75 protein-coding genes, 1 tRNA gene and 1 riboswitch (2 of these 77 only partly in view) are annotated in these 115,343 nt (G+C 51.1%); of the genes, 28 read left to right on the forward strand and 48 right to left on the reverse strand.

Going from position 1 to position 115,343, the window contains the following annotated elements:
- A protein-coding gene (locus ACQUQM_RS16445; protein ID WP_432470961.1) for a DUF4347 domain-containing protein crosses the window boundary here: on the reverse strand, positions 1–10,471 show its start. The gene continues 12,971 nt to the left of window position 1, outside the view; 10,471 of the gene's 23,442 nt are visible here — the first part of the coding sequence; the start codon lies at positions 10,469–10,471; its stop codon lies beyond the left edge, outside the window.
- A gap of 109 nt (positions 10,472–10,580) precedes the next feature.
- Positions 10,581–11,927, reverse strand: a complete 1,347-nt coding sequence (locus tag ACQUQM_RS16450) for a TolC family outer membrane protein (RefSeq protein ID WP_432470962.1) — start codon at positions 11,925–11,927, stop codon at positions 10,581–10,583.
- Between the two features lie 391 nt (positions 11,928–12,318).
- On the opposite strand from ACQUQM_RS16450, the gene ACQUQM_RS16455 reads away from it, so the two are divergent.
- Entirely contained in the window at positions 12,319–13,671 is a 1,353-nt protein-coding gene (locus ACQUQM_RS16455; RefSeq protein WP_432470963.1) for a bifunctional DedA family/phosphatase PAP2 family protein, read from the forward strand.
- 21 nt (positions 13,672–13,692) lie between these two features.
- Here the strand turns inward: ACQUQM_RS16455 and rnr (ACQUQM_RS16460) are convergent, their stop codons facing one another.
- The 8 genes from rnr (ACQUQM_RS16460) to ACQUQM_RS16495 all read right to left on the reverse strand — a co-directional run bounded on the left by rnr (ACQUQM_RS16460) (position 13,693) and on the right by ACQUQM_RS16495 (position 24,496).
- Positions 13,693–16,425: a ribonuclease R gene (gene rnr, locus ACQUQM_RS16460; protein ID WP_432470964.1), complete on the reverse strand. Its 2,733-nt coding sequence runs from the start codon at positions 16,423–16,425 to the stop codon at positions 13,693–13,695.
- A gap of 365 nt (positions 16,426–16,790) precedes the next feature.
- Positions 16,791–17,711, reverse strand: a complete 921-nt coding sequence (gene secF / locus ACQUQM_RS16465; RefSeq protein ID WP_432470965.1) for a protein translocase subunit SecF — start codon at positions 17,709–17,711, stop codon at positions 16,791–16,793.
- Between the two features lie 14 nt (positions 17,712–17,725).
- Positions 17,726–19,585: a protein translocase subunit SecD gene (secD, locus tag ACQUQM_RS16470; protein WP_432470966.1), complete on the reverse strand. Its 1,860-nt coding sequence runs from the start codon at positions 19,583–19,585 to the stop codon at positions 17,726–17,728.
- A gap of 62 nt (positions 19,586–19,647) precedes the next feature.
- Positions 19,648–19,983, reverse strand: a complete 336-nt coding sequence (gene yajC / locus ACQUQM_RS16475; protein WP_432470967.1) for a preprotein translocase subunit YajC — start codon at positions 19,981–19,983, stop codon at positions 19,648–19,650.
- 36 nt (positions 19,984–20,019) lie between these two features.
- On the reverse strand, positions 20,020–21,150 hold the full coding sequence (gene tgt, locus ACQUQM_RS16480) for a tRNA guanosine(34) transglycosylase Tgt (RefSeq protein WP_432474841.1): 1,131 nt from the start codon (positions 21,148–21,150) through the stop codon (positions 20,020–20,022).
- 131 nt (positions 21,151–21,281) lie between these two features.
- Positions 21,282–22,316 carry a tRNA preQ1(34) S-adenosylmethionine ribosyltransferase-isomerase QueA gene (gene queA / locus ACQUQM_RS16485; RefSeq protein ID WP_432470968.1) on the reverse strand — a complete coding sequence of 345 codons (1,035 nt, stop codon included), beginning with the start codon at positions 22,314–22,316 and terminating at the stop codon, positions 21,282–21,284.
- A gap of 270 nt (positions 22,317–22,586) precedes the next feature.
- Positions 22,587–23,324 (reverse strand): hypothetical protein, encoded by a 738-nt coding sequence (locus ACQUQM_RS16490; RefSeq protein WP_432470969.1) that lies wholly within the window; start codon positions 23,322–23,324, stop codon positions 22,587–22,589.
- Between the two features lie 98 nt (positions 23,325–23,422).
- Entirely contained in the window at positions 23,423–24,496 is a 1,074-nt protein-coding gene (locus ACQUQM_RS16495; protein WP_432470970.1) for an ethylbenzene dehydrogenase-related protein, read from the reverse strand.
- 400 nt (positions 24,497–24,896) lie between these two features.
- On the opposite strand from ACQUQM_RS16495, the gene ACQUQM_RS16500 reads away from it, so the two are divergent.
- Entirely contained in the window at positions 24,897–25,892 is a 996-nt protein-coding gene (locus tag ACQUQM_RS16500) for a rhodanese-related sulfurtransferase (RefSeq protein WP_432470971.1), read from the forward strand.
- A gap of 193 nt (positions 25,893–26,085) precedes the next feature.
- Here ACQUQM_RS16500 and ACQUQM_RS16505 read toward each other — a convergent pair whose 3' ends face one another.
- Positions 26,086–26,964, reverse strand: coding sequence for a LysR family transcriptional regulator (locus tag ACQUQM_RS16505; protein ID WP_432470972.1), 879 nt, complete (start codon positions 26,962–26,964; stop codon positions 26,086–26,088).
- Positions 26,965–27,145: 181 nt separating this feature from the next.
- Positions 27,146–28,279: an isoprenylcysteine carboxylmethyltransferase family protein gene (locus tag ACQUQM_RS16510; protein ID WP_432470973.1), complete on the reverse strand. Its 1,134-nt coding sequence runs from the start codon at positions 28,277–28,279 to the stop codon at positions 27,146–27,148.
- Between the two features lie 564 nt (positions 28,280–28,843).
- Here ACQUQM_RS16510 and ACQUQM_RS16515 point away from each other — a divergent pair.
- Positions 28,844–29,617 carry a ferredoxin--NADP reductase gene (locus tag ACQUQM_RS16515; RefSeq protein WP_432470974.1) on the forward strand — a complete coding sequence of 258 codons (774 nt, stop codon included), beginning with the start codon at positions 28,844–28,846 and terminating at the stop codon, positions 29,615–29,617.
- 96 nt (positions 29,618–29,713) lie between these two features.
- Here the strand turns inward: ACQUQM_RS16515 and ACQUQM_RS16520 are convergent, their stop codons facing one another.
- The 3 genes from ACQUQM_RS16520 to ACQUQM_RS16530 all read right to left on the reverse strand — a co-directional run bounded on the left by ACQUQM_RS16520 (position 29,714) and on the right by ACQUQM_RS16530 (position 33,674).
- Positions 29,714–30,406 carry a response regulator transcription factor gene (locus tag ACQUQM_RS16520; protein ID WP_432470975.1) on the reverse strand — a complete coding sequence of 231 codons (693 nt, stop codon included), beginning with the start codon at positions 30,404–30,406 and terminating at the stop codon, positions 29,714–29,716.
- On the reverse strand, positions 30,403–32,214 hold the full coding sequence (locus ACQUQM_RS16525; protein ID WP_432470976.1) for a sensor histidine kinase: 1,812 nt from the start codon (positions 32,212–32,214) through the stop codon (positions 30,403–30,405). Before ACQUQM_RS16525 ends, ACQUQM_RS16520 begins: the two co-directional genes overlap by 4 nt.
- A 113-nt stretch (positions 32,215–32,327) precedes the next feature.
- A complete protein-coding gene (locus ACQUQM_RS16530; RefSeq protein WP_432470977.1) occupies positions 32,328–33,674 on the reverse strand; it encodes a vWA domain-containing protein in 1,347 nt (448 codons plus the stop codon).
- A gap of 243 nt (positions 33,675–33,917) precedes the next feature.
- Between ACQUQM_RS16530 and ACQUQM_RS16535 the strand changes: the two genes are divergently transcribed.
- Positions 33,918–34,004: transfer RNA gene (locus ACQUQM_RS16535), tRNA-Leu, on the forward strand.
- 892 nt (positions 34,005–34,896) lie between these two features.
- Here ACQUQM_RS16535 and ACQUQM_RS16540 read toward each other — a convergent pair.
- Both ACQUQM_RS16540 and ACQUQM_RS16545 read right to left on the reverse strand, forming a co-directional pair.
- A complete protein-coding gene (locus ACQUQM_RS16540) occupies positions 34,897–35,922 on the reverse strand; it encodes a TRAP transporter substrate-binding protein (RefSeq protein WP_432470978.1) in 1,026 nt (341 codons plus the stop codon).
- Between the two features lie 276 nt (positions 35,923–36,198).
- Positions 36,199–36,957, reverse strand: coding sequence for a helix-turn-helix transcriptional regulator (locus tag ACQUQM_RS16545; protein ID WP_432470979.1), 759 nt, complete (start codon positions 36,955–36,957; stop codon positions 36,199–36,201).
- 457 nt (positions 36,958–37,414) lie between these two features.
- Between ACQUQM_RS16545 and ACQUQM_RS16550 the strand changes: the two genes are divergently transcribed.
- From ACQUQM_RS16550 to ACQUQM_RS16565, 4 genes are all read left to right on the forward strand, one after another.
- Complete coding sequence (locus tag ACQUQM_RS16550) at positions 37,415–38,518, forward strand: Rieske 2Fe-2S domain-containing protein (protein WP_432470980.1); 1,104 nt, start codon at positions 37,415–37,417, stop codon at positions 38,516–38,518.
- A gap of 82 nt (positions 38,519–38,600) precedes the next feature.
- Positions 38,601–38,921: a 2Fe-2S iron-sulfur cluster-binding protein gene (locus tag ACQUQM_RS16555; RefSeq protein WP_432470981.1), complete on the forward strand. Its 321-nt coding sequence runs from the start codon at positions 38,601–38,603 to the stop codon at positions 38,919–38,921.
- Positions 38,922–39,287: 366 nt separating this feature from the next.
- Entirely contained in the window at positions 39,288–40,502 is a 1,215-nt protein-coding gene (locus ACQUQM_RS16560; protein ID WP_432470982.1) for an NAD(P)/FAD-dependent oxidoreductase, read from the forward strand.
- A gap of 111 nt (positions 40,503–40,613) precedes the next feature.
- The gene (locus ACQUQM_RS16565; RefSeq protein WP_432470983.1) at positions 40,614–41,783 is read left to right on the forward strand and encodes a DcaP family trimeric outer membrane transporter; all 1,170 of its coding nucleotides are present in this window, start codon (positions 40,614–40,616) and stop codon (positions 41,781–41,783) included.
- Positions 41,784–42,006: 223 nt separating this feature from the next.
- On the opposite strand, the gene ACQUQM_RS16570 is transcribed toward ACQUQM_RS16565, so the two are convergent.
- From ACQUQM_RS16570 to ACQUQM_RS16585, 4 genes are all read right to left on the reverse strand, one after another.
- Entirely contained in the window at positions 42,007–43,149 is a 1,143-nt protein-coding gene (locus ACQUQM_RS16570; protein ID WP_432470984.1) for a JmjC domain-containing protein, read from the reverse strand.
- 60 nt (positions 43,150–43,209) lie between these two features.
- Complete coding sequence (locus ACQUQM_RS16575) at positions 43,210–46,911, reverse strand: hydantoinase B/oxoprolinase family protein (protein WP_432470985.1); 3,702 nt, start codon at positions 46,909–46,911, stop codon at positions 43,210–43,212.
- Between the two features lie 481 nt (positions 46,912–47,392).
- Entirely contained in the window at positions 47,393–50,248 is a 2,856-nt protein-coding gene (locus ACQUQM_RS16580) for an AMP-binding protein (protein WP_432470986.1), read from the reverse strand.
- 248 nt (positions 50,249–50,496) lie between these two features.
- Positions 50,497–51,384 carry a phosphotransferase gene (locus ACQUQM_RS16585; RefSeq protein WP_432470987.1) on the reverse strand — a complete coding sequence of 296 codons (888 nt, stop codon included), beginning with the start codon at positions 51,382–51,384 and terminating at the stop codon, positions 50,497–50,499.
- 33 nt (positions 51,385–51,417) lie between these two features.
- Positions 51,418–51,540, forward strand: a riboswitch (TPP riboswitch).
- A gap of 34 nt (positions 51,541–51,574) precedes the next feature.
- Here ACQUQM_RS16585 and thiB point away from each other — a divergent pair.
- From thiB to ACQUQM_RS16605, 4 genes are all read left to right on the forward strand, one after another.
- Positions 51,575–52,552 carry a thiamine ABC transporter substrate binding subunit gene (gene thiB, locus ACQUQM_RS16590; protein WP_432470988.1) on the forward strand — a complete coding sequence of 326 codons (978 nt, stop codon included), beginning with the start codon at positions 51,575–51,577 and terminating at the stop codon, positions 52,550–52,552.
- A gap of 10 nt (positions 52,553–52,562) precedes the next feature.
- Complete coding sequence (locus ACQUQM_RS16595; RefSeq protein ID WP_432470989.1) at positions 52,563–54,173, forward strand: ABC transporter permease subunit; 1,611 nt, start codon at positions 52,563–52,565, stop codon at positions 54,171–54,173.
- A complete protein-coding gene (locus ACQUQM_RS16600; protein ID WP_432470990.1) occupies positions 54,166–54,774 on the forward strand; it encodes an ATP-binding cassette domain-containing protein in 609 nt (202 codons plus the stop codon). Before ACQUQM_RS16595 ends, ACQUQM_RS16600 begins: the two co-directional genes overlap by 8 nt.
- Positions 54,775–54,975: 201 nt before the next feature.
- Positions 54,976–55,848 (forward strand): EamA family transporter, encoded by an 873-nt coding sequence (locus tag ACQUQM_RS16605; RefSeq protein WP_432470991.1) that lies wholly within the window; start codon positions 54,976–54,978, stop codon positions 55,846–55,848.
- A 180-nt stretch (positions 55,849–56,028) separates the two neighbouring features.
- On the opposite strand, the gene ACQUQM_RS16610 is transcribed toward ACQUQM_RS16605, so the two are convergent.
- The 3 genes from ACQUQM_RS16610 to ACQUQM_RS16620 all read right to left on the reverse strand — a co-directional run bounded on the left by ACQUQM_RS16610 (position 56,029) and on the right by ACQUQM_RS16620 (position 59,362).
- Positions 56,029–56,190: a hypothetical protein gene (locus tag ACQUQM_RS16610; RefSeq protein WP_432470992.1), complete on the reverse strand. Its 162-nt coding sequence runs from the start codon at positions 56,188–56,190 to the stop codon at positions 56,029–56,031.
- Positions 56,191–56,296: 106 nt separating this feature from the next.
- Positions 56,297–57,475: an ABC transporter substrate-binding protein gene (locus tag ACQUQM_RS16615; RefSeq protein ID WP_432470993.1), complete on the reverse strand. Its 1,179-nt coding sequence runs from the start codon at positions 57,473–57,475 to the stop codon at positions 56,297–56,299.
- A gap of 48 nt (positions 57,476–57,523) precedes the next feature.
- Positions 57,524–59,362, reverse strand: a complete 1,839-nt coding sequence (locus ACQUQM_RS16620) for an adenylate/guanylate cyclase domain-containing protein (RefSeq protein ID WP_432470994.1) — start codon at positions 59,360–59,362, stop codon at positions 57,524–57,526.
- Positions 59,363–59,529: 167 nt separating this feature from the next.
- On the opposite strand from ACQUQM_RS16620, the gene ACQUQM_RS16625 reads away from it, so the two are divergent.
- Both ACQUQM_RS16625 and ACQUQM_RS16630 read left to right on the forward strand, forming a co-directional pair.
- A complete protein-coding gene (locus ACQUQM_RS16625) occupies positions 59,530–60,861 on the forward strand; it encodes an ABC transporter substrate-binding protein (protein ID WP_432470995.1) in 1,332 nt (443 codons plus the stop codon).
- 90 nt (positions 60,862–60,951) lie between these two features.
- Positions 60,952–64,227: a cation:proton antiporter gene (locus tag ACQUQM_RS16630; protein ID WP_432470996.1), complete on the forward strand. Its 3,276-nt coding sequence runs from the start codon at positions 60,952–60,954 to the stop codon at positions 64,225–64,227.
- A gap of 16 nt (positions 64,228–64,243) precedes the next feature.
- Here the strand turns inward: ACQUQM_RS16630 and rnr (ACQUQM_RS16635) are convergent, their stop codons facing one another.
- On the reverse strand, positions 64,244–66,592 hold the full coding sequence (gene rnr / locus ACQUQM_RS16635; protein ID WP_432470997.1) for a ribonuclease R: 2,349 nt from the start codon (positions 66,590–66,592) through the stop codon (positions 64,244–64,246).
- Positions 66,593–67,385: 793 nt separating this feature from the next.
- Here rnr (ACQUQM_RS16635) and ACQUQM_RS16640 point away from each other — a divergent pair.
- Positions 67,386–67,892: an FKBP-type peptidyl-prolyl cis-trans isomerase gene (locus tag ACQUQM_RS16640; protein ID WP_432470998.1), complete on the forward strand. Its 507-nt coding sequence runs from the start codon at positions 67,386–67,388 to the stop codon at positions 67,890–67,892.
- Between the two features lie 60 nt (positions 67,893–67,952).
- Here the strand turns inward: ACQUQM_RS16640 and ACQUQM_RS16645 are convergent, their stop codons facing one another.
- On the reverse strand, positions 67,953–68,399 hold the full coding sequence (locus tag ACQUQM_RS16645; protein ID WP_432470999.1) for a universal stress protein: 447 nt from the start codon (positions 68,397–68,399) through the stop codon (positions 67,953–67,955).
- A gap of 432 nt (positions 68,400–68,831) precedes the next feature.
- Here ACQUQM_RS16645 and ACQUQM_RS16650 point away from each other — a divergent pair, with 432 nt between their 5' ends.
- The gene (locus ACQUQM_RS16650) at positions 68,832–71,345 is read left to right on the forward strand and encodes a methyl-accepting chemotaxis protein (RefSeq protein WP_432471000.1); all 2,514 of its coding nucleotides are present in this window, start codon (positions 68,832–68,834) and stop codon (positions 71,343–71,345) included.
- A 28-nt stretch (positions 71,346–71,373) separates the two neighbouring features.
- Here ACQUQM_RS16650 and ACQUQM_RS16655 read toward each other — a convergent pair whose 3' ends face one another.
- From ACQUQM_RS16655 to ACQUQM_RS16710, 12 genes are all read right to left on the reverse strand, one after another.
- Positions 71,374–71,625 carry a hypothetical protein gene (locus ACQUQM_RS16655; protein ID WP_432471001.1) on the reverse strand — a complete coding sequence of 84 codons (252 nt, stop codon included), beginning with the start codon at positions 71,623–71,625 and terminating at the stop codon, positions 71,374–71,376.
- Between the two features lies 1 nt (position 71,626).
- Positions 71,627–73,783 carry a two-component system response regulator gene (locus tag ACQUQM_RS16660; RefSeq protein WP_432471002.1) on the reverse strand — a complete coding sequence of 719 codons (2,157 nt, stop codon included), beginning with the start codon at positions 73,781–73,783 and terminating at the stop codon, positions 71,627–71,629.
- A complete protein-coding gene (locus tag ACQUQM_RS16665) occupies positions 73,764–76,628 on the reverse strand; it encodes a cache domain-containing protein (protein ID WP_432471003.1) in 2,865 nt (954 codons plus the stop codon). The genes ACQUQM_RS16660 and ACQUQM_RS16665 overlap by 20 nt, the downstream gene beginning before the upstream one ends.
- 5 nt (positions 76,629–76,633) lie before the next feature.
- Positions 76,634–77,797 (reverse strand): ABC transporter substrate binding protein, encoded by a 1,164-nt coding sequence (locus ACQUQM_RS16670; RefSeq protein WP_432471004.1) that lies wholly within the window; start codon positions 77,795–77,797, stop codon positions 76,634–76,636.
- Positions 77,798–77,846: 49 nt separating this feature from the next.
- The gene (locus ACQUQM_RS16675; RefSeq protein WP_432471005.1) at positions 77,847–79,004 is read right to left on the reverse strand and encodes an ABC transporter substrate-binding protein; all 1,158 of its coding nucleotides are present in this window, start codon (positions 79,002–79,004) and stop codon (positions 77,847–77,849) included.
- 83 nt (positions 79,005–79,087) lie between these two features.
- A complete protein-coding gene (locus tag ACQUQM_RS16680; RefSeq protein WP_432471006.1) occupies positions 79,088–80,680 on the reverse strand; it encodes a hypothetical protein in 1,593 nt (530 codons plus the stop codon).
- A 1-nt stretch (position 80,681) separates the two neighbouring features.
- On the reverse strand, positions 80,682–82,343 hold the full coding sequence (locus ACQUQM_RS16685) for an MFS transporter (RefSeq protein ID WP_432471007.1): 1,662 nt from the start codon (positions 82,341–82,343) through the stop codon (positions 80,682–80,684).
- 10 nt (positions 82,344–82,353) lie between these two features.
- Positions 82,354–83,508: a diaminopimelate epimerase gene (locus ACQUQM_RS16690; protein ID WP_432471008.1), complete on the reverse strand. Its 1,155-nt coding sequence runs from the start codon at positions 83,506–83,508 to the stop codon at positions 82,354–82,356.
- A 425-nt stretch (positions 83,509–83,933) separates the two neighbouring features.
- Positions 83,934–85,769: a GGDEF domain-containing protein gene (locus tag ACQUQM_RS16695; protein ID WP_432471009.1), complete on the reverse strand. Its 1,836-nt coding sequence runs from the start codon at positions 85,767–85,769 to the stop codon at positions 83,934–83,936.
- Between the two features lie 217 nt (positions 85,770–85,986).
- Positions 85,987–87,432, reverse strand: a complete 1,446-nt coding sequence (locus ACQUQM_RS16700; protein ID WP_432471010.1) for a PhnE/PtxC family ABC transporter permease — start codon at positions 87,430–87,432, stop codon at positions 85,987–85,989.
- A 61-nt stretch (positions 87,433–87,493) separates the two neighbouring features.
- On the reverse strand, positions 87,494–88,144 hold the full coding sequence (locus tag ACQUQM_RS16705) for an ATP-binding cassette domain-containing protein (RefSeq protein WP_432471011.1): 651 nt from the start codon (positions 88,142–88,144) through the stop codon (positions 87,494–87,496).
- Entirely contained in the window at positions 88,144–89,004 is an 861-nt protein-coding gene (locus tag ACQUQM_RS16710; RefSeq protein WP_432471012.1) for a putative selenate ABC transporter substrate-binding protein, read from the reverse strand. The genes ACQUQM_RS16705 and ACQUQM_RS16710 overlap by 1 nt, the downstream gene beginning before the upstream one ends.
- Before the next feature lie 380 nt (positions 89,005–89,384).
- Here ACQUQM_RS16710 and ACQUQM_RS16715 point away from each other — a divergent pair, with 380 nt between their 5' ends.
- Positions 89,385–91,715, forward strand: coding sequence for a diguanylate cyclase (locus ACQUQM_RS16715; protein ID WP_432471013.1), 2,331 nt, complete (start codon positions 89,385–89,387; stop codon positions 91,713–91,715).
- A gap of 35 nt (positions 91,716–91,750) precedes the next feature.
- Here ACQUQM_RS16715 and ipdC read toward each other — a convergent pair whose 3' ends face one another.
- Entirely contained in the window at positions 91,751–93,394 is a 1,644-nt protein-coding gene (ipdC, locus tag ACQUQM_RS16720; RefSeq protein ID WP_432471014.1) for an indolepyruvate/phenylpyruvate decarboxylase, read from the reverse strand.
- A 186-nt stretch (positions 93,395–93,580) separates the two neighbouring features.
- Here ipdC and ACQUQM_RS16725 point away from each other — a divergent pair, with 186 nt between their 5' ends.
- From ACQUQM_RS16725 to ACQUQM_RS16750, 6 genes are all read left to right on the forward strand, one after another.
- Positions 93,581–94,477, forward strand: a complete 897-nt coding sequence (locus ACQUQM_RS16725; RefSeq protein WP_432471015.1) for a LysR family transcriptional regulator — start codon at positions 93,581–93,583, stop codon at positions 94,475–94,477.
- Between the two features lie 204 nt (positions 94,478–94,681).
- Entirely contained in the window at positions 94,682–95,722 is a 1,041-nt protein-coding gene (gene hppD, locus ACQUQM_RS16730; protein WP_432471016.1) for a 4-hydroxyphenylpyruvate dioxygenase, read from the forward strand.
- Positions 95,723–95,959: 237 nt separating this feature from the next.
- On the forward strand, positions 95,960–97,372 hold the full coding sequence (locus ACQUQM_RS16735; protein ID WP_432471017.1) for a sodium-dependent transporter: 1,413 nt from the start codon (positions 95,960–95,962) through the stop codon (positions 97,370–97,372).
- A 104-nt stretch (positions 97,373–97,476) separates the two neighbouring features.
- Positions 97,477–98,790 carry an aromatic amino acid transaminase gene (locus ACQUQM_RS16740; protein WP_432471018.1) on the forward strand — a complete coding sequence of 438 codons (1,314 nt, stop codon included), beginning with the start codon at positions 97,477–97,479 and terminating at the stop codon, positions 98,788–98,790.
- A 7-nt stretch (positions 98,791–98,797) separates the two neighbouring features.
- Positions 98,798–99,037: a hypothetical protein gene (locus tag ACQUQM_RS16745; RefSeq protein WP_432471019.1), complete on the forward strand. Its 240-nt coding sequence runs from the start codon at positions 98,798–98,800 to the stop codon at positions 99,035–99,037.
- Positions 99,038–99,057: 20 nt separating this feature from the next.
- Entirely contained in the window at positions 99,058–99,510 is a 453-nt protein-coding gene (locus tag ACQUQM_RS16750; protein ID WP_432471020.1) for a Crp/Fnr family transcriptional regulator, read from the forward strand.
- A 125-nt stretch (positions 99,511–99,635) separates the two neighbouring features.
- On the opposite strand, the gene ACQUQM_RS16755 is transcribed toward ACQUQM_RS16750, so the two are convergent.
- From ACQUQM_RS16755 to ACQUQM_RS16785, 7 genes are all read right to left on the reverse strand, one after another.
- Positions 99,636–100,004, reverse strand: coding sequence for a VOC family protein (locus ACQUQM_RS16755; RefSeq protein ID WP_432471021.1), 369 nt, complete (start codon positions 100,002–100,004; stop codon positions 99,636–99,638).
- A gap of 2,164 nt (positions 100,005–102,168) precedes the next feature.
- Positions 102,169–103,530 carry a bifunctional molybdopterin-guanine dinucleotide biosynthesis adaptor protein MobB/molybdopterin molybdotransferase MoeA gene (locus ACQUQM_RS16760; RefSeq protein WP_432471022.1) on the reverse strand — a complete coding sequence of 454 codons (1,362 nt, stop codon included), beginning with the start codon at positions 103,528–103,530 and terminating at the stop codon, positions 102,169–102,171.
- Complete coding sequence (gene mobA, locus ACQUQM_RS16765) at positions 103,523–104,638, reverse strand: molybdenum cofactor guanylyltransferase MobA (RefSeq protein ID WP_432471023.1); 1,116 nt, start codon at positions 104,636–104,638, stop codon at positions 103,523–103,525. Before mobA ends, ACQUQM_RS16760 begins: the two co-directional genes overlap by 8 nt.
- Positions 104,625–105,308 carry an energy-coupling factor ABC transporter ATP-binding protein gene (locus ACQUQM_RS16770; RefSeq protein ID WP_432471024.1) on the reverse strand — a complete coding sequence of 228 codons (684 nt, stop codon included), beginning with the start codon at positions 105,306–105,308 and terminating at the stop codon, positions 104,625–104,627. Before ACQUQM_RS16770 ends, mobA begins: the two co-directional genes overlap by 14 nt.
- Positions 105,309–105,516: 208 nt before the next feature.
- Positions 105,517–106,218 carry an ABC transporter permease gene (locus tag ACQUQM_RS16775; protein WP_432471025.1) on the reverse strand — a complete coding sequence of 234 codons (702 nt, stop codon included), beginning with the start codon at positions 106,216–106,218 and terminating at the stop codon, positions 105,517–105,519.
- Positions 106,219–106,261: 43 nt separating this feature from the next.
- Entirely contained in the window at positions 106,262–107,089 is an 828-nt protein-coding gene (locus ACQUQM_RS16780; RefSeq protein WP_432471026.1) for a substrate-binding domain-containing protein, read from the reverse strand.
- A gap of 140 nt (positions 107,090–107,229) precedes the next feature.
- The gene (locus ACQUQM_RS16785) at positions 107,230–107,391 is read right to left on the reverse strand and encodes a hypothetical protein (protein WP_432471027.1); all 162 of its coding nucleotides are present in this window, start codon (positions 107,389–107,391) and stop codon (positions 107,230–107,232) included.
- A 14-nt stretch (positions 107,392–107,405) separates the two neighbouring features.
- Here ACQUQM_RS16785 and ACQUQM_RS16790 point away from each other — a divergent pair, with 14 nt between their 5' ends.
- Complete coding sequence (locus tag ACQUQM_RS16790; protein ID WP_432471028.1) at positions 107,406–108,800, forward strand: sigma-54-dependent transcriptional regulator; 1,395 nt, start codon at positions 107,406–107,408, stop codon at positions 108,798–108,800.
- Complete coding sequence (locus ACQUQM_RS16795) at positions 108,800–110,929, forward strand: sensor histidine kinase (protein WP_432471029.1); 2,130 nt, start codon at positions 108,800–108,802, stop codon at positions 110,927–110,929. The genes ACQUQM_RS16790 and ACQUQM_RS16795 overlap by 1 nt, the downstream gene beginning before the upstream one ends.
- Before the next feature lie 43 nt (positions 110,930–110,972).
- Here ACQUQM_RS16795 and ACQUQM_RS16800 read toward each other — a convergent pair whose 3' ends face one another.
- Positions 110,973–111,881 carry a substrate-binding domain-containing protein gene (locus ACQUQM_RS16800; protein ID WP_432471030.1) on the reverse strand — a complete coding sequence of 303 codons (909 nt, stop codon included), beginning with the start codon at positions 111,879–111,881 and terminating at the stop codon, positions 110,973–110,975.
- On the reverse strand, positions 111,878–112,771 hold the full coding sequence (locus ACQUQM_RS16805; RefSeq protein ID WP_432471031.1) for a formate dehydrogenase accessory sulfurtransferase FdhD: 894 nt from the start codon (positions 112,769–112,771) through the stop codon (positions 111,878–111,880). Before ACQUQM_RS16805 ends, ACQUQM_RS16800 begins: the two co-directional genes overlap by 4 nt.
- A 360-nt stretch (positions 112,772–113,131) precedes the next feature.
- Between ACQUQM_RS16805 and ACQUQM_RS16810 the strand changes: the two genes are divergently transcribed.
- The 3 genes from ACQUQM_RS16810 to ACQUQM_RS16820 all read left to right on the forward strand — a co-directional run.
- Positions 113,132–113,578 (forward strand): DUF3305 domain-containing protein, encoded by a 447-nt coding sequence (locus ACQUQM_RS16810; protein ID WP_432471032.1) that lies wholly within the window; start codon positions 113,132–113,134, stop codon positions 113,576–113,578.
- The gene (locus ACQUQM_RS16815; protein WP_432471033.1) at positions 113,568–114,236 is read left to right on the forward strand and encodes a DUF3306 domain-containing protein; all 669 of its coding nucleotides are present in this window, start codon (positions 113,568–113,570) and stop codon (positions 114,234–114,236) included. The genes ACQUQM_RS16810 and ACQUQM_RS16815 overlap by 11 nt, the downstream gene beginning before the upstream one ends.
- A 282-nt stretch (positions 114,237–114,518) precedes the next feature.
- On the forward strand, positions 114,519–115,343 hold the beginning of the coding sequence (locus ACQUQM_RS16820) for a 4Fe-4S binding protein (RefSeq protein WP_432471034.1). The gene runs 888 nt beyond the window's last position; the window shows 825 of its 1,713 coding nt (coding positions 1–825); its start codon is at positions 114,519–114,521; its stop codon lies beyond the right edge, outside the window.

Below are 115,343 nucleotides of genomic sequence, written 5' to 3' on the forward strand. Positions count from 1 at the left end.
AGTCATCGATCACCAGCTGCTGGTTTTTCAGGGTAAAGTAAGCGTCACGCTTCTCCACCAGAACATCGGTATCGCCGGCATTATTACTGTCGCCGGTAACGCTCTGCTCGTAAAACTTATCCACACCGACGGCACCGGTGATCCGGTCGGAACCGGTACCACCGATAATGACATCCGATGTACCTGCCAGGCTGGAACCGATAATGGTATCGTTATCCGCACCACCATCCATAAACAGCTCAGATACAACCTGCTGAGTCACGCCCTGGGCATTAATACTGTCGTTACCCCCCAGTGTTGACAGTTTGGTTTTATCACTGCCTTCCAGATCGTAAACATCAACGATCACGTGGCTGGTTGGGTTCTCGGCTTCATCTTCACCGCCATCCAGCTGCTCGTAGCGGATTGCCGTCTGGGCTTCACCGTCCACACCGGTGGATTCCACAGTACTGATCAGATAATCATCTGCACTGGCTGTACCCTCAACCCTGACGGTATCAACCGCATTGTCATCTTTTACGTCAAGAATCTTGAAGTCCAGCGACTGGTCAGTATCGACCAGATCGCCATCATCGTTACGCTCTTTGACCTTGCGGTTCTCAGTTTTTAGGGTACGGATAGTACCCGTACTAACCTTAACGCTGTCAGTCGCGGTATCTTTCAGATTACCGATAGTAATATCATCGGCACCCCGACCACTGTCCATACTCAGGGTTTCAACCCCGGAACTGGTCAGGGTAATGGCAGCGTCGTAACCATGTTGCCATGCAATATTGGTGTTACCGCTGCTATCAGATACGGTTATGGTATCCGCTTTGCCATCATCAACTATGTAGTTACTGGTATCGGTTTCGTAGAACTGCTCCGGGTTGATCTGGTAACCGGCCATAAAGATCTCGTCGGTACCGCTGCCACCGGCAAAGCTATCGCCGCCATCACCTACTTCCCAGTTCAGGCCATCATCACCGGAACCGGCAACAATGCTATCCACACCGGTACCGGCATCGATATAGTCGTTACCCGACCCGGTATTGATATCATCAGCGCCCGCACCGGAATCCACAGTATCATCACCGGCACCGGTAATGATCTTATCGGCACCATCACCAGTCAGTACACGGTCGGAACCGTCGCCGGCATCGATATAGTTGGCAAAACCGTTGGTATTGCCTGAGGTGCCTGCGGCATCGCCTTCAGCCCAGATAAAGTCATCACCGGCACCGCCGTAGATCTCATCCACCCCTTTCTTGGAACGAATATTATCGTTACCGCTGCCACCCTCCATATACTCGGCCATATCGGTACCGATCAGGGTGTCATCGCCGCCGTCACCATAGATTTTACGGCTACGGTTTTCGTTCTGCTTGCCGGTAAAGATAATGTAATCATCTTCGCCACCGCCGTGGATCTCAAGATCAGCATCGATAGAAGTATCGATCTCATAGATATCTTTACCGGATGTACCTTGCGCGACTATCTTGTTAACCAGGTTCGGATCGAAGTATTCAGTATGACCGTTACCATTGACCATGATCATCGCGATTTCGTTATCGATGCCATCGTCGGTCAGGTCTACATCTTCCATAGATACTGTGTACTGTTCCTGCGCCGCACGATTACCCTGATCATCTTTATAGGCCAGAGTCATAACACCGTTCTGAATGGTCGCGACTTCCGGATCAGGGAACTGAGGACAGGTCCACTCGAAGGTAGCCAGTGTAACCTCAACAAAACGCTTGCTCGCTTCAAACAGGGTAATCTTAGAACCAAATACCTTCACGCCCACCCAGAGGTAGGCTTCCAGGAACGCTTTGATCGCACCTTCCATATCGAACAGGCAGAGCGGATTGTGCTGAATTATGGTAGCGATTTCATCGAAGCGGATCTTACCGTCGTAGATCGCTGCTGGCTGATTATCACCACCGGTGCCGGCTTTAGGCAGGTCATGCAGGTTGAGGCCGATCTCAGCCTCGATACCGCCAAGCACGCCGGCTTCAACCAGACCTCCGATGCCCAGAGCAGCACCTGCTGCAAAAGTAACCGTCAGGGTAACTTCCGCGACATCGTCACCTTCCTGCAGAACACCTGTTTCGCTGACCGACCAGTCCGCAATAAAGAAACCATCGAAGATATCATCCAGGTTACTGACAGCCGCATCAAAGTCGTAGTCAGCTTTCTCAAACTTCTCAAACCAGCTGCGGATACCGGTAGTATCAAAGCCGAAATAGAAGTCACTGTAGGCTTCAAGGCTACCTTTAATAACAGCGTTCAGACCGGTAAAGATCGGGAAGGACTGCTCATATTCAACCAGGAAGTTGATATCCGGAGTATCGTAGATAAACAGGTCAACATCTTTACCCAGCAACAAGCCTACAGCCGTCATCGGATCGTACAGAATCGGAAACATGATAGAGCCCGGCGAGGTGCCCAGCTCAGTTACCAGCTTCTTCTGCGAGGCTGATGCACCGCTATTTTCCACGGCATCATTCGAATTCTGCTGGGTACCGGACTGACTCAGATCGTCGTTCGAGATAGAGCTGCTGTCGCTGGTCACCAGGCTGCCGCCCAGATCGAAAGTACCGAAATTCACCAGAATCGGGGTGTTACTCTCGGCCGCTTCTTTGGCCAGGGTAATAAAATCAGAGACAGCTTTCAGCGCGGTAATAGTGGTACGCAGAGTATCACCGGTACCCGCACTCTTAGCATTCATCGCCAGTACGGCGATATCCAGCAGATTGAGTTTGGTAATACCCAGATCCACCTCAGTGGTGAGGATATCGATCACCCGGCGCAGTTCGGAGTCTTTACCCAGGAACGGATCCAGCTCCAGCGCGATCGGGCCGATAAAGCCGCTGAACAGATCGCCCACATTGAGGGTGACATCTTCCAGCACGACCTGCGGTGTTTCAAAGAAGTCTGCGCTGAAGCTGCTACCGGTACTCCAACTGACGTTAGCCAGTTCCTGATCGTAATGGATCTTAGTAAAAGCACCGGGCAGGGAGATATCCAGCCCGTCAAAGTCCATATCCACTGTAGCCAGCAGATCAACATTGGCATCGGCAGAGATCAGTGCTGCCATCTCCAGGTCTTCGCCTACACGCCAGCGGTCATCATCATTATCGGTCAGGTCGATCGTAATTTTTCCACGCAGGCCAGAATTACCGTCATCGTCCTCAATCTCTTCCAGACTCATCTGCAGGAAGCCCAGGGTACCGGTCAGCTTAGTGCCATCACTGAGAGAAGCATCCAGGGTCAGACCCAGCTCTTCGCCCGCTTCGGTCACACCGGCGGTATCGAGGAAGAAGCCACTCTGGTCCAGACCGAAGCCCAGCCCGAAGAAGTAATCCAGGCTGATTTCGATCTTATCTTCCGGTCCGGTCTTCAGACCCAGACCTGGAGCGCTGAGGTCGAAGTTAATCGGGGCTTCAAGGAAGCGTTTGATCACAGTGTCGAAAACACCATCGCCATCCGGATCGCCCATCCGCTCGACGTAATCGTCCAGCCCCTCAAATACGCTACCAGCCAGCAGTACATTAAAGGTCAGCTCACCTGCAGAGGTCAGCACCAAGCCTATATCATCAGCACTCTGTACATCCCGATAGAGGATATTACCCAGTTCATTAAACAGTGGGTTACCATCGCTATCGGTTGCAGCAACCTGCAGATAATCACCCAGTTCATTAAACATCGCCTCGCGGATCAGGCTAATGACATCATCACCATTGTCCGCCGCATCCTGCAGCGACTTACCCAGAGAACCTGAGCCATAGATTCCGCCGGTTTTCTCACCGAGCATATTGTCACGTAGCTGATCGACAAAGGCGCCTGATTCTTTCAGTACATCGCCAATAAACGGCAGGCCAAGGGAACCCAACTGATCAGCCATGATGGTCTTGATACCACCGAACATGCCTTCAAGACCCAACAGTATTGTTTCCGGATCATTGAGGAAGGCGATCAGGTTAAAACCGGAAAAATCAGGGGCGATCACATCCTGATTGGACAGGCCGGTAGTATCGAAATCAAAACCGGCATGCAGCACATTATCGGCAATGCCGTCGCCATTCAGATCAGACTCAGAGCCCCCCATCGGCAGGCTGCCGGTACCCAGGAACATCGGCAGATCAAGTGCGGCTGTTCCGCCGGCATCGATAGAGAAACTGCTGACGTTAAAGCCACTCAGCTGATAGCGGCCACTGCTGACCTGTGGCAGGGCGATTGCTGCTGCTGCCTGCACCACGGCGATTCCATCCTCGATCCAGAAACCGATCTCCGGCAGGCTGTCACTGATACTCAGGGATGCCTCAACATCGATATTTTCAGCACCGGCACTGGCTTCCACCGCAATCTGGGTGTTATCACCGATAAAAGCATAGTCCAGTAGCTCAATGCCACTGGTACCTTTATTAGCCAACACCGCCTTGGCGTACTCCTGAACCGCAACATCCAGCTCAAAGTCGATATCCAGCGCGGCGTCAACAAACAGCTGAGCACTGGAATCCAGGGTTATACCCAGCTGATCCAGATCGAAGTTATCCGGTAAATTGAGGAAGTCGGTCAGCGCAGACAGATCCAGGTCAAAATCCAGCGACAACGGATCCAGGCTCAGGGCCGCCAGCAAATCATTGAGACCCAGATCGAAATCGAAGTCTATATCGAGATCAAATCCGTCCCATTCAAAGTTAAACTGCGGCAAGGCCAGGGTCGGGAAGTCAGGCAGAAGTTCCGCAAGCTTACCATTAAGGTAATCAGCCAACCCCTGCAGCCCCAGACTCAGGTCAAAGTCATTAAGTGGATCCAGCAGGCTGTTGAGGAAGTTTTGCAGGCCCAGGTCCAGGCCTGGAATATTCTTAAAGATATCGTCAAGGCTCAGATCTAGCCCTGGAATCTTCAGGTCAAAATCAAAATTATCAACCAAATAGCTCAGACCGCTGCGCAGCATACTGAACAGCTGATCCATGCTGATAGCACTGAGATCCATCAGTTCGCTCAGATCCGGCAAGCTCCAGTCCAGGTCAGCAAAAATATCTGCCAGGCCGGTAAGACTTGGAAATTCCGGCAGCGCCGGAGTACTCAGGGAGATGGTCGGCAGGCTCGGCAGGTCAATGCCCAGTCCGGCTGCATCCACAGTAATTGGCAGATCCGCAGTAATGGCAGTATCGGCACCGGTTGCCAGCTTAAACAGTGAATCAATAGTTGTAGTGGTATTATCAGGATCTACAGCATCCAGCAGAATCTGCTGGCTCAGATCCCCCTCAGCTTTCAGTCCCAGGTCGATAGTCATCGCCAGCGATCCGTTATCGATTGACGCTGCAATCAGGCCGAAGTCCAGGGCCGCGTTAATAGCGCTATCAGCCAGGGTGACACTCAGGTTCAGGGCCGGATCAGCAACATGGAACTCAAGGCCAGTATCCGGTTCAGATGCATCTGTTGGGATCACACCAAAGGCAAAATCAAAGGTAGCCTTGGTGGTCACATCCGGATTCAGGTCGACATCCAGCCCCGGGATTGCACTCAGGGTGCCGCCCAGATCCAGACCCAGTGACTGGGTGCGTTCAAACAGTTCTAGGGTAGTAGCAAATTCCAGTAAGCGGGTATTTTCACTGATCCGAAACAGTGGATTATTATCACTGTCTTTCAGAGTCAGCAGAGCATCAGTGGTAGAGCTGGTTTTATCGGCTGCAGCCGGTTCGGTTGTACTGCCCCAGAACAGGGTTTTCAGGGCATCTATTCGGGTCTGTAATTCAGTACCGATAACCGTGGTAAAGTCGACCGCTGTACCAGAACTATCCTGCATCAGATCTGCCAGTGTGCTGTTTACCAGCGGCATCTGTAGCGCCAGGATATCAGTAAATTCTGAATAACCTGCAGAGAGGCCATCAACCATCGCTTTCAGAGCATTCAGGCCGGCCAGGATATCATCCTGAACAGCCGTCGTAATAGTTACATTGGCCTGCTCAAGGGTGTCGTTCTCTTTAACACCATCCAGCTTCTCAACATTGAAACCAGTGGTCAGGGTATTAGTACCATCGGTTACTGTAACATTGCGTTCCAGAGCAGTAGCCAGATCGACCTCAGTGGCATCGGTACGGCCGTTACTGAAGGTCAGTGTCTCAGTAACTGCAGAGAAATCCAGGCGATCGGCGCCCTCATCCAACTGCTCTGTGATACTGTCCAGACCAAAGCCGGAATCGAAGGTATAGGTATCATCACCATCGCCGCCCTGCAGCGTATCATCCCCCGCACCACCATTAAGGATATTGGCCAGGGCATCACCGATCAGAGTATCGTTACCTGCACCTCCGGTCAGGTTCTCGATACCGACAATGTCGGCAACAGTAAGTGTTGTGCCACCGGCTTTATCATAAGTAACTGTATCAGCAGAGAGATCTGCGGTGATTGCAAAATCACTGGCGGTATAGTTCAGGAAGCTAACAGTATCACTGCCATCGCCACCCGTAACACTGTGTTTACGGCTGTTATCACCATCGGTTTCACCCCAGGTACCCACATAGAAGGTATTATCCTGATCATCTCCGGTCAGGCTATCCTGACCGTCCGCATCGGAGCCATAAACATCGCGGATACCAGCAATACTTTCAAAACCGGTGGCACTGCCGGCAGACAGGTCAACAGTCACTGCGCTGTTATAGCTGTCTGTACGGGTAGCATTACTGCCGCTGTAGTAATCCAGAATATCGGCACCATCACCTGTTACCAGCTCACCATCCAGAACTGCTCCGCGAGCAACAATAATATGGTCATCTCCGGCACCGGTATTCAGGTTCGCCGTCAATGCTGAATCTTTACCCAGTATTACCTGATCGTCACCAGCTCCGGTATCGATATCCCAGCTACCGGTTGTATCCGTGATATTTATGTTATTACTTAGCAGGCCTCCCGGCAGGGCAACAGAAACAGCAACATCCGTAGCATTGCCATCATCACTGAAGGTAAGTTTCAGGTCTTTCGTGATCGCTGTCAGGTCAAGGGTATTAGTGCCACTGTCATCGATTATGGTATCGGTCTGGCCCAGAATCTGATCGATATCAAGCTTGGTCCACTGGGTACCAATTCGATAGGTATCGCCCCCCCCTTTACCAGCAAGAGTGTCATTACCCTTACCGCCGATCAGAAGGTTAGCGTTATTATCACCGGTCAGGGTATCGCCATGATCGCTACCAATCAGATCATTGATATTGCTTAGGGTGCCACCAACCAGCTTGTTCGAGCTGTCAGCAATTGTTGTAGCCGAAGCAGTACCGGACAGGTCGATCGCTACCCCTTCAGCATAAGCGGAAAAATCCAGTGTAGCGGTACCTGAATCATCTCCCTGGCTTGAGAAACCGGTCAGGTTGCCAGACAGAGAAGCACCCGCTGCAAACTGATACTGGTTATCCCCTTTACCCCCAATGAGGTTCTCTATGCCACGCGCAGTAACGCTATAGCTCTTGTCATAATCGCCATCATCATCGCTATGGACCAAAGCAGTTACAGTGATAACAGTCACACCATTATCATCGCTGATAAGAAATTCGAGATCGCTGGTTAAAGCAGAAAAATCAAGGGTACCGTCAGTCGAGGCTGTATCGTCCAGGCTCAGTTCATCCAGCCCGTTCTGCCACCAGTTATCTTTAAACTCATAGGTATTGGCGCCACTACCGCCCAGCAGACTTTCGATATGCTGGAAGCTGCTGGCGGCTACTGCAAGACTGTTTGCATTGGCACCATTGCCATCACTGACACTCAGTGCTCCGGCATCGATAGTCAGGGTCAGATCACTGGTTACCGCCAGAATCTGATCCAATGCAGCGATGTCAACTGTTGCTGCTACGGCATCCTCACCGGCAAAACTGATGCTATCGGTGCCGCCCTTAGCGGCCTCAGTAATACCCGTATCTTTACCCCAGCCATCGCTGAAGTAGTAAGTATCATTACCTTTACCACCGATAAAACTGTCATTACCGGTACCACCAGTAAAGTAGTCATTACCCTTATCTCCGGACAGGGTGTCGTTGCCAGTACCACCCAACAGATAGTCATTGCCTTCTCCACCAGACAGGGTCTGACCGGAAGTATCCGCCTGCAACAGATCTTGTGTATCACTGCCGACAATCTGGAAATCGCCACTCAGGGTGCCAGTGATACCCGGCGGGGTGCTTTCGGTTTTCAGGTCGATCACTGTATTGTACTGGCTGTAGTCGAGAATGTTTGTTCCGCTGCCGCCGGTCAGGTTACCAGTCAGGCTGGCGCCTTCTTCGATCACATAGGTGTTGGTACCCTGCCCACCGGTAATGTTATCGACATTCTCTATCAGCGCCCGGTGGCCGCTGGGATCTTCAATTTCTACCGAACCATCTGTCTTGATAGTGATGGTAAGATCGCTGGTAACAGCGCTGAAATCCAGATTAACCGTGGCGGCCGCAGTGGCCTCTATCAGAAGCAGATCCGCCCAGCCGTTCTTAAAATTAAAGGTATTAGTACCGCTGCCTGCAGCAATGCGTTCGACATACTTAGCAGCCGACACCGACTGCCCGGTTGCCGCAATGGCATAGCCGGTCACAGCCACATCATTCAGGGTAAAGGTCAGGTCAGCAGTTACCAGGCTAAAGTCGAGTAAATCGCTGCCTTCGTTACTGCCTTCAGTGATGGTCGTTCCATTCCAGTCAGTGGTTGCACTGAACTGAAAGGTATCGTCACCGGAGCCGCCTTTCAGAGTATCACCGTCAGCGCTGGCCAGCAGGGTATCGTTACCTGCTCCACCTTCGACGGTATCAATACCAGCACCGCCGTCGAGCCAGTCATCACCGGCATCGCCTTTCAGAGTATCAGCACCAGCGTTACCGCTCAGTGCATCATCACCTTTAGCACCTGACAGCTCATCATCACCGCTGCCGCCTTTCAGGAAATCGGACTTCTTGCCTCCTTCAACAATATCGATATTTCGGATACCGTTCAGGGCAAAGCCATCAATCGCGGTTGCCTTTGCTTTACGGTCATCATTGGTACCGAAATCAATATTTACTGAGCCGGTATAGTTCTTATCTAGAATTCCGGCTGGATCACTGTAACTAACAGTATTATCACCTGTACCACCATCGAGATAGCCCTTCAGCTCAGCCCCTTTCTGAACATAGAAGGTATCGTTACCTGAACCACCAATAATATTTTCAACATAGGTTGCCGTGATCTTCACTGTGCCAGCGGCATTTCTGACTTCAACGACCTGATCTTTCTTGATGGTGATTGTCAGAGCTTCAGAAATACCTGAGAGATCGAGGGTATCTGAGCCTTCATTTTTCAGCTCTGTAACTGTGACTTTGCTGGCAGGCAGGGAACTAAAATCGTAGGTATCGTTACCCGCCAGGCCTTTAACCGTACCTGTTTTATCAGTAATAGTGTCACTACCAGTGGTACCGGTAAAGTTCAGAGTTCCCAGCATTGCTGAGCTGACAATCGATGATATTTCTATGTCTCCCGTCTTCTGCTCCAGATCCCAGTCAGCCTCAGAACCATTACCAGTATCATCATCGGACGCCGCAACATCAGCGCCGGTCAGCTCAGCCAGTTGATCGATAAACTCAAGACCAACTGCACCCTCAGCCACATCACAGCCGTACAGCAGCAGATCGCCATCATCAGCCAAGGCTTCGCCCCAGCGTTTCATCTGCTGCTGATTCTGGCGTAATTGCTGGCTATTCAGCTTACTGTTACCCAGGAACAGGGCGCCGGCGGAGCCGTGGCTCAACAGGTGAATTGCAGCAACATCTTCGAAATAATCAAGAATCGAACCGATCTGTTCGATGCCGTCTTGCTCCGCATCCAACACAAACACTTTGACTGCCCGGTCGGCATTGGCCAGCACCTGCTGTTCGAGCGTCATGCCGATCAGTTCGGCAGCCGCATCATTCTGCTCAGTATCAGCAGCGGGGGATTCCGCCAATACCGGATCAGATGTCTGAAGCTTAAGATTGGAGATAGTTTCCGGCAGGTCGGTCGCGTCCTGACCCAGTAGTTCGTTAACCACCGCTTCCAGCTGGGGGATGCTGGCATCGAGAATCACAATCTGCTGGGCTTGCATGCGCTCCATCAGATATAACGCTTCAGGCGTCAGCGTCTGGCCATCTGAAGATTGCGCATCTGCAGGCACCGCCTGCTCTGCGGCAGGCTCTGCTTCGGCAGCTTCCGGTTCTGTAGTTAACTCCGTAGTTACCAGCTGATCGACAAGTTTGGTGAGGCTGTCATCAACCGCGATAGACTGCGGCTCAAACTCACTGGGATCTATGGTTTCCAGCTGCAGCTCTGAAGCGATCACCTCACTGGTCAGCGCTTCCGTCTGCTCCAGATCGGACATAGAAACACCCAGGTCCGCCGACAGCAGCACCCGGTTTTCCAATGCTTCCAGTTGTAAATTCTGTTTCTTCTTAGCCGCTTTCCGCGCCTTTTTACCCTTACCAAATAACTTGCTCATAGCAACGCCCCCGCGTTAAAAACCAATGCTATGTTCTTACCGTTACTGCGGGTAAAAACATCCGTGTATCTTTATTTAATTCTTTGTTAAATTCTGCCGGTAATGACGACTAGCTTTCCAGCCAGTTATTCACCAGATTGAGATCATCCCGGGTCAGCACACCGACCAATGCTTTCAGGCGCAAGCCGTTTAGCAGGTAGTCGTATCTGGCCTGGGAAAGATCTCGTTTGGCAGAGTACAGATCCCGCTCCGCATCCAGCACGCTAATCGCAGTTTCCAGGCCGGCATCGTAAGCTGCCCGTCGCAGCTCTAGCGTCGCCTGCTGGGCATCAACCGCTTTGTTCAGCGCATTTACCCGCTTCACCGCGTTAATAACACCCCAGTAGGATTCTTTAGATTTACGACGGGATTCACGTAACAGACGAGTAAGCTCTTCTTCGGCGCTGTGATAACGGGCAACCGCCTCACGCTTTTGCGAACTAACGGAGCCGCCAGAGTAGATAGGCAGATTGAAACGCAACATCAGCTCTTCGGTTTCAACGATACTGCCGCCACCAAACAAGGTACCGCCGGTCTCTTGCTCGGTATTTCGGAACACCGCATCCAGGGTTGGATAGTGTCCCGCGTTCTGCCTGCCGACCTCACGCCGGGCAACATCGACCGCTTCGCGTTGAGTGATCAACGCCGGGTTATTGGTCATCGCTGCTTGCAGCCAGTGCTTTTCATCGGCCGGCGTCGGCAACTGCAGGTCGATCTCACTTTGCAGTTGTGCCAGCCCCATCGGATCACGACCAGCCATCTCGTACAGCGCTTCGTAGGCATCCCGCTGCGCCACGTCCGCCTCGGCATAATCGGCTTCAACCGCAGCCAAACGAGCTTCGGCATCGTAGCGATCAACCGAGCGACCAATCGCAGCATCTTCACGGCCAGAAGCCAGATCCAGCTGCTGCTGCGCGGCATTCATCTCGGCTTGCAGGTAACCCAGCTCATCTTCAGCCGCCAGCGCAGCCAGATAAGTTTCTGACAGGCGCAGCATCATCTCCTGCTGGGCACTGATCAGTTCCGCATCCGCTTTACGCAGTTCGGCCTTAGCCTGCCCAATACGCAGGTAATTGGCATAACGAAAGATTGGCTGACTGACGGTCAGGGTCCAGGTAGTCGTCGGAAAGGAAGTGCTGCCAGTCTGGAATACCGTGTTATCACTACTGACGATATTCTGAGTGGTATCGACATCATCATAGTCGAAACTTGCAGTCGGCCGATAGCCGGCCCAGGCCTGGGTGACGACTTCCTGACTGGCAGTATGATCGAAGGTTGCAGCACGCAACTGAGGATCGTTTTCCAATGCAGCCTGATACAGGTCGATCAGATTTTCCGCCTGAGCGGATAATGGCATTACAAGTACGCAAAAAAGACCCGCACCAGACAAGGCACGCGTCATAAGATTCGGTTTCATAGCTCCGTATTCCCCCCTGCACAGTCTCATCCTGAGGGCACCCGGCACTTTATTCGAAGCTATTGGCGGGTGTAGACATCCATATCTAAACTGTAATTATTTTTATCTATCCTTAATTTCCAGCGCTTGATTATGATCAATTTTTAACCATTTTTCAAACAAAAATATAATATATAAACTAAAGAATCAGAAACACGTCATAAATGACATACAGCTGTTTGATTTAAAATATTTTTTTCTAAAAAACAATAGCTTATATCTACACAGCATCAGGTTTTAAATCGAACCAATTACTAATAGAAAACATTCATTTCATACAAGACTCATTACAACTGAATAGCATATACCTGGGTCTGATATATCAGAAAACAATGAATTATACTTATCAGTTATGGAAACACTGTTACAGCCAGAGTGGCTGCTGGCCTCAATCGGCCTGATCGCATTTATCGAATCCCTGGCCTTTGCCGGCATTATAGTTCCCGGCGTTGCTCTACTTTTTGCCGCCGCTGCTGCGGCAGGACAAAACCAGATTACAGTCTGGTTTGTTTTGATGAGCGCTTATATCGGCGCAATTTCTGGCGACCTCATCAGCTTCTGGCTGGGACGGCATGCGGCGCCTTATGTGCGCAGCCACTGGCCATTTAGTCGCTATCCACACTGGCTGGAGCGAGGAGAATTACTCTTCAGAAAATATGGAGGCTACAGTGTAGTAATTGGTCGCTTTATCGGCCCGATCCGACCAGTCATTCCCTTTGTCGCCGGCACACTCGGCATGAAGCGATCACTATTTATCGCATTCAACCTACTGTCAGCACTGGCCTGGGCACCGGTCTATATTCTGCCCGGCTATTTTCTGGGCAGCTCATCCGAAGCTATCGATCCACAATGGCTGCCCCTGCTCTATCTGTTGGCCGCGGTTATCATCCTGCTACTGCTCATCCACAAGCTCCATCAATGGCTGCAGCCAGAACGAATCCTGGCAACCAAGCTGCAACTATGGCTGCGGCTACACCATTTCTGGCCAGAGAATAAAACCATCCCAACTGCAGCGATAACTCTGCTCCTGATCAGCAGTTTGCTATGTATAGCCCTGATCTCAATACAACTCAGCGGCGCAGTGCAGGACTGGAATAGCGCGGTTCAGCAGCAGATATACAGTCTGCTGCATGGACAGCCATCACTGATTCTGACCACCCTGCTCGGTGATAAGACAATACTCCTGCCGCTGATTCTGACCTCAGCAGGCTACCTTGCATTAAGCAACCAAAAGAACCTTGCCCTAGCGTTCACAGGTATTACATTCACAGCAATCATTGTTAATTCAGCGCTCAAGCTGGCAATTCAATTTCCCCGTCCGGAAACCGGACAATGGCTAAGCACGTTCAGCTTCCCCAGCGGACATACCAGCGCCGCAGCGGCAACGTTATTTTGTCTGGCCGTTCTCATTGCCGCACCACTTCAGCCCGCAATTCGGCGCTGGTGCTACCTGATCATCTGCCTGCCGGTACTGGCTGTCGCCCTGAGCCGGGTGGCCCTTGGGGTACACTGGCCGCTGGATGTGATCACTGCAGTTATTGAAGGCACTGTATTTGCAGCAACACTGCGAATACTGAGTCAGCGCTTTGACTGGCAGAAACTACAGACAAAAAAAACCAGCGCAACCCTGGCAGCAATCTGGCTGCTGGGATGCACTGGTTATCTGGCGCTGCAGTTCAGCAGCGCACTAGCCGACTATAGTTAACAGGCAGAGTTACAAAGCCAGTTAATCCTCTTTTTTAGCTTTCCTGCGTAACTTCTTCTGCTTACGCTTTTTCGCCCGGTTGCTCAGCCCTTTGGATTGCTTCTTAGACAGTTTAATGACATCACGCTCATGCTCACTCAGCTTAGCGCCGCCGGCTTTCTTAGTCGCGACACTGTCACGCCCGGTATCTTCTGTCACATTATGCGCAGGCCGCTTACGTGGCACATGCGCCCCGCCAGCTTCCGATTTAGCAGCTCCCCAAGGCGACCTTGCCTCAGATGAACCAGGTTTTTTACTGGCTCTGTTTTTGGCACTACGCGGATGAATTTCTGCACTATCGGAACGGCCACGGTGAGCTTTACCCCGTTTACCACCTTTACCCGTACCCGGCTTATTACCCTGCCGACTCTCCATCTCTGCCATCTGAATCTTACCGGCACGCAATAACTCACGCTTACTGAGCTTTTTCGGCTCTTCAGCCGCGCCCTTTTTATTTTTAGCAGCCCCTAACTGCTTAAGCAGTTCAAAGTCGATCTTGCGCTCATCCAGATCGACCCGTACCACCTGCACCTTCACCTTATCACCAAGACGGAAGCTCTTACCGCTGCGTTCGCCCTGCAATCGCTGATGCGCAGCATCGAAATGATAGTAATCACCCGGTAGCGATGAGATATGGATCAGGCCTTCAACATAGACTTCTGCCAGCTCAACAAACACCCCGAAACCGGTCACCGCAGAGATAACACCTTCGAACTCATCGCCAACACAATCCTGCATGTACTCGCATTTAAGCCACGCCATCACATCCCGGGTCGCCTCATCGGCACGACGTTCGGTCATTGAACAGTGTTCGCCCAGCTCCACCATCTGCTCCATAGTGTAATGGTGAACAAACTTTTTATTAGGGAGAAATTCATCCGGTCGATGCAGATGGCTGCTCGCCTTACCGGAGTGGATCAACGCCCGGATAGTGCGATGTACCAGCAGATCAGGATAACGCCGGATTGGCGATGTAAAATGCGTATAAGCCGGATAATTAAGGCCGAAGTGACCATTATTTTCCGGGCTATAGACCGCCTGCGACATCGAGCGCAGCATCATTATCGAGATGACATGCTTATCGATACGACCTTCCAGAGACGCACTCAACGCCTGGTAGTCCGACGGTGACGGCTTTTCCCCACCGCCCAATGACAGCCCCAGCGGCCCCAGATAAGTACGCAGGGATTCCAGCTTGGATTCTTTCGGTCCATCGTGCACCCGGAACAATGCCGGCTGCTTCAGCTTCTCCAGCAAACGGGCTGAAGCTACGTTGGCGCAGAGCATACACTCTTCGATAATCTTGTGAGCGTCGTTGCGTACCACCGGTACGATCTCTTCGATCTTGCGCTCAGTACTGAAGATAATCCGCGTTTCAGTGGTTTCAAAATCGATCGCACCACGGGCATCGCGGGATTCACGCAGTCCGTGATACAGAGCATAAAGATGCTCCAGATGCGGTACTAACTTACTGTATTGCTGACGCAGTGCAGTACCACGATCGCTTTCTGGCTGCTGCAGCATCGCACCAACCTTGTTATAGGTCAGCCGGGCATGGGAACGAATTACCGCTTCATAAAACTTATAGCCACTCAGATTGCCACTGGCGCTGATGGTCATTTCGCAAACCATCGCCAGCCGATCGACGTCGGGATTCAGGGAACAAAGCCCGTTAGACAGCTCTTCAGGTAGCATAGGTACAACAAACTCAGGGAAATACACCGAGTTACCGCGACGGTGTGCTTCCATATCCAGCTCGGAAGCCGGTTTCACATATCCGGACACGTCGGCAATCGCGACCCACAGACGCCAGCCACCAGAGCGCTTAGATTCACAGTACACCGCATCATCGAAATCCCGGGCATCTTCACCGTCGATAGTCACCAGCGGCAGATGCCGCAGATCGACCCGATTCTGTTTAGAGGACTCTGGCACTTCAGGGCCTATTCCGCCGACTTCCTGACGAACACTATCACTCCATTCATCGGGAATGTCGTAGTTATGGATGGCAACCTTGATCTCCATCCCCGGCGCCATGTGATCGCCTAACACTTCGACGACCCGGGCGGTCGGCTTGGCACGCTTGGTCGGCGGCGTAACCAGCTCGGCCACCACCAACTGGCCGTCACGGTAATCCAGCTGCTGATCCGTATTAGGGATAATCTGAATATCCTGGGTAATACGCTGATTTTCAGAATTCATATAACCGAAGCCGGCATGACCCTGGAAGCGTCCCACAATCTTATGGGTGTTACGTTCTACCACTTCGACGATAGCGCCTTCCAGACGACCTTTGCGATCTTCTCCGGTGACGCGGGCCAGGGCACGGTCGCCATCAAACACCTGTCGCATCTCACGTGCAGAAAGGAAGATATCATTCTTGCCTTCATCCGGAATCAGAAAACCAAAGCCATCGCGATGCCCCTGTATCCGACCGGCAATCAGATCCAGCTTACTCAACAGCACATAGCGCGCCTTGCGATCCCGCATCAACTGACCGTCACGTTCCATCGCCCGTAAACGCCGACGCAACGCTTCCGCCGCATCCAGATCGTTTTCTAGCTGCAGCAATACTTCCAGCTGAGGACGGGTCAGCGGCTCCCCCTTCTGTGCCAGCACTTCCATAATCATTTCGCGACTGGCGATCGGGCGCTCATATTTATCTGCTTCACGGGAAGCATGGGGATCAACGGTGGACCACTCTTTCTTAGTCATTCAGGTTCTTCATACAATTATCAGTTAGCTGCCACTATACTCCAACAGCATCGTGTTCTGGAACGCTTTTTCTAGCCACTAGCAGTGACGCTTGCGTCGCGTTCTGGCAAACGGCGAAGCCGTGTTCTAGCTAGCCGAACTTGTTCGGCGGTCTAGCGAGCAAAGCTCTGCTTTGCGATCTCGCCTGACCAAAGCTTCAAACTCCAACAAAAAAACCGGCCAATGGCCGGTTTTTTTTACGAATATAAAAGCGTTACGAGCGAAGGTTAGGCAAGGCTTTCCGGAAATTTTGAAACGGAGTTTACTGGTGTAAATGAGTATTCAAAATTCCCGGTATAACGCAGCATAACCAAGCGCAGAAGCTTTTAAGGCATTTCGTCGACTTCGCCCTCTTCCTTCTCCGGCGGCATCAGGTCTTCCTTACATACACCCATCAGGATCAGCACGTTGGCCGCGACATAGATGGATGAATAAGTACCGATACAGACACCCACCAGCAAAGCGATAGCAAAGCCGTGGATCATCTCGCCACCGAATATCGCCAACGCTGTCAACACCAGCAAGGTTGTCAATGATGTTACCAGAGTACGTCCCAGTGTCTGACTGAGGGAGGTATTCATGATCTCAATCGCAGACCCCTTACGCAGCTTGCGGAAGTTTTCCCGAATCCGGTCAGACACTACGATAGTATCGTTCAGCGAGTAACCGATAACCGCCAGCAACGCCGCCAGTACGGTGAGATCGAAATCCAGCTGCAGGATAGAGAAGAAACCCAGCACGATAAGTACGTCATGGGCCAGCGCCGCTACCGCACCAACGGAGAATTTCAGCTGGAAGCGGAAGGCGACATAGACCATGACCATAAACAGCGCCAGCAGCAGGCCAAGCCCCCCCTGCTCGCGCAGTTCCTCACCCACCTGGGCGCCAACATATTCGTTACGGCGCAGGGTAAGACTCTGGGACTCATCCGCCTGCAGTGCAGACAACACTTCATCACCCAGCTTCGGATTATGGCTTTCACCGAGTCGAATCAGAATATCCACCGGCGAACCAAAGGTCTGCACGACAGCATCGTCATAGCCTGCGGATTCCAGCTTAGTACGGATCTGGTTCAGATCCGGCCCCTGTTCGTAACCCACCTCAACCAGAGAACCACCGGTGAAATCCAGACCAAACTTGAGGCCGTTCATCGCCAGCGAGGCGACAGATATCAGCAGTAAAACCAGTGACAGTCCGGCTGCGATCTTGCGCAGCCCCATAAAGTTGTAAATCTTTGCAGTCGTCATTTTCATAGCCTCCGTCAGATCGACAGTTTCTTCAGCGCACGACCGCCGTAAGTTAGGTTAACCAGCGCACGGGTCACCATAATGGCCGTGAACATGGAGGTTACGATACCCACCGACAGGGTGATAGCAAAGCCTTTCACCGGACCGGTACCCATCGCAAACAGAATTATTGCCGCCAGGAAGGTGGTCACGTTAGCATCGAAAATAGTGGTAAATGCACGATCGAAGCCAGCACTGATCGCCGATTGCGGCGGCAGGCCATTCTTCAGTTCCTCCTTGATCCGGGAGAATATCAGTACGTTAGCATCCACCGCCATACCGACCGTAAGTACGATACCGGCAATTCCCGGCAGGGTCAGGGTAGCCGACAGCATCGACATAACTGCCATCAGCAATACCAGGTTCAGGGTCAGGGCCATATTCGCCAGCAGACCAAATACACGGTAATACACCAGCATAAACAGCAGCACCAGGGCAAAACCGATCTGCACTGAGGTAACACCCAGTTCGATGTTCTGCTCACCCAGGCTTGGCCCGACAGTACGCTCTTCTACGAAGTAGATAGGCGCTGCCAGAGCACCGGCACGCAGCAGCAGTGCCAGTTCAGAAGATTCGGTAGCACTGTCCAGGCCGGTAATCCGGAAGCTGGAACCCAGCACACTCTGAATGGTTGCCAGCGAGATTATATGCTTCTCGACGTAAGGGATACGCTTAGCAACCTGTTCGCCATCTACCGTATCATACAGTGTGCGACTCTTATGCTCGACAAACAGTACCGCCATGCGACGCTTAACCGCGTTACGGGTGGTACGGTTCATCAGCTGTCCACCTTTGGCGTCCAGCGTGATGGATACCTGCGGTACACCATTCTCATCGAAGGTGGACTGAGCGTTCGCAACGCTGGCACCGGAGATAATAATATCTTTCTCCAGGGTTGCCTTAGACGGGCGACGGGTCTCATCACGGAACGGATAGGTTTCGGTGGTCGCGCTGGAAGCATCGGTCTTGGCTTCAAGGCGGAACTCCAGGTTGGCAGTCTTACCGATAATCCGTTTCGCAGCCGCTGCGTCCTGAATACCCGGCAACTGGACTACGATCCGGTTACGCCCCTGACGCTGCACCAGCGGCTCGGCCACACCCAGTTCGTTAACCCGGTTACGCAAGGTCGTCAGATTCTGCTTTATCGCGTAGTCCTCGATCTCACGAACCTTGCTTTCCGCCAGGTCAATGGTCAGATAGAAGGCACCGTCCAGATCTTCACTTTCGATCAGGAACTCTGTGTAGTCCTTACGCAACAGGCTTTGTGCCTGATCCCGCACATCCGCTTTGGAAAATTTCAGTTCCAGGCTGCCATCTTCACGATGATTAACCGCGCGATAACGCAGCTTCTCGGCACGCAGCTTGGTTTTGATCTCGCTGACATAGACATCCAGGCGCTGTGCTACGGCCTGAGCCATATCCACTTCCAGCAGGAAATGCACACCACCGCGCAGATCCAGACCCAGCTTCATAGGCCCGGCACCAAGAGAGTTCAGCCAGTCCGGTGTAGTCGGCGCCAGATTCAGTGCCACAACGTAGTCATCACCCAAAGTACGGCTGATCACTTCTTTTGCCTGCAGCTGTGTCTGGCCATCAGCAAAACGGATCAGAGCACTTTTTGAAGTCAGCTCGTCACCTTTGAAGCTAAGCTGCTCTTTTGCCAGCTCAGCCTTCACCTTGTCCAGTAATGGCTGATTAACCACGTTCTGCGCCCGGGCACCGGACAGCTGAATCGCGAAATCATCTGGATAAAGGTTAGGCGCTGCGTAGATACCACCGATCAGCAGTATCAGAACGATCAGCGCATTTTTCCAAAGCGGATATTTGTTGAGCATAATGCCCCTGTCCTTGCATCAAAAAAACGCCACGTTGAACGTGGCGTTATTTAGGAGAGTTGTTACTTGATATCTTTGATAGTGCCTTTTGGCAAAGCCGCACTGACGTGTGCCTTCTGGAAGGTCAGCTCAGTATTCTCAGATACCTGCAGTACAACGTAGTCTTCGTTCAGACGTACCACCTTACCCAGGATACCGCCAGCGGTGAGCACTTCATCACCCTTGCTCAGTCCGCCCAGTAACTCTTTATGCGCTTTGGCACGCTTAGACTGTGGACGCCACATGAACATGTAGAAAATAACACCGAAACCAACCAGGAAGATCAGGTTGAACATGCTTGGATCCATACCGCCAGGTCCTGCTGCTTCAGCGTATGCTGGAGAGATAAAAAAGCTCATTAAGGCTACTCCTAATACTTAGTAAATTATAAAAAATCAGTCGCTTTCTGTTGCAGTCAGGGGCGGTGTTTCCTTGCCCAGCTGCCGGTAGAACTGGTCGACAAAGGCGTCCAATTTACCCTGTTCAATGGCCTGACGCAAACCACTCATGACCTGCTGATAGTAGTGCAGATTATGAATAGTATTGAGCTGCGCACCCAGAATCTCTTTGCACTTATCCAGATGATGCAGATAAGCACGACTAAAGTTCTGGCAGGTATAGCAACCACAGTCTTCATCCAATGGCCGGGTATCGGTTTTATTGGCTGAATTACGCAGCTTAACGACACCGGTTTTAGTGAACAGGTAACCGTTACGCGCATTACGGGTCGGCATTACGCAGTCAAACATATCAACTCCGCGCCGTACCCCTTCCACTATATCTTCCGGACGACCAACACCCATCAGATAACGCGGCTTATCATCCGGCATTTTCCAGGCCAGATGATCCAAAACTTTTTCCATCTCCTCTTTCGGTTCACCCACCGACAGACCACCGATAGCATAACCATCGAAGTCGATTTCGGTCAGACCTTCCAGAGATTCATCGCGCAACTGCGGATACATACCGCCCTGAATAATACCGAACAGTGCCGAAGGGTTATCACCATGAGCCTCTTTGGAACGCTTAGCCCAGCGCAATGACAAACGCATTGATTTAGCCGCTTCAATTTCGGTAGCCGGGTAAGGCGTACACTCATCGAAGATCATCACGATATCGGAGCCCAGGTCTTTCTGGACCTGCATCGACTCTTCCGGCCCCATGAAGACCTTGGAACCGTTTACCGGCGACTGGAAGGTAACCCCTTCCTCGGTGATCTTACGCATCGCGCCCAGGCTGAATACCTGAAAACCACCGGAATCGGTCAGAATAGGACCTTTCCAGTTCATAAAGTCATGCAGGTCACCGTGCTGTTTGATCACTTCGGTACCGGGACGCAGCATCAGGTGAAAGGTGTTACCCAGAATCATATGGGCACCGATCTCTTCGATATCACGCGGCAACATGCCTTTAACCGTGCCATAGGTGCCTACCGGCATAAACGCAGGCGTTTCAACATCACCACGGGGAAAGCTCAGACGTCCGCGACGGGCTTTGCCATCGGTCGCGATCCGCTCAAACTTCATAAAACATTCTCTAGTCACAACTTTTCCTAATCTGTTTTCATCCGTTCAGGATGAGTACTACCTTATATAAGGCTGAATTTATTAAATCAAAGGGCTACTTTCGGCTTATTCCTGTGCACTGTCCTGACGGGTCAGAAACCTTGCCTGCTCAAAAACATGGCATCACCGTAGCTGAAGAAACGATACTTCTCTGCCACCGCCGTTTTATACGCAGCCATCATATGCTCGTAGCCGGCAAAAGCCGATACCAGCATCAGCAGTGTCGATTCCGGCAGGTGAAAATTAGTAATCAGCACATCCACCGTGCGGAACTGGTAACCCGGAAAGATGAAGATATCGGTATCGCCAAAAAACGGTTTGATCTCGCCATCACTACTGGCGGTTTCCAGGCAGCGTACCGATGTAGTCCCCACTGCAACTACGCGATTACCACGCGCTTTGGTCTGCCTGACCATTTCGCAAACCTCTTCCGAGACTTCGATATACTCGGCATGCATCTTATGGTCGTGGATATTGTCCACCTTCACCGGGCGAAAGGTTCCCGCCCCGACATGCAAGGTTACAAAAGCACGGTTAACGCCCTTCTGGTCCAGTTTTTCCAGCAACGCATCATCAAAATGCAGACCCGCCGTCGGCGCTGCTACCGCACCCGGCTTTGCGTTATACACCGTCTGATAGCGTTCACGGTCAGAAAGTTCATCTTCCCGCTTCATATAAGGCGGCAGCGGCATATGGCCAAACTGCTCCAACGCTTCGATCAGGTTACCTTCTGTCAGATCAAACTGCAGCTCAAACAGGTCATCGTGACGGGCAACCATAGTTGCCTTCAAGCCGCCATCCAGCGTCAGTTCTGCACCGGGCTTAGGTGAACGACTGGAACGGATATGCGCCAGCGCAGAGCGCTCATCTATTAACCGCTCAACAAGTACTTCGATCTTGCCGCCGGAGGCTTTCTGACCAAACATCCGCGCCGGTATCACCCGGGTATTATTGAATACCACAAGATCACCCGGTTCGAGCAGATCCAGCACCTCATAGAAACGGCGGTGCTGTTGTGCTCCTGTATCGCCATCGACACACAGCAGACGACTGTCACTGCGCTTGTCCAGCGGATATCGGGCGATCAGTTCATCGGGAAGATCGAAGTGGAAGTCTTTAACTTGCATATTGAGAGTCTTTAACGTGTATAGAGTCTTTAACTTGCAGCTTAAATAGCTGAGCCGGATTCAGGTTTACAAAGGGAGCGTATCCTACCCGATCTGCAGCTAAATTTCAGTTATATTGCACTCAGGTAAGTAGCTGTTTATTGCCAGGGCCAGTACCAACTCATACCGCAAATTATTGATGAGCTGAGAGCGCATAAAAAAAGGGCTCTGAATAAGCCCCTTTAGTATTGATTTTATTGTGTTTTTTAACACCTCAAAATCTCAAACACGTCAATCCTCCGTCGCGCTTTCCAATACGACCGCCGGTAACCTGAACCACATATCGAGCAGACACAGGCCGCTCATGGCACAGACAGCACCAATTTCGACACTGCCGGCCGCGGCGATAACGTATGCAAAGCCGCTGAAGAACTTAGCCAGCCACCAGGATGCAATATCCATCCACAGGGCAACCCACCCGGCAGAGATAAGCAGTGTTTTAACCCATGTTACATACGAGCTGAATGCCATCACCAGAGACACGATAATCAGAAACACCGCGATACCAAACAGGTGAATATGCGCTGACTTCGCCATCGCAGTCCAGCTGTAACCCGCATCAGTATATTGCACAATGTCTTCATAACTGCTGAACGGCATAGACGTAATCGCCTTACTCATCTGTGAATTCCGGCTATGACAATTCTGGCAGTCCTCTTCGATAATATACATCACCTCATTTGCGAAAAACTCATCGTCTTTCGCACCATCAGCGATCCACTGCGTCAGCACATCAATATCACCGTCTTCGGCGACATATTCATACATCGAACCTTTCATCGCTGAGATCAGTATCGATTCGCCATAATGGGCCTGCACTTTGTCCATCTCGGGAATATTGAAGCCGCTGCTGTGTTTCGAATACAACAAACCGATCAGAGTTGCTGCGCTGAGAGCGCCCAGAACCACCGTAATGAGAAAGCCGGATATGCCCAGCTTTGCAGGAAAATTAAGAGTATTAATACGCATAGATCAGCCCCTGAAACACAATCGATTGTGCTTGATAGTCAGGCCAGGCCTGACAACATACGACAGCTCCCTCCTCACTGAGGAGAGAGCACGCTCAGTTACTTGAAGATGAGATCATAAGCACTGTCGTGATACAGATGATCGATCTGTGAATTATCGAACACTGCAATACCAAAACTGTAAGCTTTACTCAGATCAGAAAACTGCACATCCTGAATCTCAGCCTTATCCCCTGTAGTCACCAGCGCCCGCTTGATCTCGATAGTCCACTTGCCATCCTGCCACTCCCCTTTTGCCCAGATATCACCTCGGGATCCGGTAAACGGCTCAGATACAATGCCGGGGATTCGATCACCGGGTTTGAAGGTATCCACAAAAGCTGTCATTTGCGACGGTGTGATAGTGAAGCCATCAACATTACCCTGGCTGCGATTCATAAACGCAGGTCCGGTCTTATCTGCGTTAATATTATTCACGTAGCCGCCACCGGTTTTACTATCACCATGACGACCCCAGTTTTTATTCACCGCAGGATCCTTCACATGATCCACGAACTGATCATCGATCAGGCCTAACGGATTCATCCGTACACTCTTCCAGTGCCACATATCGATGGTCTGGCCCTCACGGGTATATTTGCGACCCGGCGCTATACCTATCTGATCGATACCGGCGATCTTGCCTTCATCATTCTGCATGTGGCAGGCAGCACTACAGCCTTTCTTAGCAAAGCCCCGCGCGTTGATGTTCCAGAAGATACCGAATTTGTCTTCATAGTAGACATTATCGTGGCCGGTCTGGTCCTTACCTTTCAGTTGAATCCAGGAGCCATCAGCCTGTTTTTCCCAGGGATAGCGGGCCAGGCTTTTAGTCGGATCATCATACTGAATAAGAAAGTACACAAAATTCTCATCGTACAGCGATTTCATCGCCACGTTGGCGCTGGTCATGCCGCCATAATTATTAGCTTTATATGGCAGGTTATTAAGCTGCACTGTTAGAGCTGATGCTTTATCCCAGGCACTTTCAGCCATACCATCGAGCACTACAGTCGTGTCGGTCTTAATACTGGTCAGGGTCTCGTTAGCGGCCTGTACTGCATTGCTCAAGACACCACCGAGGATTATCAGCGAACCAGCAAAGCCTGCGGTGGTTTTAATAAATCTACGCATTACTTAATCCTCATAATGGATGAATCAGAACGTTAATAACGCCCTTCTATTTATAGGCTGTTGTTCTTAACTACTATTTCCTTAACCTTTTACCTTAATTTCAAGTCTACGCCCGGTAAGGACCACCGCGCGATACATTGCCATACTCAGAGCTCCCATTTTGGGGCATTACTTTTCTCTGACTTGATTCAGATCACATCTTTTCAAAGCACATCACATTACCGGCCAGATTTAGAGTGAAAGCGCATCTTGTCTAACTCCCCCCCTTCAACATCACGTTAAGGGGTAAAAGTACCCTTACTCTTTGTCTGTCTTCCTAAGCGCCCTATCCAAGTACAATAGCAATCTCGTATAAACCCATAAGCTCCGGATTTACGTTCCGATCGGCTGAGGAAAATTGATGTCACAGATTGTAGTTTGCGCGATGTATAAGTTTGTCGCGCTGGAAGATTTTGAAACGCTGCGTGAACCGCTACACAAAGTCATGCAGGATAACGGTGTGCGCGGCACACTATTGCTCGCACGGGAAGGTATCAACGGTACCGTTGCAGGCACTCGTGAAGGTATTGATACCTTGCTTACCTGGCTGCAGAACGATCCGCGACTGACGGATATCGTCTACAAGGAATCGATCGACGCTAGCAATCCGTTCCATCGCACCAAGGTTAAGCTTAAGAAAGAGATCGTCACTATGGGCGTCGAGGGTATCGACCCCAAGCAAGTGGTCGGCACTTACGTCAAACCTGAAGACTGGAACGCACTGATCTCAGACCCTGATGTTACCCTGGTTGATACCCGTAACGACTACGAGGTACAGGTCGGAACATTTGAAGGCGCGATTAACCCTGATACCGACACTTTCCGTGAATTTCCCCAGTATGTGAAAGACAACCTGGATCCGGGGAAAAACCGCAAAGTCGCGATGTTTTGCACCGGCGGTATTCGCTGTGAGAAGTCGACCGCCTACCTGAGAGAGCAAGGCTTCGATGAGGTCTATCATCTTGAAGGCGGGATTCTCAAATATCTGGAACAGGTACCACAGGATGAGTCAATGTGGCAGGGCGAGTGCTTCGTCTTTGATAACCGCATCACGGTCAACCATCAGCTGGAAAAAGGCAGTTACGACCAGTGTCACGCCTGTCGCCTGCCGCTGACTGCAGAGCAGATGCAAAGCGAGAAATACCGGGCCGGCATCAGCTGCCCGAACTGCTATGACTCACACAGCGAAGATCAGCGTCAGCGCTTTGAGCAGCGCCAGAAACAGATGCAACTGGCCCAGCAACGCGGTGAAGCCCATTTAGGTGGCGATGCGACCGAAACCATCAACCGACGTCGAGAGCACAAGCTGCAACTGCGCCAGGATCAGAAAGAGAAGAACCAACACGCGAACAGCTGATACTTTTCAGTCAAACGATACACAGGCATGTGCCACTTAATATGCCTGTGTATCTCAGCCTTATCCTGCCAAACAACACATAAGCACATGACATTTAATATGCCCGTGTATCTCAGCACAATCCTGCCAAACAGCACACAGGCATACGACATTTAATACGCCTGTTAATTTCTGCCCCGTTGATCAAAGCAGATCAGACCTTGTGACATAACTCGATCCAACGTTCGATACCGGCACTGCGGTACTTATGGCGGTTTATCACCAGATACAGCTGACGACTAAAATCACGCCCGGCTACTTTCAGCGGAACCAATGTTTCAAGATCAAACGATTCCTGCAACGCGATACGCGATAAACAACCGATGCCTAAGCCTTCTGCCACCGCTCGTTTGATCGCCTCGGAGTGCTCCAGCTCCAGCAGAACATTCAGGTTGGGCAGCAGCCCATGCAGCGCCCAGTCAAACGTCTGCCGGGTTCCGGACCCTTGTTCCCGCAGGATCCAGCGAGCTGACTGCAGATCGGTATCACTAAGCTGATTCTTACGGGCCAACGGGCTGTCCGGTGCACAAAACACCATCAGCTCATCCCTCCGCCAGGGGATTACCTCCAGATCAGGGTGTTGAATCTCCCCCTCGATCAAACCGATATCCAGATCAAAGTTAGCCACCTGGGCAACAATAGCCGAGGTGTTTGCCACCTTCAGATCCAACTTTGCCTTCGGCTGCTCATCGATATAACGGGCAATCAAACCGACTGCCAGATAATTACCGATGGTCATCGTAGCACCTATTTTCAGCTGCCCTACTGCCTGATGCTGAGCCATTTCAAGCTCCAGGCTTTGTGCCCTTTCAAGCAAGGCTTCAGCTCTGGGTCGCAGCAGCCTGCCAAGCTCATTGATCTTCAATCGTTTTCCTACACGGTCAAACAACCGGATATCAAACTGATCTTCAAGATCCCGCAACGCTCCACTGGCAGCAGACTGCGACATCGACAGGCTCTCTGCTGCACGGGTGATATTGTCGAAATGAGCAACGGCCAGAAACACTTCCAGCTGGCGTAAGGTATATTTCATATTCGTTATTTCCGATTACAATTAGATAAATAATCGCCTTTAACAATATACCAACTTTATCTACCACTATCCCAAAAAATAGATATTTAAAATTTTTTAACCTGAGAGAAAGCTTGTGAGAATAGCTCAATATCTGACATTGGACGCAGAAAGCCTCAGGATTCATTGCTCGGCAAGCCACCTAAGTCTTGGCCTTTTTTGTTTTTGAAAATCGCTTCAGGAATGAAAACAATCCGTTTTCATCGATATACACAGTGTAATCCCGATAAACAGGATCGGCAGACAAGCATCTCTCTTCATACTTCGCCCGCTGATAATAAATATAATTGATCCCCAAAAGCGCCAAACAGTTTTTAACCGCCAGCGGCCAGCTGGCCGCAATAAAAGGAATATCGATGATCCACCAGGCTAAATTTTTGGAAATATAGGCCGGATGTTTGGTCCAGCGAAAAAAACCATGGGTTAAAATCCCCCGATTAGTCAGATTTGAAAAACGCAGACCAAAATGCGCTTCACTCAACACATAGAGGGCCGTAACCAGGAGAATCGCGCAGCCCCAAACTTCATACAACAGGGTATCGTTGGATATCCAGCTCGACCAGGTGATACCACCCTCCTGGTAGTTGAGGTAACTCCGCCCGATGATCTGCCAGAAAGGCATGTAACAAACCAAACAAAACAACCAACCTCCTGCAGTTTGTTCTGACCACCGGATATGCGCGTTGAGAAGGCGCATGGTTGAGAGATAGCCAATTACAGCGATAACCAGATCGAGAAAATAGAAAGACCGGTAGATCAGGTTAAAGTAACTATCAAAATCATCCAGGCTCTGCCACTCAACATTCTGAAAAAAGACCCAATCATCAACAAAATAGCTGAACATCAAAGGCAGGAAGAAAGCCTTAACCCCAATGTTCAGACAATGGTTACGGATAATATGCCGATCCCCGATCCGGCCCAGAGTCAGGAACCAAATGCCAAAGTGCCAGTACTCATCTTTGGCCTCTTCCATATAAAGATGGATGAACAGGAAGTAACAGAACAAAACAACCAAAAGCGCATAGCGATACTCCAGAAGCAACTCAAAAAAGCGCCCATACCAGCCCCAGCCATAGACATCTGCCACCCAGAAAAATAACACTGCAATACTAAGCGATGCGAGCAAGCCCAATAGCTTAGTTTCAAAGTCAATAACCGCTTGCCGTGTAAGCAAATCGAAAGCAAGTTTTTTACTGAAATTCAGTCCGGCTTCAGTGGCTTTGTACGGGCGGACAAGACAGAGTTCAAAGGCAGCCATGACAAAAAAAACAGCCATCAGAAAAACGACTGACTGCTCCGCACTACTCAAAACCGCCAGCAGATACCCTGGAAATAAAAAAAACAGCACACAGGCAGAAACCAGCCCTAACAAGCCTGTCCAGCCGGAAACTGATGACGAAGGTTTTTGCAGTTGCGAGCTCATAGAGAACAGAGTAAGTCAGAAAACAGCTTTAAACAAACCCGATCCCTGAGCTCCTGCCCCATCTCCAGTGAAGTATTCTTGTTCAGCTCTAACGTATACGGCAAGCGACAGCACGTTGTTTTCAGACGTTTTAGCCAATGACTGCATGCACCATAATTGCAAAGCGCATGCCCATTAAATACATGAGTGGTTTTGTCAAAATGAGCTACTGCCGAAACACTTCCAACTGACGTAAGTTATATTTCATATCCGGTATTTCCGATAATAATTACCTGAATAATCGTCTTTAACAATATAACAGATCTACCTAATATAAATTCAAAAGGAATAGATACTTAAATTCTTATAACTTAAACGAATAATTAGAGCGACTAGACGAATACCATAAGTCAGTCGCATAACTGCGAGGATAGTTCCATGTCAAACATCGGCCGTGAAGAAGTGCTAAGCGTCCACCACTGGAACGATACCCTGTTCAGCTTTACTACAAGCCGCGATCCGGGATTTCGTTTCAAGAATGGTCACTTCACCATGATCGGTCTGGAGCATGAAGGCCGCCCGCTGATGCGTGCCTACAGTATTGCCAGTGCCAACCATGAAGATCAGCTGGAGTTTTTCAGCATCAAAGTACCGGATGGTCCGTTAACCTCCAAGCTGCAGCGCATTGAAGTGGGAGATCAGATTCTGATCAGCCGCAAGCCTACCGGCACCCTGATCAATGACCACCTGCTGCCAGGAAAGCACCTCTACCTGATCAGCACAGGTACCGGCCTTGCTCCCTTTATGAGCATCATTAAAGATCCGGAAATCTATGAGCAGTACGACAAGGTTATTCTGACCCACGGCGTGCGCCATTTGTCAGAACTGGCCTATGCCGATGTTATTCAGGATCACCTGCCGGACAATGAATATTTTGGCGATATGATCAGCGACAAATTGCTGTATTACCCAACCGTGACCCGCGAACCATTCCGAAACCAGGGCCGCCTGACTGACCTGATCACCTCAGGTAAGCTGGCCCAGGATCTGGGGCTGCCTGAGCTGAGCACTGAGAATGATCGATTCATGATCTGCGGCAGCCCGAGCATGCTCAAAGACACGACGCAGATTCTCGATGAGATGGGCTTCACGGAAGCCCGCCACGGTGACCAGGGGCATTACGTTATTGAGCGGGCCTTTGTCGAACGCTGATTCCAGAAAGCTAGTAAGAAAGAGAACAGCCATTCAAAGCCCGGTTTTGAAAGACAGTTTTGAATGGCTTTTTTATGCCTGTCTATTAACTGCCTTTTAATTATCAAACCGATAACCAATGCCATGCACAGTACTGATTATTCTGGGTTCTTTGGCATTCAGCTCAATCGCTTTACGCAGTTTGGATATATGCTGATCAAGGGTACGGCTGTTAGCGAGATAGTTACGCCCCCAGCAATGGTTAAACAGTGCATCGCGATCTACTACTTTGCCGCGATTCTCGAACAGCAACCGCAACACTTTAAGGTCTCGCAGGCTGAGCTCTATCACCTGATCACCGCGCAGGGCTCGTAACTCTGCCGGGCGAATCTCAAGACCATCCATATTGAAGCTTTCGGTATCTGACTGACCAGGACTCAGGTTCAGGCGCAAGCAGCGCCGCGTCACCGCGCGGATACGGGCTATTACCTCACGGCTGCCAAACGGTTTTTTAATATAGTCATCGGCGCCAAGTTCCAGACCAAGAACCTGATCGATCTCTTCCGACTTAGCGGTGATAAAGATCACCGGTAACTGTTCATTGTGCTGACGAATACGCCGACACAGAGTATAGCCATCTTGTTTAGGCATCATAATATCGAGCAACACCAGATCCGGCTGCTGCTGCTCATAAAGCTGCCAGGCCTGATCGCCATCAGCCGCCTCTATACATTGGTAGCCTTCTGTTTCTAACAGAGCCTTAAGGCCCTGACGAATATGCAGATCATCTTCGGCGATTAACAGCTTCATAATGGGTTTTCACTCCGTTGGCTGGGCGAACCATCCGTTTCCGACAGTGGGGTACGCAGTGTTAACAGAAAACTCGCACCGCTATCTGCCGTGACTTTATCCGATGGGCACTCAAGAATCAGGTCACCGCCATGCGCCCGCGCCAGATCGCGGGCAAGGCCCAGGCCGATTCCGGTACCACTAATACCGTCGGTGAGTTTATTACTGATACGGTAGAACGGAGTGAATATGGCCTCCGCTTCAACATAATTGATTCCGGGACCGTAATCCCTGATCCGAATATAGCTGTAACATTCCTCTGTAACATGCTGTTGCCAGCTGCAGATATCGATAAATTGTCCGGCCGCAGCATACTTCTCACAGTTACTCAGTAAGTTATTGATAACCTGTTCCAGCGCTTCAGCATCGAACAGGCATCGTTCTGTTGCCTGCCCGTCAAAACGCACACTGATACCACGTTCGGTCATGGCGGGTGTAAACGTTTGAATAATCTGCGCAAGATAGTCATCAACAACTCCCTCTTGCTGACGGATAGTAGTCCCTTCACGCTTGATTCTGGAAAAGCTCAACACATTATCGATCAGGCGGGATAGCCGCTGTGTTTCACTGTTAATCACACCCAGATAGCGCTGCGAAAGCGATTGTTCCTCCTCCAAAGACAGTTCATTCTCCAGCATTTCTGCATACAGCCGCACATTGGTAAGGGGCGTTTTCAGCTCATGAGATACCTGATTAACAAAGTTAACCCGCTGCTCTGCCAGACGCAGTTCACGACGATGCTCACGATAAAGCAGATAAGCCAGTGTAGATAAGCCAGCAGTTAACAACAGCAACAAGGAAGCTAACCCCAGCCAGCTGGTCACCACCGGCTGTTGCGCGGCGCTGTAGTATGCCAGTCGCCAGCTACCCAGCGGATGACTCAGCGGCAGTATCCGAACCGCCTTTTGCTGACCGTTATGTTGATAACCGCCCCAGCTATAACTGACTTCATCTCGATTATTGATAAGCTGCATTTCAGCACTTTTATACTCAGTTTCAGTAGTACTGCTGTCGGGTAGATAATTAATAAGATCGGATAGCAACCTGGCTGAATTAAGTGCAAAACCCAAAGTATTGCCCTCGAGGTCCTGCCACCAGAAAATATGCTGCAGGCCTGCCTCTGCATACCAGGCGATCCAGCCATGCGGGCTATCCTGCTGAAGGGGTTCCGACTCCTGTAACCCTGATTCCTGCAACTCAGTCTCTTGCAACAAGGTATCGGCTGCTGGGGCATAACGGCTTTTCGACGGCGAAGAAGATCGTAACTGTCCACTATAAAGCTCGTCACCGCTGACGCTTGATACCGTCTGCTGGCTGGGCGCTCCTGGAGCTACCTGTGGGTCGGTTGTTGGTGCTGTAAAGCGTTCAGGTGTGAGTAGCAAGCTTCGCGTCAGTTCAACAAAACTCTGCTCTTGCCGGTTCAGTGGCAGGTTCCGGGGAGGGAAAACGCGCTCCCCCTGGGCAGAAAGCACAAACATCTGCTGTACCTGCGCAGAACGACTGATAAATTGGCGCAGCCTGCCAGCATCATACTGCCCGCCGGTTTCACGGTATAAAGCTTCGCCCTGAGGAATAAAGTGAGCCTGTAAAGAGAAGAAGTGACCTTGCAGTTGCTGGTCGATACTCTGTAGCCGGCTTTCAACCAGATTTTTAAACTGATGAGTGGCCACCTGCTGCTGATCCAGTTGCAGACGAACTCCGAACCAGGCCAGCAGAAGCATGGGTAGCAGAATAATAACCGCAAGCAGTAGTGGGGTTCTTTTCTTCAAAAGCCTTCCTTCCGGTTGTTGATCATAATGACTACGGTTAAACAATCCTGCCGCTTTAAAATATAATTACCAAGCCCCTGAATGTAATTAGAGGCCTGGTAACTGCTGAGCTCTTAGTATGTTTGCTGGTTTGAGCGTTTATACTGACGCGCCCGTAACTCTTTACGCTGCTTATTCCAATCCTGCCCTGCCTCCATCTCTTCGGCATCCTGCAACGCTTCATCCTTTTGCTCTTGCAGGCGCGGTGAGCTTAATGCTTCAGCTTGTGAGCCCAGATAGGTGGCACTGTCTTGCAAGATTTTCTTGGCGCCCTGCAGATCACCGCTATCACGTGCTTCCAGCGCATCGCGGCTATATTCATTAGCGACCTGTTCTACTGCATCCTCATAGGCATCTTTATCCACAGCTGCTTTTACATCCTGCTGTGACTGGCTGAACCGGGCCATAGTCTGCCCCGATAGCTTCTGTTGTTGCCGGGTATAGAGGTTGTTATAGCTCACATCCACCTTGACCAGCTCGATCTCTGTGTCGGCTTTCTGCGCCGGCACTTCAACTTCAAGAATGACAAACTTCTCCTGCTCGCTATACAACTGGTTTAGCCGCGTCGTGATCTGGTTACCCATAATCTCACTTTCCCGACCGAGCAAACGCAAGGGCTTAACACCGTTCTGGCAATGGATTTCGATATTCACCCCCTGGGCAACAACCGACAACACATCACCGAACTCATATTGAAAGATAGACGCCAGATCTTCCGGGTTTTCAACAAAGGCATGGTTACCGTCACTGAAGCCTGCCAATTGAGTCATCAGGTCTTCGTTGTAGCCCAGACCGAGGCCTATAGTCGTGACACTAATCCCCTCTTTGGCCAGCGATGCTCCTAGCTGCCCCAGCTCCGCTGCCGATTGTGGGCCTACATTGGCAAGACCATCAGATAACAGAATCACACGATTCACTTTATTGCGGCTGAGATACTTACGCAGCTCGTTGGCGCCTTTGCTGACTCCGGCAAACAGGGCTGTATTACCATCGGCGTGAATACGACGAATCGCATTGTAGATAGACTGTTTGTTGCGTACCTGGGTGGCAGGAACAACTACCTGCACCCGCGAGTCGTAACTGACGACCGATACGATATCCCGTTCATCCAATCGCTGGATCGCCATAATCGCAGCTTCACGGGCGTGCTGAATTTTATCTCCGCCCATCGAGCCGGACTTATCCAGCACGATAGCGACGTTAGCAGGTATTCGGGCTTGTTTATCCTGCTGTTTAAAGCCTTCCAGCGAGATCTTAATAAAAGCACGATGGGCTTTTTCTGCTTCCATAACCGGCGTGGCAAGGTTGATGTTCAGATCTACCTGATTTGCCTGACCGGCCAGCGGCAGCAGGCTAAGCATGAAAATACCGATTCCCCGGGTGATCTTTCTTATCATATGACTGTCAGATTGAGTGTTCATGATTAGCGTCCTGAATTGGGAGTATAGTGGAACAAGGCTACTGTTGAGTCCACTCTACGCCTCAGAACGACGACAAAAGTCAGATGAATTTATAGATAATGTAAAAGATTTGTAAGTGCTGAAACTGGCCGCCTCAACGCATTCGATTCAGGCCGGTGAGGTTGTTTACAGGAAATTTTAATTATATTGCCGTATTGTCATTGACCGCCGCACAACTAGCCGTATAATACGCTCCACGTTTGTGCCAGTGTGATGGAATTGGTAGACATAGGGGATTCAAAATCCCCCGCCCTTAAAAGCGTGCCGGTTCGAGTCCGGCCACTGGTACCATGAACAAATAAAAAAGGGTCCTGCATAGCAGGGCCCTTTTTTATTTGTATCCTGAGTCGTCGGACGAGAACCGGAGGTTCGACAAACAGTTTCTAGGAAACTGTTTGGACAAGCCGCTTGCGGCGCAGCCCCATAGGGGTTGTTGCAGTCAACAGGCTGCAACAATCAATCCGGCCACTGGTACCATTACTTTAAAGCCTTGCTTCACAGCAGGGCTTTTTTGTATCTGATGCTTGGGCAAGAAAGACATAAGGGATTCACTTTCAATAAGATCAGCCCGCCCTTAAAAGCGTGCCGGTTCAAGATCCTGAATCAGCGGCCACTGGTACCATTACTTTAAAGCCTTGCTTCACAGCAGGGCTTTTTTGTATCTGATGCTTGGGCAAGAAAGACATAAGGGATTCACTTTCAATAAGATCAGCCCGCCCTTAAAAGCGTGCCGGTTTGACAAACAGTTTCCAGGAAGCTGTTTGGACAAGCCGCTTGCGGCGAAGCCCCAACGGGGTTGTTGCAGTCAACAGACTGCAACAATCAATCAGGGGCCACTGGTACCATTGCTTGATCAGTCTACAATCAAGCATCAAAAGCCCTATGAACAGGGCTACGGAAGAAAGCGGAGCTTAATAGCTACCGCTTTTTTTGTGCCTGAAATTTGCCTCCGGTCTATATCCTGCCCTTATCTCTGTACGGGCTCTGTGCACAGGGAAATCCATCAAGATCCTAGACTAACCAGACAATATCCGTTTTTACCCTTGCTAAACGAGAATTGATACTGGTTAATTAGTCACATTGAGTATCAGGATTTCAGAGAGATACTCCGTGAAGTCATTACCATTTAGAAAGCTCAGGAGTATCACCCCCTGAGCTCGGCAGTTAATAACACAAGGGCTGATTACTTTTGATTGTATTCAGCGATATTCTTTCTCAAGTCTGCAAGCGCAGCTGCACCATCAATCCCACGCTGTGACGCCGCTTCAATCCAATGCTCATCCATACCCGTTATTGCTGTACGGAACTCTTCTACCATCGCTTCGTCGCCACTCACCATGTTTATGTTGACGTTCATTTTTTTGGCCTCTGCTAAGCCTGCGACATCGCCAGCATCCCAAGCTGCACCAGCCAACGCTGAAAACTTCTCTCCGGAAACTGACAATATAGCTTCACGATCTTTACTGGACAGAGAGTCAAGAAACTCTGGGTTAATGAAGAATGAGAAGCTACCCAGATACATTCCACCAGGCAGTAAGGTCAGGTTAGGTGCCACCTCAGTTAAACGGAAATCTTTTTGCGATGCCACGGGCATAAATACACCATCCACAATACCCTGTTGCATCATCTCATAAACCTTGGACCCCGGAGCTCCAACAGCTGTAATGCTGAGGCGCTTACCCAATTCTGCTTGCACTCCTCCCCCCAGGCGGATCTTCATCCCTTTCAAGTCTGCGAGGCTTTCTAGAGGTTTAGCTGTATGGATCTGGCCAGGCCCGTGGGTAAATAAGCCCAGAACATGCAGACCAGCATGTTCGTCCGCTTTGGCAAAATACTTCTGATGGGCTCGCCAGTACGCCACTGAAGCTGCTTCGGCATTTGCATCCATTAAAGGCTGTTCAACCGCCTGTGTCAGGATAAAGCGGCCTGGCACATAGCCGTGGTAACTCCAGCTCGCATCAACAACACCGTCTTCAACCAGATCAAACATGGTTTTAGGGTGACCCATACCATATTCAAGCTCAACTTTCACACGGCCCTCAGTCGCTTCTTCAACCCACTTCCCCCAGGTTGGAAAAACTACACTATTCTGAGGATGCGCCGGTGACGCCCAGGTTGCGATACGCAGCACCTGATCTGCCATTGATTCGAAGGAGAAAGCTAACCCAAGAGTCAGGGCTGAAATTTTCAGGAATTGATACTTCTTCATGTTTTACCTCATCATTTTTTTTATTGGATTGAGTCTTAAAAACAAAACAAACTTCTTAAACATTCATTTTTTTAAAATCTTATATTTTAATACAAAAACAAATAGTCGAGCTCAATAAAAATACTCAGCAATAAAAACAGAATATTAATAAAGAAACACTGAAACAAAAAACACATGACAACAATCATTTGCTCATTATATTTATCAGATAATATTACCAACACTAACTATCAACATACTTAAAGCATTTATAAAAAAACAGCACACCAAAACAATCTAAACCAAAAAAGAAAACAGCTGGCTTTGAGTACCTATACCAAGCTTTTCATAGGATTTACGTCGATGGGTTAACACTGTATTCACACTTATATTAAGATTAAGCCCAATGGCTACTGAGCTATATCCTAAAATTATCATAGCGCACACTTCCCGCTCCCTGTCAGTAAGGATATCTCCACAACTACTCATTAACCGACGAGAGATCCAACTGAAGGTGAGCTGAACCTCATCTTTTTCCATCAAATTAATATGTTTTTTCAGTAAGGCGGCGAGCACCTCCCCCCACTCCTGAATACAGCCTACATCGCCAGACTGGAAACGACCTACATCCTCTAGTCTGTATAGGCTCAGACAATAGGCCCAGTGAGTGCTTTCATGCAAAAGTGATAGTTTATCAAGTATGTGACAGCGCTCTATCAGCGTATGCCTGTAGTCCTTATCATCAATATCATCAAACTCCCTATGCAAGAAGACAGGGGATGAAAAATCACATGTACTTATATCATTTATGAAAGTTGGATCTCGTGTATAGTAACTATGATCGTACAGTTCTGAGCATTCCCGAGCCAGGTCTTCGCTAATATCTCCCTGGGTAAATAAGGTCAGACAGCGCTTCTTTTCACGCGGGTATTTAACAAGAATACAGTGGTTAGCACCGACCAGGCGCCTCATACTATCAACAAGGTTCTTCTCGAACACTTCAGTTCCCACGCTATCAATAAGTGGCGCAAGACCCCAATCCGTACTGTCATTCATAACAACCCAACTATTCAAGAATGATTTTCCGATCTCCGTCCGATTTATGTCCCTACTGCTCCCTGCTCGCAGAGATATTCCTATCTGAGACCCTGCTAATCTTTTAAAAACCTAACCCCAGATCACTAAAGCCGCTCCAAAACCAACATAGTTAATATATTTACTACTATCAATTGACAAATCCTTTGATTGAGTTATTGGTAGCCACCCATTGCTATTAATCGTTAAGCGCCCCGACATACGGGGCTTACACGTCTGAGTAGGCTGATATATTTTGCCACCAGATTAATAATAACCAACAACAAAACCAAGCCTCTCATTTTTCAATATCACTAACATCATAGTAAATACACAAGTTGTATGCATCACAATTTACTGTGAGTGCGTTTACAGATTTTCTGCCGTAAATTGAAAGTATCTATTGAAACATAACAAGAACTATAAATGGACCACTGAAATGTCAGAAAAACTTACTAAAGTCCAACGCGCAGCCAAAGTCGCAGGCCGACGTATGGCAGACCACACCACACCTTTCATTAATAACATGTGGTATATCGCCGCCTTCACAGACGAGATAAAAAGAGAACTTATTGCCCGCACTATTCTGGGAAAACAGCTGGTTTTTTTCCGTCAGGAGGATGGTTCTCCAACCGCACTGGATAACCGCTGTGGCCACCGTTCATTTCCCCTTTCAAAAAGTAAACTCGAAGGAGACACAATTGTTTGTGGGTATCATGGGATGCGGTATGACGCCAGCGGCACTTGTATAGAAGTTCCTTCACAAAAAGGGTGTGGTTGTAGTGGTATCTCAATCAGGAGCTTTCCTGTAGTAGAGAGAGGGCCTGTTATCTGGATCTGGATGGGTGATGAGGAATTGGCCGATCCCGCAAAAATCCCACAACTCCCTATGCTGGAAGAGGGCTGGGTCACATCCCACGACCACATGGATCTGAAGGCAAATTATGTATACCTGCACGAGAATCTACTGGACCTGACTCACCTGAGTTACCTGCATGCTGCAACCTTCGGCACACCGGATTACGCCGAGGCAGAATTTGAAACCAAGATAACCGAAGATCGCATGTTCCTTAAGCGCAACGTGGTGCCAACCCGGTTGCCCCCGGTTTGGGGCAAACCAACCAACCTGGAGGGTAAGGATGCGGCCCGAATTACCACTTCAGACTTTGTCTCCCCTGCGCTGCATATCGTGCACGCAGAATTTTACGACATTAACATTCCGGAAAGTGATCGCCCCGATTACCGCATAAAAACAGCTCATTTCGCAACACCTGCGACACAACATGAAACTCACTATTTTGTACTTCACGGCCGCAATTTCGCACTGACAGATGACAGCGTGACAGACTTCATGCATGGCCAGCTCATGGCGGCATTCGACGAAGACGTAGTTGGCCTGGCAGCCGTGGATGAGTTGATCCGTAATCATGATGGTGAAGACTATTACGAAATATCTGTTGCCTCAGATAAAGCAGCCGTAGCTATGCGCCGATATCTGAAGAAGTTATCCGATGCTGAGCATGTAGCATCATCCAGCGACTAAAACCTCCCCCAGACTGATCAACCAGTTACAGCCCCGTTATTAAATTCAGGGCTGTAATTAACTTATTAGATAGGAGAAAGCGATGTCTATCGTACTGAATGTAAATGACCTTTCAGGTGACAATCATAATCTGACAGCCGAAACAGATATCACATTAATGGAAGCCTTGCGCGACAATGAGCTAGGTGTGCAAGCGATATGCGGTGGAAACTGCGCTTGTGCCACGTGCCACGTCATTATTGATTCATCGTGTACCAACCTGCTTGTTCCAGCAAATGAAGAGGAGCAGGAACTGTTATCGATTTTGGAGAACCTGACCCCCACTTCTCGGCTCAGCTGCCAGATTAAACTGTCGGCTCAAATGAACAACCTGAAACTCACCGTCGCACCGGAAGAAGATTAAGGAACCTGCGAACAAGTCCCGCTCGTGCTCTGCAAGTCCTGAAGCACCCAGAGGGCATGCTACCTGTAGTAGCAAGGCGAAGTACGCCATTAATGGCCAGAGTCCTTAATCAGAACTTCAACAAAGCAGGTACGGGCTTCAGGGCTTGCCCTACGGGGCTTTCGGAAAATCCCACACTCTGTGTCAGAACTTATTATAAGGTCTGGACATTACTGCAAAGTTCTTCCTTGATTGTGAACTTTCCCGTAAGCCAGCCCCCAAAGGGGATGATAAATGCCGTCAGGACTTATTCGTAGGTTCCCTAAGTTTTATTCCCTGCTATGGGCTGTAGTTTTAAAAAATTTATCATTAACGGAGCAAACAATAATGAGCCACGTAGTAATTATTGGCGGCGGCCATGCGGGTAGCCAACTAATCTCCAGCTTGCGCCAACATAAGTTTAGTGGGCGTATAACGTTAATAGCTGACGAGAAAGCGCTCCCGTATAATCGTCCATCGCTCTCTAAAGACTTCTTGTCTGGTGAAAAAACAGAGCATCAGATAGCACTGCTCCCAGATGCAGTTTTTGCATCTGATAACATCAACTGTATGTTAAATACGACAGTCACTCAGCTTAATCCCAATTCAAATAGTATTAGGTTGAGCGATGGATCAAACCTCAATTATGATTACCTGGTGATCGCGACAGGATCAGTACCGCGGCAACTGGACATCCCTGGATCAGACCTGAAAGGCATCCATTACCTTAAGACCTTGAATGATGCAAAAAACCTTCAGGCTGATATTAAAAATGCTAATAAGATGGTCGTTGTTGGCGGTGGTTATATCGGTTTAGAGATTGCAGCAACCGCAAGAAAAAAAGGGCTCGACGTCACTATCCTAGAGATGGCACCACGTATCCTGCAACGAGTCGTAGCACCGGAAGTGTCAGATTTTTTTATGCGAATTCACACGGAGCAGGACGTTAATATCGTAACAAATATATCTGCTCAAGCGTTCAAAGGCCGTTCACACGTCAAACAGGTTGTCGCTTCTGACGGACAATCATTTAACGCCGATATTGTGGTAATTGGCGTAGGGGTCATACCCAATGACGCTTTGGCCCATGCCGCAGGCTTAGTATGCGATAACGGCATTCTGGTCAATGAATATTGCCAGACAACTCAGGACAATATTTTTGCCACCGGTGACTGTACCAACCACTTCAATCAAGTTTATGGCAGGCGAGTACGACTGGAATCAGTGCAAAATGCGGTTGATCAGGCTAAAACTATCGCCTCCTGTATTGTCGGCAACAAAAAAGCTTACAACAGCATCCCCTGGTTTTGGTCCAGCCAGTATAACCTTAAATTACAGATTGCAGGCTTAAGCCAGGGGTACGATCAGCTGGTTATTCGCGGTGACGCTACGAGTGATTCTGTTTCCTTCTTCTATTTGAAAGAACGCCGTGTAATAGCCTGTGACGCAGTCAATCAGGTTTCTGACTTTATGAGCAGTAAAAAGCTCATTGAACGAAAAATCATTGTTGATCCGGCCCAGCTCATAAGTACCGAAGTGGCCATCAAGTCCCTCATAGAATAATCAACCAATTTTAATGCGCTAAAAAGGAGAATTATGAATAAATAGTTAATATGTTAAGCACATCGCTATGCAAAATAATAAAAACCAATGACTACGAAGAATAATAAAATTATGAACTATAAAAACGAAATTAGGACTATTGCTGGCCTGTCAATCTGTCTGGCTTCGACTATGGCACACAGTTTCGAACCTTTTCAGGTGGGTAATACCTCTGTCAAGATCGGGGGCTATATCAAGGCGGATCTGATTCACAGTGACGTTTCTCAATCCCTTTCAGGGCTCTCTGTAGGTGACGAGCTCATTGCTGCTGGTTTTATCCCACTAGAAGGAACCGCTAAAGCTGATAAAAAAGACACACGTATGAATGCACGTGAAAGCCGTTTGATTATCAGTACTGAGACACCTAGAGCCAGTGGAGCTCTGAAAACACGCTTCGAGGGCGACTTCTACGGCTCCGATGGTACTGAAAGGTTTAGCAACTCCCACAACTTCCGTATGCGAATTGCCTGGGCTGAGTTTGGCAAATGGGGTGTAGGACAAAACTGGTCCAGTATGATTATTTTTCCTTCCCTTGCTGAACAGAATAATTTTAGTGGCCTGACAGGTGGACCTTCAGCACTTCGTCAGCCTGCCTTCCGCTATACCGATGGACCTTTTCAGGTCTCACTTGAGAACCCAGAAACAACACTCACAAATCTGGCTCCTGGCCCGGGCTCCCTAACAACTTCTGGTGATGGCATCCCGGATCTGTTCGTTCGTTACAATATGAAAGGTGAGTCGCACAATACCTCAGTTGTCGGTATAGGTCGCCAACTAACAGATTCTGCCGGGGATAACTCAACAGTGGGGTTTGGTCTTGTGGCTGGCGGCAACATCAAGATCAATAATTCCAAAGATCAATTCAAATGGTTTGCTGCAAAGGGAGCTGTAGGACGCTTCGTCGGCGGTAATTTCTTTGCCGATGCAGAGCCTACAAGTAGTGGAAGTATTGATGCTCTCGACACGACTGCGATCAACCTGGCCTACCAACACTGGTGGACATCAAATATACGGTCTACTCTCCAATACTCGTATACAGAGGCGGATAACAGTGATTATGTCAAAACAGCAGCGACAGGGTCTGTAAACAAGGAAGCGACTTCAATGATGGCTAATGTCATGTGGAATATCTCACCTCAGACTCGAGCAGGTATTGAGATTAGTAATACTGAACGTGTTGTCGAGGGGGGAAGCAGCGGCGATTTGAATCGCATTCAATTTTCCATTAAGCAATCATTCTGATAGGTGGACTGATTTAACGAGCATATAGCAACCTTCTTTCAACAGGAGAGCGCTAGAATATAGATCATCATCTATCCTCAAAAAGCCGGATGCACCAGCCCCCTTCACTGGAAAGTATCCGGCTTTTTCTATCTATCCTTCAAGTCAACTCATACAAAGCTTGTATTTAATCAGGGGAGGCAACAGCTATCCTGCTATGGGAGATCAGCAAATAAACGCCTGATCAATCCTCATCAAAGTACCAATATCCCTTATTAATCCAGACAACCATCTGCTCAAGAAAAGCGCTGTTTTCCATCCACTCAGCCAGGCTATCCGCCGTTAGCACGGGGTCGTTGCATAGGATAGGGATGACATCAGCCAGATCCGCGCTAAGTGATTCTGTTTCACCATTAATGAACAATATGCCTTGCTGATAGCTATTTTCGAAATACAAGCAACGAAGACCACCTAAGCGAATTAAGTCTTTGCTTTGGATTGTTTCCACCAAGTCAGACACTTGAAAACCTAACTCGCTTTCAGGCAGGTCAAGTTCGCACTTAGAGGTCGTCAGACGACAGCCACTGAACTGACTAATCAGCTTATCGTCGAGGGTATCAAGCAGTTGTTGTTTTATGCGGGAGAAATCCGCTGGGGTAACACAACCAGACTTAGTAGAAATACTCCGATCAGGATCGGCAATTTGTTCCTTACCCAGCTCATTATCAATCAGGTAGTCGGCAATACCACTGAGCATATCGCTGGCTGACGCAGTACGGTAACCAACAGAAAAGCTCATCGAAGGCTCAAGCGATATTCCGTCATGAGGATAGCCAGGAGGCAGATAAAGAATATCACCGGTATTTAATTCAATATCCAGAATTGGCTCAAACGGTTCACAATGTAACAAGGCAGGATGGGCAGCAAACTCTGTATGCCCACCCAGATCACCCACCCGCCACCGACGACTGCCGGAGCCCTGGCAGATAAATACATCGTATAGATCAATATGGGGACCGACACTCCCCCCCGGCGTGGCAAAGCTGACCATGACGTCATCTAAACGCCACCTTGGAATAAAATCAAAGCACTGGATCAGGTCTTCTGCCGCAGGCAGCCAGTTGTTCAGCGCTTGTACAATCAACGTCCAGTCTTTTTCACCTAGGTGCTCGTAGCATTCAAACGGACCAAATTCAGCCTGCCACTGCTCATCTTTTTGAAAAACTCGGCGTGACTCGACTAACTCATCACTGGCCAGGCCCGCCATTTCATCTGCAGAAAGCAGGTCCTGAAAATTTTTAAATCCCTGGCGAATAACTAACGGCTTTTTCTGCCAGTATTCAGCCAGGAATTGCTCAGGTGTCAGATCGTTCAATTCAAGCTTCATAACAGGCTCCAAAAATAGTTGCTGGCATCCTAACAGCCATCAGCTCTTCAGACCTTGTTGTTAATCACTTTTACCATAACCCCCGCCTCCCGGCGTAGCCACCACGAAGCAATCTCCCGGTTGCATCGCTACCTGGGCGGTGGCGCCCAGATCTTCACGACTGCCATCCCTCCGTTCCACCCAGTTTTCTCCGGGGCAGCCCGGTTCTCCACCTTCGACGCCGAAAGGGCGTGTACTGCGGTGAGACGACAGGATGGCAGCGGTCATGGCTTCGAGAAAGCGGATCCGTCTGATGACTCCGTCACCGCCGTTTTGCTTACCACGACCTCCGGAGCCATCACGAAGCTCGAAGCTCTCCAGCAGTACCGGATAGCGCCATTCCAGCACTTCCGGGTCAGTCAGGCGGGAGTTGGTCATATGCGTCTGGACGGCGCTGGTGCCATCGAAATCGGGTCCTGCGCCCGAACCGCCGCACAGGGTTTCATAATACTGATAACGGTCGTTGCCGAAGGTGAAATTGTTCATGGTGCCCTGTGAGCCTGCCAGAACGCCCAGCGCACCATAGAGACTGTCCGTAATCCACTGGGAGGTCTCCACATTTCCGGCTACCACGGCAGCAGGGTAGGCGGGATCCAGCATGGAGCCTTTCGGGATATGGATCTCCAGAGGCTTCAGGCAGCCCTGATTCATGGGGATCTCATCATCCACCAGAGTGCGGAAGACATAAAGCACGGCTGCATGACAGACCGAACTGGGGGCGTTGAAGTTTGTGTCGCGTTGGGCCGAGGTGCCACTGAAGTCAATACGGGCCGAGCGTTTTGCCTTATCTATACGGATGCTGACGCAGATCTCGGCACCATCGTCCATGCGGTAGCGGAACTCCCCGTCTTTGAGTACATCAAGCACCCGACGAACTGATTCTTCGGCATTGTCCTGGACGTGCTGCATATAGGCGTGAACTACCGGCAGACTAAACTGGTCGATCATACGACGAAGTTCCCGCACCCCTTTTTCGTTGGCCGCGATCTGAGCCTTGAGATCGGCGATATTCTGATCGGGATTACGAGCCGGATAGGGACCGGCTGCCAGCAGATCACGCATCTGCCGTTCCATAAAACTCCCCCTTTCCACCAGTTTGATATTGTCGATCAGAACGCCCTCTTCTTCTACCGAGCGGCTATCCGGCGGCATGGAGCCGGGTGTAATACCGCCGATATCGGCGTGATGTCCCCGGGAGGCGATATAAAAGAGCACCTGTTTGGCCGTTTGCCTATGAGCGTTATCGTCGAACACCGGCGTGACGACGGTGACGTCGGGCAGATGGGTACCACCGTTATAGGGGGCGTTGAGTATAAAGACATCTCCCGGTTCCATACTGCCGGCATGCTTATCGATGACGCTGCGTATACTCTGCCACATGGAACCCAGATGAACCGGAATGTGGGGGGCGTTGGCCACGAGATGTCCCTGTTGATCGAAGATGGCACAAGAGAAGTCCAGGCGTTCTTTGATGTTCACCGAGTAACTGGTGTTCTCCAGGGTGAAGCCCATCTGTTCGGCGATGGACATAAACAGATTGTTGAACACTTCCAGCATTACCGGATCCACCGCGGTACCAATAGCTACCTGTCGCTCCAGAGGGATCACCCGCTCCAGCAGAAGATCGCCCCGTTTGGTGCATGTCGCCTGCCAGCCGCACTCCACCACATTGGTCCCCGTGCTTTCCACGATGATGGCGGGGCCCTGAATGCAGGCACCTGATTGCAGTTTCTCCCGCTGATACAGGGGAGCATCATGGGCGCGGCCGTCGCTGTAGAAACGGGTTCGGGCCATGGCTTTCAGCGTTCTCTCCGTCTCCGTCTCCATCACTGCCCCATCCAGCATCACAGGGGCTGCGCCCTGATCGCCGGTAGATGGCATCTCTCCCTGAGATACCTCCTGATGAGTGGTGCCGATTACCTCGACTGAGATCGCTTCCAGTATCAGGGATTTGTCAGCAACAATAAAGCCGTAGCGTTGACGATGTGCCGTCTCAAAGGCCATGCAACTGGATTCGAAGTCGTTGAATTTCACAACCAGCGCGGAATCCGTACCCTCATATTTGAGATGGGCTCTATAGATCGCCTTAATCTGATGGTCCGGAACCTGTTGTTGCCTCACCTCCTGACGTCCCTCATCTTCCAGGAGCTGGTAGTCCGGTTTAAGACTATCGGCCAACGGGGCAGTAAAACGTTGCTCCACTGCCTGCTGGTGCAGAGAACGGATATCTGCCAGGCCCATGCCATAAGCCGATAGAACGCCGGCCAGTGGGTGAAACAGCACCCTGGTCATCCCCAGAAGGTCCGCCACCTGGCAGGCATGCTGGCCTGCGGCGCCACCGAAGCAGCACAGGGCGTAATGGGTGACGTCATACCCCCTCTGGGTGGAGATCTTTTTGATAGCGTTGGCCATGTTCTCAATGGCGATACGCAAAAAACCCTGGGCGACCACTTCGGCGGTAGAGGATCTGCCGGTGGCTGTTTCTATCTTACTGGCCAGTGCTTCGAATTGTGTGCGCACCACCGCTTTGTCCAGAGGCTGGTCGGCGCTGGGGCCGAATATATGAGGGAAATGCTCGGGTATGAGCTTGCCCAGCATCACATTGCAGTCGGTGACCGTCAGGGGGCCCCCTCTGCGATAGCTGGCCGGCCCCGGGTTAGCGCTGGCGGAATCAGGGCCGACCCGATAACGGGAACCGTCGAAACTGAGTATGGAGCCCCCTCCCGCCGCAACAGTGTGGATCTGCATCATCGGCGCTCGCATCCGCACGCCCGCCACCTGGGTTTCAAACGTGCGTTCGTACTCGCCGCAATAGTGGGTGACATCGGTAGAGGTACCGCCCATATCGAAACCGATAATCTTATCGAAACCGGCCATGGCGCTGGTACGCGCTGCGCCAACTATCCCGCCGGCGGGGCCGGAAAGTATGGAATCCTTACCCTGGAAAAGCTCGGCATCCACCAGCCCACCGTTAGACTGCATAAACATCAGCTTGGCTCCGCCCAGTTCCGCTGCTACCTGATCTACGTAGCGGCGCAGGATCGGGGATAAGTATGCATCCACTACCGTGGTATCGCCACGGCTTACCAGCTTCATCAGAGGACTGACCTCATGGCCGGTGGATATCTGGGTAAAACCGATCTGCTTTGCCAGGCCGGCTATCAGTCGTTCATGATCACAATAGCGGTAACCGTGCATAAGCACGATAGCGACGGATCGGATGCCGCGATCATAAGCGCCCTGCAGTGCCAGGCGCGCAGACGCCAGATCCAGAGGGGTCAGAACCTCTCCGTGGACGCCGGTGCGCCCGATAACCTCTTCGACCTCCCGGTAAAGCAGTTCGGGTAAACAGATGTGGCGATCAAACAACCTGGGCCGGTTCTGGTAGGCGATCCGCAGAGCGTCGCGGAACCCCTGGTTGATTAGCAACAGACAAGGCTCCCCTTTGCGTTCCAGCAGGGCGTTGGTGGCGACGGTAGTACCCATCTTTACCGCAGCAATGCGCTCTGAAGGGATGGGCTGCTCCGATGTGATGCCCAACAGGTCGCGGATACCCTGAATGGCTGCATCCCGGTACTGTTCCGGATTGTCGGAGAGCAGCTTATGGCTCACCAGGGTACCGTCCGGGCGGAGAGCCACCACATCGGTAAAGGTTCCCCCCCGGTCGATCCAGAACTGCCATTGGCCGCTCTGCTGGTTGGAACTCGCTGCCCTTTTATCCATTGTTGCTATTCCAGAATTACCCATGCCAGTAATAAGAAAAGTATAACTTCTTATGGTCGATCACGTTCTGCGTACTATGGACCTGACAGATAAAGGCTATCAAAGGAAATCTATAGAAATACAAAGCGTTGCTAGTGATTCACCTTCACATAAGATCTTAGCCCGCCCTTTAAAGCGTGCCGGTTTGACAAACAGTTTCCAGGAAATTGTTTGGACAAGCCGCTTGCGGCGAAGCCCCATCGGGGTTGTTGCAGTCAACAGGCTGCAACAATCAATCAGCGGCCACTGGGACCATTACTTGATCTGTCTATCCTTCAAGTATCAAAAGCCCTATGAACGGGGCTACAGTAGGAAGCGAAACTTAACGGTTAGCGCTTTTTTATGCCTGAAATTTACATCAGGTTCATATCTTTTCTGTTTCCTGGATAAAACCTGAGCGCCGGCGATTGCAGCAGTGCGACCTGTTCCTTCCCGTGTGAATTTACTCTGTCTCTGTAGTTGCAGTTTCCGTAATTAAATCCGCCTCGCCAGATAGCCTCAGCACTTCAACCCGCGTGCGATCCCGCAAAACTATCGCCTGTTGCCAAAGGCTTTCCCCTTCCGCCACATGACTGGATATAGGTTCTCCAATAGAAATAATGATGTGCCCACGTCGCGGGAACCAACTGTCTGCACGGAGCATAGTGCGGGTCCCCCTTATCGCCAGAGGCACCACGGGCAGTTGCTGCTGGCAGGCTGTTGTAAATGCGCCAAGATGAAATGACCTGAGACCGGAAACGCGAGTGAAGGTACCTTCAGGAAAGAAGAAAAGAGGCGAACCTTCTCTGGCCTGTTGCGCCAGATGAGCTGTATCGGCGCTGCCCTGATCAGGATCGAAACGCGCAACAAACTCAATACCAATCTTACGTAGCAGGAAAGCGATCAGTTTTTTTCTTTTCAGCTCCCCTTTGGCAACAAACCGCACACAGCGCGGTAAAAAGCCCACCAGAGCATAGCCGTCCAGATAACTGGAATGATTGCAGACAAAAACAGAGGCTTCGCCTGACAGCGGCAAATGCTCAGCACCTTCAAGCCGCACCGAAGTACCAGTAAGAAAACCAAGCAGCCGGACCGCCTGACGGATCACCCACCAACGCAACCGCACACCCGGCAGTAACAGAAACGGCGGTAGAGTCAGACAAAGCAACAGGCCGTAAAGCCCCCAGCCATAGCAGGCAAAGGCATAGTCCAGAGACCGTTGCCAGAATCTGAACAGCCGACCTTTCAACTCCCCCCAACCGATACGCAGCCATTGCAACCAGCGACTTTCAGGCGTGCCATGGAAGTTGCCCTCCTCGTACAGAGCTTTGCAGGCAGAACGGCGTACCTTGCCGCTGGAAGTTTTTAGTATCCGGTTAGGTGCAACCAGCAACACCTCATCTACCGGCTGTCCCAACAGATCTACAGCCAACCGATTGATTTCAGTACTTAGTTCTGCGCGGCGGGTTTCATCCTTCTGGCGGGTTTCAGCCACCACCACTAAACGTTCGGTTCCCCGCTCGGGACTCCGGCTACCAAAAGCGACCACGCAGCCTTTGCGTACTCCCTCCATGTTTCCGGTGGCGGTTTCCAGTTCAGACGGATGAATATTTCGTCCCGCCAGTATAATCAGGTCCTTCTGTCTGCCGGTCACATAGAGCTCGCCTTCAGAGATATAACCGAGATCACCTGTTTCGAGCCAGTCACCATGGAACAGGGTGGCGGTTTGCTCCGGATTACGATAGTAGCCACTGGTTGAAGAGGGGCCCTGAAACTGAATTCGCCCTTCCTGTCGGTCTGGCAGCTCCCGGTCGGTGTTATCCACAACCCGAAGCTGATGCCGTGGCAAGGCTCGTCCGCAGGCAACAACTTCAAGCGCCCCTTTACCTTCTTCTGAGCAGGGCTCTGCCCAACCGGTACGGTTAAAACGTTCCCGGTCGATCAGACTTACCCCCGGGCCCCGCTGCAGCGGAGGAAACGCCAAACCTACAGTGCTCTCAGCCAGACCATACACCGGCATCATCGCCCTGGGGTTAAAACCACAGGCAGCAAACCGTTCACAAAATGCACTTAAGGTCTGCGGACTGACTGGCTCGGCTCCGTTAAAAGCACAGCGCCAGGTTGATAGATCAAGCCGCTTTTGCGTCTCATCATCAATCAGGCGGACACTGTGCTCAAAACCAAAGTTGGGCGATGCCGATAAGGTTCCCCGAAAGCGGTGAATCGCTTCCAGCCAGCGCTGAGGCCGGGCAATAAAGCTTAGAGGGGACATAATCACCAATTGCGCAGCATGGTATAGACTGCCGAACCAGGCCCCGATCAACCCCATATCGTGATAGAGCGGCAACCAACTGACAAACACATCACTGGAACTGGCCTGCACCACCTCCCCCATGGCACGCACATTTGCCAGTAAGTTAGCATGGGTCAGCACCACGCCTTTAGGGGTACCGGTACTGCCAGAGGTGTACTGCAAAAAAGCGATATCCTCAGCGTGAAGTTTCGGCAGAACCAGGTTCTCGTAATCTGTTTGCACCTGATCTGCCGTCACCAGGTGGCGTAACGATCTCACCCGACTCCGTAGCAAACCGGCGAATGGCAAAGCTTCAGCCTGAGTCAGCATGATTCCTGCACCGGCATTCTGCACTATGCTGACATGGCGGTTAAGATGCTCTTCAATCTGGCTAATTCTTCCCGGCGGATAGATCGGACAAGGGATGCCGCCAGCGTACAGCACGCCAAAGAAACAGTAGAAATAGTCTTCGCAGGTTGGCAGCATCAGCACAACCGGCTCCTGGGGCTGCAGATCCAGTTTTTGTAAGCCCGCAGCAATCCGCATCGCCCCTGCCTTCAGTTGGCGAAAGCTGATCGTTGCGCCCTCGCCATCCGGATCGTAGAGCCGGATATGGATTCGGTCTGGATCATTTTGCAGATGCCACTCCAAAACCTCTGTCAGGGTCTTTGCTCGCTCTGGCACAAGGCAGGGCTCCTGCAACACCGCATCAACACTCTCAACCTCAGGCAGAACAGGGCCTGAGACCCGGCTTTGCCCGCCCACTACGGCTCTTAGAAGATCACGAGGGGTCTCTGCACTGCTCAACAGTGAATCGGGCAACGCCACATCAAAAGTGCGCTCCAGGCGCAGCAACAACTCAACCCTGCCAAGGCTGTCAAAAGCGAAATCTGTATCCAGAGAGCTATCCAGACTCAACTCTGCAGAAAAAGGCTGCTGGGGATGCAGCTCACGCGCGACCTGCTTTACCGTTTGCAGGATTTGGGTGGCAACACTCTGTGTTGTCCGGTCCTGAGTTTCCTTCAAAGCTATCTCCCTAGAGGACTGTGCTCAAATCATAGTATAGGAAGATTGCTTATATCGCGGGAGGTAGCAAAACTGGATCCGCGATACGGGAGAGAAAACGACAAGATTATTACGCTTCAAGCCTGAAAAATCCCTGAGACGAGTTCCCTTTGGGGTCATCGGCGAAACTCCGACGTAGTCTCGCTTTACTCGGCTCGACGCCAGTTGTTGTGTGTTATTTAATCAACTACTTACTCAAAGGCGTCGATTCAGGGTTCAGGGAAGGGAAGGGAATAATCCAATAACCGCTTGGCCTGACTAATTCGGTCAGAGTCGATATCAGTACCTCGTTCCCTGGCCGCATACCACAGATTCTCGAGAGCCTCAGTATGCCAGAGAGATAGTATCAAGCCGGTTTTGAAGTCTGTCGGTGATAAAGCCTGCCAGGCAGGTAAATTGGCGATATCCTCTACAGAAATACCAAACTGACGGTTCAATGCCGCAGCATCAAACCACGGATTACCTATCCCTGCATACTCCCAGTCCAGCACCACTAATCGCCCGTCATCCAAACACAGATTCCCCCGGTGAAGGTCATGATGCGTGAGACATTCAGGCACCTCGGGCAACGCCTGGTTAATCGACTCAAGACGTTCGAGCAAAGCTATCCAGACACTATTTTTCTGTCCTGCAAACAGATCCCTATAACGCTGATACAGCGCAGGATAATCGAAACAGGGGCCTGTAATAATCTGTTGCCACTGTCTGACGGCCTGAAGCAGCAAAGGTGTATAACTACGCGATTCCTGAGGTTTCGGTGAAATGCCATGATCACTCATCAGACACCATCCCGCCTGCCAGTCGTTATGAAGCACCCTGGGCGCCCAGTCATACCCCTGAATCAGGGTCAGAACATCCGCCTCTGACTGGCGATTAACCCCAAATGCTTGCGTATCATCGGCGCTTAATCGCAACACCAGTGGCTGGCCAGGCAGATGGGTACGGAACAGAGCATTTGTAGTACCAGTCCCCTCGATTGGCAGCCACGTGACCGGTGCACCCAAAAAAACATTCACCGCTTTGAAAATGGATTGAGTCTTAGCCGTGTCTTTGTCTTGTGGCAAGAGAGGCTGCTGCCCTGTAGGCCGGGTTGTCATAGCTTCTCCTCTGGCGGTGCGGTAAAATCACCCAACGTCTTATCGGGGTGCCGAAATAAAGAAAGCAGAGCATAAACCTGCTTGTCTGGCTGAGAGTTTAACCCGTAGAACCTGATCCAGTTAACTACTGGCGTAGGAAATAAGCGGATCCTTCCGGACTTTCGCCAGCTTTCCCGCCATCGAAGGCACCATGAAGAAGCTACTAACCCTGCTTACCTGTTTTAGCCTCAGCATCCCGGCATTTGCAGCTGACCTGACGGTTTACACTTATGACTCCTTTGTTTCTGAATGGGGCCCCGGACCACAACTGGAAAAGGCTTTTGAAGCGCGCTGCGAATGCGACCTGGAATTTATCGCAGTGGAAGACGGGGTCAGCATTCTTAACCGTCTGCGCATCGAAAAGGATCGCACTAAGGCAGATGTTATTCTGGGAATTGATGATGCACTCATCGAAGAAACCCGCCGTGAAGATTTGGTTACCCCCCATCAACTGCCTCTTGATGGCCTGAAACAAGAGCTGCAATGGCAGGATGAGGATTTCCTGCCGATCGACTATGGCTACTTCGCCTTTATATACGACAGCCAGAAGATCACTACTCCGGCCTCTTCTCTCAAGGAGCTGATCGAATCTGACGCCAGCATTATCTATCAGGACCCCCGTACCAGCACACCGGGCCAGGGGCTGATGCTCTGGGTCAAATCAGTATACGGAGAGCAGGCAGACCTGGCCTGGCAGCAATTAGCTCCCCATACCCTGACTGTCACCAAAGGCTGGTGGGAAGCTTACAGCCTGTTTCTGAAAGGCGATGCCGACTACGTATTAAGCTATAACACCTCACCGGCCTATCATGTAGTAGCTGAAGGCAAGGATCAGTATCGCGCTGCGCTCTTCAGTGAAGGACATATTGCGCAGATTGAGGTCGCGGCAATTACCCGGGTCAGCAAAAATCCGGAGCTGGCACGGGACTTCCTGGCCTTTTTAGTTTCAGCCGATGCCCAGGCGATTATTCCCACCAGCAACTGGATGCTGCCGGTCATTGATAGCGTGGCTCTGCCTGAAGTATTTAACCAGCTGATCGCCCCAGAGCGGATCGGATTCACTCCCACCGAAGTAGCACAGCAACGCCGTAACTGGATCAGGGAATGGCGCAGCGAAACCTCGCGCTAGCCCAAGTCTGATGCCGATTAGAATTGCTGCAGGGTTAGCGCTGACCGCTGTCGTTCTGATGACTGTACTGGCCTTTCAGGGGCTGATTGGTCTCAGCAATGAAGGGCCTGACTGGTCGCTGCTTAGTGACCCCTACTTTCATCAGATTCTGCAATTTACCTTTAAGCAAGCACTGCTCAGCGCCCTGATCTCGGTACTGCTGGCCTGGCCTGTCGCCCGGGCTCTTTTTTATCTGCCAAATCTGCCGGGACGTCGCTCCTTTCTCGGCCTGTGCCTGCTCTGCTTTGTGATGCCTACACTGGTGCTGATCACCGGGCTGGTCGCATTACTGGGGCGCTCTGGACTGGCTACTCCGCTGCTTGATGCAATTACGGGAGAACAATGGAATCTCTACGGCCTCAACGGCATTCTGCTGGCCCACATATTGTTGAATATGCCTTTTGCTGTACGAGTGTTCTACCAGCAACTGCAGGCTATTCCCGATAGCAGCTGGAAACTGGCAGCCCAATTGAAACTTACAGAGTTTCAACGGCTAAAAATAATTGAATTACCGACACTGCGGCACACCGCCCTGATGCTGTCCGGCTTTATATTCATACTCTGTTTTAACAGCTTTGCGATTGTCCTGACCCTAGGTGGCGGCCCCCGCTCCACTACCCTGGAAGTCGCCATTTATCAGGCGCTGAAATATGACTTCAACATCCCGGAAACCCTCACACTGGCGTGGACCCAGCTGCTTATCGCCGGTAGCCTTTACCTGCTGATTTCACGACTAGGCACAACCGCATGGTTATCGCTGGATACTGACTGCAGGGAACACACGCCCGCAGCCAAAGGCAGCGGCAAACGCCTGCTACAGTTAACCTATTTCACCGCCTGGCTGGCGCTATTACTACCTATACTTGCGCTGTTTCCAGGACTGCTACAGGATGAGCTGAGCCGGTTTGAGCTGAACGAGCTTGTGCAGCCCACTCTGATCAGTATTGGCCTGGGGGTAACTGCCGCATTGGCAGGCATAATGTTGGCTTACCTGACGCTGCAACCGGTGCGTGACGCAATTATCAGCGGCCATCGTCATCGTCAGGTATTGTTCGAGTGGCTTGCTGTGCATAACCTGATCGCACCCGCCATGGTGGTATCCGTAGGGCTGTTTGTGTTTCTGCTGCCCCTGATGGACCTGGAACGATGGGGGATGCTGTGGGTGGCGTTATTGAATACCGCGGTGGTCTTACCCTTCGCAATCCAAAAGCTAAAGCCCCGGCTGCTGCAGTTCGACAGCCAATACCACTTGCTGACCCGCTCTTTGAAACTGAATCAGTGGCAACGTTTACAGATAGAGTGGCCCTTCCTGCGATCGGTACTGGCACCGACTTTCGCTCTGGTTCTGGTGCTGGCTATGGGTGATGTGGCGATATTTTCCATCTTCGGCACACAGGACTGGACCACCCTGCCCTGGCTGATTTACGGCTACGCGGGTACCTATCGAATAGCGGAGGCAAGCCTGGCATCGCTGTTACTTTTGGCGCTTTGCGCGCTGATCCTGTGGGGGATAGAACAGCTACAAAGTACAAGAAAACGCAGCGATAAAAAGCCCCCAATTGAGGGAACTCACCATGCTTAAGATAGACAATCTGACACTGGAGCGTGACAACCAGTTGCTAGCCTATAATTTCGACGTTCAGGAGGGGCAGATACTGGCCATTCAGGGGCGCAGCGGGGTTGGCAAAACCAGCTTGTTTAGCGCTATAGCAGGCTTTCTAAAACCCCGCTCCGGCAACATTCTCTGGCGTGGAGAATCTTTACTGAAGCTGAAAATCGAACAAAGACCGGTGAGTCTGTTATTCCAGGACATCAACCTGTTCGAACACTTGAGTGTGAAAGAAAATCTCTGCCTGGGTTTTTCGGGTGATGCTCCCTATGAACAGCTACTTGAAGCAGCTACACAGCTCAATGTCGACCAGCAACTGAATAAACGACCTGGCGGACTATCAGGCGGACAGCGTCAGCGCATCGCCCTGATCCGAACACTGCTACGCCCCGAGCCTTTGATATTACTGGACGAGCCCTTTGCCGAACTGGATCCTAAGACCCGTGAACTGGCAACTGAATGGACCCGTAATACGGCAAAGGCCAATGGCAAGACAGTACTGATGGTGACCCACCAGGCCGAAGACGTGGAGCGAGTGGCTGACCTTTGTTTAGATCTGGACCGGGCCAACTGACAAAAATGCAGCGCTGCAAAATGATCGCTTTTTTATGTCTGAAAGCCAGCTAGGTAAGGGGCTCCTTCCATAAACCCTCAGCCAGCCTCAAGCACAAAAAATATCATGACATTGTGATATTGACGCTTGTCTGTTTTATACAACGTTAACGTAGAATACGCGGTTTACAGTAATTCCCCCGGACGATGGAGCTATAAACGCATGTGGATCCTGTTTACCTTACTGGCGGCATTTATGCAGTCATGGCGCAATGCTTGTCAAAGCCGTCTGAGTAAAGAGGTCAAAGTTGCCGGGGTGACACTCGCCCGTTTCTTATGGGCAGGGCCGATAGCGTTGGTCTATTTAACCTGCCTGTACGCCTGGCATAATCCGGGTATTCCCGAGTTCAGCCAGCTTTTTATACTGTTTGTATCAGGTGCTTCAGCCATGCAGATCCTGGCGACGGGGCTTATGGTTAAACTGTTCAAGCTACAGAATTTTGCCATCGGCGCAGGCCTTGCCAAGAGTGAGGCCATTGTTGCTGCGGTGCTCGGGGTCCTGTTTTTTGGCACTTCACTGTCATTGCTTGGCTGGGCCGGTGTGGTTCTCGGCGCCTTAGCGGTGTTTTTTATGAGCAGCAGACAAGGATTGAGAAGCCTGTCACTGAAAACAGTGGCTATAGGGCTTTGTTGCGGCACTTCATTTGCGTTAACGTCACTCTGGGTACGTGAAGCTAGTCTGAGCTTAGACGTGCCTTTCCCCTATAGTGCAGCCTGGGTGCTGGTGTTCGTGATAGGTATTCAAACCTTGGTACTACTAGCCTATCTGGGAACGCAGGACAGAGACACGCTTAAGGCTTTGTGGCTACGCCCTAAACTGACTTTGCTAACAAGCGCCACCAGCTGTGTCGGCTCAATCGGCTGGTTCAGCGCCATGTCACTGCAGGCAGTACCTTATGTTAAAACCTTAGGCCAGGTCGAAGTCTTCTTTACCCTGTTGATAGCAACCTTTTGGCTTAAGGATAAGGTGCGCGTTAAAGATATACTGGGATTATTCCTTATCGCGGTGGCTGCCATCATGGTGATGTGGAGTTAGCCTGTTTATGCAGAAATACTTACCCCATATTTCTGTTGATAACTCTGTGGAAACTTTGGGCAGAAGATAGCCGGAGAGCAACCAGGACTGGGCTTTCAGCTGTAGTTCAATCTATGACCATAAACGAGATTCAGTGCAGACTTCATTCAGGATCATTCCCCCCTGTTCAGATCCAGTCTCTCAGCCGCCATAGCCAACGGTGGATGTTGGTAACATACCCTTGAAAGCGTCGGCAACAGCCTGAAACACCGGTTTCAGGTCAAACACATAAATGGCCAGATAGAAAAGCGCCATTAACAACATCACACTAAACATAAACCGCAATAATTTCTCAATACCCATGTTTTTTTTACTCCGTTACGGGCCCAAAGATCTTTTTCTTGATAAGTAACCTGCGAATACGCCCCTTAAGCATAGCTACAACTGATGGTTTGGCACTGCCTGGAAGCTAGTCGGCAAGTTTGCGGGGCTCGACCCTGGAGTGGAACAGGAACTGGCCATCACGCACCTGCATCACAATGGCACTTTTCACGGGATCACCGGAACCGGGGTAGGTCACATCGCCAGTTATCCCAGGATAGTTATTGCTCGCCGCCAGACCGTCACGAATAGCCTGCGGAGTGATACTGTGCTGAGTTTTAACAGCCTGCAGTAATAAACCGAAGGCATCATAGGTCAGCGCGGCGATATCATCCGGCGCACGGCCATATGCCAGCCGATATCGGCTGACAAACTCCCGTGCCATGGAGTCGGTACTATCGCTAGTATAGTGAGTGCTGAAATATGCACCTTCGATGATACGGCGATGAACCGTCGGAATCTGAGCCCAGCTGTCGCTGCCCAGTAATTGCAACTGAAGGCCTGATGCTTTCGCCTGGCGCACCTGACCGGGCACCTCGTTGTGGTAGTTCGGCAGAAACAGCGCCGGACTCCCGCTGGCACCGATCCGGGCCAGATGTTCTCTGACATCAGGGGCATCCCGGGTATAGGACTCAAACGCGACGACCTCGCCGCCCAATGCTTCAAAGGTGGTTCTGAAAACCTCAGCAAGACCCCGGTTATACTCGCTGGAAATGTCGAACAACAGGGCGACGTGTTGCAGCTTCAATTCTTCACGGGCGAACCGCGCCATAATCCGGCCCTGAAAGGTATCGATAAAAGCGACCCGGAACACCCAGTTTTTGTCGCGCGTAGTATCAGGATGGGTCGAGCCGGGACTGATCAGCGGAATTTCTGCCCGCTCAGCTACTCTTGCTGCGGGAATAGCATTGCGGCTTACCTGAGGGCCGACAATCACGTTGACGCGGTCACGATTAATCAACTTCAGGGCCGCACTCACCGCCATTGACGCCTGGTCCTGGTTATCCTCAATCAGCAGTACCAGCCGGACCGGTTCCCCGGCGATTGATAATGCGCCACTATCATTGATCTCCTGCAAAGCTAACTGAGCCGCCTCAACCGAGGATTTCCCCACCTTGGATAGCGGCCCGGTGATTGGCGCAATCAGACCGATTCGCAGCTCCGTGCCGTTCTTTTCCTGATCACTGCAACCAACCAGAATCAAACTCAGGCTCAGGCTCAGAAAAGCCAGAGCAATTAATCGAGTTATCCTGGTCAACCTGTGCATATAACACTCCCATATCGCCAACGGTTCAGAAGCAATATTGCGCAGCGATCACTTATGCCCTTGCAAGATATACGTGTGCATCTTGCCTTTGCCTTTTACCTCAATCAGGCCACGGTCTTCAAAGTCATACTGGTCCTTGAGGTAGTTATAGGTCGTTTCTGTTACCTGTATCCGATCCTTCAGGCCCTGGGACTCCATCCTGGCGGCGGTATTTACCGCATCTCCCCATATATCGTAGATGAACTTCTTAGTACCTATCACGCCAGCGACTACCGAACCGCTGTTAATTCCTATCCGCATACGCAGCTTGGTGCCGTGATTACGGTTAAAATCTTCAATCACCACCAGCATATCCAACGCCATATCCGCTATGGCTAAAGCATGATCGTCCCTTGCCACAGGAAGCCCTGCACCGATCATATAAGCATCACCAATAGTTTTAATCTTTTCTAACCCGCGCGACTCGCAAAGCTGATCAAACTCCGAAAATATTTCATTCAACAAACCAACGACTTCACGGGCCGGAAGGTCAACTGACATCGGGGTAAAATTGACAATATCGGCGAACAGGATAGTTACATCAGAGAAGTTGTCGGCGATAGTTTCTTCACCTTGTTTAAGCCGCTGAGCAATAGGGCCAGGCAGAATATTGAGCAGCAGTTGCTCAGACTTCTGCTGCTCCACTGACAACTCTTCAAGCGTGCCCTTCAAACGATCAATCATGTGGTTAAAGTTATCCGCCAGGGTTCCGGTTTCATCCTCTGTCAGCACCGGGGCCCGCTGACTCAGATCACCGGCGGCTATTTTGTGGGTTGTCTCTGATACCGCCAGTATTGGACGAGCGATCTGACGGGTAATCAGATAAATGCCCACAGCCAGCATCGCCACAGCCAACAGGCCGAGGAGCAGCATCATCCTGGCCAGTCGGGTAGCAGGCTGCAACGCTTCGCTCACAGGAATCTCGGTAAGCAGTGCCAGCTCCAGCGCCGGTAACCAACGATAGCTGCCGACCACCAGTTCCCCGGCATAGTTACGATAGATTCCCGACCCTGCTTTGCCTTTAACTGCCGCGTCGATCCCTTCGCTATGTACCCCCCGGGGTTGCGCTTGATCGCGCATGTATGCGGTCGCCAGAAAACGGCTATGGGCATCAACCAGATATGATTCTCCCCGCTCGCCCAGCCCCGTACGCTGACTGACAATATCGACCAGTACCGGTATTCGAACATGCGCTGCGAGTACGCCAACCGACACTTCGTTAGGTCCCAGCAAAGGCGTGGCCACGGTCAGGGTTGCTAAGCCGTAATCCGGTGATGGATAGACCGGCTGGATATAAGGCTTGCGCCGTCCCTGGGTAAAATACTTATAGCTGAGGTGATACTCACCTTCATGGCTGGAATTAGTGGAAAAGAACACCTTGCCACCCGTTTTGCTCAACAGCAGGATCTCGGTCAGATCCGAGCCTGCTGCAGCACCATAGTGAAGGAAAGTCGAACGAAATAAACTATCGGCCATTCTCATATAGGCCGCTTGATAAGCCATCGTTCCCGGTGACTGCTGCAACAGCCGGAACACATTTTTTTGTAGACCATCAAGAGCAGAGATCCCCTGCACAATCTCAATCTGATCTTTCATAAAGCGGTTAATCTGTTGCTCTTTCTGATCGGCAATCAGCTCGAACCGGGCCACGGCCATGCCTTTAAGGGTATCCGCAGACAGCAAAAAAGACGCTGCGGCTAAAAACATCACCACTGGTATAGAAACAAACAGAAAATAGGCTGTCATCCGGGCCTTCAAATGCTTTTTCAGCAGCCCCATACCATTAGCCTCATATAAAAATTTACCGCCGCCAACCACACCTAAAGGGTAGCGGACTTTTTCAGACACCGGGGAGAATCAACGCCGGGGCCTGCCGCCTGAGCTAATATTAGTTTAAATACGCCTGAGGCTTACGCAGTTAGCAAAGCTATTGAAGCCAGGCAACAGACCGATTCAGCGCTGCAACAACAGATGATGAGTACAGTTTCAGCAGTGACGCCCAGGAGGAATTGCAGATGCACGATAAGGGTTCCGGGCAGTGTTCAGGCCTGAGCCAATCTTCCCGACGCCGGCTATCCCGCCGCCGTATACTCCAGCAGGCAGGCTGCGCGGCCATACTGGCCCTGCCTCTTGGTCTGCTTCGGGCACAGCCTGATAACAAGGCGATCAGAATAGGGGTCATGGGGCCCTTCACCGGCCCCGCCAGCCAGACAGGGCAGGCAATCCGGCAAGGCGCCATTATGGCTCTGGAGGACGCCCGGGCTGAAGGGGAAGTCCCGGTAGCGGTCGATAATAAATTACAGGATATCGATCTGGTCTGGATCGACAGTGCCTCAGATCCGGACACTGCGGTTAACAATATGATCAGGGCTGTTACCCAGCATGACGTGGGCCTGTTACTCGGAGGCTGGCATTCAGCCGTGGCGCTGGCGGTTATGGATGCTGAAGTCCCCTATCAGATCCTGCACCTTGGTCACCTTGGAGAATCTGAGACAATAACCGATAAAGTGCGCAACTCCCCCGGCATGTACCGGGGCTGGTTTAAGGGCTGGCCATCCCCATCGAAGGTTACTGCACTGTATGGCGAGCCGTTACAGCATTTTCAGAATAAGGGGTTATGGCAGCCCGAAAACAATAAAGCGGCGGTGATGGTGGAAAACTCCACCTTCGGCAGAAGTTGGGGAGATGCCCTGCGCGATAGTCTGAAGCAGGCAGGTTTGGAGCCTCTCCCCTACGACCTGACTGAACTTACACAAACTGACTTTCATTCCCTGCTGGACAAGTACGAACGGGAACAGGTCTCTCTGGTCGCGATGACAACAACCGGCAGTGCCGCCGCGACCAGTTTCGTCAGACAGTTCCGCCAGCGAAAAATTAAAGCTCTGCTACTGGCACATGGCCTGCGATGGTTTGAAAACTGGTATGAACTCACCGCTGACAGCTCAGATTTTATAATCACCATGGACTCGGCAATGCCCATCGCCCTGTGGCAACAATGGTGGGTACGCCGCTATAGTGCCAGATTTAAGCAACCGCCCAGCATTGCGGCCGCCGGTTTGCATTACGATTACACCCGAATGGCGATCAGGGTACTGAATTCTGCCTCTACCCTGAATCTCGATGAGCTGACAGAAGCGGTCTACCGAACCCCTTATCGCGGGGTATGGAATCGCTACCGTTTCGTCAGCGACGCAACAATCAGGGAACAGGAGATCCACGAGGTGGTTACCGGCAAGTTCATGGAAGGTTTCTTTTTCCCGATGGCGCAGCTATTTGGTGGTCAGGGCAGAATTATCTGGCCGCCAAAATATGCTGAACAGCATTTCCGTGCCCCTCCCTGGCTCTAGCCCGGGCATATTTTTTGAAGGCCAACACAATGTCTACAGGTTTCTATCTCAGCAATTATTCCAAAGCCCCCCCTGTCGAAGGCCAGCACTATGCATGAAACATTCTTCCTGGTACTTGGCCTGGTCGGGCTACTCACTGTCGCCAGTTTGCTGCTGCCGCTGGCCAACCGCATCAGCTTTCCCTACACCGTGCTGCTGGCACTTGCCGGCGGCATACTCGGCGCAATCACGATGGCAATGGGGGAAGGCACACATCCGACTATTCTGAGCGACTTTCTCAGTTCCCTTCAGGCATTGGATATCACCTCGGATGTGGTGTTCTTTGTCTTCCTGCCGGCGCTGATTTTTGAATCGGCCCTGAACATTAACGCCCGTCACCTGATGGCCGATATCGGCCCGATCTTGCTGCTGGCCGTGATTGGATTACTCATCTCTACACTGTTAGTGGGAGTTTCGATCTGGAGTCTTTCCGGTATGGGCCTGGTCATCTGCTTACTGGTAGGCGCTATCGTATCTGCCACCGATCCGATCGCTGTGATAGCCATTTTCAAGAACCTGGGCGCGCCGAAACGGCTGACCATTCTGGTAGAAGGGGAAAGCCTGTTTAATGATGCCACCGCGATCGTCGTTTTCACGATCCTGGTCGCAATTCTGACTAAAGGCGCCGAGGCTACCCTGCTGTCGGCGACCGGACGTTTCCTGACGGTATTCCTTGGCGGCATTCTATTGGGGCTGATCACTGGTTGGTTATTCGCCACCATTATCGGTCGCCTGCGCAACCTGCCTCTGGTCGAGATAACCCTGACTATCTGCCTGGCTTATCTGAGTTTCATGTGGGCTGAGCATTACCTGCACGTATCCGGCGTAATGGCCGTAGTCACCGCCGGACTAATGATAAACTCCTTTGGCCGCACTAAGGTCTCCCCCGAAACCTGGCATGCCCTGACCGAAACCTGGGAAGAACTGGCATTCTGGGCCAACTCCCTTATCTTCTTCCTGGTGGGTCTGCTGGTGCCGAAGGTTCTGTCCGATATCTCCGGCGCCAGCGCCATCGCCCTGCTGGCCCTGACTGTCACCGCCTTCCTCGCCAGAACACTGGTGCTCTTCGGCGTGCTTCCGTCGATGAACCGGCTTGGCTGGGGGCAGCACATCAGCCCGGCATTCCGCACCGTGATGCTATGGGGCGGATTGCGAGGTGCCGTATCTTTAGCACTCGCGCTGGTCATTCTGGAATCACCGGGTATCAGTCCCGAGGTGCAGCAGTTTATTGCAGTACTGGTCACCGGCTTTGTCTTATTTACCTTATTCGTCAACGCACCGACGATGGGCATGATGATGCGTTTCTTTAAGCTTGATCACCTGCCTCCGGCGGAGCAAGCTATCCGAAACCGGGTGATGGCACTGACGCTGTCTCAGGTTCGTACCGGGCTGGAACAGGCTGCTGATGATGAAAAAATTGCTCCCCGAATAGCCTCTGCGGTCGCTGACGATTACCATCAGCGCTTATCAAACATTGAAGCTACTATGGCGCAAGCCGGCCACTTGCCCGATGAGATGATGCAACAGGTCGGTCTGGCTACCCTGGTCAATTACGAACGGGAGCTATACCTGAAACGGTTCTCCGAAGGGCTGATATCAGCCAGTATTACCCGCACTCTTATGGCTCAGGCCGATGACCTGCTGGACAGCGTTAAGGAAAACGGGATCGCCGGCTACCAGCAAACCCTGGAAAAACAGTTAGGTTTCGGCTCTCTGTTGCGGGCAACGCTGTTACTACAGCGTCGTCTGGGCCTGAGCTGGCCGCTGGCACGCTCACTGGCAGACCGTTTCGAGGTATTGCGGGCGACTAAAATCGTACTTAACATACTTATCAGCTATAGCCGGGAACAAACTCCATCTCTGCTGGGTAAAGCAACCGCAGATCAGCTGTTGCAGCGCGTAAGTGATCGTCTGGTGCATACCCGCCAAGCCCTGCAGGCATTAGAGCAGCAGTATCCAGACTATGCCAAAACCTTGCAGCAACGCTATCTGGCGCGGACGGCTCTGCGCCTGGAGGAAGCAGGCTATCGCCGCATGCTCGATGACCGGGTGATCAGCCAGGAGATATTTAATGGTCTGGTAAGAAATCTGGACCAACGCAGCCACACCCTGCATCGTCAACCACGTCTGGACCTTGGATTAGAGCCTGACAAACTTGTCGCCAAAGTCCCCTTCTTCGATAACCTGCCACCCGACCGACTCGCAGCCATCGCCCGGTTGCTAACCCCCCTGTTGGTGATTCCAGGGGAGCGAGTGATCCGTAAAGGTGAGCCCGGTGATGCAATGTACTTCATCTCCAGCGGTGCTATACAAGTTGCAGTCGAGCCGCAGCCGGTATTTCTGGGCAGCGGTGACTTCTTCGGTGAATTGGCATTACTCACCCGGGCTCCTCGTAATGCCGATGTCATCGCCATGGCCTACTGCCAGCTATTGGTCCTGCAGAGCCAGGATTTCCAGCGACTACTGGCAGCAAATCCCAGCCTGCAGGAGCAGATACACCGGGTTGCCCGTGAGCGCCTCGGTGTAGAAATAGTCTCTGGCAGCAACGAGCAGGTATCAGCTCCGGAGGCAGATAATGGAACAGATCCAGCTATACTATCTAACAACCCAGCTAACAACCCTGCTGCTCCCCCTGCTGACACCCGGACCATCACAGAGGACCCTATGAAGGATCAAAGTCTGGCGCATAAAAATCCTATGAATGAAGCGCGCTTCTGTGCACTTTATGCACGCAGCAGCCATTCAGGCAGAGCGGACGGCTCTGTTCCTCTCTATGACGAGCTGATCAGGCTGTATAACGAACCCCATCGGCACTATCATGCCGCCCGTCACATCGAGCACTGCCTCAGGGAGTTTGACCTTGCCCGGGAGCAGATGGAAACACCGGATGCCGTTGAGCTGGCACTCTGGTTCCATGATGCAATCTACGACCCTAAGGCGCGGGATAATGAACAACAAAGTGCTGATCTGTTTACCGTCAGGATGGGCGACCGGATCGATGCCAGGCTGGCACAGGAAGTGGTTGAGCTAATTCTGCTTACCCGGCATAAGGAAGTACCACAAACACTGGATGGAAAGTTCACCGTCGACATTGATCTGTCCGGTTTCGGCCAACCATGGCAAGACTGCCTGCAAGACACCAAAGCAATTCGTGCCGAATCGCCCGATATACCGGAGGCAGACTTTTTAAACCGGCAGACCCTGTTCCTCCAGTCACTGCTGGACCGTCCGCAGCTATATACCTCTGCGTTTTTCAGCCAGCGCTATGAAGCCCAGGCGCAAGCCAACATTCATAAGCTGATACAGATCCAGAAGCTTGATCCGTAGACTCGGGCAGGATAGTTTACCGCTTATACTTACCTGCCCCTTTAGATCTGCCTTTACGGGATTTAGGCTTCGACGATTTTTGATCATCCGCCTTGTACGCCAGTTCAAACTCAATCTTGCGCTGATCCATATCGACCCGTACGACCCGAATATTGATCTTATCGCCGATACTGAAACTAGCCCGGGTTCGCTCGCCGACTAAACGCTGTTGCGCCGCATCAAACTGGTAGTAATCATTATTCAGCGCGGTGACATGCACCAGGCCTTCGACCTGAGTATCATCCAGTTCAATAAACAGCCCGAAGTTAGTCACACTGCTGATGACTCCGGGGAAAATATCGCCAACGTGATCCTGCATATATTCGCATTTAAGCCAGGCTTCGACATCCCAGCCAGCCTTGTCGGCACGACGGGATACCAGTGAGCAATGCTCCGCCAGATTCTTCATTTTTGATAGGTCATAAGGGTAACTCTTGCCCGCTTCAAGGGGCGCGGCACTTTTAACCCGATGCACAGGATCCGAACCGACACCGGTCACCTTTTTCAGCACCCGGCGCAGCGCACCGCCACTCTCAGTACGACGAATCACCGAGCGAATAGCACGATGTACCAGCAGGTCTGGATAGCGACGGATTGGCGACGTAAAGTGCGCATAGGCGGGATAGGCCAGACCAAAATGCCCCTGGTTATCCGAGCTGTATTCCGCCTGGCTCAGGGAACGTAACATCATAGTACGGATAATTTGCGCATCGTTGCGCTCGCCGATACTGCTCAGCAGGCGATCATAATCGGCCGGCGTTGGTTTATCACCGCCTGTCAGATTAAGGCCTCTTTCACTGAGGAATTCCCGCAAATTTGTCAGTTTTTTATCTGCCGGTCCTTCATGTACCCGATACAGCGCCGGCATATTCAGCTTTTCCAGAAAGCGAGCGGTCGCTACGTTGGCACAGAGCATAAACTCTTCGATCATCTTATGCGCGTCGTTACGGACCACCGGCACGATCCGGTCAATTTTCCGATCTTCGGTAAATTTAAACTGTACTTCCTGCTTTTCAAAATCGATCGAGCCACGTTTGGTACGGGCTTTGCGCAGTGCCGCGTATAGCTGGTGCAGCGTATGAATGTCCGGCACGACAGCCGAATGCTTCTGGGCTGTCTTCTTACCCAGCCCCGACTCCGGGGTCGATAGCAAAGCGCCTACCTGAGTGTATGTTAACCGGGCATGTGAATGAATTATGCCCTCAGAGAACTTATAACTGGTCATTTTACCGGCGCTGTTGATCGCCATTTCACAGACCATCACCAGTCGATCGACATGGGGATTCAGCGAGCACAGACCATTGGACAGCACTTCCGGCAACATAGGCACTACATGACCTGGGAAATATACTGAGGTGCCTCGTTCTTCCGCTTCCTGGTCCAGTGGGCTGTCTGGCACCACATAGTGCGATACATCGGCGATCGCAACAAACAAGCGCCAACCACCGGATTTTCTTTTTTCACAATACACCGCGTCATCAAAATCGCGGGCGTCTTCACCATCGATAGTGACAAACGGCAGGTCTCTGAGATCTGCACGGTGTTGTTTATCGGCATCACTTACTTCATCACCCATCGCTGCAGCTGCTTTAAGTGCATCCTGAGGCCATTTATGGGGAATATCATGGCTGCGGATAGCAACATCGATCTCCATGCCCGGCGCCATTGAGTCGCCAAGCAGTTCAACAACCCGCCCCGAGGCATTGAAGCGATTACAAGGGTATTCGATGATCTCAACGGTGACATACTGCCCCGCTTGCGCGCCCTTTAGCTGGTCATCTGCAATATCGATCTCATTCCGGATACGGCTGTTTTCAGGCTGCAGAAAGAAATCGCCATCCTCAAACCTCAAACGACCAACAACCTGAGTCGTATTTTGCTCAAGTACATTGATAATCCGACCTTCCTGACGTCCACGACGATCGACACCGCTCACCCGAACCTGAACCCGATCACCATCAAATACTTTTAGCATCTGGCTATCGTGTAAAAACAGATCGTCACCCGGGCCATCCAGCGTCAGAAATCCAAAGCCATCGGGATGCCCGATCACCCGGCCTTCAAGCAGGTCTTCTTCACGCAGTAAGCTATAACCATTACGCGGATCAAACGCTAATTGTCCATCGCGCTCCATCGCCCTGAGACGACGCCTTAGCGCTTCTTTTTCTTCACTTTCGAACAGTTGCAGCACATTACCCAACTGCTCCCGGTTTAACGTTTTACCAGGTTCGTCGAGCAAGCCCATAATGTATTCGCGACCCGGAATCGGGTTGCTGTATTTTTCAAAATCTGCAGCGTTAATCGCTGCTTTAGAGTCTTTACTCATCTTTTTTCTCAAATAAAGCAGCCTCAAGCTTTGCCCTGGTAATTTGTTAAAACCACTGCCGCAGCAGGTCATATAGACGGGGAAAAGTATCTCGGCTGATTTCACTCAACTCGGTTAAGTGATTTAAATTAGGAGGGTATTCAAAACAGCTTATGTTCGCTCAGGTGCTGTGCGTTTAGCCTTAATCTGAATACCATAAATTATTTATGCTGAGGTTCTTAATATATTAGCTCAAGCATGTGACACATATATTTACTCTGCCGCCGTCTTTGCTTTCTGCAAATCAGTGCACCGGCGAACAGCTTTAGCCTGAGCTTTTCCCCTCGGCTAAGCATGGTCTGAACAATAGCCACAGCATGAGCAACAACATCACGCCCTGATCACTGTTCTATCCGATTCTGACCCGGTATTTTATTCGGCATTTTTTTAGCATAGCCTCAACACCCAATAAAACAGTATTCTGGCATATCGAAAAAGGGACAGAAAAGAACGTAGATAGCGAAAAATAAGACTGGGATTTAAAACGGAGGGACGAGAATACTAAGTGTAATACAACGACAACAAATGGTTAAAAAATAGACTTCTTCTAAGCTGCACCTCACTATATAGAGTTACTGCGCGTTGTCAACGCATCGATTTTAAAAGGTTTTTTCTGGCAGGCTGATTATCCCGGCAGAAAATCATCTGAGTATAATTTATTCAATGTCGTTATCCCTACCCCTGACCGGCTGCAGCAACCGTTAATAGTTTTCTATCCCAGCCTTGAGTGACCGGTTTTTCCCCGGTAAAGTGCATGCCTCTCTCCATTTATATTGTGATCTATATGACTGAAATTATTCTCTTCGTTGTGGTTGCCGCCATTGCCATCCTGCTTTACAAAAACAAAGAAAGAAACAAGAAGCTGGCCGCCGAAAACATCGCCGCTGGCAGCGCCTTTCTGGCAAAAAATGCAGAAGATCCCGACGTCGTTACCACAAATTCAAGACTGCAATATAAAGTACTTCAGGCCGGCACTGGCGAGCAGCACCCTTTCGCTACCGATAAAGTAACAGTGCATTACCACGGCACACTGATTGATGGTCGGGTATTTGATAGTTCAGTTGATCGCGGTGAACCGATCGCATTCGCCCTGAATCAGGTAATCAAAGGCTGGACCGAAGGGGTACAGTTAATGGTTGTTGGCGAGAAGCGCCGCCTGTTTATCCCCAGCGAACTGGCCTATGGCCTGAGTTCTACAGGTATTATCAGCCCGGGTTCTACATTGATCTTTGATGTCGAACTGCTGGCGATTAATAATTAGCCACGACATAACCTCAGCCCCTTGCAGGAACAATCTCAGAGGGGCCGGGTAAGCTCCAGCTTAACGGACAACAAACACCGACACACTGGCATGAGATGCTACATAGCCGGCGTTTGAAGAAAAAACATACTCGATCAGACCCGGTACGTGCGAAGCCATTACAATAAGGTCTGCACCGAGCTCTGTCGCGGTCTGCATCAGCTTTGCATCCAGATCCACCGCGGGGTCATGGCTGATAACCGCCCAGGATGTTACTTCAGGCAGGCCATGTTTATCCGCTTGTTGCTGTGCAAACAATTCCAGCTGATTTGCAAACTCATCCGGATTATGCGCAATTTCACTGGGCAGTGCTGATGATACTCCCACATAGCAAACCGGAATCTGATACATCCGGGCAAGATCTGCCACCGTTGTCAGCGCCTTACCCAGATGGTCAATGTGAACCAGATCCACCGGTACCATTATTTTCTGATAGTTTACCCGCTGACTCTCATCTTTATGATCCATAGCAAGCCTCCTCATACCCGGTCTGAAATAGCTCGGGGAAAAACCAGTTAGTCTGCTTAGAAGTGTTACAGAGGATTGGAGAAGAACAAGTTCAGCCACTGGAAAATACCGCGCAGCTCAATAGCCATGTTCTGAGATTACTGAGGTGGTGAAACGACAGAATAACCTGTCTCCTCAATTTGGGCAGCATTCATCGGGGAAAGCTTTGTATAGCAGTACCCCATGATCAATACTCAGCAAACATGTGATGCAAAGTCAGGCGACACTCTGCAAGCCACTAATTCTAAAAACAACTAATAAAGCAACGGACGTGCAGCTGATTGCTTGCCAGTAGTACCACTACCAAGGCTTTAATCATATCGTCTGTTACCATCCCCCTCAGAATTTAAGAGGGGATATAAACTACATAAATTGTAGTTTTTGGAGGTCTGGGTGAAATCGTTTAATAACTTGAAAATAAGTAGAAAATTACTGATCAGCTGCCTGCTGATCGGTTTAGTGCCTTTTGTAATACTGGCTTCTATTTCCGGTTATATCGCCAGCCACTCCCTTGAAAAGCAAAGCTACCATCAGCTGGAGTCGGTGCGTGGTATAAAGGCCAGGCAGATTGAAAACTTCCTGGCCATTAGCCGAAGGGACACTGAGGGACTAGCAGCACTGGTTCATACAATGATTGAAAATGGAACTCTTTCTGAAGCCCTTGAGAATAAAGATAAAGATCATAAGAATCTGTTTGCAAAGTACCATGACAGCTACGGCTACTATGACCTGTTCATGATTGAACCTGACGGGTTGATATCGTACAGCATCATGAAAGAGTCAGATTATAATACCAATCTGATCACAGGCCCTTACAAGGATAGTAACTTAGGCGAGCTTTTCCGCCAGATCGTTAAAAACGGCACGTATACGGTTATGGATATTCAACCCTATGAGCCGAGTAATGGCGCCCCTGCCGGGTTTACAGGTGCTCCTGTATTCGATGAAGCAGGACAACTGCAACTAATAGTCGCTCTACAGATCCCGCTGGACCCGATCAATGCAATCATGAATCTGCGGGACGGAATGGGTAGTACCGGTGAATCCTATCTGGTTGGTCCTGACCTGCTGCTACGTTCGGATACATTTTTGGATCCGGAAAATCATTCTGTTGTTACTTCGTTTGCAAACCCAGAGTCCGGTAGCGTAAATACTCCTGCTGCAAAAGCAGCCTTGGCAGGCGAAACCACAAGCAAGCTGGTTGCCGACTATAAAGGCAATAAAGTCCTGTCCTCATACACTCAGATAAATGTCGACGGCATCAAGTGGGCGCTACTGGTAGACATCGACGAAACAGAAGCTTTTGCCGCGGTTACCTCTCTGGAAATATGGATTCTGGTAATCGGTCTGATCGGAAGCTTTGCCATCGCTTATATCTCCTGGCGTATATCAGCAGGCATTACCCAGCCGATTATCAATCTGGCCCAGACTATACGCAATGTCGAGCAAAACGGTGATTTTTCGGCCCGTCTTGAGATAATAAATACAGATGAAATTGGTGCTGCAAGTAACGCAGTTAATCAGCTGTTACAGGCAACACAGGACGCCTTAGCAGACACTAAGCAGGTGATGCGAAAAATGGCAGTGGGTGATTTTACCGGCCGGGTAACCCGGGACCTGCGCGGTGAACTGTCTGACCTTAAGCTCGCAATAAACAGCAGTGCAGAACAAACACAGTCCAGTATTAGCACCTTGAGCTTACTGATGCAGCGTTTGTCCAATGGCGACTTTGACACTGAAGTCAGTGGCGAACTGTCCGGCGACTACCAGCACATGGTAGAAGCCAGCCAGCACGCTATGCGCAATATCGGAAACGCCATCAGGGAAGTGAACAGCACCATGGATGCGATGGCAAACGGAAACTTTGAACAACGCATTGAGAGCGAACTTCCAGGACAGTTATATCTGTTAAAACAAAACCTCAACCACTCGCTCGAAGCGATCAGAAAAGCGACTACCGAAGTCGTCACTGTTGCTGAACTGCAGTCACAAGGTAACCTGATCACTAAGGTCAACGGTGATTATCTGGGCCGCTTCGATGAAATTAAATCCGCTATCAATCATGGCCAGCAATCAATGGCAACCCTGGTCAACGAGGTACGTAACTCAGCCAGCGATGTAGCCGGTGCAACCCATGAGATATCCACGGGTAACAACGACCTGTCTGAGCGCACCCAAAGCCAGGCATCTGCGATCGAAGAGACCAGCGTGACTATGGAACAGATAAGCCAGGCGATCCAGATTACCGCTGAAAACGCAGTACAGGCTGATAAGGTAGCTAGCCAGGCAAAACAGGTCACCGCACAAGGTTCTGACGTCATGGTGGGAGCAATCAATGCGATGACTGCGATTCAGCAGTCGAGTAACAAAATCAGTGAGATTACCGGGTTGATTGACAGTATCGCTTTTCAGACCAACCTGCTGGCGCTTAACGCCGCGGTCGAAGCGGCCCGCGCCGGCGATCAGGGCAGAGGTTTTGCAGTAGTGGCCAGTGAAGTTCGCAGTTTGTCACAGAAGTCGGCTAACGCGGCACGGGATATTAAAGTATTGATCGGGGATACCGTAGCCCGTATTGAGGAGGGTACCCAAAAAGTCAGCCAGTCATCTGATGCGTTTGCGAAAGTTGCCGACAGTATCGATGAAGTATCTGTGCTTACCCGTCAGATTACCAACGCCAGCCAGGAGCAGGCGATCGGTATTAATCAGGCCAATATCGCTGTCACTTCCATCGATAAGATGACCCAACAAAATGCAGCGCTGGTTGAGGAAGTTTCAGCGGCGGCGGAGTCCGTCCACGATCAGGCCAAAGGACTCGACGTAATGATGCAACGGTTTGTTACACACGAAGCTGAAGTCAAAAGAGAATGTCAGGCTGAGGCAACAGAAGCAACCGCTCTGAACGGTTAAAGAACCTGACAGACAAAACGACCGGAGGTTACTTCATCACAACCTTGCCGCCAATTATCTTATACGCCGGAACACCCCGTATCAGCGTCTGCCTGGCGAACTCTGCGCCGCAGCCAGGGCAGATACAGGGAGTGACCGTATAGTCTTTGACTATTCGCTCGACAAAGCATTTTACCAGCGCCCCCTTGCCCCCTTTACGATAACGAAACAGCTGGGTGCGACACCGGGCACAATAAATATCGACCCGGGTCTGCGGCCCCTTTCGGTTCGGCTTTGCCATCTCAGACTGACAGGTAGCCTTTACTGCTTTGCAGCAGGTGAGCCATATCCCAGGCGGCCAGCGGTCGGCTAAAATAATACCCCTGCACCTCTTCGCAGTTGTGCTGACGTAAAAACGCCAGCTGCGACTCCTCTTCCACCCCTTCTGCAGTCACACTTAGGCCCAGGTTATGCGCTACAGCGATGATCGCCTGGGTCACCGATGCGTCCCCCGGATCAGTGGTCACATGGGTAATGAAAGAACGATCAATCTTGAGCTTATCGATCGGGAAACGTTTCAGATAACTCAAGCTTGAATAGCCGGTGCCAAAGTCGTCAATCGCAAGATAGACACCTAAGTCTTTGAGCTTATGCAGGGTCTCTACCGAACCATCGACATCGTCCATGAGCATGTTCTCGGTGATTTCAAGTTCCAGGCAATCAACCGGCAAACCCGTATCAATTAATACCTCGTTAACCAGTTTTTCCAGACTCTGCTTGGCAAACTGCCGGACCGAAAGGTTTACTGCAACCCGTATTTCAGGCAGGCCTTCATCACGCCATGCCTTAACCTGGCTACAGGCCTCCCTGAGCACCCATTCGCCAATCGGCGAGATCAACCCTGTTTCCTCGGCAACAGGGATAAATTCTACCGGCGAAACCATCCCCAGCTCGGCACTGTTCCAGCGTAGCAGGGCCTCCGCACCGATAATCCTGCCGGTTTCAAGATCCACCTGAGGCTGATAATTAATTGACAGCTCATTATCATCGATCGCCCGCCGCAAACAGCTTTCCAGTTCCAGCCGGCGTTTCGCCACCACGTTCATCGATTTAACAAACAGCTCATAGCCATTCTTACCGGCATGCTTAACATAATACATCGCGGCATCGACATTTTTCAGCAGGCTATCAACGTCTTCGCCATGGTGCGGGAAGATCGCAATACCGATGCTTGGGGTGACCACCACCTCGTGGCCGGAAAGGTTAATACTCAGCCCTATTGCGTCCAGTATTCGACGGGCAATATTCTCAGCATCTTTCACCTGACCGATCTCGGACAGTAATACGGTAAATTCGTCGCCGCCAAAGCGGGCAATCAGGTTATTGTCTGTGTCATTACGCAACTGACTATCACTGATACTATCGCTGCTGCGCAGGCTTTCGGTTAAACGACTGGCCACTTCTTGCAATAGCTGATCGCCAATGCCGTGACCAAAGGTGTCATTAATTCTTTTGAAGTTATCCAGATCCAGAAACAACACCGCCCCTAAGTGACCATGGCGCTGTGCCCGCTCCATCGCCAGATGCACCCGTTCCCGGAAAACACTGCGGTTAGCCAGCCCGGTCAGGCTGTCAAACCGGGCCAGCTGAAGGACTTTATCCTGCGCCCGCTTCAGCTCTGTAACATCCAGTACGGTACCGGACACCAGCGTCGCAACACCCTTCTCATCATAGAAAATCTCAGCCTGATGCTGCACATTCAGGCAGCTTCCATCGGACTGTTCGATACAATGGTTCCAGCCCCACAGTTGCTTCTCTTCATGGCCTTGCAGCATGCCATGAATCCAGCGGCGGAACTCCATTCGTTCAGCCCTCGGCAGCTTACTGAGAAAGCTACGATAACTGGGTTTTACAACCCCACGACGAACACCCAACATCTGATATAGCTGTTCTGACCAGTAGATCTCATTATTCTTCAGATTCCACTCCCAGTTACCCAGCCGGGCGATACGTTGCGCATTGCCTAAACGCGACTCGCTCTTCTGCAGTTCCTGCAGCTGTTCTGTGGTATCGCTGGCGCGTACCATATAGCGCAGTCGATGCGCCAGGATCTGCCAGTTAAAAGGCTTAGTGACAAAATCAGTGGCTCCCGCCTCATAAGCCTGACGCACCGAATCGATATCATCCTGCCCTGTCGCCATCAGGATCGGCACCAGTTTGCCGCAGGGAAAACTGCGCAGCTGCTGGCAGACTTCAAATCCATTCAGTCCAGGCATTTCGACATCCATCAGCACAATATCCGGCTGAACCGCCTGAAACAGCTCTAGTGCAGCGATTCCATCTTCCGCCTCTATGACAGCGAAGTTTTCTTTTCCCAACGCCTGACGGGCCAGAAGTCGGGCCGTGACATCGTCATCAACCACTAACACTCTGGTCAATTCAACTGTCTCGCTGCTCATTGGAATTTTCTGCATTATTATTCTCTTGGATTTTTATTAATGCCTCCCTGGCACACTGGTATTCTGCTTCAATACCGGCACATAGCTCCGCTGCCCTATCGAGATTATTTTCCCGGCCTACCAACTCCATCGCTTTGCATAACTCAGCTAACTGATGGGCACCCAGATTATAGCTACTGGATTTAAAGCTATGGGCGGCCTTACGCAGCATCTCGGCATCAGCCCGGTCCAGCCCCTGCCTTAACTGTGCAATATCGGCGGGCGACTTTTCCAGATAGGCTTCGATAATACGGTTAAGAAAACTACCGTCATCATCCATCTCCCGTAGCTGCTCAATCGTTTCAGACTGCAGCGGTTCACCCGACTCTGTAAGTAACTGCCCAATGCCATAGGTGGCAGTCGGTTCTTCAACCACGACCAGCGCAGGACTTGTTGCTTCAGGAAGCCAGCGCTGCAGCATTGTCCCGATCTGCGATTTACTGAATGGTTTAGACAGATAATCATCCATCCCCGCGTTGATACAGCGCTGCCGATCATCCAGCATCGCGTTGGCTGTCAGGGCTATGATCGGCAGTCGGGGGGCGCCACGCTCCTGCTCCCCTTGCCGGATTAACTCTGTCGCACGGTAACCATCCATCTCCGGCATCTGACAGTCCATCAACACCAGATCATAGCGCTGTTCCTGCAGCTGATTCAGGGCCTCGATACCGTTCCCGGCCAGGTCAACACTCACCCCCAGGCCGGTCAAAGCCTGCACGGCATATTCCTGGTTAACCAGATGATCCTCGACCAGCAGTACTTTGCCCTGCAATGCCCCCTGCTGAGTAACCGAGCTGATAACCGGCAGTGCATCGGCATTCAGCGCCTGATCGGTTTTCTTCAACTTAAGCCCAAACCAGAACGTGGTTCCGCTACCCAGCTCACTGGTAAAGCCGATACTCCCACCCATCATCTCGATCAGTTGCTTGGAGATAGCCAGGCCTAAGCCGGTGCCGCCAAAGTTACGGGTGGTCGAACTGTCTGCCTGGGAGAACGACTCAAATATTGCATCCTGATGCTCCGGTGAAATACCGACACCGGTATCCCGCACCCGGATCTGTAACGACAGCTCCGTCGCTGACTGATCAAAAATCACCGCCGACACCGAAATTTCGCCACTATGAGTAAACTTAATCGCATTGCCTATAAGATTAGTCAGCACCTGACGTAAACGGGCCGCATCACCCAGCACCTTGGTATTCATCTCTTTGGGCAGGTTACAGCTGAGCTGCAAGCCTTTTTTCCCGGCCTGTGGCGTAAGCACCGTAACCAGGTGTTCGATCAGTTCCTGCAGTTCCAGTGGCCGGTTATCCAGCTTTAGTTTACCCGCTTCAATTTTAGAGAAATCCAGGATGTCATTGATAATATCCAGTAAGCCGGAGCCTGAATATTTGATCATTTCCATGAACCGACGCTGATCACTGCTCAGGTCGGTTTCCAGCACCAGGTCGGTCATTCCCAGGACACCATTCATCGGCGTTCGGATCTCATGACTCATGGTCGCCAGAAATTCACTTTTCGCCTGACTGGCTTTTTCCGCGATCTCTTTTTCACGTCGCGCCTGCTGAATATTCTGGCGAATAGATGACTCCATAAAGACAAAAGAATCCGCCAGACGGCCAACTTCGTCGCGATATTCCATTGCCAGACGTTTAATCTTTATCGTCTCTGGATTTTGCTGACTGAAATCCTGCGTCGGCAAGGCTTTCGCGTAAGAGGACAAAGTATTTAGGGGGCGGGATATACGGAACACCAGAAACAGCGCAGCTCCTAACCCTATAAGAGAGATCAGACCAATAACAATACTCTGTTGCTTAATCAACGCCTTGCCCGGCGCTTCAATCTCAGCCACCGGCACGACAACACCCAGGTACCAGTCAAACGCTTTAAAGTAACTGATAAAGACTTCGACATTACGATCGCCAACAAATGGATCGCTATAACTGATAGCACTCTCGTTATTATCATTGGCGGCAATAATGTTATCCAGCACCGCACTGTACTGAGGCAGCCAGCCGGACCGGTCTTTAAGCTGTTCCAGGTTCTCCCCCGGCGGCGGGATAAGGATCTCTTTATCTCCGTTAAAGAGGAAGGCATAACCGGTTTTAGCTATCTGAATCTTAGTAAAAGTCTGACTCAGGGATGCGACAATAGTATCCATCTTGCGCTGGCTCTCCTGCTCGACATTATCAAAATTGACAATGACAGCCAGCGTCCAGGGCCAGCCCATGACAGGTAGAAAATGCCCCATAAACTTACCCTGCTTTGGACTCCCGGGTTTCTGCCAGAAAAAGATACCACTATCCCCCCGGGGACCCAGTTGATCATCCTTCATCGCCTGGTAAATCAGTCGCCCCTTCACATCCCGAACATCAGTAATCGACATCCCGTCCAGCTCTGACTTACTGTGGGCCAGCACGGTACCATTACGGTCAAACAGGAGTAACTCACCGCTGTTGTAATCGACCTTTCGTAACCAGCTTTTTGCCCGTTGCTGTGCCTCTTCTTCAGACAAATTGGCATAGCTGTTAAGCAACATAAATTCGCGCAGTACCGAGCTGCTCATATTCGCGGTATGTACCATCTCCGCTTTCAGCTGGGTTAACAGCTCAACTTTTTCGCTGATCAGCTGATCATAACTGCGGCGAATGTTCAGATCAGCCAGCTGCAATACGTTTTCCGCTGATGACTGCTCTGCACGTAACATGGCACTGCCAACATCACGCTGAGTAAAGTAAAAGGTTCCCGCCGAAGTCATTACCAACACCAGCAGGATCAGGGCAAGAATCTTAAATTTCAGTGACATAAGGGTCATTCAGGCTGCTCTATCTGCCAGTACAATTTGTCTGCCGCCGCCAGCAGTTCCGCGTTCAGATACAAACCGATATCCTCAGCAGTTTTCATATTCAGCAATACGTTGGAAGAACCCTCAAACACCTGGTTCAGGTTCCTTGGTTTAGCGCCATTGATAATCCGACCAATATTTTGCGCCAGGAACACCCCTTCCGGCCCGACCCCGGCCCGGCGGGCCAGGCTCAGCAACCAGCCGTAACGCACTTCCCGCTCCCCGTTTTGGGAAAACGTCGGGATAGCATTTCGGTTCGCAATGGAAACCAGCGTAGGCGTGGTCCTGGCATTAATTCCCCCCTGTACCGAAACATATATGGCATCAACCTCATGGACCAGTTGTTCAAAACAACGTACCACGCTTTGTTCCGCCTGCTGTTGATCGGCAATATCGCTTTGGGTATAACAAGGCACAATCTCGAACCCCAATTCGATTGATGCTTGTTCCAGCTTGTCCATAGCGGCATAACTTCGGCCATTAACGGTATTTTCAAAGGGCACGCCCAGCCTCTTAAATCCGATCAGTTTATGGAATACTTGTATCTGTTGTGGCAGCAGACCAGGATCATAACTGGCGAACAGATGATCAAAACCGGAGTCATCCAGACTGGAGATGATACCGGAACGCAGTGGATCACTGGTTGATATGACCACCACAGGAACCCGGTGCAGATGATTTGCCAGATCCTGACCGGCCCAGGTACCCATAGCAAAAACCATATCAATATCCTGACTATGATTGAGCCTGGATATCAGGTTATTACGAACCTCACGACGAGCGCGGGCATCCCAGTCTGCCGAGTAGTAGCCATCAGCAACAAACTCCAGACGTTCACTCTCAACATTTTGCGAGACCCAGAGCCATAGAGCCTGACTATCCCGACTGCTGAAATCAGGCAGCTCAACAGGTTCAATCCAGCCCAGCTCAATCAGCCCATCAATAGTCGCAGCCAGATAGCTATAATAATCATCAAACCCGCCGCCCTGATAGTACGCGATACGCCAACGCTGCTGCGGCTCACCCTGGGGGCTACTGCTATACACTTCGGAGCTGGCCTGGGCGGTCAGAGTGAAACAGAGCAGTATCAGCGACAGCCCGGTCAAAATCCTTTTTATCTGTTTCATCATTCTTCAGTATTCCAGGCGTGCAGGTAATAGAAATGGCTGACGGTATATATCATTCGTTTTCCTGAATATCGCGGTAGATCTCATCTGCAGCACCCAGTAGCAGAAGTGGTGGATTGAAGCCGACAATCTCTGCTGTTTTAAGGTTTACCGCCATGCGTGGAGGCTCTTCAAAAAACTGACTCAGTTGATTAGGCTGAGCACCATTGAACACTTTGGCAAAAGTACCCGCATGAAACTCACCGACATAACGGAATCCTGCCTGGGAAAGGCTCAGCAGCAGGCCTTTACTGACTTCAACGGAACCGGACATAGAAAAAGTTGGAATACGATATTGATTTGTAATCTTAACCAGCTTAGCAATACTGTTACCGTTAACTCCGCCCTGCTGCGTGACATAGATCGCATCAACCTTCGGCGCCAGCTCTTTGAAACATTCCACAACGCTTGCTTCAGCCTGAGAAACATCGCTGATATCACTGAGTGTATGGCAGCGTACAATATTAAATTTGCGTTCCTTTGCCAGCCGTTCAATCACTTCCAGCGCCGCATAGGTACGGCCATTTTCTGAATTTTCATAAGCAACGCCGAGGTTTTTAAAACCGACAATATCGTTAAAAACCCTCACTTGCCGGTCATATCGGCTCGGATCAAGCGTGGCATGAATATGATCATAGCCGGAATCTTCAACACTCTTGATTATTCCCGCCGCCAAAGGGTCGCTGGTAGAGAGGACCATGGTAGAGGTTCGGTGTTTATCATTGGCCAGCTCTTTTCCTGCCCAGGTACCCATCGCAATCATCAGATCAATATCCCGCTGACTATTCAGACGTTGAATAATCCGCGCGGCTATTTCCTCTCTGATCGTTTCATCCCAGGCAGCGCTATAATGGGCATTCGGCACAAATTCGATATACTCACTTTTGGCATTGGCCACCAGCCATTGCCACATCTGCTCCGTTTGTTCACCTTGCTGCGGCGGAATCTCTGTTGTTTCGAGCCAGCCCAGCTTCATCAAGCCCTTTATCGTTTCGGTCAGAATTTTCTGATAATCGGAATATTCACCGCCTTCGAAGTAACCAATACGCCAGGGTTTACCGGCATTAGTTACTGGTTGAGTATCGAACTTCATTCTGTCTTCAGCAAAGCTAAGCGGCGACATCAAAGTCAGAATAGCGGCTATACTGAGCAAAAATTTTCTTATAAACATTAGTGTCTCCTTCCCCGTATAAGGGAATAACAGCTGGCAATTACGTCCAACACTACTAACATCCATGGCAGTCAGTGCGCTTTTCAATAAAGTTGTCTGATCACAACTTTATCTTTCAACAGTTGATCATTCTCAGCAGCCAGAACCTGCTGCCAATCCCCTTGTGGTAATAGTTCATGCAATGCATCCGGCATCGTTTCAGCCAGAGATGCCCGATGCGCATCAGCCAATGTTAAACGGGTAATGCGCTGCAGCTCCTCGCTATTCAAGGCCCCGCCACTAATAATTTCAACGGGCCCGGCCGGGATCAATCCCGACCCGGTGGCTGACATAACCGCCTGCATCCCGGACATATAACGATCCGTGAATACCTCTTCAACCAGTTTTGCCATTGCCCGGGTAGCGGTCTGCGATGCTAACACTTCGCTGACCCCCTGCTGCATCAGCGGCAGGTACTCAGCCTGATAATAGCCTCCGGCACAAGTTACCCCCCGCGCCAGAGCAATAACCAGGAAGCAGGTGAAAACCGACGGCATTATGCGACCCGCCTGCAGCTCGCAGAGTAATGCCTGGGCAGTTAACTGAACTTCTCTGACAACACCATTGTCATCACAGCCTCTTAGCAGGTAGCCATCGCTATCGGCAACCATAGCCAGAGGAATTCTCCGCCCCTTATCATCAACGCCCCAGAACATAAAAGTACCGCAGCCGGTGCTTGCACCGCCGGACGGAGTGTTACGACCAGTCCAGCGCTGTTGCAGTTCAGTGTTATTCCAGCAACCGGATACGCTATCAAGCCGCGCTATTAACAAGTCCCGTAACGGGCCGTTAAACAGCAGTATCGAAACCAGGCTCTGCGGATTATTCAGATCAATAGATAATAACCGTTCTGCTATCTTTTCCAGCTCCAGATATATGAGTTGGGGCGCTACAACATCGTCAGTAAACAAGCGCTGCCAGATTCTGTTATTCAACACTACAGACTGATCCGAATAATTATCCAGCTGCAGCACATCTACTGCGGCATATTCCTGCAACAGCAACTCATTTAAAGTGTCGGCAGAGGCCGGGTAAACTTCACTATTTTGTTGCTGTTTAGCCAGCCTTTTAAACGCCTGTTGCAACATCGTCTGATCGAGCCCCCGCACCCGGGCAACCGGCTGACGGCGTACTTTATTAGAAAACAGCGGCACCCTTGTAAGTTGATCACTCCTGCCAGGCGCGCCATAGAGAAGCCCTCCCCGGGGATAAGTCATGTTATCCAGGGGAATATTGCCACAGGCAAATACCGGGACTGTTTTCAACAACGGTCCTTGCGCTTGTCGCAAGCTGAACAGCAACGTCCCCTGGACCGATTGGGCAAAGTAATCCACGCCATGATGATTGGTGGTCAGGGCGACCGGACAACTGACAATATCCACGGCTGCCTGGCGGGCCAGCGCAGGACCCAGCAAAGGGGTCGCATAATCAGTAATAACATCGGCAAGATCACCTACCGGCTGGGCAGTGTCGCTGCAATAGCTGCAAACCCACTGCAGATATTCCGATACCGTTTTATCGCCATATTCAGACAGTACTTTCGCCACTGTCGGCAGATGCGCCCGAAGCTGCTGCATAAACAGTTCTGACAGCGATGCCGGCGCTACTTCTATATCCTTACTGAGAAACAGGTTCACCTTACACCGCCTCCTTGCTGACCGGTTTCTGCAACGGTGACTCAGACTTACCCGATAGCCACCAGAACAAGATAGCGGTAACAAAATAGCCAACCCCGAACAACATAACCGACTGTTCAATATCTACGCTGACAATCAGTCCGGCAAAAATCACCGGTCCCAGCATCTGCCCTATACGGCTGCTGGAGCGAAATACCCCCATCGCCTTACCCTCACCAAATTGCCGTGTCACATCCTGCTTCAGGACGAACGCGCTCTGCGCGGAAAGCACCAGACAATTCGACAGCCCAAGCAACAGTACGGCCAAAGTAACGGCGATAACGCCTTCAACAAAATAGAACACCAGAAAAGCACAGCTCCCCAAAATACAGCCCAGCACTATCGGTATGCGTTTTGTCTCACTGCGATCAGCAAAGCGCCCTACCGCCGGCCCAAACAGCGCGAGAACTACACCAAACAACATCAGCACCTGACCAATTGTCGATTCACCTGCACCCGCCCGATTGAGATAAACAGGACTAAAGTAATTCAGAAAACCAACCACCGCTATCGACGCGGGCAAACTACTGAATAAGGTAGCAGCCAACACCTGCCTGTTACTAAGAAACGCCATCACGCCGCTCGATACCGTCGGTTGTTGGGCCGCAGTTAAGGCAATTTCGTGGGCTGGCTCAGGGTTATTCTCCCGCAGCTGCAACCAGGCATAAAAGATGACGCTAAAGACGATAATGCCGCCACAAAGGAAAACCATCGAATAACCGAAGAGTTCGGCCATCACCGCTCCGGTAGCGGCACCACAGATACTGCCGGAGTACAGACCGGCAAAAAGATGCGCCAGCCCGCGGGACTTATTCGCACTGTCAGTATGACGAATTACATACCCCTGGGCTGCCAGCAACGTCAGGCCATACCCCAGGCCCAGCACACCCCTGGAAAGAATAAAATTGATCGCATCAGTTGCCAGCCATGAATACAAACAACCAACACCTGTCAGCAATAGTCCGGTATAAAAAGGTTGCTGCCAGCCACAGCGATCCAGCCAGACGCCGCACCACAAAATAGCAACGCCGACACAGAAAAACTCAACCGATATAGGCAAACCAATCAACAGATCGGTCGAGATACCAGCCAGTGACTGCGGCAGTTCTTCCATATGCAGGGGAATGAATGACATCGACAGATCGATGCCAAACAGAAACAGGAAGATAGCCGGACGCATCAGTTTAAAATTCACTGGCCGGGCTGGCTCAGAAACTTCGCCGCTATCCCCTGGCTGCATCCCCTGTTGCAGGACTGCCAGCTCAATGGTAAACAGGAAAGCTATCAGCAGCGCCGTCGCAACATCAAATACAGTCAAAGACGGAGTACCCAGGCTCAGGTGCAGCAACAGCAGGCAGGCCAGTGCCGCTAATGAAGCCAATACCAGCAAGTGCCTTTTCATTCGCCCAGCAGCAGCGACAGATAACCGCTGACACCAAAGCCCTCCTGCGAACAGTAAACTGCCCGACAGTAGTAGCGAAATCGCCCCCCAGCGAGCAATTTCATTGAATGACTGAACCATGTCAGCCCGCTGGTATGCCGCAAATAACAGCAACACTGCTAACAGGCAGATAAAACTTAGTTGCAGAATACCGCCGAACATAAACTTTGTGTAAGTACGCATCGGTTCAGCCTTATCCGGTTACCTTAGTCAGACTTCCTGTCTGTTTTTCTAATCCGCCCTGCAAAGAGGAAACCAACCGGCTATTGTCGGGCAATAAACGATAAACCCCATCGAATAGTAATACCGGATCGCTGCTCAGATGCCAGCCATCCTCAGCCCGTTCAATTCTTATACGGGCATTATCATCATGCCAGCGGCAACGATGCGGATGGATCTCAATTTCAGACAATTGCAGCTGATTCAGTTGATCATAGATATATGCAACAGCCAGAGAGCCGGTACCACAAGCCAGGGTTTCACGGTTAATACCCCGTTCAAAACAGCGATTCTCTATCACCGCAGGCTCGTTACGTCGGGCAAAGTTAACATTTATTCCAGCTGGAAAAATATGTCGCATCCGGTTATTCATATAGTTGCCGATATGCTCCACCAGCCAGGAGCCAAAGCTTTCCCGGCGCTCCTGGGTAGCCCCATGATTGGAGCCGGCAAAGATATAATCGGCCAGCTCAGGCACGGAAAAGTCACTATCGGGAAAGATCACCAGATGGGGCTCGCCGGTAAACACCAGCGATGACCTGATACGCAGCTCACTGTCCGGGGTGTAAGCCTTCAGGTCATCGGCACGGAATTTAACCGTCAGCTCCTGCAGCTGATGAATCGCCGGAGCAACTTGTTCGGTAAATTCGCTAACCACCAGTTCCGGCGGCGTTAATCGCGGATGCCCCAGGTTAACCCAGCCTCCGGCACGATCACTGCCGGCTCCGATATTAATGACTTTTGGCGTCGCCAGAGGAATTTCGGTCATGATCGAAGCGCTGCTAATACCATGCTGTTGCAGTAAATGGCTGGCGACGCACATCAGGCCATTACCACAGCACAGGGCTTCTTCACCGGAGGGTTCAAACATCCGGAACAGGAATTCTGCCTGTTCCGCCTGGGGTGGCCAGTTCCAGTATGAACGGTTGCGGGCGATCGCTTGCAGTGTAGTATCGTTGCAACGCTGAATGACCAGCAGATTGTCACAACCTACGCCAAAACTGGTATTGGTTGCCTGGAACGCAAACCGAGACATCTCATCCTCGCTAAGCAGGTTCTGCTCCGTCTCGTCGACGATCACAAAGTTATTGCCGCAGGATGTATATTTTACGAAAGGAATCAACTGCATAGTACGTATCCGGCTTCTTATTCTGGAGGTCGAGTACGCGCCTCATCCCCACGTTTATATGCTTCCGGCAGCACTATTTCAGGAGTACATTAACCATAAGCCAGCTTCAACAAGAGCCCTGATTAATCTTCTGTCACCCATAGATACTACCGGGGATCAATGATAAAAAGCCCTGTTACGATGCCTTTCTCTATACTCTATTGGCGAAAAAACGTGCTGCAACAAGGCCCATCCAATCAATTAAAACATACGTTTAAAATGATTATCCGAGCCAATTTAGCATCCTCTATCACTAATGGGCAAACAGCGAATACTCAAAATGGGATAAACAATAAAGTAAAACTAATCAGATCTGCTTGCCGGACTAAAAACAGTTAACCGCCCGGCCAGCCGATGTGGAAAAATGAAATAGGGAAACGGCCCTGCTAACTGACTATACAGTTACGACCACGTTCTTTCGCTTTATACATCTGACTATCCGCCTGGGTCAGCGCGTGGCCAAAGCCATCGCCGCTGTGCCACTCGATAACCCCACCACTAAAACTGACTTTAAGGGTGGCGCCATCACAGAGTTCTATCGACTGCTCAGCCACATCGGCAAGTATTTTTTCCATTAACCGGTGAGCACTCAACAGATCGGTATTCGGTAACAAAACCACAAACTCTTCACCACCGATCCGGCTTACCGAGTCGGTAATCCGCAACTGCTGTTTCAGCATTGTCGAAAAACGCTGTAATACAATATCTCCGGAACTGTGACCGTAGCGATCATTAACCTGCTTAAAATGGTCGAGATCAAGCATTACCACAGCAATTTTAGTACCATCCCGATTTGCTCTGCGACGCTCCTTCACAGCCTCTTCAGTCAATGCTCGCCGGTTCATCAATCCGGTAAGAACATCCGTCGTTGCTAATCGTTTCAGTTCCCGCTCGCTACGCGCCAGCGCCTCAGTCATCGTATTAAAAGCCTGGGCCAACTGCCCCACTTCATCATTACTGGTAACTACGGCCTGTGCTTTCAGATCGCCCCCGGCCACCCGCTGTACCGAGCGTTTTAACCGCACTATCGGCGATATAATATGACGCGCCAGAAAAAAGATCAGTACAAACAAGAACAGCAAACTGACCAGCAGCCACTTTGATACCTGGTACAGCAGCGCCTGGCCAATATCTTTCCACTCCTGCTCAGCAACGAACACCAGCAACTGCAGACTGGAATCACTCCTGATCAACTGCTGATACTCCTCATCTGACACACCTCGCTCTGAAACCTCATCCTGTCTGAGGAGCCGTCCCAGAATTTTTTCATCCGCGACATTATCAACCGATAAGAATCCCGCCAGAGCCTCCTGATAACGGGAGCTATTCTCTGATAACTGATCCAGCTGTTCTAACTGAGCGATATTCAGATATCGGTTGGGCGATACAAAGCGACGAGGCTCTCCTTTCAACAACACCACATCCGCAAGGGAGATGCCCAGATCCTTCAGACTTTTACGCATATTTAACAAGCGGTTCTCTATCTGAGTCCGGTCCAGAAAAGCCGTAAGATAACCATTAATTTGCTGCTCACAGTCAAGTAACGGTTGTGTAAAGAGAAAGGTATCCCGCCTGTAAGGCAGGCCCAGCGCCTCGGCCTGCGCCCCGCCGGAATAGCTGATATGTATCGGTGGCGTTTGTAACAACTGATTAAGATTAAAAATTTCGGCTTGTAACTGTTGATAACCTTCAGAGTTAACCTCACTGTCGGACTCTAACCTCAGCGCAGTAAGAAAAAGCCGGCCCTTTTCCTTTCTCAGATCCGGAATACTGTCCTGCCAGACCTTGAAGGCGAGCTTGGTATCGTCAAAATCAGCGACCGGCAGTAACAGAGTATTATTAAGTACATCGGGCTGAATATGCTGATCACTGTAACTGGAAACGACTCGACTATGCTGAACCCTTCCGCTCTTATCCGACACGACTAACGCGGAAAAGCCCCGCACCTGTCCCATCAGGTCCCGTACCAGTAGCTCATAATTACCACCCCGGACACTATCATCGCAGCTATCCATACCAGCCCTGACGATGGAAAACTCACTGGCCCGCAGCCGCAGGTAGTCATTTAGTTCCCTGGCACCTGCGCCGGATACCAGAGAAGAAATATGACCAATCTGCTCTGAACTGGCCTGTAGCTGCACCTGATAATAGTTCCAGGTAAAAGCAATAACTGGCAATGCTACCGGAAACATCCACAAGAGGATTTTCAGTATCAGATTCACTGCTCGTTACTCCTACTAACCATAATGCTCCAGCTAACCAGGCTGCCATTAAACAATGTCGTTTCTCAAACAGCCTCAGACTAATTCCAATGTATTCCGGAGGTTACTCAAGAAGACAAAAACTCGTGGCTTCAATCAAGCCCAGCTTACAGAATAGCGTTTGCAAAGCTTAGAGGAGCTGCAGGAATCATCAAAATGGGAGGTATGAATAATGCGATCAGCAAGCGGAGTGGTGGGTCAGGCGTAGCCGGTTACGTAAGCGGCGGGCAAAAGTATCAACCAGAATATTCAACAGGGCCGCTATTCCGATCAGCACCAGTGCTATATCAAAGCGGATCTCCTGTATCGCGCTATCAACAAAGAAGCCTAATGTGTGTATCCCCAGGATACCCAAAATAGCCGTTTCCCGGATAATCACCTCCCAGCGATAAAACAGAAAAGCCAGGAAAGCACTGTAAATACGGGGCAACACCTCATAACTATAGCGATCGACTCCTGCGACGGTGTCTTGTCGCAGTTTCAATCCGTTACTGCGCTGACCGATCAGAAATCCGATCAGACTGCCATTATGAATCGCCAACGCTATAATCGCTGGCAACATCGACGGCCCCCACAGCTGTAACAAAATATAAGCCAGCAGATACTCCGGGGTAGAGCGGCCGATAATCAGCAAGATATGCCCGGCAAACCGACCTTTCGCGGGCATCAGTTTTTGCGATACCAGTGGGAATAGCAGCAGCGTCAGTATAGCGGTCAGCACCAGCGCTATCTGACTCAATACCAGGGTATTCCACAGCCCTGGCAGAGCCTGAACATAGACTATTTCCTGCAACCATGCCCCCAGCTCAACCCAGGTATCCGTCGCCCAGACATGCTCAGCCCGCCGCAAAGGAGCCGGCACAATATCTTCGCTGATGAAACGGCCGAAATTACTCCAGACAATCGGCAAACCGCGATCCAGCATAAAAGGTGCAATCGCCAGCAGCAGCGGAATTAACCAGGATTTAAGCCAGAATCGCATAGTCCCGATCAACAGATAGAACAGCAGCAACAGAGTGGCGACTTCAGAATAAAAGCCCTGGGCAAAAGAGGACTCCAGGTAATAACCTAAGGTCGGTATGCCAACAAAACCAAGAATAGCGCTGCTGCGGATACCGCACTCCAACCGGTAGCGGGTATAACTTACAAGGTGCGGCCAGGCCTGTGGAATTCGGGTATATAACAGAGCAACCAGGCCGCCACAGGATACCGGCAATACCCGTTGCGGAGTGGCTGAGGTTTCATCCAGAATTTCAGCATAAATCTTGGCGAAAACACCGCTGTAAGGAATAGCGATAGCCAATAGTCCGGTCAGCGGGTGCAGGCCAAAAAATTGTAGAAATATCAGCGCCCAGAACAACTCATGAACAGCCCGTAACAGCGCTGTGAGTCCGCGCACCCAGCGATGATGGTAGATCAGGGCAAGCAGTAATCCACCGATAGCAGCGAGGGCAACCCCCAGAAAGGCAAATGCCAGAGTCGTGATCAGTGCTTCACCAACAATACTGAGTATCGGCAGGTCCGGCGCCAGCATAGCGCTGACAAAACGCCCCATCTCCCGCCATGGATTAACCGAGGTCAGCGATATATCAGCCAGTAAAAGACACAACAGAGCACTGATCAAAAAAACGATACTGACCTGCAACCTTGGCGAAAACCTGAACTGATCCCGGCCCCTCATCGACTCAGTAAAATTCCAGTAAAGACTGTTGAGAAAGGCGCTGCGCAGGCTGGTCCAGCATTATCTGGCCATCACTGATGCCGACAATTCGCTGCCCATAACGTAACGCGAGCTCGACATCATGCAGAGCGATCAAAGCGGTAGAATAGTGTTGCGTGAGACAGGCCATCACCTGATCTGCTTTAGGACCATCCAGCGCTGAGACAGGCTCATCCGCGAGCAGGATCTCTGCCCCCTGATGTAGCGACCGGGCTATCGCAACCCGCTGTTTCTGACCACCGGATAGCTGATCAACCGACTGCCAGATCTTGTCCTCTATCGACATTTTCTGCAGCCAGGGGAGTACTTTATCGACCTGTTCGGCAAATGGCCTGATCAGATTGACAATATTGTAGCAGCGCGAATGCCGGTCCAGCTGCGCCATATAAACATTGTGGTAAACCGATAAGGTACCCACCAGCCCCAGGTCCTGCGGCAACCACGCAGCCCGTTGCCGCAACCGGTCATAGACCTGACTCAGCAGAGTCGATTTACCGCAGCCGCTCTTGCCAATAACAACAACAATCTCACCGGGCGTAAGCTCCAGCAACAAAGGCCCCAGAATCTGCCGGTTATCATAGCGGACACTGATGTCCGTCAGATGAATAGCTGACATCAGTCCAGCAGGCCTACCTGTTTAGCGACCTGACGAATCGGCTCGTAATCTTCATTAGCCGCTGGAATAAACGCTTTACGCGGGAAGCTCTTGAGCAGTTGTGGGTCATTCATGTCGACCAGCGCCCGGGCAACCCGGTCGGTGAAGCCGGCACCGAATACCGCGTCAAGATCACCGCGCGCGGTCCATTGATAGTCAGGATAAGTCGGCGTTTGCCAGATCACACTGACCGCATCAGTATCCACCTTGCCTGCCGCGACAGCGCTTTCCCAAACCTGATAGTTAACTGCACCTACCTGATAGGCCCCGGACTCAACCAGCGCGATAGTACGGGAGTGGTTACCGCTGAAACCGACCCGGCTGAAGGTTTTTTCAGGAGCCTGAGAGAATTGCTGGCGCAGATGGTATTCAGGCATCAGACGACCCGAAGTAGAACCTTTAGAGCCGAAGGTAAAAGTCTTGCCTTTGAGACTCTCTTCCAGCTTATCTGCCGGCTTCAGGCCGGTGCTTTTATGAGCGATAAAATAGGTTTTAAACTCAGGGTCTTCTACCCCCTGGGCAAGCGCCCTTGAACCCACGACCAGTTCACGGGCTTTTACACCTGACAAGCCGCCAAACCAGGCTAGCTGAACCTGATTGTTACGGAACGCAGTAATCGCCGAGGCGTAGGACTTCACCGGCACAAAACGGACATCAACTTCCAGTTGCTGCTGCAGATAGTCTGCCACTTTCTGGAAGCGCTGCTGCAGTTTGGTTTCATCCTGATCAGGAATCGCAGTAAAAACAAACACCGGAGCCGCATTCACCGCACCAGAAACAAGCATCAGGAGCAGCGAGCGGAGCAACCATTTTGACAGCATGCAGAAGCCTCATTGAGATCTTAAATCGGGGCGCTGATTCTCGCATAATTATGCGTCTAAGTAGATAGAAAAACGTCGCGATCCAGGCCAAAAACAGCCTGAATCAGCCACCTTTCAAGTTTTTTTGACCGACTCCAGGTCTCTGCTGCCCGAACTGTTCCGGCAGCATTCGTAAAGAAGACCAACAACTGTTTAATAAACAACCTGTTACGCAACTGCTTCATATAAGACTATGCTAATTGCAGAAGGCCCTTATTATCTGAACAGTTTATAAGTGGTGATTCAGTCTGCTTAAGTAGATGTGCGCGAACTGTGCACTGTGGCAACAGGGAAATAATCATATAGTACTTGCTACTGTTTACTCTGAGGCCACTACTGTAATGCAAGCTGTGGTATCCGATCTTATGCAGTATCGTTTGCTCTACACTTTTTTCATTACTCTGTTGCTGATACCGATCTTCAGTTTCGGTGCAGAGCAGCTGACTCCGGTCAGCCTTCAGCTGATCTGGAAACACCAGTTCCAGTCTGCCGGCTACTATATGGCCATACATAAAGGTTTCTACCGCGACGCTGGCCTTGACCTGACTATCTCCGAATACAGTGACAATATCGATCCGGTCGAAGAAGTACTCAGCCAACGCTTCGACTTTGCTATCGGCCGCTCAACCATACTGGCGCAAAAAGCCAAAGGCGCTGACATAGTCGCCCTGCTGGCCACCTATCAAAACTCACCGCTGATGATTCTGACATCTGAAGCCTCAGGTATAACCCAACCAAAAGAATTGCGTAACAAACGTATCATGATGACCCCTGGCGCAGAGAAACAGGTCGAGTTGCTGGCGATGTTGCTGCAATCCGGAATTACGCAAACCGACTTTACCCGCCAGAAACACAATTTTAATGTCCAGTCCCTGATTAAAGGGGACACCGATGCCATGGCCTCTTATATATCCAATGAGCCCTATCAGCTGGAACAACTTGGCGTCGGTTATAACATCATTCACCCGAAAGACTTCGGCTTTAGTATGTACTCAGACATGCTGTTTACCTCAGGAGCATACCTGAAACAGAACCCAGAGCGGGTCGCAGCCTTCAGACAAGCTTCGATCCGGGGCTGGCACTACGCTTTCGAGCATATTGAGGAAACCGCTGATATTATCCGGCAGCACTATAACAGCCAGAATAAAACTCGTGAGGCCCTGATATATGAAGGCCAGACACTAAAAAAACTAGCCTTCGCCAACGGCCGGTTCGGCACTATTTCCAGTGAAAAAATCAACCTTATGCTGCAGCTTTATCTGCTGTTTAACCGGATCGATGCCGATTACAACTTTGATAACTTCATCTACAAATTTCAACAAAATGAACAGCTCAACCTGAGCCCGGAAGAACAGGCATTTATTGCCACCGCGAATTCTTTCAATTTATGTGGTTACCCCCTGTGGGAACCTTATAGCCAGCTGAACTTCAATCATTACGAAGGGATGATTCCCGATTATCTCAAGCTGATTCAGGAACGAACCGGCCTGAGCTTCAAAACAGTTACCACACCGATATGGGATCGAACCCTGGAGGGGATGAAAGCCGCCGAATGCGATCTCATAGCCGGAGCAATGCGGACCCCAAAGCGCTCCCTCTACCTCGATTTTACCCGCCCATACCTTTCTATGCCCGCCGTCGTTGCTGTCTCCAGCGACTACAGCGATGATCTATCTATCGAAGTACTTTTGCAACAACCGGTCGCACTGATTCAAAGCAGTGCATTCGAAGAGATCATCACAAACCGCTACCCCGACACCAGGCTGGTGATTGTTTCATCGGTCGAGCAGGGACTGAAAAAAATCCAGCAGGGCCAGGTCATCGCAATGCTGGATACCGCCGACACAATCAGCGCTGCGATAGGTCGCTTTAACCTGACCGGCTTGAAAATAGTCAATCCCGGATATCATAACTGGGATATCAGCGTCGCAGTCGATAAACAGTGGTCCGATACCCCTTTCCTGAATATTCTAGATAAGGCTGTTTCCAGCATTTCACCACAAGATAAAGAGCAGATCCGCAGCCGCTGGGTACGGGTGCAGTATGAACAAAGCATCGACAGCACCCTGCTTTGGGAAATCTTCGCAGCTCTGGCAATCATCAGCCTGTTCTTTGCCTATCGCTATAATATAATTCATCGTCATAATAAGGAGCTGACCAAGCTTGCCCGTCACGACCAGCTCACCGGTTTATATAATCGCAGAATGCTGAACCAAAGCCTGGCTGACTCAGTGGCCATCGCGGAACGCTATAACAGGCCTCTGTCACTGATCTTTTTTGATATCGACGACTTCAAGCTGGTCAATGACCGGTATGGCCACAAAGCCGGCGATGAGGTGCTGATTCAGATCGCAGAGCTACTCCATATAAACTGTCGCATAAGCGATTCTTTTGGCCGCTGGGGCGGCGAAGAATTCCTTATAATTCTGCCCGAATCGCCTTTAAATAGTGCCGAGAAAAGCGCAGAAAAACTGCGCCTGTCTATTGCTCAACATCAATTTCAGACTGAAGCTGTCATTCAGCTTACCTCCAGTTTTGGTATTGCCGAATACCAGCCGGGAGAATCTATGGATAGCTTCGTTAACCGCGTCGACCAGGCCCTGTACCGGGCAAAGTCAGCGGGTAAGAATTGTGTCTGCAAGGATGAGCCCCCTTCCCAGCCATCAGAATAAACCGGCATAAAGCCGTGATCCCGAAAGCATGCCAATCACCCTGCAGCCTGCTGCCGCATTTTGGTGATTCCGGCAACAAAACGACTCAGGGTATTGGACAGATCGCCTGACTCGATGATCGCTTCGATCAGATAGAAGTTATCAGCGTCTCCCGCGGCCGTTTCCAGCGCTGCCTGCAATTCGGCACGGTTCGTAGCCCGCTGGCCGATACCGCCCAGCTCATTACCGATACGGGCATAGTTCAGTTGCGGCAGATCATTAAACTTCGATTCCGGCTGAAAAGTACGCAGCATCTCCCAGCTACTGTTATTGAATACGATCACGATCGGATTCCAGCCGTAGCGTCGGGCGTTCAACAACTCCCAGCCGGTCATCTGAAATGCGCCATCGCCCACCAGCACGATCGGGCGCTTACCGGTGGCCGCCTGCATACCAAAGCCGGCGGGCACACCGTAACCCATAGTGGCATAAAAGCCGGGGGCAACCAGATCAGTCTCTTCGATATCCAGAGTGGTAAAGAAGCAGTCACCCATATCGGCCGCAATCGGCATCGCACCCTGCTTTTGAAACAGGTCATTAATCGCTGCGGCGATATCCGTCGGGGTTATCTTCTGCTCATCGGCAGGCAGGTCGCGGGGATAATTATGGGTAACCGGTAAAACAGGCTTACTGGCGGATTCAAGGCTGTGCGCACGGAGGTTCAACTCAGAAATAAATGACTGCAGCGGGATCTCAGGGTAGATATGGTAGCCCATAGAGACGTTGCCATCGCTGGCCAGAATCACCTTACGGAAATCCATTTTCTTCTCTGATACGCCGAAATTACCATCGGTCAGGGTGACGCCCAGCAATACCGGCATATCGGAATCCTCGACCAGCCGGGTAAGTTCCGGGTCGCCAGCACCGCCAAGATAAGTGCCCTGCAGCGGCACATCCATATCGTTCAGCAGCCCCCGCCCCATCAGCGTAGTCACTACGGGAATGCCCAGACGTTTTGCTAGCGCCGCTGTTTCCTCTTCGATGCCAAAACGGCGGATCTCAACACCGACCACCAATACCGGCGATTTCGCCCGTTGCAGTTGTTCAAGGGTTGCAGAAACACAGGCATCCAGAGCGCCTTCATGCACCTGCTGAGTATCAGGCTTATATGACTCAACCTCTGCACAGTCATGGAATACCAGGTCCCTTGGAATCTCAATATAGACCGGTCGGGAGTGCTTAATACAGTTCGCCAGTACCCGGGCGATATCCTCTGGCGCCCGCGCAATATCGTTCAGTATCACCTGGTCACAGGTTACTTCTTTATACACTTCCAGCTGGGAGTTAAGGCTTTTAGCCTGATGATGAACCAGCAGCCCGGTGCTTCTGTCCCCCTCACCCGGACCACCGGAAATAACCACAACAGGAGACTTTTCGGCATAGGCGGCAGCAATAGGATTGACCATATTGAAACCACCTGCGCCATAGGTAATAGCCGCAACAGAGGGTTTGCCATGGCAGCGAGCCGCGGCATCAGCCGCATAGCCAACAGTCGGCTCATGGCTGAAAGTGTATAACGGCAGGATTTCTGATTCTTCCGCTACCTTAAAGAATGGCAATGCAAAATCTCCGGGGATACCAAAAATTTCCTCTACACCATGATCTTTCAGTGAGTTGAGCAGTACTTCAGCCAGGTTCATCGGATCACCTCAATAAGAAAAATGGCGCTGCCTGTAGTTACAAGAAAAGTTACAAGAACAGTTGCAAGAACAATGACCAAAGCAGCAAAAAAATAATGCCTCCACACTACTCGCCAGAACAATCAGAAAAAAGCATAATAAATAACACAACACCATCTACTATTTTGATCATAAAGGAGCCTTGTCATGCGTGTCGATATCGAAGCCCTACGCGTTCTGGATGTCGTTATCGAGCAAGGCAGCTTTGCCAAGGCGGCCGCTAAACTGCATAAAGCCCAGTCGGCGATCAGTTACCAGATTAAGAAACTGGAGCAGCAGTTTGATGTCGCCATCTTCGATCGCAGCAGCTACCGGGCAGAACTCACACCCCAGGGCCGTGCACTATGGCAGGAAGGCCGCCAGCTGCTGCAACAGGCGATACGGATTGAGAATCTGGCAGACCACTACTCCAAAGGCTGGGAACCGACATTTGAGCTGGTAATTGATGGTGCCCTGCCGCTGGAGCCGGTAATGAAGGCGATGAAAGCACTGGCCGATAAAGAGATCCCCACCAAGATCCGGATTAAGGTCGAAGCATTAGGTGGCGTGCAGATGCGTTTCGATCAGGACGAAGCCAACATGATGTTGGTAGTTGATTACACCCCCAGCCCGAAATTGAACGCGACCCCTCTGCCCGAAGTACCTATGGTGCTGGTTACTGCCGGCGATCATGCGCTGGCCGGACAACCTGAGATCGACCTGAACCAGTTACTGAGCCATGTCGAGCTGACCATCCATGATTCCAGCGAAACCACCACCGGCAAACAGGATCTGTTGCAGTTCGGCGGCGATAAAGTGTTTTACCTGCACGGTTTCGACAGCAAAAAAACCTGCCTTTTGATGGGCCTGGGCTATGGCTGGATGCCACTGTCGCTGATCACTGAAGAACTCGCCGCAGGCAAGCTGGTCGAACTGGATTATCTGGGCGGTTCACGTCATAACTTTACCCCTCAGCTGGTCTATTCCGCGGATCAACCACTAGGCAAAGCCGGTGAAGTTATTCTCAACGAAGTGCTGTCGGAGTTTGCCGCGTATAGCCAGTAGCCCTTAAGTGTGTCTCTCTGCTTTAACAGCCGGGCCATCCCAAGCACCAAACCATCAATTTATTAGATAATGTTTAGCTAATTATTATTCTTTTTATTTATCTTGATTCGATTAAAAATGATCTAAATCAATTTTAGAGCGCCATCGCTGCACTGAGTCAACTCAGCAGCGTTAATCAGATATCATAATAGAAAGGGCTAAACCATGGCTGATCAGAATAATCCTCTGGGTTTACAGGGCATCGAATTTACCGAGTTTGCCAGCACCGATTCCGGCTTCATGCACGATGTCTTTATCGCATTTGGTTTTTCCAAGTTAAAGCAGCACAGCACTAAAGACATCACCTACTACAACCAGAACGATATTCACTTCCTGCTGAACAATGAAAAAGCGGGATTCTCAGCCGATTTTGCTAAGAGCCACGGCCCTGCTATCTGTTCTATGGGCTGGCGGGTAGAGGATGCTGACTATGCTTTTGCAACAGCGATTCAGCGCGGTGCAAAAGCCGCAGATGACAGCAACAAAGACCTGCCTTATCCTGCGATCTACGGCATTGGCGACAGCCTGATCTACTTCATCGACAAATTCGGCGCCAAAGGCACTATCTACGAGTCTGACTTTAACCACCTGGATCAACCGGTAATCGTTGAAGATAAAGGTTTTATCAATATCGATCACCTGACCAATAACGTCTATAAAGGCACCATGCACAAATGGGCCGACTTCTATAAAGACGTTTTTGGCTTTACCGAAGTGCGCTACTTCGACATCAAGGGTGAAAAAACTGCGCTGATCTCTTATGCCCTGCAGTCACCGGATGGCAGCTTCTGCATTCCGATCAATGAAGGTAAAGACGATAACAATAACCAGATCGACGAGTATCTGGATATGTACAACGGCCCGGGCGTGCAACATATCGCTTTCCGTTCTAACGATCTTCTGACCTCACTGGACAAACTGGATCGCGATGTAATCGACACCCTGGATATCAGCGATGACTACTACGAAGAAGTCTTCAATCGGGTACCCGGAGTCTCTGAAGACCCTGCCCGCGTTAAGCACCACCAGGTGCTGTTAGACGGTGACGAATCCGGCTACCTGCTGCAGATCTTCACCAAGAACCTGTTCGGCCCGATCTTTATCGAGCTGATTCAGCGCAAGAACAATAATGGCTTCGGTGAAGGTAACTTCCAGGCGCTGTTTGATTCAATCGAGCGCGACCAGGAACGCCGCGGCGTCATCTGAACAGATCGGTCAGGCAAAGCTAACGATCTCAGGATCATCAGGGTTCTCAATTATCAGAGCCCTTGAACTTAAGGGCCCTTATGTAAGGAACCTTAACCTCAATAGCCAAGCCAGACCCCAGCCCGAACAACAAAACCCCAGCAAGTTAAAACCCCCATTCCCTTTTCTATGCGGAGGGAACGGGGTTGTTGTACCTGAAAATTTACAAATACAAAAATATAAAAACAGGGAACACCTATGTCTGATCTAACCGGTGCAATCACAGCACCAGCAGATGACAGCTCAGCTGTTGTAACTGGCAAAAAACGTCTTCAATGGTCAAGCCGTATGGCTTTTATCCTGGCTGCAGCAGGTTCTGCCGTTGGCCTGGGTAACATCTGGAAATTCCCCTATATCACCGGTGAACACGGCGGCGGCGCCTTTGTACTGGTCTACCTGGCCTGTATTCTGCTGATCGGTATCCCGGTGATGATGGCTGAAATCATGATCGGTCGGCGCGCTCAGAAGAACCCGGCAGAAGCGATGGAAACTCTGGCGCTTGAAGCCAAAGCCAGCCGCCTGTGGAAAAGTGTCGGCTGGATGGGCGTTATCTGCGGCTTCCTGATCCTCAGTTTCTATACCGTCATCGCCGGTTGGGCGGTTTCTTATGTATTCACCGCCGGCAGCGGCGCCTTCGTCGATATCACCCCCGATCAGGCCGGTGCGATGTTTGGCGGCATGCTGGCCGATCCGATCCGTCTGCTGTCCTGGAGCACGCTGGTCGTTATCATCACTATGTATATCGTTGGCCGGGGCGTTAATGCCGGTCTGGAAAAAGCGGTCAACTTCCTGATGCCTGGCCTGCTGGTACTAATCCTGATAATGGTTGGCTACGCCATGAGCACCGGCCACTTTATTGAAGGTGTTGAATTCCTGTTTGCGCCGGACTTCAGCAAGCTATCCACAGAAAGTGTGCTGGTCGCCCTGGGCCATGCCTTCTTCACTCTGAGTCTGGCATCCGGCGCAATCATGACGTACGGCTCATACCTGCCCAAAAACACATCCATTGTGAAAACCTCAATGGCGGTTGGCATTGTCGATACCGCAGTCGCTCTACTGGCTGGCATGGCAATCTTCCCGATCGTATTTGCCTACGGCCTTGAGCCTGGCGCAGGCCCGGGCCTTATTTTCGTCACCCTGCCGATCGCTTTCGGCCAGATGCCATTCGGCACCCTGTTTGGCGTGTTGTTCTTCCTTATGCTGTCGATAGCCGCTATAACCTCGGCTATCTCGCTGATCGAGCCTGCAGTTTCCTGGTTAACCGAGAAGCGTCAGTTCTCCCGCCTGAAAGCCTGTATCACTTCGGGTCTGGGTTTGTGGGTACTGGGCCTCGGCACTGTGCTGTCCTTCAATGCCTGGGAAAATCACAAGCTGTTCGGTAAGACATTCTTTGACCTGATGGACTTCCTGACCGCAAACCTGATGATGCCTCTGGGCGGCCTGTGTGTTGCAATATTTGCTGCATGGGTTATCAAGTCGAAGGTAGCAGAAGAGGAGCTAGGCCTGGGTACTGGACTGCTCTTTAAAGCCTGGCAGTTCGCAATGCGATACCTCACACCGGTTGGCATCGTGATTGTATTCCTCAACGCCCTGGGTGTGATCAGCCTGTAAAGCGCTGTTCCTGTTAACTCAGCCCCCCGGTAAACGATCACCTCCTGATCGTTTACCGTTCTTTCCTGACCGCTATCCGGCAATCTGAGCAAAAGATAATAAATATGACTTTAACAACAATACAAGATGACCATGATGGCCGTTCAGCACTGCTGAATCAGGCAATTAGCGGCGATATTGCAGCGCAAGAGTCCGCTGCGAAGCCAATGCTTGGTGCGAGCACCAGCCAGGTTCAGGAAGACCCTATATTCGAGCTGTTACAACAATTCCGTCTGGATACCCGTACCGATAAGATCGATCTGGGCATCGGAGTCTATCGTGACCACATCAACCAATCACCTGTATTTTCAGCGGTAAAGCACGCCGAACAGTGGCGCGTCGATACCGAAGAAGATAAAGCCTATATCGGCCCCCTCGGCGATCTGCCCTTCTGCCAGGCTATTTCTGATTTAGCGTTCGGCGAAGAGCTAGCCGAAAATCTTGCTCCCCGTTTTGCCTATGCACAAACTCCGGGCGGCGTTGGCGCCCTGCGTTTAGCATTTGAACTGTTGGCACAGAATAATCCCGACTGTTCGCTATGGCTCAGCGATACCACCTGGCAGGTGCATATTCCTATCGCCAACGCCGCCGGGCTCCCTCTACAGCAATACAGCTATTATGATCCCGAAACCGGACCATCCGGTTTCGAAGCGCTGCTGAGTAGCCTGAATGCAGCCAAACCCGGCGATGCAATTCTGTTGCAGGTAAGCTGTCACAATCCAACCGGGCTGGATCTGAGCGAGCAGGAGTGGCTTAAGCTGGCGCACTTCTGCAAAGATAAAGGCCTGCTGCCGGTCATCGATATGGCTTACCACGGCCTGGGTGACAGCCTGGAGCAGGATCGCCGCGGTCTGCAGATCATGGCAGCCAAACTGCCGGAACTGCTGCTTTGCTACACTTGTTCGAAGAACTTCGGCCTGTACCGCGACCGTACCGGTATGGTGCTGGCACTAACCGCCGATACGCAACGCCGTGGGATGGTTGAAAAACAGTGGATACAACTGGCAACACGGCATTACTTCACCCCGCCGGCCCATGGCGCAAGCCTGGTACGGCAGATACTCAACGATGGCGAGCTGCGCAAACTATGGCAAGCCGAACTGGAAACGATCAGTGCCCGGATACGTGAGGTGCGGAAAAACATATTCAACACCCTGAGTGAAGATGCTCCTTCCAGAGACTGGTCGTTCCTGACCCAGGGCCGGGGCATGTTCTCCCTGTTCCCACTGTCAGAGTCCGAGATCAACCGTTTACGAGAGGACTATGGCATCTACATCGTCAATAACGGCCGGGTCAATTTGTCAGGCTTCAATGATCTGAACTTCAGCCGCGCGATGCAGGCTATTGCTGAAGTAGCCAGATCGCCGCTGCGCGGCTAGCTAGAACGTGGCGCAAGCACCACTGCTAGTAGCTAGAAAAATCAAAAGCAAAAAGCAAAAAGCAAAAAGCAAAAAGCAAAAAGCAAAAAGCAAAAAGCAAAAAGCAAAAAAGGAGGCTATCTGCCTCCTTTTTCCGTTTCCGACAGATGATGGCTGGCGAACCAATCGATGTCATGGTTTGCAATACAATGACTTATACTCAAGTACAGCAGCTGTAAAGTTCTGGACTAATCTCAGGGCTGGCTGAATCAAGCAGGGCCCACAAACATGCCAACGTCAACGCTCACAACACTGCAACAGATGCCGATATTTGGCGGTATCAGCGATGAGGCTTTGCAGTTTCTGATGGACAGAACAACAACTATTCATGTTGCTGCCGGTGAAAATTTCTTTTACGAGGACGATCTGGCAGATGCCCTGTATGTGCTGGAAGAGGGTAAGGTCTCCATCACCAAATGCTGGGAGAGCAAAGACTGCCTGATCCGCTACCTGTCAAAGGGCGACTGCTTTGGTGAAATGGCGCTGATCGACCTCTGTCCGCGCAGCGCCACAGTATGCGCAGTAGAGGACTGCTGCGCCATCGAACTGCCCATGGCTGCTCTGCATGAGCTGTATGAGATGGACCCGACCCAGTTTGCGATGATTCAGATGAACCTGGCGCGGGAGCTTAGTCGGCGTTTGCGGGAGGTTAATGATCGGTTGTTTCAGATGCAGGTGTAGATGATGTTGGGTTATGCTGCGCTAACCTAGCCTGAGATGCTAACGCCTAGCTAATGGGCCGACTGGAGCGTAGCGTAAGGAGGTCCAGCCGCAGGCGTTCATTGAGCGCCTTGTTATGTGTCCGTTTAGATGTAACAGTGAAAGTTGAGTTTATTACCATCCAGATCTCTGAAATAGCCGACATAAAAGTTTTTACCTTTTAGATACGGACCACCTTCACTTGTAGCACCAAGTTCTAATGCTTTTGTGTGTAGTTTATCCACACTTTCCTGGCTGGAAGTGGTCAATGCGACCATTCCGCCATTGCCAACTGTTGCTTCACTTTCATCGAAGGGCTTCGTCACAGTAAATAAAGGCTTTCCTTCACCAAAGCTCCACGCGCTCAATCGATCTGTATCAAATGCTTTTGCAGCACCCATTTCATTAAAAATGACATCGTAAAATGATGTAGCTCTCTCTAAATCATTTGTTCCAATAGTGATATAACCTATCATACCTTTCCTATTCTATGATGCTTGCTGAACACATAACATTTTAGTTGTGCGCATGCGCGTTATTCTTTTTGCGTTGCGCATAAGTTCCGATGCGCAATTTTGTAACCCCCTGATACTAATTAACTTTCTTTAAAACTGCCAGATACAAACGCGCACGCCTTCCTTGCAAACGCGCAACAACTGTCGTTAATCAAAACTTAACTGTATATCCGTTCAGGAAATATGATGGCCGCGAGAGAGCTATTTAAGAAGGGTTTCCGAGCCACGAACAAGCAGCGTTCTTTGCTGCGTTCGAGCTACGAGCAACGACCTCTGGGGGGAATTTCGAACTCAGTCTTCCGCCTTGAAGGCACTCTTTATTTAAAGAAAGGGGACCTTCAAACGGCCTTTGGTTGTAGATGCAATAGTTCTTAACAATCTAAACCCGCCCCTGCTGCTTGGTTGGCTACGCCAACTCCCCTGCGCGTTTCGCTTACCAATGGGTGCTCAAAAACTCGAGCGCTTCGCACTCTCGGACAGTTCTCGCACTAATCCATTGGTAATCTCCAATGCTCGGCTGCACAGAAGGGGATAGATTTCCGTGCCAGGCGTACCTTCCGTAGTACGAAGCAAAGCAACACTACGGATTCAGGAAAGAAAGCTCTTAAGCTCTTAAGCTCTTAAGCTCTTAAGCTCTTAAGCTCTTAAAGTGTGGACCCTAGCCTTCTGGGCTTCGTTCCACTCAGACCAGCCTACCCTTCTTACAAAGTGATGGAGTGGGCCTCTCGCATAAAAAATTTAGAAGGCTTTTTGCTTTTGATTTTTCTAGCCACTAGCAGCAGCGAAGCCGCTTTCTAGCTAGCCGAACTTGTTTGGCGGTCTGGCTATAATTTGCTGTGTTCGAGCAACAGCTAGTTAGGCTTGCCTCTATCCGCCCAACCTTCAGTTTTGTGGGAGCGACGCCTCGTCGCGATAAAAGCTTCGCCGCGAGGTACCCAAGGGGCATACTAGCGCGCCTCCCACAACCACCTACCCTGCTTACAAAGTGATGGAGTGGGCCTCTCGCATAAAAAATTTAGAAGGCTTTTTACTTTTGATTTTTCTAGCCACTAGCAGCAGCGAAGCCGCTTTCTAGCTAGCCGAACTTGTTTGGCGGTCTGGCTATAATTTGCTGTGTTCGAGCAACAGCTAGTTAGGCTCGCCTCTCTCTTCCCAACCTTCAGTTTTGTGGGAGCGACGCCTCGTCGCGATAAAAGCTTCGCCGCGAGGTACCCAAGGGGCATACTAGCGCGCCTCCCACAACCACCTACCCTGCTTACAAAGTGATGGAGCGGGCCTCTCGCATAAAAAATTTAGAAGGTTTTTTGCTTTTGATTTTTCTAGCCACTAGCAGCAGCGAAGCCGCGTTCTAGCTAGCCGAACTTGTTTGGCGGTCTGGCTATAATTTGCTATGTTCGAGCAACAGCTAGTTAGGCGCGCCTCTCTCTGCCCAACCTTCAGTTTTGTGGGAGCGACGCCTCGTCGCGATAAAAGCTTCGCCGCGAGGTACCCAAGGGGCATACTAGCGCGCCTCCCACAACCACCTACCCTGCTTACAAAGTGATGGAGCGGGCCTCTCGCATAAAAAATTTAGAAGGTTTTTTGCTTTTGATTTTTCTAGCCACTAGCAGCAGCGAAGCCGCGTTCTAGCTAGCCGAACTTGTTTGGCGGTCTGGCTATAATTTGCTATGTTCGAGCAACAGCTAGTTAGGCGCGCCTCTCTCTGCCCAACCTTCAGTTTTGTGGGAGCGACGCCTCGTCGCGATAAAAGCTTCGCCGCGAGGTACCCAAGGGGCATACTAGCGCGCCTCCCACAACCACCTACCCTGCTTACAAAGTGATGGAGCGGGCCTCGCACATAAAAAATTTAGAAGGCTTTTTGCTTTTGATTTTTCTAGCCACCAGCAAGTCGCGAAGCGACGTTCTAGCTAGCCGAACTTGTTCGGCGGTCTAGCTATAATTTGCTGGGCTTCGTTCCACTCAGACCAGCCTACCCTGCTTACAAAGTGATGGAGTGGGCCTCACACATAAAATATTTAGAAGGCTTTTCGCTTTTGATTTTTCTAGCCACTAGCAAGTCGTGGAGCGACGTTCTAGCTAGCCGAACTTGTTCGGCGATCTAGCCACTGTAACCAAAGGGGCCGCCCTAATCCCCGAAAGGTTGGATCAGCACGCTTTGCCCGGCCTCTACTTGAGCGAGGGGTTCCCCTATCTCAATAAGGCAATTAGCCTGCACCATCGAGGTCAGGATACCCGAGCCCTGAGCGCCGGTACTGCTGACCACCAGCTGGCCCTGATCGTTAATACGGTATATACCGCGGCTATAGTCGATCCGGTTAAGTCGTGATTTGAGTGTATGTTCAGCGACAGCGGTCATTCTTACCGGTTGCCAGTCACGCTGGCCCATCATTTTGCGCAGCGCCGGCTGGACAAATTGCAGGAAGGTCACCATTACTGCCACCGGATTGCCCGGTAAACCGAAGAAGGGCGTTTTACTTGTGTCAGTGCCTGTCTCTTTACCCGCTACTGTGCCTGTATCCGAGCCTAGCTGGCCGAAGGCTAACGGCCGACCGGGACGCATCGCAATGCGCCAGAAGTTAATCTCGCCCACCGCCTGCAGCGCCAGCTTGATATAGTCAGCCTGGCCCATAGAGACACCACCGGATGAGATCACCATATCAGCCTGCCCGGCAGCTTCACTCAGGGTACTTTCCATGACCTGCTGGTTATCTTCAATGATACCCAGGTCGATCACCTTGCAGCCCATACGCTGCAACAATCCCATCAGGGTGAAGCGGTTGGTATCGTAGATACAGTTTTCCGGTAACGGCTGCCCCTGAGGTACAACTTCGTCACCGGTTGAAAACACGGCAACTGTCAGCTGTCGATATACTTTTACCTTTTGCATCCCCAGGGAGGCCAGTAAACCTTGCTCCTGGGGCCGGATCAGGCAACCGGCTGACAGTGCAGCCGAACCGGCGCTGATATCTTCGCCGCGCTGACGCACATGCTGACCGACCGCTACCGGACCGGAAAATGTCATCTGATCGCCCTGTAGCTCGGTCATCTCGCGCATAATAATCGAATCAGTGCCCGCAGGAACCGGCGCTCCGGTCATAATTTCTACCGCTTCGCCCGGACTTACCGTGCCGGGATAACTGCCCCCGGCGAAGACCTGACCGACCACCTTAAAACTCTGCTGTTCGTTTTCCTTCAGGGCGGCTGCGCAGATGGCATAGCCATCCATTGCCGAGTTGGTCTGCTGGGGCACATTGATCGTGGATATCTGGTCTTGCGCCAGTACCCGGTTAACCGCTTCTGCTAAAGCAACCTCTTCGTTCTGCTGCGGCCAGCTGAGCTGACTGAGTATTCGTTCAATGCTCTCGGCAACTGGCAGCATAGCGCCGCCATTGACGGCCGGATCAAAGCAACTCAGCGGCTCAGATGCCGTCGTTTCCGGAAAAACAGCTTCAGGAGAATTCGCTTCAGGAAAAATAGTTTCAGTCATCACTGCGCTCCGCTGTACCGTTGTCCTGCAGAAATGCGGTAATAAAACCGGTGATTTCCTCGATATTATTCAGATCCAGCTGCGGCAGTTCACGTGCCAGCCGGATCGGCTCATCACAGGCCACCGCGATAATATTATCGTCCTCACCATGCAGCTGTGGCTTATCCACAGCCCGGCGATAGAGTTCAATTTTTGGTATTTCGGCTTTCTTGTAACCCTCAACCAGAACCAGATCCAGTTTGGAGTGGTCCATCTTGCTCAGCATTCGGGTCAGTGATGGCATATCACCCTGATTTTCTTCTACCATCAATGCCCAACGATTAGATGAACAAATCAGCACCTGATCGGCTCCGGCATGGCGCAGTTCATAACTATCTTTACCCGGGTGATCGATATCAAACTGATGATGGGCGTGCTTTATTACACCCACTCTGATGCCTGAAGCCTTCAGCTCGGGCAACAGTTTTTTCAATAGCGTGGTTTTACCGGTACCACTCCAGGCGGCAAACCCCAGCAACTTCGGCATCTGCTGTAATTCGGCCAGATCATCACGGCGATTGACGTTGATAAAGCCATCGGGGCAATCGGAGAAATCGACTTCGACCATACAGTGCTGGGCATACCAGCGATCAATTTTACGTTCACCTGCAGCTAACACCGTTTGCAGGCTTTCCAGCAGGCTGCGCTTAATCAGGGCCACTACCGGTTGTAAGCGCTTACCATCATGTGCCACCGCGATATCTGCGTTCTGCTCCTCGGCCCGGGCTAACATTCTCTCAGCCAGATCAACCGGCAGGAATGGACTATCGCAAGGCGCAAACAACACCCAGTCCGTGGCAGCGTGGTGCAGGCCGGTGGCAATACCCATCAGCGGCCCTTCGAAATCACCGGCCAGATCGGTCACGACCGGTAAGCCTAGCGTGCCATAGGCATCAAGACTACGATTGGCATTGATCAGGCAGCGACCGGTCTGCGGTTGAATCCGGTCCAGCACATGGCGGATCAGCGGTTTGCCATCCAGCCCCATCCAACCCTTATCGATTCCCCCCATACGACGGGCCATGCCGCCGGCCAGGATCACTGCTGTAATCTGATCAGTGTTGGACATAATACTTCGGCTCCACTTCATTATTCAGTTCGTGCAAAACAAGATCCTCAAGGTGCAGACGACGTCCGCACAGCTCGGTGACGGCATTATTCTGATGACTGGAAACCATCACCGTTGTCCCTCTGTCTAATAGCTGGGTTACCAGCTCTGCCACCGCTCTGACCGAATGTTGATCAAGATTCGCCGTCGGCTCATCCAGCAACAGCACACTTGGCGTCAGTATCCAGGCCCGGGCGAGCGCCAATCGTTGCTTTTCCCCCCCTGAGAGCGAATAAGCCGGCTGCCCGGCCAGATGTTCAAGCCGTGCCCAGGCCAGTGCCTGCTGCACTTTGAGTTTGACATCCTGGCGGCTGTAACTGCGTAGTTTTAAACCATAGGCGACGTTATCCCGCACATCCCCGCTGAATATATAAGGCGTCTGATGCAGATAGATCACTTGTGGATGAATCCGGTCCGACCACCAGCGCCGCGCCTTGGGCGTCACCATAACGCGACCGCTGCAGGGTTTTTCCAGTCCGGCAAGAATCTTCATCAGGGTGGTTTTGCCGGTACCATTCTCACCGCTGAGGTGCAGGCTCTCCCCTTCACCAACACGCAACTGGTCGATATGGAACAGTTTGCGCTGACCAAAATTCTTAACCAGATTGTCGACGTTTAATTCAAGGCTCATCTCTTACCTCTCAAAATATGTCACGCGCTTCAGGCGAACACATCAAACTAACTGCCCTTTGCCCCGCACCAAGGCCAGGGAGTGAAATTCAAAACCAATGCCAACAGCAGCAGTAATGCCAAACCTTCAAACCAGTTGCCCTTTGCCCCGCACCGAAGCAAGAGTGAAATTTAAAACCAATATCAGTAGTAGCAGTAATACCAAACCTTCAAACCAGCTGACCTTTGCCCCGCACCGAGGCCAGGGTGAAATTCAAAACCAATGCCAGCAATAGCAGAACCAAGCCTAATGCCACGCCCTGCGCAAATTCCCCTTTACTGGTTTCCAGCGCAATCGCTGTTGGGATATTACGGGTGTAGCCGAGAATATTACCGCCAACCATCATCGAACAGCCGACTTCAGAGATTATCCGGCTGAAGCCTGCTAACACTGCCACCAGCAATGCAAACCTAGCCTCGCAAACCATCGTAATTGCGGCACGGCTGCAGTGCGCACCTAAGGTCCGCGCGGTTTCCCAGGCCCGTCGATCGAGCCCCTGGAAAGCGGAGTGGCTCATACACACCAGCACCGGCACACAGAGCAACACCTGACCGATCACCATGGCAGGCTGACTGAATAACAGGTGCAGTTCACCAAAGGGACCACTGCGCGACAGCAACAGGTACAAGGTCAGGCCGACAACCACCGTGGGAATAGCCATCAGGGCATTAAACAGCGCGATAACCAACCAGCGTCCGGGAAAATCGATCATCGCCAGCAGAAAACCCACCGCAATGGACGGCACGACAGACAACAGTATGGCTGTGATCGAAACCCGGAAAGAGACCCAGATAATGTTCCACAGCTCGGCATCACCGCTGAACAATAACTCCAGTGCAGCCATACAGGTGGCGAGCAATCCTGTATCCATCACCAGTTGCTTCCAAAAAGCCTGAACTCGTTGATCAGCGCCATTAGTTTGTTGTCACGGTCTGTTGCGCTGAGCCATGGAACAGCACCTCACCATTAATTCGGAAATTATTGATTATGCGCTGACCTTCAACAGAGACCAGCCACTGTGCCAGCGCCCTTGCGCCTTCACTATTCAGCCCTTTATAACGTTCCGGGTTAACCAGAATCACCTGATAAGGATTAAACAAGCGCTTATCACCAGCGACCATCAACTCAAGCTGTAAACGCTCCTGATAAGCCAGCCAGGTACCACGATCGGTCATCGTATAGCTTTGCAACTCATCTGAGACCTGCAGCACTTTACCCATGCCCTGACCGATCTCTTTATAGCCATCAAAACCAGGCTCTGATCCAGCCACCTGCCACAGTTTTAACTCTTTCTTATGGGTACCGGAATCATCTCCGCGAGAGATAAACTGCGCCTTACTGTCGGCAATTCCTCGTAATGCCTCAGCAACATCAGACCCACCTTTGATTGCAGCAGGATCGGAGCCTGGCCCGACCAGCACAAAATCGTTGTACATGACACTTTTAGGCTCGACCCCATGGCCCTGATCGATAAATGCTTTTTCAGCAGCCGGAGCATGGGTCATAACCAGATCGACATCACCATCCCGTCCCATACGCAGCGCTTTGCCGGTACCAACCGCAATCACATGCACTTTGCTGCCAAACTTTTGTTCAAATACCGGTAACAATTTATCCAACAGACCAGAATTGTAGGTGCTGGTCGTCGTTGCCAGTCGGATAATATTTTGTTCTGCCAGCGCAGAGAATGGCAGGCAGATAAATAGCACTGCGGACAACAGTGATGAGATCCATTTTTTCATTGTTATTGCGCTCGAAAGTTGCTGTTGCTCATTTTTTATTTGGCTACAGCCTTTAGAGCAATTTAAGTGCCAACCTCCTGAGACACCAAAAACTGTAGGCCGCAGCCTGCTTACCCTCCCGTATCACAAGGCCTCTGCTGTCACTGCAGTTTTTCTTCCAGAGATTGATCCAGAACAACCAAGACAATAGTTGTATCCGCAAAACCGGACTTATGGGTCATAATGACCAACCAGCGCTTGCGGCGGGACAATTTGTCCCTGCCTACATTATTTTTAACCTCAACCCTCTCCGTTGAGGTCATACAAAGAGACTTAAATGAAAATGGATTCAAATAAACCCGCTTCCAACCCGATGGCCGTTTCGGTTCTGGTTGTCGATGACGAACCGGGAATGTGTAGTTTCCTGAATAAGGCTCTGAAGAAAAAATTTGCCCTGGTGGAAACCGCCGGCAGTGTTGAAGAGGCTGAAGAGTTACGCAAGCGTTGTCACTTTGATCTGCTGATTGTCGATATCAAACTGCCCGGCCGCTCCGGCATGGAATGGCACGAAGCCCTGCAGCAAACTGAACGCAGCAGCGATGTTATCTTTATGACCGCCTACGCCGACCTTGAAACCGCCATTCAGGCGTTGCGGGCCGGTGCCAGCGACTTTATCCTCAAGCCTTTCCGGCTGGAGCAGATGATGAACGCAGTTGATCGCTGTCTTGAGCGGCGCGCCATGGCCCGGACTAACTTTGTCCTGCAGCGGGAGGTCGAGAATACATTTCCGACCACCAGTATGATCGGTAACAGTCCGGCAATTCATCAGGTTCAGGAAGTCATCCACCGGGTTGCCCCGACCCCATCTGCGGTAATGATTGAAGGCGAATCGGGTACCGGCAAAGAACTGGCGGCGCGGATGCTGCATCAGTTCAGTACCCGTCGCGGCGCTTTCGTGCCGATTAACTGCGGCGCTATCTCTCCGGACCTGCTGGAAGCCGAGCTGTTTGGTCACACTAAAGGCTCATTCACCGGTGCAACCAGGGCCCGTGATGGCCTGTTCAACTTTGCCAATGGCGGCACCCTGTTTCTCGATGAGGTTGGTGAGATGCCGCTTTTGATGCAGGCTAAGCTATTAAGAGCACTGGAGCAAAAAGCGGTACGACCGGTCGGCAGCGAGCAGGAGATCAGCATCGACGTACGGATCATCGCCGCCACTAACCGGCAGCTAAAGGAGGAGGTCGCAGCAGGCCGCTTCCGCGAAGATCTGTATTACCGCCTGAATGTATTGAGCATCACGCTACCGCCACTGCGGGACCGCCGCGAAGATATCCCCGAACTGATTCACCACTTTTCAAACAAGCTGGCCCGGGAACTCAGCCTGCCCGCGATCCCTTTTAGCCACGACGACCTGAAAGAGATGCAGCATTACCATTGGCCGGGCAACATCCGGGAGCTGAAAAACCTGATTGAACGCTGCATTCTGCTGGGCAAGTTGCCTGCCGAGTATTTCCGCGAGCAAAGCGCTGATGAAGCAAAAACCGGCGGCAGCTTTGCTGGCTGGTCGATGGAGGCGGTAGAAAAGCATCATATTCTGCTGACGCTGGAGCAGCATAAGGGCAATAAGTCATCCGCCGCCCGGGATCTTGGCGTGTCACGCAAAACGCTCGACCGTAAGCTGTCGAGCTGGGCTGCAGCTGCAGCGCCCGCTGAGTGTGAGCCAAGCCTGTGATGTCAGCCCTGTGGCACAAAATTAACAGTTCATTACGCAATAAACTGTTACTGCTGACCCTGCTGCCCCTGATTCTCACTGCTATCGGCTTTATCATCATGGCTGCTTACTGGGCCAGCAGCTATACCGACCGCCAGCTCTATATGAAGGTCAGCGCAGACCTTGCCGTTGCGCAGGGCACACTGGATATAATGCAGCAGGAACAGCTCAACACCCTGAATCAGCTGGCTGGTAGCTATGAGTTTCGCACTAATCTGCAACTGGGTGATCAACGTTCTATCCAGGTACAGGTGCTGGAAATCCGCAACAGTCGTGGACTGGACTTCCTGCGCTTTCTGCCAACCGATCTGATCGCTGACATTAAGGACCCGTCCTTAGCATCGCTACTACCGCGCCTGTATCAGGGCGAACAGCTTAAAGGCCTGACTGTACTGGATTCACAGATGCTGGATAGAATCAGCGCCGATCTGGAAAAACAGGCCCAGATCCCATTAACCGCAACGCTACGGGCGATCCCCAGTGATCGCGCATTGGAAGACAAAGCGATGGTACTCAGGTCGCTGGTTCCGGTTAAAGATGAGTTCGGTGAGTTGATTGGAATTCTCGATTCCGGTAGCATTCTCAACAATACTACCGACGCTGTCGATACCATTCGGGATCTGGTCTATGGCCCGGGCACCCTGCCCAAAGGCGGCATTGGCACAGTAACACTGTTTCTGGATGACGTTCGTATCAGTACTAACGTACCGCAAAAACAGAACGTCGAAAGTAATAAAGATATGTCGCTACAGGAACGGGCGATCGGTACCCGGGTTTCTGCAGAAGTTCACAAACACGTTATGCGCCAGGGACTGAAGTGGATCGACCGGGCCTTTGTGGTCAACGATTGGTATATCTCAGCCTACCAGCCTCTTTCAGACCTGAACGGTAAACGGATCGGTATGATCTACACCGGCTTTACCGAAGCACCGTTCAGCAAGATCTACTATAAGACCCTGTTCGAATCAGCCAGCCTGATCGGACTGATCATGCTGGTATCCGGCTTTGTCATACTTATCCACACCCGCCTGTTGCTGAGCCCGCTGGCACGAATTCATTCAGTGGTTACTTCGGTGCGTGATGATGGCTCAATCCAACCCCGTATCGGGCAACTCGACACCTCAGACGAACTGGTTGATCTGGCACGACAGTTCGACGCTATGCTGGACCTGCTGGAGAGCAGGGAACAGGAGATACTCCAGGCCCGGGACCAGCTGGAACTCACTGTAGAAAAACGTACCCACTCACTGCGTAACAGAACAGAGGCCCTGAAACAGCATATCCGCCTGCTGAAAAGCACCCGTAAAAAACTGTTAGATAATGAAAAACTGGCAGTATTAGGTGAGCTGACCGCAGGCATTGCACATGAAATAAATAACCCCGCCGCCGTCATACTGGGCAACATAGACCTACTTGTAGCAGAGCTGGGGGAGGCCGTAGAACCGGCCCGGGAAGAGGTCGATATGATAATCCGCCAGGTTTATCGCATCCGCTCACTGATTAACAACCTGCTCCAGTACAGCCGCCCTGATCACTACGTCGACAGTTATGAAAGCCATCAGATCAATCCGCTGATAGAAGATACCCTGCTGCTGGTGTCCCATGCGCTGGAGAAACAGCAGGTCACCATCGAAAAGAACTTTACTGCCAGCTGCCCGACCGAAGTGAACTACCAGCAGCTGCAACAGGTACTGGTCAACCTGATTATCAATGCATCCCACGCCCTGACAGGCCCTGGCAAAGTCCAGCTACACACTGCTAACTGGCTGGAGGCGGGTGAAATAAAAGGTGTTGTAATACAAATTAAAGATCGAGGTAAAGGGATCAGCGAAGATAATTTGAAGCATATCTTCGATCCTTTCTTCACCACCAAGGAAAGCGGCACAGGCCTGGGCCTTTCGGTGAGCTACGGCATTATCCGACGCCATGGCGGCGATATCAAAGTATCCTCCAGACTCGGTGAAGGCACCGTCTTTTCAGTCTACCTGCTGCAACAGGCCAACATATCCACAGACGACGAACTGGAAGGTATTCTCGACGGACTGGCAGCAGCTGACAGAACCAATCGCCGCGCCACTGTTCACAACTGAGTCAACGACTGATCAAAGGCCGATCAAAGACATATAACAAACTTTATTCGCCATCGGCACTCCACACCAGCCGACCACTCCTGCTCAGATCATAGCCCTGCAGGTTTTGCGCCAGCATAACGCCATCAGGGCTCTGCAGGAACTCAAACAGCTGCTGCAGCAAGCGACGAAAATAGACATTGCGCGGCACCACCAGATCGAAGCTCTCTTCGCACACAGGAATAAACCCCAGACCAAACTCCTTCGCCGCGCTCAAGGTGCCCGGTCCTATATCCGCTTCCCCTTTGGCGATCACGGACGCCAGCTCACGCTCAGAGAAAACAGTATTACTCACTGTCAGCTGCTCATAAGGCCGGGCATGGCCCACTAACCACTCTTTCAGAAAACGCTGAGCTCCGGCACCTTCCTGACGCACCACCCAGCGGGTCCGGTAATCAAGCGCCTGATGCGGATCTTCCAGCCGGTATTGATCCTGACTACGCACAACCAGCCCCTGGCTGCGGCAAAAAAGATGCACCAGAATCCAGTTTCGGGACTCAGAATATTGCTGTAACAAAGCTGGGTGTCGCACCTCACTTTCTTCCATCCGCCCCCAATGGATAGCGCAGGCATCGGCATGCCCTTTAGCCAGCAGTTCCAACCCCAGCTTAGTGCCGGTCACTGTATAACCAAACAGCGCCTTAGTTCTTAGCTTATGAGTCAGGCGGATTGCCACCGCTTGCAGCAGGGGATCATCGCTGCCGCCCAGAATCAGGCGGTCGGTCATTAATCCGCCATGACAACTTTCAAGTAACCAGCGATCCACCAGCGCTTTGGGAAATAACCATTTGCCAGTCAGCTTCGTGGCAGGAATCTGCCCTTCAGCTGCCATGGCATAGATCTTTTTCTCATTCAGATTCAGATACTCCGTCACTTGACGGACATTCATAAACACCGCTGGCATATCACTCATGAAATAGCATCCACTGCTCTGTTTTTCTGCTGCGTCCTTTCTGGCGTCTTTTCTAGCGTCTTATTTTGCGGTACGGCATCCAGCTCCAGCGTATCTTCGCCACTGAATACCAGAAAGTGTTTGCCTTTAGCCCGGGCCAGCATCGTTATTCCCAGTTCACGGGCCAACCCCAGCCCCATCTGCGTCACGCCGGAACGGGACAGCAGCACCGGGATCCCCATCTGCGCCACTTTTATCACCATCTCTGAGGTCAGTCGTCCGGTGGTATAGAACGTCTTATTCGCTTCGCTGATCCCATCCAGCCACATCCTGCCGGCTAAAGTATCCACCGCATTATGCCGCCCAACATCTTCGACAAAGGCGATCACCTGGTCATCTTCGCAAATAGCACAACCGTGCACGCCACCGGCATTTTTATAAGTTTCATTATGCAGGTTAAGATTGTGCAGTAAGCCATAGACGGTACTCTGTTTTACTTCAGCCTTCGCCAAAGAGACCTCAGCCAGCTTATCCATTAAGCTGCCAAACATAGTGCCCTGCCCACAGCCCGAGGTCACAGTACGCTGCTGCAGTTTCTCCTCCAGCCCTTCTGGCTCGCCGTCGGTCACCACTGCTGCAGACTCAACCTCCCAGTCAACCTGAATCGCCAGCACCTCATCCAGACGACGGATAAATCCCTGATTACGCAGATAACCCAGCACCAGCGCTTCAGGATCGCCCCCCAGCGTCATCAGGGTAACAATCTCACGCTTATTCAGATAAATAGTAAGCGGCCGCTCGCAGGCGATCTGAACTATCCGGCTCTCGCCTTTTTCGTCGATAACTCTTACCGACTCAGTTAACTCTGCCATCGCCTGACTTAGCAACGGCTGTGCACTTTCAGTATTCATTGGCATTCACTCTGACTTTTATCGATTAATGTCTGATGTGCAATTTCCGTTCCTCTCTCCAGATTTCACCGCAATCGGCATGGATTGGTTGCTTTTCCCCGGCGTGCTCCGCAAACAGACAGGACAAAATGTCCCACCCCAATACAAATATGTCCCTTTTTTACCATCCTGTTCACCGTCAAGACCGGGCTATAAGTTACCAATCCTCCTCCAAGCCCCCTCTCATCCTTCTTCTTGTCCCAAAAACAGGAGACTGGCCCGCCCTTTGCTATGTCTATTAATCAGCCCCTTTAAAGCAAGCCTTTAAAGAGAACTTCAATTAACCACTTTGTCAGCAGAAAAATAACAGGGAGTCAGATTATGACCGCCAGCAAAAGCACTGATCGTTGGCCCATGCAGGTTAGCCTGCAGCACGAGACTGTACTGACACGCGGTTGGGAAACCGAACGCTGGAGCATCCGCGACCTATGCCCCGACGCAGCAAAAGGTGATGGCTATACCGATCTGACCCTGGAACTGCATAAAGATGAGCGCACCGCCTACCGCTTCAACCTGAACGCAACGTCACCACACCTGTTTCTGCTCTGTGACGAAGATGAAGCGAGCAGTGAATTAATTCCGATGCATATGACCGCCAGCCAGGATGAGGCCGCGTCCTTCATGGACGGTGAACACCAGATGCTGGAAACACCGATGCCCGCCGCGGTGCAGTGCTGGATCGATAGTTATCTGGGAATCCACGGTGAGCTGATCGACGAAGGCAAGAAAAAGAAAAAACGAGGCAAGGGGCGTAGCAGTGAACGATGAAACCTTTCTTTCCCGCTGGTCACGCCGGAAAGCGGAGCAACCCTCTGCGGCTAATGAAGAGGCCGAAGCAAAGTATAAAAGCCCGCCAGAACAGGAGCCGCAAGCGGTAGCACCGATCTCAGTTGAAATGACTAACGAGATTTCTGCTACTGCTGGCAATTCGGACAGCCTTCCAGACAAGAATTCTGACAACGACGAACCAATACCACTGACCGATGCCGACATGCCAGCTATTGAAAGCCTCAGTGAAGAGTCTGATTACAGTCAGTTTCTCTCATCCGGCGTCAGCGATGAACTGCGTAACCTGGCTCTGCGCAAACTATTCAACCTGCCTCAATTCAACATTGTCGATGGATTAAATGACTACGACGAAGACTTCAGCAAGATGCCCGCGCTGTCGCAAGAGGTGGTAGCCAGAATGCGTAGCTGGCTGCAGGACAAACAGGAACAGGTCGTTAACGAAATGACTGGCGCCAACTCTGAAGAAAGCGCTAAAGAAAGTTCTGAAAAAAGCTCTCAAGAGAGGCCCGCAGAGAACACCGAAAAGATTACTGATCCGTTGAAACAAAACAGCGCGCTGGAATCGGCTGAACTCAGCACAGCGGCTGCGGAGATCTACGAAGAGGACCCATTGGGCGATGCCGACCTGGAAGGCTAGCGCGCCGAATTGACACACCCGCCCGGGGACAGGCAGACAATTTGTCCCACAACAAAGCAACGCGTAACAGAACGCCCTGATCAATACCCACCCTAAGGCGTTCTTTTCAGATTTTTCTGGTTCCGCTTTTGCTTTCTTTAAATAGTAATTACGACCGGTTCGGGTGAGTGCCGGTCGCTACCACTGACAACATGCATAACAGGCAGCCGTATACGCCAAAAACGGACTGACCGGTAACCGAGAAAGGTTGCACATGCTGCCAGCGGTCTGGTGAGGTAACAGATGACTAACGAGCAAAGCCTGAATTTCCAGGCACGGCAGACGGCACAAGCGCGAGTAATGCCGCCACACAACCTGGCACCGCCGACGGTGAGCTTCAGCACCCAGGGCCATCTTCTGATCACAGGATCGGAGGATATGATTCGCCTTGCCGCTGACCAGCTAGGCTCTAATCAACAATCTAATCAACAACAAGGTATGGCCAGTATCACCCTGCTCTGTACCGAAGCTATTCAGAACACCGATAATGCCCATATTGAAGCGGCACTTACAGCAGCACCTACGTTACTTGCTTATCAGGCGAAGGTAGAAGCAGTCAAGGGCTTCCTTGGCCAGTTTCAGGTCACCATCAGGCATCAGGAGCAAACAGTCGAGCTTGCTAAAATGGCCCAGAATCGCGCTACCTTCGATCTGATCCTGAACCTTGGCAAAGAACCTTTGTTTACCAGCGAGCTGGCACCGGCGGGTTATTTCCACATCTCTCCAGACGCCGATAAGCTGAGTGAAGTGATTCAACAGCTACCTGAATATATTGGCGAGTTTGAAAAGCCGCGCTACTTTCAGGTTAATCAGGATCTGTGCGCACACTCCAGCAGAGGTCAGACCGGCTGCACCCGCTGCCTCGATGTTTGCCCCGCCGATGCGATCACTTCAATCCGTGACCTGATCGATATCGATCCGCATATCTGCCATGGTGCTGGCGGCTGTACGACTGCCTGTCCGACCGGTGCGATCAGCTACGCGCTGCCGCAACCGGTACGGATGCAAAACTATATCCTGCAGCTGCTGGAGAGTTATCAACAGGCAGGCGGCAAACAGCCAGCTATT

This window comes from Amphritea sp. HPY (genome assembly GCF_050870985.1).
Classification (GTDB): Bacteria; Pseudomonadota; Gammaproteobacteria; order Pseudomonadales; family Balneatricaceae; genus Amphritea.

Bases quoted from the DNA above. Each gene is read 5' to 3' on its own strand.
- ACQUQM_RS16450 (WP_432470962.1), bottom strand. From the start codon at position 11,927: ATGAAACCGAATCTTATGACGCGTGCCTTGTCTGGTGCGGGTCTTTTT.
- ACQUQM_RS16455 (WP_432470963.1), top strand. From the start codon at position 12,319: ATGGAAACACTGTTACAGCCAGAGTGGCTGCTGGCCTCAATCGGCCTG.
- rnr (WP_432470964.1), bottom strand. From the start codon at position 16,425: ATGACTAAGAAAGAGTGGTCCACCGTTGATCCCCATGCTTCCCGTGAA.
- secF (WP_432470965.1), bottom strand. From the start codon at position 17,711: ATGACGACTGCAAAGATTTACAACTTTATGGGGCTGCGCAAGATCGCA.
- secD (WP_432470966.1), bottom strand. From the start codon at position 19,585: ATGCTCAACAAATATCCGCTTTGGAAAAATGCGCTGATCGTTCTGATA.
- yajC (WP_432470967.1), bottom strand. From the start codon at position 19,983: ATGAGCTTTTTTATCTCTCCAGCATACGCTGAAGCAGCAGGACCTGGC.
- tgt (WP_432474841.1), bottom strand. From the start codon at position 21,150: ATGAAGTTTGAGCGGATCGCGACCGATGGCAAAGCCCGTCGCGGACGT.
- queA (WP_432470968.1), bottom strand. From the start codon at position 22,316: ATGCAAGTTAAAGACTTCCACTTCGATCTTCCCGATGAACTGATCGCC.
- ACQUQM_RS16490 (WP_432470969.1), bottom strand. From the start codon at position 23,324: ATGCGTATTAATACTCTTAATTTTCCTGCAAAGCTGGGCATATCCGGC.
- ACQUQM_RS16495 (WP_432470970.1), bottom strand. From the start codon at position 24,496: ATGCGTAGATTTATTAAAACCACCGCAGGCTTTGCTGGTTCGCTGATA.
- ACQUQM_RS16500 (WP_432470971.1), top strand. From the start codon at position 24,897: ATGTCACAGATTGTAGTTTGCGCGATGTATAAGTTTGTCGCGCTGGAA.
- ACQUQM_RS16505 (WP_432470972.1), bottom strand. From the start codon at position 26,964: ATGAAATATACCTTACGCCAGCTGGAAGTGTTTCTGGCCGTTGCTCAT.
- ACQUQM_RS16510 (WP_432470973.1), bottom strand. From the start codon at position 28,279: ATGGCTGTTTTTTTTGTCATGGCTGCCTTTGAACTCTGTCTTGTCCGC.
- ACQUQM_RS16515 (WP_432470974.1), top strand. From the start codon at position 28,844: ATGTCAAACATCGGCCGTGAAGAAGTGCTAAGCGTCCACCACTGGAAC.
- ACQUQM_RS16520 (WP_432470975.1), bottom strand. From the start codon at position 30,406: ATGAAGCTGTTAATCGCCGAAGATGATCTGCATATTCGTCAGGGCCTT.
- ACQUQM_RS16530 (WP_432470977.1), bottom strand. From the start codon at position 33,674: ATGAACACTCAATCTGACAGTCATATGATAAGAAAGATCACCCGGGGA.
- ACQUQM_RS16540 (WP_432470978.1), bottom strand. From the start codon at position 35,922: ATGAAGAAGTATCAATTCCTGAAAATTTCAGCCCTGACTCTTGGGTTA.
- ACQUQM_RS16545 (WP_432470979.1), bottom strand. From the start codon at position 36,957: ATGAATGACAGTACGGATTGGGGTCTTGCGCCACTTATTGATAGCGTG.
- ACQUQM_RS16550 (WP_432470980.1), top strand. From the start codon at position 37,415: ATGTCAGAAAAACTTACTAAAGTCCAACGCGCAGCCAAAGTCGCAGGC.
- ACQUQM_RS16555 (WP_432470981.1), top strand. From the start codon at position 38,601: ATGTCTATCGTACTGAATGTAAATGACCTTTCAGGTGACAATCATAAT.
- ACQUQM_RS16560 (WP_432470982.1), top strand. From the start codon at position 39,288: ATGAGCCACGTAGTAATTATTGGCGGCGGCCATGCGGGTAGCCAACTA.
- ACQUQM_RS16565 (WP_432470983.1), top strand. From the start codon at position 40,614: ATGAACTATAAAAACGAAATTAGGACTATTGCTGGCCTGTCAATCTGT.
- ACQUQM_RS16570 (WP_432470984.1), bottom strand. From the start codon at position 43,149: ATGAAGCTTGAATTGAACGATCTGACACCTGAGCAATTCCTGGCTGAA.
- ACQUQM_RS16575 (WP_432470985.1), bottom strand. From the start codon at position 46,911: ATGGATAAAAGGGCAGCGAGTTCCAACCAGCAGAGCGGCCAATGGCAG.
- ACQUQM_RS16585 (WP_432470987.1), bottom strand. From the start codon at position 51,384: ATGACAACCCGGCCTACAGGGCAGCAGCCTCTCTTGCCACAAGACAAA.
- thiB (WP_432470988.1), top strand. From the start codon at position 51,575: ATGAAGAAGCTACTAACCCTGCTTACCTGTTTTAGCCTCAGCATCCCG.
- ACQUQM_RS16595 (WP_432470989.1), top strand. From the start codon at position 52,563: ATGCCGATTAGAATTGCTGCAGGGTTAGCGCTGACCGCTGTCGTTCTG.
- ACQUQM_RS16600 (WP_432470990.1), top strand. From the start codon at position 54,166: ATGCTTAAGATAGACAATCTGACACTGGAGCGTGACAACCAGTTGCTA.
- ACQUQM_RS16605 (WP_432470991.1), top strand. From the start codon at position 54,976: ATGTGGATCCTGTTTACCTTACTGGCGGCATTTATGCAGTCATGGCGC.
- ACQUQM_RS16610 (WP_432470992.1), bottom strand. From the start codon at position 56,190: ATGGGTATTGAGAAATTATTGCGGTTTATGTTTAGTGTGATGTTGTTA.
- ACQUQM_RS16615 (WP_432470993.1), bottom strand. From the start codon at position 57,475: ATGCACAGGTTGACCAGGATAACTCGATTAATTGCTCTGGCTTTTCTG.
- ACQUQM_RS16625 (WP_432470995.1), top strand. From the start codon at position 59,530: ATGCACGATAAGGGTTCCGGGCAGTGTTCAGGCCTGAGCCAATCTTCC.
- ACQUQM_RS16630 (WP_432470996.1), top strand. From the start codon at position 60,952: ATGCATGAAACATTCTTCCTGGTACTTGGCCTGGTCGGGCTACTCACT.
- rnr (WP_432470997.1), bottom strand. From the start codon at position 66,592: ATGAGTAAAGACTCTAAAGCAGCGATTAACGCTGCAGATTTTGAAAAA.
- ACQUQM_RS16640 (WP_432470998.1), top strand. From the start codon at position 67,386: ATGCCTCTCTCCATTTATATTGTGATCTATATGACTGAAATTATTCTC.
- ACQUQM_RS16645 (WP_432470999.1), bottom strand. From the start codon at position 68,399: ATGGATCATAAAGATGAGAGTCAGCGGGTAAACTATCAGAAAATAATG.
- ACQUQM_RS16655 (WP_432471001.1), bottom strand. From the start codon at position 71,625: ATGGCAAAGCCGAACCGAAAGGGGCCGCAGACCCGGGTCGATATTTAT.
- ACQUQM_RS16660 (WP_432471002.1), bottom strand. From the start codon at position 73,783: ATGAGCAGCGAGACAGTTGAATTGACCAGAGTGTTAGTGGTTGATGAC.
- ACQUQM_RS16665 (WP_432471003.1), bottom strand. From the start codon at position 76,628: ATGTCACTGAAATTTAAGATTCTTGCCCTGATCCTGCTGGTGTTGGTA.
- ACQUQM_RS16670 (WP_432471004.1), bottom strand. From the start codon at position 77,797: ATGATGAAACAGATAAAAAGGATTTTGACCGGGCTGTCGCTGATACTG.
- ACQUQM_RS16675 (WP_432471005.1), bottom strand. From the start codon at position 79,004: ATGTTTATAAGAAAATTTTTGCTCAGTATAGCCGCTATTCTGACTTTG.
- ACQUQM_RS16685 (WP_432471007.1), bottom strand. From the start codon at position 82,343: ATGCGTACTTACACAAAGTTTATGTTCGGCGGTATTCTGCAACTAAGT.
- ACQUQM_RS16690 (WP_432471008.1), bottom strand. From the start codon at position 83,508: ATGCAGTTGATTCCTTTCGTAAAATATACATCCTGCGGCAATAACTTT.
- ACQUQM_RS16705 (WP_432471011.1), bottom strand. From the start codon at position 88,144: ATGTCAGCTATTCATCTGACGGACATCAGTGTCCGCTATGATAACCGG.
- ACQUQM_RS16710 (WP_432471012.1), bottom strand. From the start codon at position 89,004: ATGCTGTCAAAATGGTTGCTCCGCTCGCTGCTCCTGATGCTTGTTTCT.
- ACQUQM_RS16715 (WP_432471013.1), top strand. From the start codon at position 89,385: ATGCAAGCTGTGGTATCCGATCTTATGCAGTATCGTTTGCTCTACACT.
- ipdC (WP_432471014.1), bottom strand. From the start codon at position 93,394: ATGAACCTGGCTGAAGTACTGCTCAACTCACTGAAAGATCATGGTGTA.
- ACQUQM_RS16725 (WP_432471015.1), top strand. From the start codon at position 93,581: ATGCGTGTCGATATCGAAGCCCTACGCGTTCTGGATGTCGTTATCGAG.
- hppD (WP_432471016.1), top strand. From the start codon at position 94,682: ATGGCTGATCAGAATAATCCTCTGGGTTTACAGGGCATCGAATTTACC.
- ACQUQM_RS16735 (WP_432471017.1), top strand. From the start codon at position 95,960: ATGTCTGATCTAACCGGTGCAATCACAGCACCAGCAGATGACAGCTCA.
- ACQUQM_RS16740 (WP_432471018.1), top strand. From the start codon at position 97,477: ATGACTTTAACAACAATACAAGATGACCATGATGGCCGTTCAGCACTG.
- ACQUQM_RS16750 (WP_432471020.1), top strand. From the start codon at position 99,058: ATGCCAACGTCAACGCTCACAACACTGCAACAGATGCCGATATTTGGC.
- ACQUQM_RS16755 (WP_432471021.1), bottom strand. From the start codon at position 100,004: ATGATAGGTTATATCACTATTGGAACAAATGATTTAGAGAGAGCTACA.
- ACQUQM_RS16760 (WP_432471022.1), bottom strand. From the start codon at position 103,530: ATGACTGAAACTATTTTTCCTGAAGCGAATTCTCCTGAAGCTGTTTTT.
- mobA (WP_432471023.1), bottom strand. From the start codon at position 104,638: ATGTCCAACACTGATCAGATTACAGCAGTGATCCTGGCCGGCGGCATG.
- ACQUQM_RS16770 (WP_432471024.1), bottom strand. From the start codon at position 105,308: ATGAGCCTTGAATTAAACGTCGACAATCTGGTTAAGAATTTTGGTCAG.
- ACQUQM_RS16775 (WP_432471025.1), bottom strand. From the start codon at position 106,218: ATGGATACAGGATTGCTCGCCACCTGTATGGCTGCACTGGAGTTATTG.
- ACQUQM_RS16780 (WP_432471026.1), bottom strand. From the start codon at position 107,089: ATGAAAAAATGGATCTCATCACTGTTGTCCGCAGTGCTATTTATCTGC.
- ACQUQM_RS16785 (WP_432471027.1), bottom strand. From the start codon at position 107,391: ATGACCTCAACGGAGAGGGTTGAGGTTAAAAATAATGTAGGCAGGGAC.
- ACQUQM_RS16790 (WP_432471028.1), top strand. From the start codon at position 107,406: ATGAAAATGGATTCAAATAAACCCGCTTCCAACCCGATGGCCGTTTCG.
- ACQUQM_RS16795 (WP_432471029.1), top strand. From the start codon at position 108,800: ATGTCAGCCCTGTGGCACAAAATTAACAGTTCATTACGCAATAAACTG.
- ACQUQM_RS16800 (WP_432471030.1), bottom strand. From the start codon at position 111,881: ATGAGTGATATGCCAGCGGTGTTTATGAATGTCCGTCAAGTGACGGAG.
- ACQUQM_RS16805 (WP_432471031.1), bottom strand. From the start codon at position 112,771: ATGAATACTGAAAGTGCACAGCCGTTGCTAAGTCAGGCGATGGCAGAG.
- ACQUQM_RS16810 (WP_432471032.1), top strand. From the start codon at position 113,132: ATGACCGCCAGCAAAAGCACTGATCGTTGGCCCATGCAGGTTAGCCTG.